Here is a 113,220-nt window from a genome sequence, read left to right on the forward strand (position 1 = left end):
AGATCCACAACCCGGCCGACGGCGAACACGTAGTAACGGTTTCCGAGGCCACCCGCGCTGACACGGAGAAGGCCATCACGGCTGCCCGCGCCGCTTTTGACCGCGGTGAGTGGGCGGCTGTTCCCGCCCCGGAGCGGGGCGACTTCCTGCTGCGCGTCGCGGCGGAACTGCGCGCCCGCAAGGATGAGTTCGCCCGCGCCGAAACCCTCGACACCGGCAAGCGCCTGGTGGAGAGCCAGATCGACATGGACGACATCGCTGCCTGCTTCTCCTACTTTGGCAAAATCGCCGGCCAGAACGCCGGCCGGATTGTCGACGCCGGGGATCCCGGCGTTGTCTCCCGGGTCGAGTACGAGCCGGTCGGCGTCTGCGGGCTGATCGCCCCGTGGAACTATCCTCTGCTGCAGGCCGCGTGGAAGATCGCCCCGGCCCTGGCGGCCGGATGCACCTTCGTACTGAAGCCCTCGGAGCTCACGCCGTCCACCTCCATCCTCATGATGAAGGTCCTGGCGGATCTTGGCCTGCCCCGCGGCACGGCCAACCTGGTGCTCGGAGCCGGGGCTGTTGCCGGCGCACCGCTCTCCGAGTCCCCCGACGTCGACCTGGTCTCCTTTACCGGCGGTGTGGCCACCGGGAAGATCATCGCTGCCTCCGCCGCCGGAACGATCAAGAAGGTGGCACTTGAGCTCGGCGGCAAGAACCCCAACATCATCTTCGCGGATGCCGACTTCGACGCCGCAGTGGACAACGCGCTCAACGCCGCGTTCGTCCATTCCGGGCAGGTCTGCTCCGCCGGCGCCCGGCTGATCGTGGAAGAGCCCATCGCCGAACGCTTCGTGAATGAACTGGTCCGCCGGGCAGAGCAGATCCGGATGGGCGGGCCGTTCGACGACTCCGCAGAAACCGGTCCCCTGATCTCCGCGGCGCACCGGGACAAGGTAACCGCCTACGTCAACAAGGCCGTCGAGGAGGGCGCCCGCATCCGCTGCGGCGGAACCTGGGGCACCGGCGAGCTGGAAAAGGGCTTCTACTACGCCCCGACCGTGCTGGACAACGTCCGGCGCGGCAGTTCTGCCCTGGTGGACGAGGCCTTCGGCCCGGTCGTCACCGTCGAAACGTTCAACGGTGAGGACGAAGCCGTGGAGCTGGGCAATGACACCGACTACGGCCTGGCCGGAGCGGTCTGGTCGCAGGATGCGGGGAAGACCCAGCGTGTGGCCCGGCGGCTGCGGCACGGCACCATCTGGATCAACGACTTCCACCCCTACCTGCCGCAGGCCGAATGGGGCGGCTTCGGTGCCTCCGGCGTCGGCCGCGAGCTCGGCCCCACCGGGTTGGGCGAATACCAGGAAGCCAAGCACATCTACCAGAACATCAACCCCCAGGTAACCGGTTGGTTCCCCGACCATGGAAAGGCCAACTAGCTCCATGACTGATCTGCAGAAAACGGACTTCGACTACATCGTGATCGGCGGAGGCTCCGCCGGTGCCGCCGTCGCCGCGCGGCTCAGCGAGGATCCCGCCGTCGAAGTGGCGCTGGTGGAAGCCGGCGCCGATGACCGGGGAGTGGACGAAGTTCTCCAGCTGGACCGCTGGATGGAACTGCTGGAATCCGGCTACGACTGGGACTACCCGATCGAGCCGCAGGAAAACGGCAACTCGTTTATGCGCCACTCCCGCGCCAAGGTCATGGGCGGCTGTTCCAGCCACAACTCCTGCATCGCCTTCTGGGCGCCCCGGGAGGACATCGATGAATGGGAGACCAGGTTCGGTGCGGAGGGCTGGAACTCGGAGATGGCCTTCCGGCTGTACAAGCAGCTCGAATCCAACGAGGATGCCGGCCCCGATGCACCCCATCACGGTGCGGACGGCCCGGTGAAACTGATGAACGTGCCGCCGAGCGACCCCTGCGGCGTCGCCCTGCTGGACGCCTGTGAACAGGCCGGCATTCCGCGGACGAAGTTCAACACCGGGCAGACCGTCATCAACGGAGCCAATTTCTTCCAGATCAACCGGCGCCCGGACGGCACCCGCTCCTCGTCCTCCGTGTCCTACATCCATCCGATCCTGGAACGGAAGAACTTCACGCTGCTGACCGGGCTGCGCGCCCGTGAACTCAAATTCAATGATGCCAACCACTGCACCGGCGTCGACGTCGTGGACGGGCAGTTCGCCCGCACGCACACACTGAACGCCCGCACCGAGGTCATCCTCTCCGCCGGGGCGATTGATTCGCCCAAACTGCTGATGCTCTCCGGCATCGGCCCGAAGGAGCACCTGGCCGAACACGGCATCGAGGTGCGCGCAGACTCCCCCGGCGTGGGCTCGAACCTGCAGGACCACCCGGAGGGTGTTATCCAGTGGGAGGCGAAGCAGCCCATGACCGAAACCTCCACCCAGTGGTGGGAAATCGGCATCTTCACCCCCACTGAAGACGGCCTGGACCGCCCAGACCTGATGTTCCATTACGGCTCGGTGCCGTTTGACATGCACACGCTGAGGCAGGGTTTCCCCACCACGGAGAACGGTTTCTGCCTCACCCCGAACGTCACCCACGCGCGGTCCCGCGGCACGGTGCGGCTGCGCAGCCGGGACTTCCGGGACAAGCCGATGGTGGACCCGCGCTACTTCACCGACCCGCATGACATGCGCGTGATGGTCTACGGCATCAAGAAGGCCCGGGAGATCATCTCCCAGCCGGCAATGGCCGAATGGGCGGGCCGGGAACTGTACCCGGGACCGGACGTGCAGACGGATGAGGAGATCACCGAGTACATCACCAAAACGCACAACACTGTCTACCACCCGGCCGGTTCGGTGCGGATGGGCGCGTACGACGACGGGATGTCGCCTTTGGATCCGCAGCTGCGGGTCAAGGGCGTCACCGGCCTTCGGGTGGCTGATGCCTCCGTCATGCCGGAGCTCACCACGGTCAACCCGAACATCACCACCATGATGATCGGCGAGCGCTGTGCCGAACTGGTACGGGAAGCCCGTGCTGCCTCCGGTGCGGACACCGCTGCTGCAGGTGCCGGCGTGTAGCCTCCGGTAGCTTCCGGAGCCGGAGCGGACACGGGTGCAGCGCGCCCGTGTCCGCTTTTGTTTGTGCTGCCGGTACTCTGTGCGGATGGGGAATCACCGCTTTTTGGCATCTGTACTGTCCGTGTCCATTTTGGGGCTGTCGCTGGCCGCCTGCTCGGCCGAGGACCGGCCCGCCCCCGAAGAGGCAGCGGCCAAGCTCGCTGAGGGCCTTTCCGGACTGGATGTCTCCGGCAGTTCATTCCAGGACTCCACGGCGGAGGAAATCAACGCCCTGCTGGCGGACTCGGTCTCCGGTATGGCTCCGCTGAAACCGGCCGTCAGTGTTACCTCCGTGGAGGAGGTCTCCGATGACGAAGCCACGGCAACCCTCAGCTACGTCTGGGACGTCAGCGCCGGGGATGAGGATTACAGCTACGAAACCACGGTGGAACTGCAGCGGGACGAAGAGGACCTCTGGCAGGTCAGGTTCGATCCCTCCTCCGTGCATCCCAGCCTCGCACCGGGCGATTACCTCCTGCGCGAAGTTACCCCGGTCCCCCGCGGCGAGATCCACGGCGCGGACGGACAGGTACTGGTCACGGAGCGTCCGGTGTGGCGCGTCGGAATCGATAAGACACGGCTGGAGTCCGCCGAGCTGGAGTCTTCCGCCGCCGCGCTCGCCGGGTTCCTGGAACTTGACCCCGCTGCCTATACCGCCCAGGTGCTGGCATCCGGGCCGGAGGCCTTCGTGGAAGCCATCACCCTCCGCCAGGACAGTGTCAGCCCGCCGGCCGTCTTCCAGGCCGAAGTCGCTGCCATCCCCGGCGCCGCCGCGATCTCTGCCAGCCTGCCGCTGGCCCCCACCCGCACGTTCGCCCGGGCACTGCTGGGGTCTGTGGGCGAGGCGACGGCCGAACTGATCGAGAAGTCCGGCGGCACGCTCTCCCCCGGCGACAAGACCGGCCTCTCCGGGCTGCAGCAGCAGTACAACTCCCAGCTCCTGGGCGTTGACGGCGTCGCCGTCCGCACCGTCAGTGCCGCAAACGTGTCATCTGCTCCGCTCTTCGAATCCGACGGTGTTGCTTCTGACCCGCTGCAGACCACACTTGACGTACGCCTGCAGACACTTGCCGAGTCCGTCCTTGCTGATGAGCCGTCGGCCTCGGCGCTGGTGGCCATCCAGCCGTCCACGGGCAATCTCCTCGCCGTAGCCAACGGGCCCGGCAGCGAAGGAGCCCAGACGGCCCTGCTCGGACAATACGCCCCGGGATCCACGTTCAAAATCGCCACTTCCCTGGCCATGCTGCGCTCCGGAGCCACCCCGGCAACCACCGTTTCCTGCCCCGAAGAACTCACCGTGGACGGCAGGCGGTTCAATAACGCCAGCACCTACCCGGCGCAGTTCCTCGGGGAAATCCCGCTGCGCCAGGCGTTCGCGCAGTCCTGCAACACGGCCTTCATCAACGCCCGCGGAACGGTGGCCCAGCCGGACCTCGCCGCCGCAGCGCAGGCGCTGGGGCTGGGGGTCGACGCCGCGATCGGCACTCCGGCGTACTTCGGCTCCGTGCCCGCAGCCGCGGATGGAACCCTTCACGCCGCCTCCATGATCGGGCAGGGCGAGATCCTCGTGTCGCCGCTGGCGCTGGCCGTCGCGGGCGCCTCCGTTGCCAAGGGCGAACGGGTCTCCCCCGTGCTGGTCGAAGCGGCTGACCCAGCTGCGGGCGGTGAAACGGCAGGTTCTTCCGGCTCGGCGTCGGCCTCCGGCTCGGCGTCAGTTTCCGGCTCGGCGTCGGCCTCCGGCTCCGCGCCGGGATCCGCCGCAGCACCCTCCCTGACCACCGCTGAAGCGGCAACCCTGCGTGAGATGATGCGCGCCGTGGTGACCGACGGCGGTGTGCAGCTGCTCCAGGGCGTTCCCGGCGAACCCATTCTGGCCAAGACCGGCACCGCTGAATTCGGCAGCGATACTCCGCCGCGCACCCATGCCTGGGTCGTGGCGATCCAGGGCGATCTCGCCGTCGCAGTGTTCATTGAAGAGGGTGAACTGGGTTCAACCTCCGGCGGCCCCGTGATGAAGGCATTCCTCGACGGCCTGGCCGGCTGACCCTCCCCAAAAAAATCCGGCTGCGGGCGCTGCGCTTTCCGCTGGGGCCGTGTCCTTTTGCGGATGCCCGCAGATAGCCTGTCCGGATGGTGAAACACCGCCTGATAGCAGCCGCTGTGTCCGTATCCGTCCTGGCGTTGTCCCTGAGCGCGTGTTCGCCGGAGGAAGGGCCCGGTCCCGAAGCCGCTGCGGAGACGCTGGCTGCCGGTCTCTCCGCCCTTGATGTCACGGGCAGCGCTTTCGTGGACTCCTCGGTCGAGGCAGTCAACGGCATGCTGGAACATCTGGTCTCCGGAATGGCACCGCTGAAGCCGTCGGTGACCGTGACCAAAATCGAGGATGTCTCGGATTCACAAGCTGCCGCCACTCTCCACTATGTCTGGGACGTCAACGCGGCGGCGGAAGACTACAGCTACGACGCCACGGTGCTCCTGGACCGGGGTGAAGACAACACCTGGCAGGCCCGCTTTACCTCCACCACCGTGCATCCGGAGCTGGACCCTACGGAGCGGCTGCTGCGCACCACGGCCCCCGTGCGCCGGGGGGACATTCTCGGCGCCGGGGGTGCCGTGCTGATGGCAGACCGGGCAGTCTGGCACGTGGGCATCGATAAGGTGTGGCTCACCGAAAAGGAGTACGCTTCCTCCGCGTTTTACCTGTCCCAGTATTTGAATATCGACACCGATGCCTTCACTGCCAAGGTCCGGGCGGCGGGCCCGAAGGACTTCGTTGAGGCTGTCACCGTGCGGCAGGACAGCGTTCCCGCGAACTTCGAATCGGAAATCGCCACCGTGCCCGGCGCCGCAGCACTTCCCGAGGTCCGGTCCCTGGCGCAGTCAGGCAGTTTCGCCGGGGCGCTGCTGGGTTCGGTCGGCGAGGCCACCCCTGAATTGATTGAACAGTCCGGCGGCTCGCTGGCCGCCGGGGACCAGACGGGGCTGTCCGGGCTGCAGCGCGAATACGATACGCAGCTTCGGGGTGCCGACGCCGTCACCGTCCAGATAGCCACGGCGGATAACGTCCGCTCGGCACCGCTGTTCGAGACAGCCGGTGAGGCCGGTAAGCCCCTGCAGACAACCCTCAACGCCGGCATCCAGACGCAGGCGGAGTCCGCGCTGAAGGACGAGCCGTCTGCTGCGGCCCTGGTAGCCATCCAGCCCTCCACCGGGAATATCCTTGCGGCGGCCAACGGGCCCGGAAGCGGCGGAGCCCAGACGGCGCTGCTGGGCCAGTTTGCTCCGGGGTCCGCGTTCCAGCTCGCCACCGCGCTGGCGATGCTGCGCACCGGAGCTGCCCCGGACACCGAGGTCTCCTGCCCCGCGGACGTCACCGTGGACGGCCGGACATTCGCCAACCCCGCTGGCTATCCCAGCGGGTACCTGGGCGGGATCACCCTCGCGGAGGCCTTCGCCCAGTCCTGCGACACCGCGTTCGTCAACGCCCGGGACTCGGTGTCCCAATCTGATCTCTCCGCTGCCGGTGCCGGCCTGGGTCTGGGGGTGGATTCCGCTATCGGCACCCCCGCCTACTTCGGGTCTGTGCCGGAGACAGCGGACGGAGCCCTCCACGCAGCCTCGATGATCGGACAGGGTGAGGTCCTGGTCTCACCGCTTGCCCTGGCCGTTGCCGGTGCCTCCGTGGCCAAGGGCGAACGGGTATCTCCCGCGCTGGTCTCCTCCGCAGACAGCGGGACGGACAGCACACAGAGCCCGCAGGCACCGGCTCCGGTCACCGCGGAGGAGGCCGGCACCCTGCGTGAGGTGATGCGCGGTGTCGTCACCGACGGCAGCGCTCAGCTGCTCGAGGACGTGCCCGGCAACCCGGTCCTGGCCAAGAACGGTGCCGCCGGGTTTGGCGGCGAGACCCCGCCGCGCACCCATGCCTGGGTGGTCGCAGTCCACGGCGATCTCGCCGTCGCGCTGTTCATTGAACGGGGTGAAACCGCCCCGGCTCCCGCCGAAACGCTCATGAAGACGTTCCTGGATGCGCTGACGGGCTAACGCGCCGGGTGCACTCGGGTGCGGCCCCGGGTGATCCGCCGGCCGTGCCTACCGGCAATACTGTTTTACCGGCCGTACCTGCCCTTGCCGGGAGTTCCTGAATACGTCGCATACGCGGTGGGCGAGTTGTAGGGGACGAGGCCGGGACCGGCGGTCGGCACAATCCGCTTGCCGAGTGGAACCAGCGAAATAGGGATCATTTTCAGATTCGCGATGCCCAGCGGAATACCGATGATGCTCACGAACATGGGGATGGCCGTCAACACGTGCCCAATGGCGATCCACACACCGGCAAACACCAGCCAGATCACGTTCCCCAGGGTGGCCAGCACTCCGGTTCCGCGGCCGCTGTCGATGACGGTGCGGCCGAAGGGCCACAGCGCATAGGACGCGATCCTAAAGGACGCGATGCCGAACGGGATGGTCACGATCAGCAGGCAGCAGACGATTCCGGCCAGGACATAGCCCAGGGCAAGCCAGATACCGCCGAAAAGGAGCCAGATAACGTTCAGGATTGCCTTCATGTGCCCATTGTTCTCCAGTTGCCGTGCAGAGTCACGGCTTCCGGCTTACCGGGGCCAAGCGGGCTGCGCCTAGACTGGGGGTATGCCGCCAACCACAGATGATGCAGGGGTACCCGTTGAACTAAGTTCCCGCGAATGCTGGGACTACGTCCGCCAGGCTTCGGTCGGGCGGCTTGCTGTGGTGGTTGAGGGAGCGCCGGACATCTTCCCCATCAACTTCGCCGTGGACCACGGCACTGTGGTGTTCCGCAGCGCGGCAGGCACCAAGCTCGCCGCAGCGCTTGGTGACATTCCGGTCGCATTCGAGGTGGACGGGTACGACGACGGCCTTGGCCGCGCCTGGAGCGTTGTCCTGAAGGGGGCGGCCTCCCAGCTGGGGTCGATTGAGGATGTACTGGATTCCGAGACGCTGGAGCTCTTCCCCTGGCAGAGCGGGGAGAAGAACCACTTCGTGCGGATCGAGCCCACCGAGACCACCGGAAGGCGCTTCCGGATCAGCGACGCCGCCCGCCGGCAGGTGCCCTCCGCCCAGCCCCAGGACCTTCCGGAATAGGCGTGGAAGCTTCGATCCTGAGTTTCGCTGCCCTGCCCTCCCGCTCCTGGGGGAATAATGCCGGCCGGGTGAAGGACATTGCGTCCGGCCCTGCCGGACCTGCCGGAATCCCCGGCTGGCGTTTAGCTGCCGCCACCATCGAGAAATCCGGTCCGTTCACCCGCTTTGAGGACATGGACCGCATCACGCTTCCGGTGGAGGGCGAACTCCTTCTCCTGGAGGTGGACGGAACCGAGCATGCCATGGAACGCCTCCGGCCACTGCGCTACCCCGGGGATGTGCCCGCACATGCCTCGCTGCCCACCGGTGAAGTGACCGTGCTCAACACATTTGTGGACCGCACCCGCTTCGGGGCGGCCGTTATGGTGGTGGAGCTGTCAAAGAAGAATGCCCCGGCGCTTGGGCCCGGTCAGTTCCTGGTCCTGCTGCAGGGATCCGCCAAGGCCATGCTGGACGCGGGCAGCCAGGAGCTGGATCCGCTGGACACGGTCCCGGGCAGCGAGGACCGCCCGCAGGTCCTGGGCCGGGGTTTCGCCGCCGTCGTCTCCTTCTACGAACTGGACTGATCTCGGGAAGGACTAGGCCGGCGCCGTGGCCGTTGCCTAGCATCTACGCATGAGTACTTCGCTGAATGAGCTTCCGCGGATTTCCGCGCCTGCCGTGCGGGCCCTGGGCGGTGCCGGTTCCACGTCGCTGCGCCAGCTGGCGGGTATCCCCCGGGAGGATCTGGCTCAGCTGCACGGTATGGGTCCGAAGGCCCTGGACACTCTTGACGCCGCGCTGGCCGAGCACGGACTTAGCCTGGGCTAAGCGCCTGACACGGTGGACCCGGGCGGACGCCGAGGCGCTGCCGCCCGGAAGCGCGCCGGAGAACTAAACCGGTAACGGATCCCACCCGGACAGAGAGAAGGCCCCGCAGATCACTGCGGGGCCTTCTCTGTCAGCGTTTAGAGCTGTCAGTGCTTAGCGGCTGCGGCGTTCGTTCGACGCCGGCGCGGTGGCACGGCGGGGACCGGCTGCACGTGCCGGACGGCCGCTGCCGCCGGCAGCAGGAGCTGCGGAACGGGTGCCGCCGGAACGGTGGGTCCCGGAAGCCGCGACGTCGCCGGCGCGCTGGCCGGTGGCGGGACGGCGGTTGCGGCCCTGCGAGGTCGCTGCTGCAGCTGCACCGCGGCGGCCGTCCTGCGACCGCTGTGCGCGCGGGGCGTCGGGCGTGAAGTCGTTGCGTTCGCTGCGGCTGCTGCTGCGTTCCGCGCGCTCGGCGGAGACCCGGCCGCGGCCGCCTGCTCCGCCCCGGCCGCCGGCACGGGTGCCGGCACCGGAACCTGAGCGGGCTGCGCGCTTGCGCTGGGCGTTGGCGCCGGTGGAGCGGCCGCCGCCCTGCTGCGGGGACTTGGCTGCCAGCTGCGCTGCACGGACATGCGGCTCGACGACGTCGGCGCGTTCCCCAATAAGCTTGGCGATCGACGGCGAATTGTGTGAGACCTTCTCGATCGAGACGTCGACGCCGGCCGCCTTCATCAGCTTGGACACCTCGCCCTTCTGCTCGGGAAGGGTCACGGTGACGACGGTGCCGTCGGAGCCGGCGCGGGCCGTACGCCCGGAGCGGTGCAGGTAGGCCTTGTGCTCCGTGGGCGGGTCAATGTGGACCACCAGTTCGACGTCGTCCACGTGCACGCCGCGGGCAGCGACGTCGGTGGCGACCAGGACGCGGACGTCACCGGATGCGAACTCGGCCAGGTTCCGGTCGCGGGCGTTCTGCGAGAGGTTGCCGTGCAGGTCAACCGTGGGGATGCCGCTGTCCGTAAGGAACTTCGCCATCTTGCGGGCATGGTGCTTGGTGCGCATGAACATGATGCGGCGGCCCTGGCCGGAAGCCAGCTCCTTGACCAGCAGCTTCTTGGCCGTCTGGTCCTGCACCAGCAGGACGTGGTGTTCCATGGTGCTGACCGCGGCCTGCGGCTCGTCCACGGAGTGGGTCAGCGGGTTGGACAGGTAGCGGCGGACCAGCTTGTCCACGCCGTTGTCCAGGGTCGCGGAGAACAGCAGGCGCTGGCCCTTTTCCGGGGTGCGGTCCAGCAGGCGCTGCACAACGGGAAGGAAGCCGAGGTCAGCCATGTGGTCGGCCTCATCCAGCACGGTGATTTCCACGGACTCCAGGCTGATGAGCTTCTGCTTCATCAGGTCCTCGAGGCGCCCGGGGCAGGCAATGACAATGTCGACGCCGGCCGCCAGGGCCTTTTCCTGGCGCTGCTGGGACACACCGCCGTAGATGACGGTGGTGTTCAGGCCCAGCTCGGAAGCGAGGGGCTCGATCACGTTGTTGATCTGGGTGGCAAGTTCACGCGTCGGCGCCAGAACCAGGCCAAGCGGGCGGTTGGGCCGGCGGCGGTAGGCGGCTTCGCCTTCACTCAGGCGGGCGACCAGCGGCAGGGAGAACGCGAGGGTCTTGCCGGAGCCGGTGCGGCCGCGGCCCAGGACGTCGCGGCCCTTGAGGGTATCCGGGAGGGTCTGCACCTGGATGGGGAATGCTTCAGCAATTCCCTGTGCGGAGAGGGTTGAGACAAGGGCCTTGGGCACACCAAGGGCAGCAAAAGTAGTCATTAAAAGACAGGCAACTTTCGGTAAGAGGCCCCCTGAGCCGTGTAGCGCAGAGGGTTCGCCGAAGAAAAGTCAGACAGTGTCCACCGTCCCGGATTCGCACCGGGCGGGACAAAAGAAAGCGTTCATCGACGCAGGTTGCGCTGCTTACACACGCGGCTTTTAGGCGCGGCAGTCGCAACAACTTCCCCCAGTTTACGCGATGGGGCGCAGTTACCTAATCCGCGCCTGCCCGGGCCTGAACGGCCGGACCGTTAGCATTAACGGTGATGACTACTGAACCAGCACTGCCTGTTACCGACGCAGCCAAAGACGTTCAAGGCACCGAAACCCACCATTTCCGTGCCCCGGTTTCCTTCGTCCGCCGGGGCTCCCGGCTCCAGGGACGCCGCCAGCAGGCGTGGGACGAACTCTCTGACGTTTTTGTGATCGACGTTCCGCGCGTGCAGGCTGACACCTCTGTGGACCCGGACTACGTGTTCGACGCCGAGGCTGCATTTGGGCGCCAGGCACCCATCGTCGTCGAAATCGGTTCGGGACTTGGCGAAGCCGTCACGCACGCCGCCGAGCAGAACCCGGACAAGAATTTTCTGGCCGTGGAGGTCTACCTGCCCGGCCTGGCCCAGACCCTGCAGCGGATCGGCCAGAAGAACCTGACCAATGTGCGGGTGGTGCAGGCCAACGCCCCGGAGGTGCTGACCACCATGCTTCCGGCCGGCTCCGTGGACGAACTGTGGGTGTTCTTCCCGGACCCGTGGCACAAGACCCGGCACCACAAGCGGCGCATGGTGAAGGACAGTTTTGCCGAACTCGCTGCCCGCGTCCTGGTACCGGGTGGCCTGTGGCGGCTGGCCACCGACTGGTCCGACTACGCGGTGCAGATGCGCGAGGTCCTCGACGCTTCACCGCACTTCGAAAACCTGCACCCCGGCGAGCGCGCCGGCGCGGACGGTCCGCTGACCCAGGTGTACGCCCAGGGGCTGGAAGGCAAGGAAGCCTCGGACGACGTCGACACCCGCGGCGGCTGGGCACCGCGCTTCGAGGGCCGCATCCTGACCAGTTTCGAGAACAAGGCCCACCAGGCCAACCGGCTCATCTTCGACCTCACCTACCGCAAGGCCTGAAATTTCCATGACTGAACCAAATGATGCACGTGTTGGCCTCTACATCGACTTCGATAACATCGTCATTTCCCGCTATCAGCAGCTCCACGGCCGGAATGCGTTCCAGCGTGACGGAATCCGGGACTTCGACCGGACAAGCCGCGACGCCGACCCGGAGATCAGCGCCAAGCTGACCGCAGCCACCGTTGACTTCAACGCCATCATCGACTTCGCCGCCTCGTTCGGCACGCTCGTCGTCAACCGTGCCTACGCGGACTGGTCCGTGCCGGTCAACGCCAGCTACCAGCGCCAGCTGATGTCCCGGGCCGTGGACCTCACCCAGCTGTTCACGACCACCACCCGGGGAACCAAAAACGGCGCCGACATCCGTCTGGCCGTCGACGTCGTCGAAGACCTCTTCCGCCTCCCGGACCTCACCCACGTCATCATTGTCGCCGGGGACTCCGACTACATTGCACTGGCGCAGAAGTCCAAGCGCCTCGGCCGGTTTGTGGTGGGTATCGGCGTTGCCGGCTCGACCAGCACCTCCCTCGCCGCGGCGTGCGACGAATTCGAGGACTACGATTCGCTGCCCGGTGTGGACAAAGCCGCCGCAGCTGCGGCGGAGCGCCCTTCCCAGGACCGGAAATCCCCGGCACCGGCCCAGTCCGCTCCCGGCCAGGACCCGTCCCCGGAAAAACCGCGCAAACTGACCACGATCCCCATGTTCTCCCACACCGAGGACGCGCAGTTCGACGAACACGAGCCGGCCGAGGACATCGATCCGCAGACCATCGCCACGGAACTGCTGGTGCGTGCACTGCAGATCGGCCATGCCAAGGGCGACGCCGACGAGTGGCTCAACACGGGCACGATCAAGAACCAGATGCGCCGGATGGACCCTTCCTTCAATGAGAAGCCGCTCGGTTTCCGCTCCTTCACCGATTTCCTTGCCTCCCATGCCGATCTGGTGGAACTCCAGGAGGACGGTCCGCACCGGCTGATCCGTCTCCGTCCGGAGGCTGAGGCCAAGGGCTGAGGCCGGGGCGGCTCAGCGTAGGCGGAAGACGCGAATGCACACTGTGTCCGGTTCTGACCGGGCGTACCCCACGAACTGCGCTTCGGTGAGCCAGCGGTGTGCCTCGGCACCGGTCTGGAACACGAATGCAGTCCGGTAATACAACTCTGCCTCGCCGACTTTCTTCCCCGCATGCACACGTTGCTCCACCGAATCCTGCGGGTGCCAGTAGCCGCGGTTGACCACGTCGATGGCGGCGCCGTCGTCGGCTTCGATGAGATACCGTGCATCGAGCTGCGTCGTCGCGCCGCGGGTCACCCACCAATCGGCACCCACGGGCAGCACCCGCCCGTTCAGCCGCGGGCCCGAGACGGTGCCGCCGACGATGGGTGTGACGTTGAGATCCGGCGTGCCCCCGACCCGGAGGGGATCATCCACCCTGACCTTCAGCTCGAAGACGAACTCGAGCCCGGGCTCGAACGCGCTCACGCAACCACCTTCGTGCTGAAGTTGACCGGCGTCAGGGTCCCGAGCGCTGCCTCGACGTCACGCGCCGCAGCCAGGGCGATGTGCTCGCCGTTCCGCGGGCCGATGAGCTGAACACCGGTCGGCAAACTGTCCTCGTCAAGGCCAGTCGGCACGGCGACTGAGGGAAGCCCCAGGAAATTGACCGTGACGAGCAGCCGGTGTGCCCGCCACAGCTCAGTCGTGGCTTCGGGCCCTGATAGGTCGAAGCCGATCTCCGGCATCCGCCGGGCCGAAACGGGACCAAGGATGACCGGGTATTCGGACTGGAACCGTTCCCATGCGGCAGCGATGACCGCACGCTGCGCCCATGCTCCTCCGTATGCCTGGCCGGACTCGAGAATCTCGGTCTCCTTGGCATTATCGAGGAAGTACTGCGTCGACCCCTGCGACAGCGGCATCGGCAATGCCCCGGGCAGGAACGCACCCACCATCTCGGTCGTCGAGATCTTCCGCCACAGTGTGGCTGCCTCCTCGATGAGGGGCGGCTCAGCCTCGATGATCTCCCAACCGGCGGCGCTCAGCGCGTCTGCAGCGCGGTCGACGGCAGCGGCCACCTGCGGGTCGACACCCCACCCAAGCGGGTCGCGTACGACGGCGGCCCGGCGGGCGCCGTCGTAAGAAGACGGATGCGGGATCGTCACCGCCGTCGGGTCACTTCCATCGGCGCCGTGCATCAGCCCGAAGGCCGTGTCCAGGTCATCGACGCGGCGGGCAATCGGCCCGTTGACGGCGAAGAACTGCAATGACAACGGGACCGGTTCTAGCACGTCGACCGACGGCGCGGGAATGCGTCCAGCCGACGGGCGCAGGGCGCACACTCCCGCGGCATACGCGGGGAGCCGCAGCGACCCCCCATAGTCGTTGCCCAGGCCCAGGGGCGTCATTCCGGTTGCGACAGCGACGGCATCTCCGCCGCTGGATCCGCCCGGTACCCGCTGCGGGTCCCACGGGTTGATCGTCCGTCCGAACAGGTCATTGTCGGTGTCCCAGCGCAGACCCCAGTCGGGCATATTGCCGCGCGCCACGGGGATCGCACCGGCCTCGAGCAGACGGCGGACCATCGTGGCGTCCTTGGCAGCCGCAACTTCGGCGAGGAAGGCCCAGCCGCTCGTCGTCGCCGACCAGGTGATGTCGATGTTCTCCTTGACGGTGAACGGGACGCCCGCGAGCGGGCCGGCGTCTTCGCCGGCGGCCAGGCGGCGGTCCACTTCCTCAGCGAGGGCACGCGCGCGGTCGTGGAAGACGACCGTGAGCGCGTTGACGATCGGATTGATCTCGTCGATGCGGGCAAGATGGGCGTCGATGACGGCGCGTGCTGTCACTGCCCGGGCGCGGACAGCCTCGGCGAGTTCGGATAGTGACAGCTGCCACAGGGGACGATTGGTCATTTCTTACCTCCAGAATGGGCGGTGAACGTGGTCGAAGCGGCCACGGTCGGCGGGACGGATCCGGGCGTGGGGAGACGCCGGCGCGGCACCCACCCATCCCGTGGAATGGAGTCGAGCAGCATGCGTGTGTAGTCGGCGCGGGGATCGTCGAGCACCTCGGCAATGGGCCCCTGCTCGACGATGCGGCCCGTGCGCATCACCACGACGTAATCACATAGACGGCGGACGGTGGTGAGGTCGTGCGAGATCATAAGCAGGGCGACACCCGTGTCTCGGCGGATGCCGTCGAGAAGCGTCAGGATCTCGATCTGGGTAGTCACGTCCAGGGCTGACACGGCTTCGTCGAGCACGAGGATCTCGGGGTCCGCCGCAAGGGCCCGGGCGATCGCGACGCGCTGACGCTGCCCGCCTGACAACGACCGCGGCCGCTGGTCTGCGAGCGAGAGGTCGAGCGTGACGGCCAGCATGAGTTCGTCGACGCGCGCAGCGAGCTCGGCACGTGTCGCCTTCGTCCGATGCACAGCGACAGCCTCCGACAGGCACTGCCGAACCGTCTGGCGGCGGTCAAGGGACTGGTAGGGGTCCTGGAACACCATCTGCGCGATCCGGGCGCGCCTGCGGCGGGCCGGCGTGCCGCGTGCGGCCTTGATCCAGTCCTCGTCCTTGACGGTGACAGTGCCGGCATCCGCCGTCTCGAGGCCACAGATGATGCGGGCCATCGTCGACTTACCCGACCCCGACTCACCGACGATGCCGAGCGATCCGCCCGGCGCGAGGGTGAAAGCCACATCGTCGACGGCAACAAACTCCTCGCGCCTGCCCCCGCGGCCCGAGCGCACCTCGAACACCTTGCGCAGCCCCTCGACAACCAGCACAGGCCTGCCCTGCTCGCCGGAACCGGTGACGAGATCGCCGGGCAGGGATGCGGAGAGCAGCCGCTTCGTGTACGGGTCGGTCCCGTCCTGCCGCATCGTGGCGGCCCGGAGCGTCTCGATCGTCCGGCCCTGCTGCATCACTGCGACGCGGTCGCACACGGCACCGGCCAGGGCAAGATCATGGGTGATGAACAGCATCGCGAGGTTGCGGTGTTTGCGCAGGTCGGCGATGACCGCCATAACCTCTTCCTGCGTTGTTACGTCGAGGGCCGTCGTAATCTCATCGGCGAGGAGAATGGGCGGATCCATCGCAAGGGTCGCCGCGATCATGACCCGCTGCAGCAAGCCGCCGGAGAGGTCGCCGGGGCGCTGGCGCATACGGCGGGCCGGATCGGGGATTCCGACCTCGGCAAGCAGTTCGACGGCGCGGCGCTCCGCTGTATGGGGTTTCTGCCCGGCCACGGCGATGAGCGCCTCGGTCATGAAGTCGCCGATCGTGCGCAGCGGATTCAGGTGAGCACGCGGTGTCTGGAACACCATGCCGATTCGACGGGCGCGCACGTCGCGCAGCTGCTTGGGGCCAAGCGCCGAGATGTCCTCGCCGTCAACCCGGATGCTCCCGCCGACCGTGAAGCCGTCGGGGAGCAGACCGGCGACGGCGCGCGCCGACAGTGTCTTGCCCGAACCCGACTCGCCCACGAGTCCGAGGGCTTCGCCGGCCCGCACATGCAGCGTGCAGTCGTGCACGAGCGTGTGGGATCCGTTGATGCCGGGAGCGGTAATTGAGATGTGGTCGAGCTCGAGGACGACATTGGTCATCGGTCCACTCCTTCTGCCCAGTCTGTGACGCGGGCGCCGAGGATGTTTACGGAGAGCACAGTGAGCACGACCATCAGCGCGGGGAACATCGACTGCTCGGGTGCGCCCGCCAGAAGTGCCGGCTGGCCGCCGGAGATCATGACACCCCAGTCAGATGCCGGCGGCGCAGCACCCAAACCGAGGTAGGAGATCGCGGCCAAGTCGAGCATCGCGTAGCCGAACCCGATGGTGGACTGGGCGATGATCACGGGCAGCAGCGCCGGGATGAGGTGCTTGAAGCAGATCGCGAACGAGCTCACCCCCTGGATGGTCAGTGCTGCCATATATGGTTTACCGAGCTCCGAGCGGGCACCGGCGCGGACGAGGCGCGACAGAATCGGCAGATAGGCGATCGACAGCGCGATGACGGGGGCGATAAGGCCCTTGCCGAACATGGAGATTGCGAGGACGGCGAGGACGAGGCCGGGGATCGCGAAGATCACCTCGATGGTGCGCGTGCTCACGCCGTCCACCCAGCCGCCGAACCAGGCTGAGAGGATCCCGATGACCGAGCCAAACACAGTGGAAAGAAGCACCACGATGATCGGTGCGACGACGCTCGGTCCTGCCCCGGCGAGGATGCGCGAGAAAATATCGCGCCCCAGATCGTCGGTTCCCATCAGATGCGGCAGGCCGGCAGCCCCTGAAATGGGCCCGACATACAGCTGATTCGGGTCGAAGGGGGCCACAAGCGGCCCGAAAACAGCGATCACTGCGACCGCGGTCATAACAACAACGGCGCCGATGAACAGCGGGCCGTGTTTGGCCGCCCGGCGCACGTTACCGGGGATGCGGCCGCCGGCAAGCTGAGCGACACTCATGCGTTCCTCCTGGATTTGGCCGAGTCGGGATCGATCACGGCTATAACGACGTCGACAATGACATTGAGTACGACGAACAGGGCCACCAGCAGCAGCGATAGAGTCTGCACGACCGGCAGGTCCTTGCGTGCGGCAGCCTCGGTGAGTAGCGAACCGATGCCACCGAGCCCGAACGCCTGCTCGGCGATGGCCGCGACCGCAAAAAGACCTGCGACCGTTGCCCCGGAAACCGAGAGAATCGTCGGCGACGCATTAAGGAACACATGCTTGCGGAAGATCTGACCCCGTGGGATACCACGCACGACAGCCGTGCCGACGTGCTCAGCGTGCTGCTGCGCGACGATTGCTCCGCGGGTGATGCGGCTCATGTAGGCGATGTAGAGCACCGCCAGGGAGATTGCAGGGAGAGTCAGGTGGTACAAATTGTCGAAAAACCCTTGGCCGGCGCCATACACCGGGAACCAGCCCAGCACGCGGCCAAAGACCCAGATCAGCACGATCGCGACGACGAAGGTTGGCATCGAGACTCCGATCGAGGTGGCGACAAGCACCCCCCGATCGGTCGCGCCGCCCTTTTGCGCGGCCAAAATGCCTGAACCGATGCCGAAGACGATGATCAGCACGACTGTGTAGACCACGAGCAGGAATGTGATCCCAAAGCGCGGCGCGATGAGGTCAATGACCGGCGTCTTGTAGACGAATGACGTGCCGAAATCGCCCGTGAGGACATTCTGGATCCAGTGCAGGTACTGTATCCAGACCGGCTGGTCCAGATAGAACTGCGCACGGATCGCGTCTATCATCTCCGGCGTCGGCCGCACACCCCCGGCGAGGGCGACGACCGGATCGCCGGGTGTGAGCAGCATCGCGGAGAAGATCACGATGCTGGACAGGAAGAGAGTCAGGAGCAGCCCTCCGAACCTGCTCAGCAGCTGACGGGCAGCGTGTATGTTCATTCGTCTCGCCTGTTTCTGTTCAGCGCCACGTCGATCATTCGCCACCGAGGTGCAGAGCCCAGGGGCTCGCGTAGGCCGCCACAGAGGTCACAGCGCCGGTGAGGCGGTTGTTCAGGAACGTCGTGTGGAATGCTCCTGCGAGAGTCACCTGCAGCATGTCGGGCGCGAATCCCTCCTGGGCGGCGGTGTACGCCTCGGCCGCACCAAACGGGTCCGGCGTCGTGCGGGCAGCCTGAAGCGCACCCGTCACCTCGGGGTTCGCGTAACCGGTCCAGTTGAAGATGCCGCCGAGGTCCGGGCTCAGCAGGAACAGCTGGGGGTAGGCGAGCACGCCCGGAGTCTCGGTGTAGCCGGTCGTCGCCACGAGGTCGATGTTCTCGCGCGGGCCGGGATCCGGGAGGAAGATCGCCGCGAAGTCCGCCGCTTGGCGTTCGTCGATCTCCACTGTGAGGCCGATCTGCTGGGCGGCGTTCTGGATAATCGCCGCCGTCTGCGAAAACTCCTTGTTGCCTGCCGGGATCGCAAGACGCAGCGGCACCGCTGTGTCCTCCCCCGATTCCTGGACGAGCTTCTTCGCGGCGTCGAGATCGGTTTCGGGCTGTTCGAGCGCATCGTAACCAGCCTGGTAGGCATCGGCTGCGGGCGAGCCCGACCATGAGAAGGGTGCAACAAACGTGCTTTGGGGTTGGCCGAGACCGTTCAAGACCGTTGAGATGTACTGCTCGCGGTCAATCGCGAGGCTCAGCGCCTGACGGATCTTCGGATTCGCGCCCGCACCGGTGTCCCGAGCCGGTCCGAAGGAGAAGGACGCTGTCGAGGGCCCGACCACGAGCCGCCCCTGGTCCGAGGATTCAAACGCATCCCTGCCGCCGGGCGCCACGTTGAAGGCTCCGTCAACGTCGCCTTCCAGCAGGGCATTGGTGAGCGTCGTCCCGTCGGGAATGAACTTGAAGGTCAGCTTCTGCACAAGCGGCGCGCCATCCCAGTAGTCCGCGTTGGCAACCGTCACGATCTCGCTTCCGGGCGTCCAGCTCTCGAGCTTGTACGGCCCTGCGCACAGCAGATCCCCACCCGATGTTCCCAGTGCCGGTCCCTGCTCCTCACTGACAGTCTTACTGAGCACGGCACCGGCCCCGCCGGACAACGCGTCCCGGAAGGTCGAGTCCGGAGCAGCGAAGTGGATCGTCACCTGGTTTTCGCCGGTGATCTCAATGCCGCCTTCGGGTGCCACCAGCACGAACGCGCCGAAGAACGCGGACGTGACATCCAAGTGGTGACGCTGAAGGCTGTAGACGACGTCGCCGGGTGTAACGGGCGATCCGTCCCAGAAGGTGACGCCCGGGCGGATGTCGATGACGAACGTCACCGGGTCAACCCAGTCTGCGCGCTCGGCGATACCCGCATCGATGGTGAAGTCGGGCTGTACGCGCAGCAGGCTGTCACACAGGTTGGGCTGAATGAAGTTGTAGTCAGCGCCCGGAACCAGCGAGCGCGGCTCACCTTCCACGAGCGCCCAGGTGACCTCGTCGACCGCGGTTTTTCCCGCAGCCAGCGATGTGACGAGCGAGTCCGGGTCGATGGTCGGCGCGGCTGTCTGCTCGGCAGCACGTGACGTGCATGCCGTCAGCAGAAGTAGTGCGACGACGCCGGTTGAGAGCGCTTTCACGGTGGCGCGGTGGCCGAAGTTATTCATGGCGGTTCCTTTCACAGGTTCGCGCACCGGCTGATCACCAGTGACGTAAGTCTCAAACGGATAGTACAACAGTGTTGTACATCAAGGTTGCATACAGATCACATTGAAATTACGGTTGGGAGCATGCCCCGAGAGGTAAACACTGAGAAGCGGCTTGCCGACATTGCTGCAGCGACGGTCCGCGTCGCCCGGATGGCGGGAGCCCAATCGGTCACGATCCGCTCCGTTGCAAGGGAATTGGGCGGCTCGACGACGCTCGTGACGAACTATCTGCCTTCACGGGCAGCGCTCATCATGAATGCCCTGGACCAGGGGCGGGACCGCTGGCTTGAAGAGCGACGTGCGGTGGTCGAGGCCAGCCCTCCTAACGAGCGGCTGGCCGCGCTCATCGACTGGTCGCTGAGCGCCACCAGCGACGACTCCGTGCTGCGCACACTCATCCTTGAGATAGTCGCGAACGCGCGTGTCGAGCCTGAGATGCGCGAATCGCTGCATCGTGAGTCCGTTGAATTCCAGCAACTCCTCGAAAGCACGGCCAGCGAATCCGGCTTCACCGACGCGCGTCATGTCGCCGAGCTCCTCTACATCCTCATGCGGGGCGCTTATATAGCGACGGTCGAGGACCCCGGGCATTGGAACGAGGACCGCGTTCGAGGTGTCGTCCACTCCACAATTTCGGCGCTCCCCCGCAGGCACGGCGCCTCTCAGACGGCGCATCCAGTGCCCTCCGCCGACTAACCGTGCGCTGGCACTGACCGGAGACGGAGGATCCCGGCCAGGCCAGGAGTCCCGGACTCCCGCGTAGATTGTCTCGAACATCATCGTGCTCCTGTCAGCGCACCACGTAGACACGGATGCAGACCTGGCTGTCCTCGTCCCGCGCCAGTCCGATGAATTGGTGCTCGGCAAGCCAGCGGTGAGGTTCAGCGTCCGTTTGGAAGACCGGCGCCGTGCGGAAGTAGTACTCACCTTCCGGCACGGTTTCACCTGCCTCGACCCGTGCAGTAACCTCGGCCGATGCGCGGTAGTAACCGCGGTTTAGGATGTCGATGACGGCGCCGTCGTCGGCTTTCAGAAGATAGCGGGCTTCCAGCTGGGCCGTACCGCTCCGCTCAACGGCCCAGTCACCGCCGCCTCCGAGCACGGCCCCGTTGAGCAGCGGGCCGGCGACCGTTCCGCCAGTCACGGGTGTGAACGAGAGCTCCTCATCGGCGCTGCGGCCGATGCGCCAATAAGGGGCGATGTCCACTCTGATCTCGAAAACATACTCGAGGATAGGTTCGGGCCGAGTCATGATTCCTCCAGTGCACTCAGGCTGAGCATAAAAGGCTCATCCCCGCCGAGCGTGAGCCGTTGGCGGTTCTTGCGGATATCAATTGCCGACCAGGGGTGCTCACCCGTACCTGGTTGCGGAATGAACTCAGGGAAGTCACTGCTTGAGACGTGGGCCCGCAGTCGATGACCCGGTGCGAGGCGATAGCTCAACTGGCCGAGGTTAACCTCGACGACTGTCGGATGCGAGGCATCGGCGAGCTGCACCTGGCCACGGGCGATTCGAAGCGCCGTGCCGTCGGGGGCTACGTCGAGCAGACGAACGAAGAAATCCATGACAGGACCATCCGACTGGATGCGGGCGCGTGCCATGACAGGGCCGACAAAGTCGACCGCGTGCTCGACGGCGTCACCAGTGAACACGAGTACGTCCCCGCGGTCACCAAGTGGCGCTTCGTTGGGCTGATCCATGAGGAACGCGAAAGCATTCTCCACGCTCGACGGGACGAGGTCGGCGGGATCGTGCACCCAAATGGCCACCGTGCCAGCAGTTTCCGGAACCGCCGCCAGCTGACCTTCAGAGGTGGCGAACAGGGCGCGCTCGACTGTGCCCGGCGGTGGCCATGAGGCGGACGTGCGCACTTCGTCGGTTCCAGCCAGCGCCCAGGTAACGCGCGGGTAGCCGGACGCCGAACCATTTCCACGCACAAATATCTCGAAGAACTCCAGGGCCGCGTCGAGCATGCGCGGAAGTTGGCGGCGAAGCTGTTCCTCCGAGCGTTCCTCCGTGCGGGCGTCAGCCGGGTCTCCCAAGTAGAAGGACTCATGATCCATCGCCTCGATGCGCAGGAAATGGTTCATTGCCCACACAGGGCGCTTCTCGATCTCGGTGACGTCGGCCCAGGACAATGGGGCACAGTTGTCCCACAGCCCTATCGTCTGCAAGACCGGAACAGGGCGGGCGTCGAACGGGCTTCCTGCCGGGAAGCGACGCAGGTGCACCGGCCGGGGGAACCATTGGTCGTATGAGATCGACCGCGAACCGATCTCGGCGAGCACCTCCTCTACCTGTGCGCTGAATGGGCGGCGGTCGAGGTCGAGCTCCCAGAAGTACGCGTCCTGCGAGTGGAAGTAGGAGAGAGGGTAAAGGTATGTGACACCCCACTCGACGCTGCGCGTGATGTCGTTGGACCGGTGTTCAACGGGCTCACCCAGCTGGGTGCCGGTCACGCGCGGCGCGATCGCTTTGAGGGCTGGGTGCTGCGTCGATACGGCCGCCCACTGCGTGTACCCGTAGTAGCTGTCTCCCCACATCGCAACACGGCCGTTCGACCAGCGCTGCCGCGTGACCCACTCGATCGTGTCATATCCGTCGTAGGCCTCGTTGACGAACAGCAGCGCCTCACCCTCGGAGCGAAATTTCCCCCGCACGTCCTGGGCGACCACGCGGTAGCCACGGGTCATGAAGTACTGGGCGACCAACGGGATAAAGGTGTAAGCGCCGCTCTTGTCATATGGGAGCCTAATGAGGATCGTGTCGCCGGGTTCGGCGTCGCCGTTCGGCAGATAGACGTCGGTGGCGAGTCGCACTCCGTCTCTCATGGGCACAAACTCCTCACCCGCCAGGGGGCTTGTCGGGGCCGGCCCGATACTCACGATCTTGCTCATCCAGTGTCCTCTCGCATGGTGCGTTGAATGCACGATAGAGTGTTTAATAGTTTCTAGTCAATAGCGACTAAAAAGCGGTCGACGGGTCCTGCCGTCCATCTGAAGGAGTTTTATATGGGACGTCCCTCTGTCTCCGCCGAGCGCCGTCGCCAGATCCTCGAAGCTGCCATCCGCAGCCTCGCGGCGAACGGCTTGGCCGGAACCTCACTGGACCGGATCGCCGAGGAAGCTGGCATGGCACGTGGCCACATCCGCCATTTCGCGGGAAACCGCGACGACATACTCACAGCGGCTGCGGTGCTGTTCTACTTCGGCGAGGTGCCGGACACAGACACCGATGCGCCTGAAATTTCGAACGCCACATCATTCCTGCCCGGCGAGGCGAATACCATCACGGGCGCATTGGATTATCTGTTCGGGGTTTTTGCGGAGTCTGACGCAGAGAATACGGTCTCGCTTGCCCTCGTCGACGCTGCGCGCACCAACCCGCGGATCCACGCGATCGTGCTTCGGGCGTACACGGGTTCGCAGAACGATCTGGCCTCACTGTTGGCCAAGGCCCATCCTGAAGCCACGCCCGCTGCCTGCAGAAACGTCGCCTACGGCATCCTCACAATCGCCCTCGGGAACGTCTTCATGGCGGATATCGAGGTATCCGCGCAGCGCACCGCTGTGGCACGCCAGAGCGCCGAGCTGCTTGTCACAACGCTTTCAGAATCGCCTGGTCCGCGGGTGGGCTGACCCGGTGGGGTGGAGTTCAAGCTGGACGGAGCGCTACCCGGCCATTATCCACTCCCATTCATGGCCCGCCCCCTGCCATGAAGGGGACAGCCCACTCCCCCGAAATGAAGGCCCAGGCCGGACAGATCGTCGTCGCGGGACCGAACAACGGCGATACGCCTTCCCACTCTTTGGTCACTCCTGAGGCTGAAGTGACCTCCCAGCCACAGCAGGCTACATAGAGTGGGAACGCGTGCACTCCGCCGCGACCACCGGAAGAAACATTCCCTAAACCTCTTCCCACAAAGCACTTTGTGCTGCAAACTACTTTGTATGAACCACAGCATCCGCCCGGACCGGGTATCCGGCCCCCCTGCGCACCCCAGAGACGAAGCCACCGCAGGGGCAACGCCCGCAGATCCTCTCCCGAACGCAGCATAGCCTGGGCCGGTGAACCCATCTCCGGAATCTGCTGCAGGGGACGACCGGGCACTGAACCTGCACGAGGCGCTGGCGGTCGTGCAGGATGCGGAGCGCTCGGCGCGGCGAAGCCTCACCGGAAACACCGCACTCGTCTACTTCCTGTGGGGACTGACCTGGGTCATCGGGTACGGCTCACTCTGGGGCAGCAAGTCGGGACGGCTGCCCCTGGAACCGCAAGCGGCACTGGGTATCCTCGGCGCCGCCCTGGCTGTGGCAACCGTGTCCACAGTAGTGATCTTCGCCCGGGGTTCCCGCGGTATCCGCGGACAGTCTGCCTTCCAGGGCGGAATGTACGGGACGGCCTGGGTGCTCGGCTTCACCGTGATGGGGGCACTCAGCGCAGCCATCGGCAGGGCTATCGATGACTTCTGGCTGCGCGGCATGCTCATCAACTCGATCGCGATCCTGATCGTGGGACTGCTCTACATCACGGGTGGCACCACCTTCAATGACAAGCACCAGGCCTACCTGGGTGTGTGGCTGCTGCTCGTGACCGGCGCCGGGCTTATCTCCGGCCCTGATCATTTCCTGACGGTGTTCCTGTTCCTCGGTTCCACCGGCATGCTGACCGCCGCCGTCGTCGAGCACCTGCGCACCCGCAGGCACCGGACGGAAGCAGCTCATGCCTGAACTCGATCCCGTTATCCACGCCGAATCCAGGCTTCGCACGCTGACCACGCTCAATGCGGTCGGCGAGAACAACCAGATCGCGTTCACCAAACTGCAGAAACTGCTCGAAATGACGGCGGGCAACCTCTCCACCCACCTCCGGAAGCTGGAAACGGCCGGCTACGTGGAAGTCACCAAGACCATCGAGGGCCGCACGCCGGCCACCTATGTCGGCATCACCCCGGAAGGCAAGGCAGCGTACGCGCGCTACCGCCGCAACCTGCAGGACCTGCTTTCCGGCCTTACCTAAAGCCATACCTCATCTGCGGGCAACCACCAGCACCAGTGCAAGGAGAAGCGAACCATGAACATCCCCCGTCCCCGCGGCGGTCCACCGGCAGAAATCCTGGCGGCCGCACATTCCGTCAGCAAAAGCTACGGCGGCACCAAAGCACTTGACGCGGTAAGTTTCGCTGTCGGTGCAGGTGAAACCGTGGGACTCCTCGGCCCAAACGGAGCCGGCAAATCCACCCTGCTCAACCTTCTGAGCGGGCTGCGGCAGCCAGACACCGGAACCGTCGAACTTTTCGGCCAGGATCCGCGCAGCCCGCTCTCCCGGCGGGAGCTGGGAACCACACCGCAGGCGACCTCCGTTCCGGCAACGCTGCGGGTGCGGGAAACCGTGGACTTTGTGGCTGCCCACTATCCAGATCCCATTCCAACACCGGAGCTGCTGGCCGATTTCGGCCTGGGTTCAGCCGCCGGCAAGCAGTGCGGCGGGCTCTCCGGCGGGCAGCAGCGGCGGCTGCTGGTGGCGCTGGCGCTGGTCGGGCGTCCCCGTTTGGTGATCCTGGACGAGCCGACCACGGGCCTGGACGTCGAGGCCCGGGAGAGCCTCTGGGACCGCCTGGCGGAATACCGGACCGGCGGCGGAACGCTCCTCATCACCAGTCATTACCTCGAGGAGATCCAGACCCTGGCCAGCCGCGTCGTCGTGATTAACGAAGGCTCCGTGGTGGCGGACGGAAACGTGGACGAGATCCGCGGCCGGGTCAGCGTGTCCCGGGTGTCCTTTCACACCGGGCTGCCGGCGTCGTCCTTCGAGATGATGCCCGGAACGGTGTCCGTGTCCGTGTCTGCTGCCGGTACCACCACCATCCTCACGCACGACGCCGACGAAACGGTCCGTCAGCTGGTGCGCGGCAATGTGGGGTTCAGCGGCCTGGAAGTGCACGCCGCGAGCCTCGAGGAGGCTTTTCTTTCCCTCACCCATTCCGGTGAGTCCGCTCCAGCCCCTGAACGGAGAGCAGCCCGATGAGCAGCACCGCTACGGCACCCCCGAAGGAGACGAAATCGCAGCTGCACCTGATCCGCGCCCACACCCGGGCCCAGGTCCTGGAGCAGCTGCGGATTCCGGTGGCGGTCCTGTCCTCCACCATCTTCCCCACTCTGGCCCTGGTGTTTTTTGTGCTCCCCCAGACCGCGGTGACCGCGGATCCGGTGGCCTCTCTGACAGCGATCGCGCAGCTGGCAGCATTCGGCGTGATGAGCGCGTTCCTGTTCAATTACGGGATCGGAGTCGCGGAGGAACGGGCTAATCCGTGGAGCAGCTATGTGCGGACCCTGCCGGCGGGCGCAGTTCCGCCCACTGTAGCCCGGGCCCTGACCGCCATGATGTTCGCGTTCTTCGCGCTCGTGCCGGTGCTTGTGGTGGGTGCCCTGACCACCGCGGGGATGGACCTGTACCTTGACGGCACGTTGCCCTGGTGGCGGTTGCCGTTTTCTGTGGCGGTGTGGCTGGTATGCGGGCTGCCGTTCCTGTGCCTGGGACTAATGATCGGATACCTGTGCACGTCCAAGGTGGCGATCGCGGTGACCCAGGTGGTCTTCTTCCCGCTGGCCTTCGCGGGTGGGATGATGCTGCCGCCGGAGATCTTCTCTGCCGGCCTGGATCTGTTCTCCCGGTTCCTGCCGTCCCGGGCCGCCAGGGACCTCTCCGTGTCAGCGCTCTCCGGCGAACCTTTCGAGCTGGGGGCCGTGATCTGCTTCCTCGCCTGGACGGCGGCACTGGGTGCCGGGGCGGTCTGGGCCAACCGACGGGATCAGGGGCGGCGCTTCCGTTAGGCCAGCCGGAAGCTAGCGGGAACCGAAGAACTCGCCGCGGTCCGCGGTATAGCCCAGATCGGTTTCCGCGGCGCTGCCCTTACCGGCAGGCAGAGCCATCACCCGGCGGTTGAGCGCAGCCAGGGCAGCCAGTCCCAGCGGCCGGCCGCTGGACCTCGACGCCGGTGGACGCTGCCCGCGGGAGAGGGTGACGACGTCGCCCGCCAGTCCGGCAGCGAAGACGCGGCCCATGTCGGCGCTTCGCTGCTGGACCTGGTCCAGTTCCGCGGAAAGTTCATTGACGCGCGCCCGCAGCCCCGAAACCTGCTTCTGCAGCTCCATGATCCGCTTGATGCCCTCCAGGGAAACGCCCTCCTGGGAGAGGCGCTGCACCTCGCGCAGCATTTCAATGTCCCGCTGGGAGTACCGGCGCGAACGCCCGGGAGCACGGCTGGGGCTAACAATGCCGAGCCGGTCATACTGCCGCAGGGTCTGCGGATGCATGTCTGCGAGTTCAGCGGCAACGGAGATCACGAAGATGGGTGCGTTAACGTCGATGCCCACTATCCTCACTCTCCCTCGCTGCTTGCTGGTTTGCGTGTTTGCCATACTAGCTCCGGTCCGCTCCGAAGCCGGGGAGGGCTACAGCCGCGCCTTGGCGGCCAGCCCGGCCCGCGGATCTTCACCCTTGGTCGCCTCGGCGAAGGCTTCAACCGCAGCCTTCGCGTCCTTGCTCAGGTGGGAAGGAACGGCGACGTCGACCGTCACCAGGAGGTCGCCGTTACCCTTTGGCGTGTGGACACCCCGCCCCTTGACCCGCAGTGTCCGGCCGGACGGAGTGCCTGCGGGAACCTTGAGCTTGACCCGGTCCGCCGTCAGGGTAGGCACCTCGATCGTGGCACCGAGGGCGGCTTCGGGGAAGGTGATGGGTACATGGATGCGGATGTTGTTGCCGTCCCGCACAAAGAAGTCATGCGGCGTGACATGCACCGTGACTATGAGGTCTCCGTTACCGGCCGCCCCGGGCATGCCTTTGCCGCGGACCCGGATCTTCTGGCCGTCCTTCACCCCGGCGGGCACCCGCACCTCGACGACTTCGCCGCTCGGCTCGCGCAGCCCAATCACGGTTCCGTTGATCGAACCGGCAAAGGAAATGGTGGTGCTGGCCGTCCGGTCCGCGCCCTTCTGCGGCGGCGCGGACGTAAAGCCGCCGCCGAATCCGCCGCCGCCAAACAGATCGGCGAATTCCGGGGGGATGTTGCTGCCGCCTGCGTTGAAGGAACTCCCCCGCCGGCTGCGTCCGGCGGACTGATTGAACAGGCCGCCGAAAATGTCCTCGAATCCCGCGCCTGCGCCCCCGGCGGGACCTCCGCCGCCGGCCGTGAACCGGGCGCCGCTGCCCATGGCACGGATTGCGTCATACTGCTGGCGCTCCTCGGCATCGGAAAGCACCGAATAAGCCTCGGAGACGTCCTTGAACATCTTCTCCGCGGAGGGATCATCCTGGTTCTGGTCCGGGTGGTACTTGCGCGCCAGCTTCCGGTACGACTTCTTGATGTCAGCTTCGGAAGCATCCTTGGGAACACCCAGAATCTTGTAGAAATCCTTGTCGACCCAATCCTGACTAGCCAATTGGTGTCCCCTTCCTCATGTCTTGCCTACAACGCTGGATCCGGTTCTCCACCGGCGATGCCCGGGACCGCCGTGTGGCGGCCCCGGGCATCAACTGCTACTGCTCCGGAACGGAGACGATTACCTGTGCCGCGCGGAGCACCCGGTCATTCGCCTTGTATCCGGTGCGCAGAATCTGCGTAACGGTGTCGGACTGGACGTCCGGGCTTTGCTGCTGGATCAGTGCTTCGTGGATGTTCGGATCGAAATCCACTCCGGTCTCATCGATCCGGCTCATGCCGTAACCCTTGAGCGTGTTTTCCAGCTTCACCGCGATCGAGGCGAAAGGACCCTCGGCGAGGTCCCCGTGCTGGCGGGCGGCCTCGATGTCGTCCAGGACGGGCAGCAGGGAATTGAGCATTCCGATCACTGCCATTTCCCGGGCAACGTCGCGGTCCCGCTCCACGCGCTTGCGGTAGTTGACGTACTCAGCCTGCAGCCGGAGCAGGTCGTTGCGAAGTTCGAACGCTTCAGCCGAACCTGCGTCCTCCTTCGCGCCGCTGCCGGCGCTGTTCAAGATTTCCTCGGCCTGGGACAGTGCGTCGCCCTCGGCTCCAGGAGCACCCTCCGCAGCAGACTGGGCGTCCGCTGCGGAGGAACCTGCCTGCGCCGGCTGCGGATCCTCGTTCTCCTCCGGCTGTCCGGCGGGGTTCTGGTTTCCGTTGCCATCAGCAGCCATGATTACTTCTTTTCTTCGTCATCGACGACTTCGGCATCCACGATGTCTTCATCGTCCGCGCCGGAGTCCGATGCGCTGCCCTCGCCCGGAGCTGAACCGGCAGCACCGGCGTCACCGGCAGCCTGGGCCTGCGAGTAGATGGCCTCGCCGAGCTTCGTCTGGGAAGCCTGCAGCTTCTCGAACGCGCTCTTGACCTCGTCGTCGTTGTCGGTGCCTTCCAGCGCCTTCTTCAACGCATCGACGTCGCCCTTGACCTCGGACTTGACGTCCTCAGGCAGCTTGTCGTCGTTGTCGGTGAGGAGCTTGTCCACCGAGTAGGCCAGCTGCTCTGCGGAGTTACGGACGTCGGCGGCCTCGCGGCGCTTCTTGTCCTCCGCAGCGTGTTCTTCGGCTTCGCGGACCATGCGGTCAATGTCCTCCTTGGACAGCGAGGAACCGCCCGTGATGGTCATGGACTGCTCGGCGCCGGTGCCCTTGTCCTTGGCGGACACATGGACGATGCCGTTGGCGTCGATGTCGAAGGTGACCTCGACCTGCGGCACGCCGCGCGGAGCCGGGGCGATGCCGGTCAGTTCGAACGTGCCCAGCGGCTTGTTGTCCCGGGTGAACTCGCGCTCGCCCTGGAAGACCTGGATGGCCACGGACGGCTGGTTGTCATCCGCCGTGGTGAAGGTCTCGCTGCGCTTGGTGGGAATGGCGGTGTTGCGTTCGATGAGCTTGGTCATCACGCCGCCCTTGGTCTCGATGCCGAGGGAAAGCGGGGTGACGTCGATCAGCAGCACGTCCTTGCGTTCGCCCTTGAGCACGCCGGCCTGCAGCGCTGCACCAACGGCCACAACCTCGTCCGGGTTGACTCCCTTGTTCGGCTCCTGGCCGCCGGCCAGTTCCTTCACCAGCTCGGCGACGGCAGGCATACGGGTGGAGCCGCCGACCAGGATGATGTGGTCGATGTCCGAGACCTTGATGCCGGCTTCGGAGATGACGTCGTTGAACGGCTTCTTGGTGCGGTCCAGCAGGTCCTTGGTCAGGTCCTGGAACTTGGCGCGGGAGAGGTGCTCGTCCAGGTGGACGGGGCCGTCCGGGGTCACCGAGAGGTACTGCAGGGAGATGTTGGTGGAGGTGGCCGAGGAGAGTTCCTTCTTGGCCTGCTCGGCAGCTTCCTTCAGGCGCTGCAGGGCAATCTTGTCCTTGGACAGGTCAGCGCCCTTCGCCTTGGCCTGCGCCAGCAGGTAATCGACGATCCGCTGGTCCCAGTCGTCGCCGCCCAGGCGGTTGTCACCGGCCGTGGCGCGGACCTGGATGGTGGAGAAGTCGTCTTCGTCCTTGCCGACTTCCAGCAGGGAGACGTCGAAGGTGCCGCCGCCGAGGTCGAAGACCAGGATCAGCTCGTCTTCCTTGCCCTTGTCCAGGCCGTAGGCCAGTGCGGCCGCAGTCGGCTCGTTGACGATACGCAGGACGTTAAGGCCGGCAATCTCGCCGGCTTCCTTGGTGGCTTGGCGCTCGGCGTCGTTGAAGTAGGCCGGGACGGTCACGACGGCGTCGGTGACCTTCTCACCCAGGTAGGACTCGGCGTCGGCCTTCAGCTTCTGCAGGATACGGGCGGAGATTTCCTGGGCGGTGTACTTCTTGCCGTCAATGTCCACGCTCCAGTCGGTGCCCATGTGGCGCTTCACCGAGGCAATGGTGCGGTCAATGTTGTTGACGGCCTGGCGCTTGGCGATCTCGCCGACCAGGACCTCGCCGGACTTGGCGAATGCAACAACAGACGGGGTGGTCCGGCCGCCTTCGGCGTTGGCGATGACGGTGGGCTCACCGCCTTCAAGGACGGAGACAACGGAGTTCGTGGTTCCGAGGTCGATACCTACTGCACGTGACATATTTGCTTCCTCTTTCCTTGGAAATCGATGGCCCGCTGCGGCTGCCCTCTTTGGAGAACCTGCCGCCGCGGCCACCCGTAGCGCATATTGAGCGTTCTGGACTCAACTTTACTCCGTGCGGTTCTTTTGTCAACCAGAGTTGAGTGACACCGACTCAACTTTGATATCCAGTAAACCGCAGGCGCTCCTTCTATGAAGGCACCGGCAGCAGGCGCTGCACAAGGGTCCGCGGAATCCTGTGGACAGCGGCACCCAATCCCCGCGGCAGCCGCCCGAGGACACGCGGCGTCTCAGAGCCGGGCTGGTTCCCTCTCTCCGCGTATCGTCCTGCTATGCCCCAGGACACGTATTCGCACGGCCACCACCGCAGCGTCGTCAGCGCCCACGCCACCCGGACGGCGGCGGACTCAGCCGGCTACCTCATCCCGCATCTGCGTCCCGGCCTGCGGATCCTCGACGTTGGCTGCGGCCCCGGCAGCATCACCGTGGACCTCGCCGCCCTGGTCGCACCGGGACAGGTCACTGGACTGGACCGTTCCGAGGACGTCCTGGTCCAGGCGCGGACACTCGCCGCTGAGCGCGGCGCCACGAACACGGAGTTCGTTTCCGGGAACGTCTACGACCTCGATTTTCCAGATGACACGTTCGACGTCGTCCATGCCCACCAGGTACTCCAGCACCTCACCGATCCGGTGGCGGCACTGCATGAAATGCGCCGGGTCACCCGCCCGGGCGGAGTCGTGGCTGTGCGGGACGCCGACTACCACGGCATGAGCTGGTATCCCGAGGTCCCGGAGCTGACGGACTGGATGGAGATCTACCAGCAGATCGCCCGCGGCAACCGAGCCGAGCCCGACGCCGGCCGCCGGTTGATCAGCTGGGCGCTGGACGCCGGGTTCAGCGAACTCGTTCCCTCCTCCACCAGCTGGGTTTATGCCACCGGGGACCGCCGGAAGTGGCTCGCCGGAGCCTGGTCCCAGCGGATCCTCCACTCGGCATTCGCCGAGCAGGCCCTCGAGCGGGGCCTGGCCTCGCAGGAAGAGCTGGAACGGATGGCGGAGGGCTGGAAGCGCTGGGCTGAAGCACCGGGCGGCTGGTTCCTGATGCCCAGCGGGGAGCTCCTCGCCCGGGTCTGAGCACCACTGCCCGGACACGGCGGGCCGCTGGGTACGCTTAACCGATGTACCGCATCATTACGGTCTGCACCGGAAACATCTGCCGTTCACCCATGGCCCAGTTCTGCCTGGCCCGCGCCTTCAGCGACGCCCAGTTGGCGAATCAGGTGTCGGTGGACTCAGCCGGTGTCACCGGCTGGGAAGCGGGCCGCCCGATGGACCCCCGCACCGCCGCCGAGCTGCTCAAGCATGACTTCCCCGAACCGCCGCTGGAGAGCTTCCGGGCCAGGGCCTTTGAACCGGAGTGGTACCGCAGCCGGGACCTGATCCTGGCCCTGGACTACGGCCATTTGACTCATCTGCTGGCCGAAGCCCCGGAGTCCGGACAGGACAGAATCCGGATGCTGCGCAGTTTTGACCCGGCCGCTGCAGCGCTGTCCCTGGAGCAGCAGGGCATCGAAGATCCCTGGTACGGAGACATGTCGGATTTTGATTCCTCCTACGCCCTGATCCAGGCTGCGGTTCCCGGCGTGGTGGACTTTGTCCGCAGCGCCCTGGCGGAGCGGCGCTGATGTCCCCTGCAACGAAGCGCCCGCTGCTGATCGCCGTTGACGGCTTTTCCGGAGCAGGAAAGACCAGTCTGGCGCTGGAGCTGGCGGCCGAACTCCGCGCTCACCGCTCGGTGGCCGTGTTCCATCTGGAGGACGTTTATCCGGGCTGGGACGGGCTGGACGCCGGCATGGACTATTACCGCCGGCGTGTCCTGGAGCCGCTGGCCCAGGGCCGCAGCGCGCACTGGCAGTCCTGGGACTGGGTGGCGGGCCGATACAGCGCGCAGCACGCCACCGAGCCGGCGGACATTGTGATTTTCGAAGGAGTCGGGGCCGGCCACCGGTCAGCGCGCAACACGCTGGACGCAGTCCTCTGGATCCAGGCCCCGGAATCTGTGCGCCGGGAACGTGCCCTGGCACGCGACGGGGAGACCTATGCTCCCCACTGGGACCGCTGGGCTGCGCAGGAGGCGGCCTGGGCTGCGGGCGACCCGGTGTCCTCCGCCGCTGACGTTCTGGTCCAGAGTGAACCCACTGCTCCTCCCTCCACCGTGGACAACGACGGCGACGGCCAGGGCCCAGCGCAGCTGCAGCAGGTGCCGCAGCCCCAGACGGCGCAGCCCCAGGTTCCACTGCCACGCTTGGTGCTGCGGGCGCTCGCTTCACTGCAGCTGCCCTCCCCCGGACTGGGCCTGGCCCGTCCGGACCTGCACGTTCAGGCACACACCCTCGACGGCACCCCAGACCCGCTGGCACTGTTCGCTGAACTGTACGGCGGGTCACCGAACGCGGTCTGGCTGGACAGTTCCGACGCCGCTACCGCCGGCGCCGGGGGCAGCCCTCCCGGGCGCAGCCGGTTCAGCATCATGGCAGACGACGGCGGCTTGCTGGGCCGGTACGCCGAGCACACAGCGGGGCTGACCAGGATCACGCACGGACCGGTGACCACCGTGGTCCCGGGCCCGTTCTTCCGTTGGCTGGACCGGGAATGGGGTGAAGCCCGGGTGCCTGCGCCCGACGGCATGGCCTGCCCGTTCGCGCTGGGCTGGCTGGGCTTCCTCGGCTACGAACTCAAGCGTGAAACCGGCGGCGCGGACGTCGCCGGACCGGGACCGGACGCAGCACTGGTTTTCGCGGGCCGCGCCGTCATCCTGGATCATGCCGCCGGCCGTGTCCACCTGCTGACGCTGCAGGATTCCTTCTTCGACACCTTTTCCGGCGGCGTTTCGGGACACCACCAAAACACGGATGGTGACGCAGCGGACCCGGACGAAGGGTGGCTTGCCAGAGCATCCGCCGCCGTCGCCACCGCCAGCCGGACCGCGGAGGCTGCCGCCGCCCGTTCCACCCCCGCGCAGACGCCCGCGTTCCCGCCCGGCAGCGCACCAGCCTTTGCCTTCCGGGACAGCCGGGAGGCATACCTGGCCAAGGTGCTCCGGTCGCAGCAGGAGATCGCGGAGGGCAACACCTACGAGGTCTGCCTCACGACTGCCCTGTATGCAGGCCTGCCCGAACCGCTGGCGGCGGAGGCCCTCCTGGATTTGTATGCCGCGCTGCGCCGGCGCAGCCCCGCACCGTTCGCGTCCCTGCTCAGGCTGGGACCGATCACGCTCGCGGGCACCTCACCCGAGCGGTTCCTCCGCGTCGGTGCGGACGGGCGCCTGCGCGCCGAACCGATCAAAGGCACCCGCCCCCGCGGGCAGGACCCCGCAGCGGATGCGGCGCTGCGCCGCGAGCTGCTGGCGAGTGACAAAGACCGCGCGGAGAACATCATGATCGTGGATCTGATGCGCAATGACCTCTCAAGGCTGGCCGTGGCCGGTTCAGTGACAGTTCCACGCCTGTGCGTGGTGGAGAGCTATGCCACGGTGCATCAGCTGGTCAGCACCATTGATGCCCAGCTCCTCCCTGATGCCAGCCGTGCCGAAGCGGTCGCCGCGGCGTTCCCGGCCGGCTCCATGACCGGAGCTCCGAAGGCCAGCACCATGGCCATCCTGGACGAGCTGGAAGCTGCGCCGCGCGGGGCGTACTCCGGCGCCGTCGGCTACTTTTCGCTGACAGGTGCGGCGGACCTCTCCGTGGTGATCCGCACCCTGGTGCTCAGCCGCTCTGCGAACGGCGGCGTGGACCTCAGCCTCGGCGTCGGCGGCGCGGTCACCGCCGGATCGGACCCGGAGGCCGAATGGGAGGAAGTGCGCACCAAGGCCCGCGGGGTCCTGGGCGCGCTCGGCTCGGAGGTGCCGGCGGGATAACCCGCTACTGCAGGGTGGCGGTCAGCCGGGCGACGTTGTCTATGTACCGCTGCCACAGCGGCCGGTTCCGCCACTCCTCCAGGACCAGTTCCTTGGACAGGTTCCGGTAGGTGTCCTCGATCTGGCGCATCTTTTCGACGATGTTCCCGCCGTACATCATCATGGACACTTCAAGGTTCAGCGAAAAGGACCGCATGTCCATGTTGGAGGAGCCCAGGACGGCGACGTCGTTGTCCACGGTGAAGTGCTTGGCGTGCAGCACCAGCGGTGCCGGGTACTGCCAGATGCGGATGCCGGATTCCAGCAGCGCCTCGTAGTAGGAGCGCTGGGCGTGGTCCACCAGAAGCTGGTCCCCGCGTTCGGAGACAAACAGTTCCACCTGCACACCGCGCTGCGCCGCCGTCGTAATCGCGTAAAGCAGCGAGTCGTCCGGGACAAAGTACGGGCTGGTGATGGAGATCCGTTCCGAGGCGGAGTAGATCAGGGAGGTGAAGAGCCGCAGATTGTTTTCCGTGGTGAAACCCGGGCCGCTGGGCACCACCTGGCAGGTGACGTCCCCGGGCTCGTAGGTCCACTCATACAGGCTGAGTTCCTGTTCCAGGTTCTCATCGGTTTCCATGTTCCAGTCGGTGGCGAAGACGACGTTGAGTTCATCCACCACCGGTCCTTCGAGCCGGCTCATCAGTTCCACCCATTTGCGGCCGAGCCGGTGGTTTCCCGGCTTGCGGTAGCCCGGCTCCACCAGGTTCTGCGACCCGGTGAAGCCCAGCACGCCGTCGACCACCAGTATTTTGCGGTGGTTGCGCAGGTCAGGCCGCCGCCAGTGGCCGCGCAGGGGCTGGATGGGCAGCATCGGATGCCATTGGATGGCGCTGGACTTCAGTTCCTTGAGCAGCTGGCGGTACCCCTTCACCCGCAGCGTTCCAATATGGTCGAACAATAGCCGGACCTTCACACCACGGCTGGCGGCATCCTGAAGCGCGGCGAAGAAGTCCCGGGTCACGGCGTCGTAGCTCATGATGTAGAACTCAACATGCACGTAGTGCTCCGCGGCGCGGACCGCTTCGGTCATCTCCCGGATGGACTGCTCGTAGTCCCGCTGGAGCTCCACCTTGTTGCCGTCCAGGCTGGGCAGTGAGCCCAGCCGGCGGTTCAGCTCGACGGCGGACATCACCCATTCCGGGCCCAGGTAGGAACTGGACTGCGCTTCGAGCTCCCGGGTGTTGTCACGGACCCTGCGGTTGATCAGGGTCTGCCGCTCAACGCGCTGTTCAGAGAGGCGGTGGTTGCCGAACAGGGTGAACAGGATGATGCCGGGAACCGGCAGGAAAAAGATGCACAGCAGCCAGGCCATCGCCGTGGTGGGCCGGCGGTTTCCGGGAACCACGCCAAGCGCGATGATCCGGATTGCGAAGTCCAGGATCGTCAAAACCGTCGCTAGCCAGTTCGGAGCCGTAACCGTCCACCACACGCTTCTTTTCCCTCCAACAGGCCAACGTCCCCCTAGCCTAGTCGGCTGGGGACCCCGGTTGCGGCACTGGGGCGCACTACGCTTGGACGTATGAGTGTTTTGGTTTTCCTGGATACCGCTTTCCCCGCCGGCCGTGTGGCCGATGCCTCTGTTCCACAGCTGCTGGCCACAGACCTGGGGGCCACCCGCGGAGACGGGGTTTTCGAATCCATGCTGGCGGTGGACGGGCACCCGCGGAAGCTTGCATCGCATCTGGCCCGGATGGCGGGTTCCGCTGCTGCCCTCCGGCTGGAGTTCCCTCCGCCGGAAAGGTGGGAGCCGGCGATCCGCACCGCCCTGGCTGAATTCGCCCGGGTTTACGGGGATCAGCAGGCCGTCGTGAAGCTCCTGCTTACCCGCGGACCCGAAGGTGCCGGGCAGCCGACAGCCTGGGTCCAGGCCTCCCCGGTGCCGCCCTCTGCGGCTGAACAGCGCCGGACCGGGCTCGATGTGCTGCTGCTGGACCGCGGATATGACAGCACCGTGGCCGAGCGGGCGCCGTGGCTGCTCCTCGGATCCAAAACGCTTTCCTACGCTGTGAACATGGCATCAATCCGCTACGCCCATGAGCACGGCGCCGACGATGTGATCTTTACCTCCTCGGATGGGCTGGTCCTGGAAGGACCCACCTCGACCGTGGTCCTGGCGGAAGTCAAGGACGGTGTGAAGACCCTCCTGACCCCGGAGCTGGAGAGCGGCATCCTGCCCGGCACCACCCAGAGCGCCCTGTTCGACGCCGCCGCGAAGTCCGGCTGGCAGCTCGGCTACGGCCCCCTCCAGCCGGACCGCCTCCACCAGGCCGACGGCGTGTGGCTGGTTTCCAGCATCCGGCTGCTTGCGCCGGTCAGGTCGATCGACGGTAAAGCCATCCCCGTGTCCCGTGAGCTGACGGCCGAGCTGGCAGCGCTGGTGGAAACCGTCCTGTAACCGGAGCAGCGGTTCCGCTTCGCCCGGGCCGGCAGGCCCGGCCCGGGCCGGAACTAGGTCAGGATGAAGTTGTAGGTTCCAGCCACCACGGCTGCAGCGACCGCGGAAGCAGCCAGCCCCACACCGTACAGCAGCACCCACACGTCGATCCGGCTAAAGGTGGAGGTCCGGGCCCAGGTCCTGGGCCCTCCGCCGAATCCGCGGGCCTCCATCGCCACGGCCAGCCGGGTAGCCCGGCGGATCGCCTGCACCAGCAGCGTCAGCCCCTGGCCCAGCAGGTTTCGGAAGCGCCCCAGCGGACCGCTTGCCGTGTCCGCTCCGCGGGCGTGCCGGGCCAGTCCCAGGGTTCGCCATTCCTCCACCAGCAGTCCTACCAGCCGCATCGCGGCCAGCGCGCCGAGCACAAACCGGGCGGGCAGATGCAGCCGCTGGGCCAGGGCGTCGGCAAGGTCCGTGGGATCGGTGGAGACCAGGAGGAAGATCCCCGGCAGGGCAATGGCGAGGCCGCGCAGCCCAATGGCAATGCCTGCGGCCACGGAATCGGTGGTGAACAGCAGCGGTCCCGCGTCCAGCACAACGCTTCCGGTCTTCTCCGCCAGCAGCGCCGTTCCGTAGGCACCAATGGCTGCCGCGATGATCAGCGGCCAGATCCGTTTCAGCAGCGTCCAGGGATGGATGCGCAGCAGGGGAAGCAGCAGCAGCTCCCCGGCCAGCACCACTGTGGCACTCACCCAGTCAACGGTGAGCAGCACCGCTGCTGTCACCGCCACGGCGGCCCCCAGCGTGGACAGCGGGTTAGCCGTGGTCAGGGCCGGGGCGCGGGTGCCGTCCAGGGCTGCTCCGTGACGCATGGTGTCCGCACTCATGCCGCTCCTCCCGGCGTCCGGCCGTGGACCGGCAGCAGTTCCTCCACCCGTCCCCCGGCGACCCGAAGTGTCCGGCCGCCAAGGGCAGCGGTGAACTCACTGTCATGGGTTACGGAAACCACTGTGCAGCCGTGGGCATCGCGCTGCTCGGTCAGCAGCGACACGAGTTCGCGCCAGGTGTTGGCGTCCTGCCCGAACGTGGGTTCGTCCAGGAGCAGGATGTCCGGGGCAGTAGCGAGCATGGTCGCGACTGACAGCCGGCGTTTCTCCCCGCCGGAGAGGGTAAAGGGATTGACCTGTTGCAGGGACTGCAGCCGGAGCCGCTCGGCCAGCCGCCCAACAACGGCCTCCACCTCCGCCTCGCTGTGTCCGGCCCGCCGCGGCCCAAAAGCCAGCTCGTCATGGACCGATCCGGTGAGGAACTGATGCTCCGGTTCCTGGAAAACCGTGCCGATCCGGGTGACCAGCTGGGCAGACTTCCATTTGCACGGACTGCTGCCTGCGCCGCGGGCCAACTCCGGTGCCGCTGCGAGTTCCCCGCCGCGCGGACGCAGGAGCCCGCCCAGGGTCAGTGCCAGCGTCGATTTACCCGCCCCGTTGGGGCCGGTGATGCCCAGGGCCGTTCCGGCCTGCAGGCTGAGGTCCACCCCTTCCAGCACCGCCTGCCCCTTGGAGTTCCGGGCCACGTCCAGGCTCCGCGCCACGAGCAGCTCCGCTCCTGCGGACTGGCCCGCGGGTGCCGGTGGAAAAGGATCCCGCGCGGCGGCGGCCCGCGTGAAACTGGTGCCTGCCCCTCCCGGCCCGGCACCCGGCAGCCACACCCCCGCCTCAGCAAGGCGGCTGCGGGTACCGGCACCGGAAAGTACCTCCTGCGGCGGCCCGTCGGCGAGGATCCCGCCGCCGGCGTCGAGCACAATCACCCGCTCCACCAGGTCCGCCCAGGCGGCGACCCGGTGCTCCACCACAATCAGCGTGGCTGCAGTGCGGTCCAGGACCCGGGCGACGGCGTCCCGGATTTCCAGCACACCGTCGGGGTCCAGGTTGGCGGTCGGTTCGTCCAGCAGCAGCAGGCCTGGCTGCATGGCCAGGATGGAGGCCAGGGCCAGGCGCTGCTTCTGTCCGCCGGAGAGCGCCGCCGTGGAGTGGTTCAGCGGAACGGCCAGCCCGACGTCGTCGAGCGCCGCCTGCACGCGCTCCCAGATCTCTTCCCGGGCGATGCCCAGGTTCTCTGCCCCAAAGGCAACCTCGTCACCAACCCGCGAAAGCACAATCTGGGTGTCCGGATCCTGCAGCAGCAGTCCGGCGCGGCCGCGTGCTGCCTGCGGGTGGACGCCGTCGAGCGTCAGTGAACCCGTTTCGGTTCCGCCGGTGTCCTCACCGAGAACTCCGGCGAGGGCATGGAGCAGGGTTGACTTGCCGGCGCCTGACGCCCCAAGGAGGAGCACCCGTTCGCCGGGCCGGATCTCAAAATCCGCCCCGGCCACAGCGGGCTTTTTACGCCCGGCGTGCCGCCAGCCCCAGTTGTGGGCGCTGACGGCTACGGGAGAAGTACGTCGCTGCATGGTCTTATACGTCCGCCGTGCGGCCTGCCGCGAAGGAAGACAGCACCCCGGTCCGTGCCAGCGCCCGCACCGCCAGCCAGGACAACAGCCCGGCCAGCACCAGGCTGGAGACCGCTGCGAAACCGGTGTAGAGTGCCTGCCACTGGAAGGCCCATTCCGGCTTGTACAGGATCGATTCGCTGACGCCCAGGAAGATCCCGGACCCGAGACCGGCAAGCAGCGCAACGGGCAGGGAGAACTTCCGGTAGAGGAAGAGCAGGAAGACCAGTTCCGCGCCGAGGCCCTGGATGGCGCCGGAAAGCAGGACGGAGAGGCCGAACTGGGTACCCAGGACGCCCGAGACAGCAGCGGCGAGGACTTCGCAGTAGATCGCGGCGCCGGGTTTGCGGATGATCAGCCCGCCCAGGACACCGGCGATCAGCCAGCCGCCCGTGTACAGCCCGCCGATCGGAGGGAAGGCCAGGACCAGGGCCTCAACCCCGCCATAGGCCAGTGACCAGGCCCAGAAAACGACGCCGACGGCCACCGCCAGCACCGAAGCGACCACGATGTCCACCACGCGCCATGAGTAAGGGCTGCGCGCAGGTGCACGTTGAAGAGTGTGTTCCATAAGAGTGTCCTCCTGTATTCAGGAGGGGAGGGAAACCCCCGCGGTCTGCGGCGGTGCACCCCTGAGATCTCGACTCCCTTCGCCGGTACTAACCGGAGCAGGTTCGAGGGTCTGCGGCTTGGTCCGCACTCTCAGCGCCCGAATTCCCCGCCCGGTTACCCGGTTCGGAGGAAGCGGCGCTCCCCTGTCGTATGTATGCGAGGTCCACTGTACACGCAGTACACCCGGGTTTCGGGTTGTTTTGGGTTGGCTGCGGGTAGCGTAGGAACCGATAGCACCGAACAACGCCAAGGAGCGCATATGAACCTGATCCTGAAACTGCTGGGAACCGGCGTAAGCATCGGCGCGGGGCTGGCATCCGCAAAGATCCTGGACTTCATCTGGACGAAGGCCACGGGCAACGAGCCCCCCAAGGACAAAGATGGGGCCCTTGACGTGAGCCTTCGCTCCGCCGTCATCTTCGCCCTGGTCTCCGGGGCCGTCAGCCAGGTCATCCGGGTCCTGACCAACCGCGGCACCCAGAAGGCAATCGCCCGCTACAACCGCACTCCCGAGGTTGTCTAAGGAACCTGGAAACCGGTTTCCCGGCAGCGCCGAGCTGCTGGGAAACCGCTTTTCGTTTGCCTAGCCCTCCCGGCTGCGGCCGGGCGGCCGGGAAGGTCCCTCGGTTTCCCTGCGGGCGCGCTCCATCTCTTCATCATCCAGATTCCCGGTGTAATAGGTGCCGTCCGGCTCCTGCCCGGGATCGTCGTCGACCTTGGGATCAGCGGAGTCGCCTTCGTCCTCCGCAGCGGCCTCAAACATCAGCCGCTGTGCACGTTCCACCACGTCATCAAGCTCATCGATGGTGAGCAGCTCGGGGCGCAGGTGCTTGGTCCGGTAGCCGGCGCGGCCCACCATGTGCGCTGAGACCGGAGCGGTGAGCAGCTGGAAAATCCAGCACACCGCCAGGATGGGCAGAAGCACCCAGCTGCGGAACTCCACGGCCATGGCCATCAGGAACAGCAGCAGGCCCAGGACCTGGGGTTTGGACGCTGCGTGCATCCGGCTCATAAGGTCCGGGAAGCGCATGAGCCCGATTGCGGCGGCAAGTGACATCAGGGCACCGCCGAGCAGCAGGACCGCGACGATCACGTCGATCACGTTTTCACTCACGGCTACCTCCTGTCCGTCACGAAGCGGGCCACGGTCACTGAACCGATGAAACCGATCAGCGAGATCGCGATCAGCAGGGCCAGGAAATCCAGATTCCGGTGAATCACCATCTCAATCACCAGGGCACCGCCCAGGATTGCCAGCAGCACATCCGCTGCCAGCACGCGGTCCAGGATCGACGGACCGCGGACAATCCGGAAGATCGCCCCGGCGGCGGCGACGGCGAGCATGACGGCCGCGGCTATGATCACGGCAGCCATCAGCTAACCTCTCCGTTCCGCAGTTCCCTGAGGTCTTTTTGCTCGGCACGCACCAGCGCGAGGTCCTCCTTGGTTCCGATGGCCCGGATGAGCCAGGACTCGGTGGCCCGGACATCATCGCGGACTTTTTCTGCGGCTTCCTGTGTGTCCACGCCCAGGCAGTGGAGGTAGAGCGTGGACGTGGAACGGTCCACTTCCACCACCAGGGACCCGGGGATCAGGGACAGTGAGTGACCGGTGGCCGTCACCAGCAGGTCGGAGTGGCTTCGCAGTTTGACGGCGACCACGGCGTTGCGGATTTTGGGTCCGTGCGCAATGGCCTGCCACAGCACCTGGACCGAAGCCACCACCAGTTTGTAGAGGAACCGGACGCCGAAGCCGAGTGCGTAGATGAGGTTGAACCGGCCGCTCAGCTCCACCGGCGGCAGGTAGAAGATGTTGGTGACCACGAAGGCAATGAGCGCACCGAAGACCAGGTTGCCCAGGCTAAAGTCCTGCCAGAGGGCTCCCCACAGCAGGATGAGCCAAATGATCAGCGGCAGTTCCTTGAGCAGCGGAATCCGCGGGTGGTTGCGCATGCGGGCTTTTTTGGTCATCGGACGTTCCCCTCACCGAAGACGGCTTCGATGTACGGTGTCCGGTCCAGCAGGTCCTGGGCAGCCCGGTCGCTGAGCGAGAAGAGCGGCCCCGCAAGCACTGTCAGGGCCACACCCAGGGCCACCAGCCCGATCGTCGGGTAGACCATGGACCGCGGCAGCAGGTTCACCGTGGAACGGCCGGCGAAGCGTCCGCTCTGGTGTTCCCGGACGTTACCGGAATCGCGGACGGCACTGCCGTCCGGGGTGGTTGCCAGCAGGATCGGATCCGGGTGCACGGCATCTTCCGGCGTGCGCCAGAAGGCGCGGTTCCACACCCGGGCCATCACCAGCAGGGTCAGCAGCGACGTGAGCACGCTGGCTGCGACCAGCACGTAGGCCAGCGGGGTTCCCAGGTCAACGCCGGCCTGCATCAGCCCCAGCTTTCCAAGGAACCCGGAGAAGGGCGGGATGCCGGCGAGGTTGATGGCCGGGATGAAGTAGAGCACTGCCAGCAGCGGGGAAAGCTTGGCCAATCCGCCCAGCCGGTCCATGTTGGCCGTCCCGCCCCGGCGTTCGATCAGTCCTGTCACCAGGAAGAGGCTGGTCTGCACGGTGATGTGGTGCACCACGTAGAAGACCGCGGCGCCGATGCCGACCACGGAGGCGACAGCCAGCCCGAACACCATGTAGCCGATGTGGCTGACCAGCGTGAAGGAGAGCATACGTTTGATGTCGGTCTGCGCCAGGGCACCGAGGATACCCACCAGCATGGTCAGCCCGGCTACGATCATCAGCAGCGTGTTGATCCGGTCCCCCGGGAACAACAGCGTTTCGGTGCGGACCATGGCGTACACGCCAACCTTGGTCAGCAGGCCCGCGAACACCGCGGTGACGGGCGCAGGAGCGGTCGGATAGGAGTCCGGCAGCCAGAAGGACAACGGGAAAACGGCAGCCTTGATGCCAAAGGCCACCAGCAGCATCAGGTGCAGCATCATCTGCGTGCCCGGGTCCAGCTCCCCCAGCTTCGTGGCCAGGTCCGCCATGTTCACCGTTCCGGTGGCCGCGTAGATCATGGCGATCGCGATCAGGAACAGCACGGAAGAGATCACACTGACGACGACGTAGGTCACGCCGGCGCGGATGCGGGGCGTGGTGCCGCCCAGGGTCATCAGCACGTAGCTGGCCGTCAGCAGGATCTCGAAGCCCACGTACAGGTTGAACAGGTCTCCGGCCAGGAAGGCGTTGGAGACGCCGGCAACCAGGATCAGATAGGTCGGGTGGAAGATCGAGATGGGTCCGTCTTCGTCGCCGTCGGCCATGCCCTGGCCGGCAGCGTAGATCAGCACCGCCAGGCTGATGGCCGTGGAAACCACGAGCATGAGGGCGGAGAACTGGTCCACCACCATGGTGATGCCGAAGGGCGGGAGCCAGCCGCCGATGTTCACGGCCTGCGCCCCGGTTTCCCAGACGGCGGTCAGCAGGAAGCACTCGAGCAGCAGGGTCAGGGTCAGCACGCTGATGCTGACGATCCGCTGGGAACGCTGGTGCCGGATCAGGATGAAGGCCAGCGCCGCGCCAAAGAAGGGCAGGACGACGGCGAGCGGGGCAAAACTGGAAGCGTTCATTGTTTTGCCTCTCCTGTGGTTCCGGTGCCCGCGCCGCGCTGCGACCCGGGTGCTTCCTCGGCTTCCTCCGCCGGTGTGAACTCCGTGGTGTCCTCGGGGACGTCGGCGTCGTCTTCCGCGTCGTAGCTGCTCTGGCTGGCCACGCGGCGGTCTTCGATGTCGTCCTGCACTTCGTCCTGCCGTCCAAGGACCCAGGAGCGGTAAATGATGCCGAGCATAAACGCGGTCACGGAGAAGGAGATCACGATGGACGTGAGGATGAACGCCTGCGGCAGCGGATCGTTGTAATCCTCCGGCGGAATGTCCGCGTTGAACAGCGGCGCCAGCCCCTCATAACCGCCGGTGGCAAGGAGCAGGATGTTGGTGGCGTTGGTCATCATGGCCAGGCCCAGCACCACTCTGGTCAGGCTGCGTTCCAGGAGCAGGTAGATGCCGGCGGCGTACAGTGCGCCCATAATCAGCAGCAGCGTGATGTTCACGCTCATCGGGACACTCCTTCCGCATCCAGCAGTTCAGGTTCGGTTTCGATCAGGTCCTCATCGTCAGAGGTGCCGCCTTCGCTGCGTTCATCAATCTCAGAGCCGAGACTGCGGAGCACATCGAGGACCAGGCCTACGACGACCAGGTAGACGCCGATGTCGAAAATCGTGGAGGTGACGAACTTGATGTCACCGAAGACCGGCCAGGTGAAGCTCAGGATCGCGGTTTGCAGAATCTGCCCGCCGAAGAACAGGGGTGCGGCCGCGGAGAGCGCGGCCAGGCCAAGCCCGCCGCCCAGGAGCATGCCCGCACTGACCGGGGTCGCTTCGGCAAGTTCGAACCGGCCGCCGGCCAGGTAGCGGATGGTCAGCGCCAGGCCTGCCATCAGGCCGCCGGCGAATCCGCCGCCGGGGGCATTGTGCCCGGCGATCAGCAGGTAGACGGAGAAGATGATCACCGAGTGGAAAAGCAGGCGGGTGATCACCTCGAAGATGATCGACCGGCGTTCCGGGGCCAGTGTCCGGCCGGCCACCAGCCATGCTTCGCGCGCCACTGTGGAGAACTTGCGTGCCAGCGCGAGCGTGGCGGCCTCACGGTCGGAGGAGCCGAAGTGTTCGCGTCCGCGGTCCACCGACCCGGTGGCAACCTCGTCGGCGCGGCGCCGCTTGTCGCCGCGGCCGCGGATGAAGATCAGGGAGGCGACACCGGTGGCGGCCATGGTCAGCACGGAGATTTCACCGAAGGTGTCCCACGCGCGGATGTCCACCAGGGTGACGTTGACAATGTTGAGTCCGCCGCCGCCCTTGTACGCCAGTTCGGGGTAGGCCAGGGAAATCGGTTCGGCCACGCGGGAGGCCATCGCGGACATCGCGAACACCACCATCGCAGCCCCGAAGCTGATTCCCAGCAGGGCGCGCAGCAGCCGCTGGCCGGTGGGCTCGCGCTTCCACAGCCGGGCCGGCAGGGAGCGCAGCGCCAGCACGAAGGCAACCAGGACGATCGTCTCCACCAGCATCTGCGTCAGGGCCAGGTCCGGGGCGCCCTGCAGCGCGAAGATCAGGGCGATGCCGTAGCCGCTGACGCTGACCATCAGCACGGCCAGGAAGCGCTTATTGGCGCGGGCAGCGCCCAGGGCGCCGATCACCACTGCAGCACCGATGACGGCCTGGACCGGGGAATCGAACCAGTGGAAATGCTCCGGCATCTGGGCGCCGCGGAAGATCACCGCGGCCAGCGGACTGATGATCGCCATGGACAGGATCACGAAGAGGTAGAACGTCAGTGAACCGCGCTGCGTGCGGCCGGTGACCCACACCGCGGCGTCGTCGAGCAGGCCGATAAGGCCGCGGTAGGAGCGTTCGGCGTCCAGCGGGCTGGCGGTAAGCGTCTGGATCCGTTCCACCCGGTCTCGCTGCCAGAACAGCAGCAGACCGGCAGCGATGGTGACGCCGGTCAGTCCCAGGGCCAGGGTGAAGCCGTGCCACAGCGCCAGGTGCGTAGCTTCGCCGTCGACCGGGTAGAGGTCCGCGTAAGGCGTGATGACGGCGTCCAGCGGCCGGGGCCAGAGGCCGAAGAAGATTGTCACGGCGGCAAGAAGCGCGGGCGGGGCCAGGAACGGCCACGGCACGGTCTTGAATGCGATGGGTTCGCAGGACTTCTTGGTGGCGAACCCGCCCCAGATGAACCGGCAGCTGTAGGCGAAGGTCAGGATGGCTCCGGCCACGACGCCGATGAGCAGGATCCAGCCGGTGAAGTCGTTCTGCCGCTCGGCGTAGTGGACGTACGTTTCGTAGACCGATTCCTTCGCCACGAAACCGACCATCGGCGGCAGGCCCGCCATCGAGGCGGCTCCAACGGCGGCGACGGCGGCCAGCAGCGGAGCGGAGCGTCCAACGCCGGAGAGCTTGCGGATGTCACGGGTACCGGCCTGGTGGTCGATGATGCCCACGACCAGGAACAGGGTGGCTTTGAAGAAACCGTGGGCGAGCAGCAGCCCGATGCCGGCAACGGCGGCTTCCCGGTTGCCCAGTCCCACAACGAGCGTCAGGAAGCCGAGCTGGCTCACCGTTCCGTAAGCCAGCATCAGCTTCAGGTCATGCTGGCGCAGCGCCCGCCAGCCGCCGAGCAGCAGCGTGGCCAGGCCAAGCACGGAGATGACAGCGCTCCAATACTCCGTCTCCGAGAACCCCGGGGCCAGGCGCGCCACCAGGTAGATGCCGGCCTTCACCATCGCCGCCGCGTGCAGGTACGCACTGACAGGAGTGGGTGCGGCCATGGCGGCTGGCAGCCAGAAATGGAAGGGCAGCAGCGCGGATTTGGAGACGGCGCCGACCAGCATCAGCACGATCGCGATGTCCACGATCACGCCGCTCGCGACCAGCTCCGGGGCCATCGCCATGATCTCGGAGATCCGGTAGGTACCGGCAACCGAGCCGAGCATGATCATGCCCACCAGCATCGCCAGTCCGCCGAAGGTGGTGACGATCAGTGCCTGCAGCGCCGCTCGGCGGGCCGAAAGCCGGTGCGCCGCGTAGCCGATCAGCAGGTAGGACAGGATTGTGGTCAGTTCCCAGAAGATGAACAGCAGGATCAGGTCATCCGCCGTAACGAGGCCGAACATCGCTGCGGCGAAGGCCAGCAGCTGCGAACCAAACGCACCCATCTTCGGGTCTTCCGGACGGAAGTAGCGGGCGCAGTAGAACAGGACCAGCGAGCCGACGCCGAGGATCAGGATGGAGAGGTCCGCGGACAACGCGTCCATACGGAAGGACAGTTCGACGCGGAGGTCCGGAATCCACGGGATCACGACCGACGGCGGTGCATTCGGAGCGCCGGACGAAAGACTCTGGTCAGCCCCGGTATACGAGGGGAAGGTTGCCATCAGCCAGATGAACGCTGCTGCCGGAACGGCGGCCAGAATGTAGAAGGCTGAGCGGCCAAACCACCGGAAGAATAACGGCGCTGCTAATGCCACCGTGAACAGAACGGTGAGCACAACTAGCACGTTAGATCTCCCGGGTTCTCATAGGGTTTACAGGTCAGAACACAGCTTTAGTTATCAACGTTGCGGGCAAGGGGCTGTGTTTATTCTACCCTTGGCATACGCCCGGGCACATTCCGGGGGTGTCATCCGGCCGGGGAATATTCCCGTGCCCCTTCGCGTTAATAAGGCCGTTGCGGGCTAGCATCTGGATCATGGCATCAATGACGCACATAACGCCCGGACCTGCAGGAACACCGGCGGCCGTCCGGCGGCGGGAGATTTGGGCGTGGGCGTCCTGGGACTGGGGATCGGCGGCCTTCAACGCCGTGATGACCACCTTCGTCTTCACCGTCTACCTCACCTCAGCCCCGTTTGGCGGTGAGGCCCGGGCATCGGCGGTGCTGGGCACCGCCCTGGCGATTGCCGGCGCCGTCGTGGCCCTGCTGGCTCCGGTGACCGGGCAGCGTTCCGATTCCGGCGGCCGGCGGAAGCTGTGGCTCGGGATTAACACCGTGGCGGTCTGCGCCGCGACGGGCCTGTGTTTCTTTGTCTACCCCAGCCCGGATTTCCTGCTCCTGGGCGTGGCCCTGATCGCCCTGGCGAATGTGTTCTTCGAATTCGCCAATGTGAACTACTACGCGATGCTCAAGCAGGTTTCCACACCCGGCTCCGTCGGAAAAGTCAGCGGCTTCGGCTGGGCGATGGGCTACGTCGGCGGCATCGCTGCCCTAGCGCTGGTTCTTGTGGGCTTCATCAACCCCGATGTGGGCTGGTTCGGCGTGACGTCGGAGGATGGCCAGAACATCCGCGCGGTGGCAGTGTTCTCCGCCGTCTGGTTCCTGGTCTTTTCGCTGCCCATCTTCTTCACCGTGCCGGAGGTCCCCCGGACCAAAGCCGCCCAGCTGGGCTTCTTCGCGTCCTACGGCCTGCTGTTCCGCCGGATCAAGGCGATTTACCGGACCAGTCCGCACACCCTCTGGTTCCTGCTGGCCAGTGCAGTGTTCCGGGACGGCCTGGCGGCGGTCTTCACCTTTGGCGGCGTGATCGCCGCGGGGACCTTCGGCTGGGACCTCCCCCAGGTCATCATGTTCGCCATCTTCGGCAACATCGTCGCAGCGGCCGGGGCCTTCGCCGGCGGTTTCCTTGACGACCGCATCGGCCCCAAACCCGTCATCGTGGGATCCTTGACCGGTCTGCTGGTGGCCGGTTCGGCCATCGCTGCGCTGGGCCCGGAGGAGGCCAACCTGTTCGGCCTGACCTGGAGCGGTGACACGACGTTCTGGGTCTTCGGCCTGGCGCTGTGCCTGTTCGTTGGGCCGGCGCAGTCCGCGTCGCGTGCTTTCCTGGCCCGGCTTGCCCCGGACGGTGAAGAAGGGGAGCTGTTCGGCCTGTACGCGACCACCGGACGGGCCGTGAGTTTCCTGGCGCCGTCGCTGTTTGCCATCTTCATCACCATCTTCGGTGCGCAGCGCTACGGCATCATCGGCATTCTGCTGGTCCTGCTGCTGGGCCTGCTTGCCCTGCTTCCGGTCCGCGCCCCGGACCGGACGCCCCGCGCCGTGGTCCCGGAGGTCTAGCGGCTACTCAAGCTGCGAGACCCACTGGCGCACGACGCCGGTGAAGTCCTCCAGCGCTGCCTCGGCTGCCGCCCGGGTTGGGAAAGTCACCACTCCCCGGTTGCGGCCGGCCCACCGAAGCAGCTTGTGCGGGTCCGTAACCGTGATTTCCCGGTGCTCGGGCTTCGGCTTGGCACCGGTGTGCAGGACCACCTGCACGGTGTCCGGCCGGAACAGATTAAAGGTGGCAAAGTCGTCACGCAGGAAAAAGTTGGGCGCATGCCATTTGATGTTCTCCCGGATCTGCGGGTCCACGGAGAGAATGGCGGCCCGGAGGCTCCGCACGACGGGCGCCATCGGGTGGTCCAGCGCAGCCAGATAGTGCGTAAGCTCAGCCGGTTCTGCAGGTTCCATGCGCACAATCTGGCACTGCGGCGCAGACCTGTCCACCGTGTTTCATAAACCCCGGGTACGGGTTTCCGGAGGGGGCGGACGGGACTGCTGGCCCGTCGGCTAGATGCTGGTGCGGTGGAAGTTCAGGTGGCTGCGCGACGCCGTCGGGCCCCGCTGGCCCTGGTACCGGTTGCCGTAGACCCCGGTGCCGTAGGCGTACTCAGCGGGTGAGCTGAGCTTGAAGAAGCACAGCTGCCCGATCTTCGAACCGGGCCAGAGTTTGATCGGCAGGGTGGCCATGTTGGAGAGCTCCAGGGTCACGTGCCCTGAGAATCCGGGGTCGATGAAACCCGCAGTGGAGTGGGTCAGCAGGCCCAGCCGGCCCAAGGAAGACTTCCCCTCCAGGCGGGCAGCGACGTCGTCCGGAAGCGTGACGCTTTCATAGGTGGAGCCCAGCACGAATTCGCCCGGGTGCAGGATGAACGGCTCATCCGCCGCCACTTCCACCAGACGGGTGAGGTCCGGCTGGTCCAGGGAGGGGTCGATGTGCGCGTACTTGTGGTTGTCGAAGAGCCGGAAATACCGGTCGATCCGCACGTCAACGCTGGAAGGCTGGACCATTGCGGGGTCATAGGGATCGAGGACAATCCGCTCGTCAGCAATTTCGGCCCGAATGTCGCGGTCAGATATCAGCACCTTCTAAAAATAGCGCATCCTCAACGCTGCCCGATTTCCGTGCGGACTGCGTATAGCTCCGGGAAAAACGTCAGGTCGAGGGCGCTGCGCAGGAAGCCTGCCCCGGAGGATCCCCCGGTGCCGCGCTTCATGCCGATGGTCCGCTGGACGGTGAGCAGATGCCGGAAGCGCCAGAGCTGGAAATTATCTTCCAGGTCCACCAGCTCCTCGCAGGCTTCGTAGATGTCCCAATTGGCCGCGGGCTCCTCATAAACCTCACGGAAGACGTGCATCAGGGTTTCATCAAAAACGTGTGCCTGGCTCACGTCGCGGTCCAGCAGTTCCTGCCCGACGGCGTAGCCGCGGCGGTGCAGGACCCGGATGAACTCGTCATAGATGCTGCTCTGCTTCAGTAGTCCGGCCAGCAGCTCCTGCGCCTGCGGATCGGCGGCGAACACATCCAGCATGGCGGCGTTCTTGTTGCCCAGCAGAAACTCCACCGCCCGGTACTGGTAGGACTGGAATCCGGAGGACGCCCCCAGGTCACCCCTGAACTCCGCATATTCGGACGGCGTCAGCGTCGCCAGCACCGACCACTGCTCCGTCAGCGAGCGCTGGATGTGCTTGATCCGTGCGATTCCTTTCATCGCTGCCCGCAGGTCATCTGCCATCAGCCGCACGCGGACCCCGCGCAGTTCATGGAGCACCAGTTTCAGCCACAGCTCCGAAGTCTGGTGCTGGATGATGAACAGCATTTCGTCATGATGTACGGGTTTGCTGACCGGATGCTGGGCAGAGAGAAGCTCATCGAGGCCCAAATAGGATCCGTAGCTCATTTTCCTGCTGAAGTCCCGCTCGATTCCCGGCTCCAGGTTCCGGGTGTTTTTGTCTACGCTCATCGCTGCTCCGTCTGCGTTAGCGGCGCCTGCCTTGGGTGTTGCCGGGACGCGGTGTCCCGGCTGCGCTGAGCTTACGGTAACTGCAGCCCGCGCTTCTGCACCCCGGCGCGGCTGTGGAAGACTGGCCGTAAATACACCCCCACCCTCCCAAGGAGCCTCCATGGAGAACGAACCCGGCAGCACCCCCGCAGCAGATGAGACCGAAGGCAGCCCGGCTGGCTCCCCCGCACCGGCGACCGCCCTGGAAGAGGCCATCGAAGCGGGCCAGTCCGGCGAGATCAGCAACCAGGACGTCATCGCGGCGATCTGGAATGCGGATCTCCTCAGCGTCGGCCGGCTGACCGTGGAGGACGATCCAGCCAGTTTCCAGGCCCTGGTCCTGAAGTCCCCCGAAGGAGCTGCTCCGGTTGCGGCGACGTTCACCGATGCCCAGCGCATTCCGCAGCGCATCCGCGACACCGCTCCAATCATGGTGAAGGCCTCCGGAGGGGCCACCCTGCGCAGCATTGCCCCGGGCTATGGGCTGGCTATTAACCCGGGCAGCTCGTTGGGCCTGGAGCTGGGACCGGAAGGCGTGGCCGCCGTCGTCGCCGCCTTCGACGGTGCGGGAGGAAATGCCGGACCCGAAACCGAATAGCTGCGCTCGGCCCGCACCCGGAGACCGGTATTTCGGTTGCCTTATGGCTAACCGGAACCGGTTTTGCCGCGTCCGGCCTTGCAGTGGGGGCGGCGGCGTCTACTCTGGGGAACCTCACTACAGATGGAGGGCTGTAAAGTGACCTGCTCAGCGAAATCCCCGAAGTCCTGCTCGATTGTTCCGCCCTATCTGCTCGCACGAATCGCGGAACGCCCGGACCGCCTCGCCGCAGCGGCGGATGCGGCCCGCCGGACACTGATGGAACAGCGTGCCGTAGAGGAACACCGCAAACAACGCCGGACCGCGCCGGCCCCGGGGCCGGGAACCGCTCTCACACCCAAAATCCGCCGCACCGTCTTCGACGCCGGACAGAAGCAGGAACTGCCCGGCACCCCGGTCCGGACGGAAGGCGCACCGCCCACCTCCGACCCGGCCGTGGACGAGGCCTACGACGGATTGGGTGCAACCTACGCCCTGTTCAGCGACGCCTACGGCCGCTCATCGGTCGACGGCGCGGGACGTCCGCTCCACGCCACCGTCCACTACGGCCGTGACTATGACAACGCGTTCTGGGACGGCAACCAGATGGTCCTGGGCGACGGCGACGGCGAAGTCTTCCAGCGCTTCAGCAAATCCCTGACCGTCATCGGCCATGAGCTGACCCACGGCGTTATCCAGTACACCGCCCGGCTGGTCTACCAGGACCAGGCCGGAGCGCTGAACGAGTCGGTCTCCGATGTGTTCGGTGCGCTGGTGGAGCAGAAACTCCTCGGCCAGTCGGCCCGCGAAGCCTCCTGGCTCATCGGTGAAGGCCTGTTCACACCCGAAGTGAACGGGAGGGGCCTGCGTTCCATGTCGGCTCCAGGCACCGCGTACGACGACGACGTGCTGGGCAAGGATCCGCAGCCTGCGGACATGTCGGGGTACGTGGAAACCAGCTCCGACAACGGCGGCGTGCACCTCAACTCCGGAATCCCCAACCGCGCCTTCTACCTGGCTGCTTCCCGGCTCGGCGGTTACGCCTGGGAACGTGCCGGGCAGATCTGGTACGACACCATTACCGAACCGAACTTCCCCGCGGACTGCACTTTTAGTCTCTTCGCTGCCGCGACCGTCACGGCAGCGGAAAAACGCTACGGCGCCGGGGGCCCGGAAAGTTCTGCTGTGCAGGCAGCATGGAAAGAGGTTAACGTCATGGTATGAGACTGGTTGTGGTGCGCAGCGGCGGGATCGCAGGCATGAGACGCACATGGAGCAGTGAGGTGAGTTCCCAGGAGGCCGAGGAGCGCTGGCTTCCCCTCCTTCAGGATGCGCCGTCCGCCGAGGCCCATGCCGGCATGCCCGACCGCTTTACCTACGAAATCAGCGTCGGAAAGGCGGCAGTCACCATCCCGGAGGAATCCCTGCAGGGACGCTGGCGGGAGTTGGTGGACCGCGCCCGCAAAGGGAACGGGGAAGCCCGGGCACCCGAGTAGGGAAACGGCCTGGGGCCCCGCGTTGTGCTGGTGGTGCTGAAGGCATGTAAAGTGGTTTCCTGTGCCGGTGGTTCACCGGCCGTGCGGGCGTAGCTCAATGGTAGAGCGCTAGCTTCCCAAGCTCGATACGCGGGTTCGATTCCCGTCGCCCGCTCCAGCTCTCCTTTCTCCGGTTTTGCCGGATGCCCCGCCCGCTTGGGTGTTTCGGGATCCCTCCCGGCCTCATCCAACGTTCGTTCAGGCGTAGACTTGTACAGCCATGAACCGCAAAATGTTTAAGTCCAAGATCCACCGCGCCACCGTCACCCATTCGAACCTCCACTACGTGGGCTCTGTGACCGTGGACCTCGATCTCCTCGATGCAGCAGACATCCTGCCGGGTGAGCTCGTCTCCATTGTCGATGTGAACAACGGCTCCCGCCTGGAGACTTACACCATCGCGGGAGAACGTGGGAGCGGCGTGATCGGCATCAATGGTGCGGCAGCTCATCTGGTGAACATCGGCGATACCGTCATCCTGATCACGTACGCCGACATGAGCACCGAAGAAGCACGGGCCTTTGTCCCCACTGTGGTGCACGTCGATGCCGAGAACCGCATCATTGCCCTGGGCACCGACCCCGCAGAAGCCCTCACTCCCGGGACCGAGCGCCCGCCGCTGGCAACACCCGCCGGCTGATAACCCGCCGCTGCGGCCGGGAGTTCATCTTCCGCTCACCTGCTGCGGCCCCTCCTAACGGCGTTTCTCCACCCGCCGCGGCCCCCTGTACCAGCGCCAACTGCCGCTGCGACCTGTGGTTACACCTGTTTCTACTGTGACTGTGGCGCAAAAGAGCGTAAAGGCATAGGGTCGGTCGAAAGGTTGCTGAGGATTGCAGCCTTTCGCGGAAAATCACTCAGTCCGTGCCTACGACGAGGTGGAGGCATACACCAATGCCAAAAGACGCTACACATCACGGCAGACCCTGGATGAGGAAGTCTGCGGCCGCGGGGTTCGCCCTCGCCGTCGGTGCCACGCTGCTGGCCGGCTGCAGTTCCGATGCGGGGTCTGCACCGACCCTTACCTGGTACATCAACCCCGACGACGGCGGCCAGGCCGAACTCGCAAAGCGCTGCACGGACGAGTCCGGCGGCGCTTACAACATCGAGACATCCCTGCTCCCGAACGACGCCGCGTCGCAGCGCGAACAGCTGGCCCGCCGCCTGGCAGCCGGAGACACGACCATGGACATCATGAGTCTGGATCCGCCAAATGTCCCCGAATATGCAGAGCCGGGCTATTTGGCCCCGATCCCGGATGATGTCCGTGAACGCACTACCCAGAACGTGGTTGAAGGCGCCCTGACAGGCGCCACCTGGAAGGGCGAGGTGGTGGCCGTTCCGTTCTGGGCCAACACGCAGATCCTCTGGTACCGCAAATCAGTGGCCGAAGCTGCCGGGCTGGACATGACCCAGCCGGTGACCTGGGACCAGCTCATCGATGCAGTCCGGGAACAGGACAAATTCCTCAGCGTGCAGGGCGCCCGGGCCGAGTCGATGACCGTCTGGGTGAACGCCCTGATCGAATCTGCCGGCGGCCAGATCGTGGAGAACCCCGACGCGCCTGCGGACGAAATCGAGCTGGGCATCGATTCAGAAGCCGGAACCAAGGCCGCAGAAATCGTTTCCACCATCGGCAAGGACGGGTTGGGTGGGCCAGGCCTGCCCACCCAGACGGAAAACTTCTCCATGATCCAGTTCCAAGGGGACAAGGGAGCATTCATGGTGAACTATCCCTTCGTCTGGCCGGCCACCAACGCCGCTGTCCAGGAAGGTACGCTGCCGCAGTCCCTTGTGGACGACATTGGCTGGGCCCTCTACCCCCAGGTCAACGCAGGTGAGGATACGGCTCCCCCGCTGGGCGGAATCGACCTGGCAGTCGGCGCCAAGAGCAAACATCCGGACCTCGCCTACGAGGCGATCGAGTGCATTGTCAGCCCGGAAAACCAGGCCTACTACTTCCAAACCAACGGAAACCCGCCGTCAAACACCGAGGCCTACAACGATCCCACGGCATTGGAGACCTTCCCGATGGCCGGGACCATTCAGGAATCGCTCCAGCTGGCCAAACCCCGCCCCCAGACGCCGTACTACAACGAGATCTCGACCGGCATCCAGCAGACCTGGACACCGCCGTCGGACGTCAACCCTGACACCACGCCCGCCACTAGCCAGGAGTTCATACTCGCGGTCCTGAAGGGAGAGAGGCTGCTATGAGTACGTCCGTCGAGACCCGTGCCGCCGCCGAGGGCGGCAGCCCAAAACCGCGCCGGCAAAAACTCAGTGACCGCGCACGCAGCGAACGCCGGCTTGGATTCTGGCTGGCCGGACCCGCCTTTGTGATCATGCTGGCTGTCACCGCCTATCCAATCCTTCTGGCCTTCTACGATTCACTGTTCAAGTACCGGCTGACCGCACCGGACGACCGGACCTTCGTGTTCCTGGGCAACTACATCACCGTCCTGACCGATGCGGTGTGGTGGCGGGACCTGGGCGTTACGCTGCTGATCACCGTAGTCACGGTCGTGATCGAACTCGTCCTCGGCTTCCTCCTCGCCATGGTCATGAACAGTGCGCTCAAGTCCATCCGCGGTTGGCTCCGCACGGCCATCCTGGTTCCTTACGGGATCATTACGGTGGTCTCGGCGTTCGCCTGGTTCTACGCTTTCGACATTAATTCGGGCTACGTGAACCACTGGTTCGACTGGGTGCCGGGAATCAGCCCCGATCTGAACTGGTTCGCGGACTTCGGTACCGCCATCTCGGTAATCATGGCATCGGAAATCTGGAAAACCACTCCATTCATCTCCCTGCTGCTGCTGGCGGGCCTGGCCCAGGTTCCGGGCGAACTGACCGAAGCGGCAGAGGTCGACGGCGCCACCTGGTGGCAGCGCTTCACCCGCGTGATCGTACCGAACATGAAAGCCGCGATCATGGTGGCGGTCCTGTTCCGGGCGCTGGATGCCTTCCGCATCTTCGACAACGTCTACATCATGACCAAGGGTGCCTACGGCACGGAAACACTCTCCCTGCTGGCATACCGCACATCCATTACCCGGTTGGAGATAGGCATGGGGTCCGCCATCTCCGTCCTGCTGTTCCTGTGCGTGATCATCATCTGTTTCATAGCGATCAAGCTCTTCAAGGTGGACCTGACCGGCGCACGAGGGGGCAAATAAATGAAGACGTCACCGATCCGCAGACGCCTCACCTGGACGATCATTTCCATTCTGGTGATCGTGTACGCCCTGTTTCCGGTCGCTTCCATCTTCGCGACCTCCTTCAAGCTCCCCAGCGACCTGACCTCCGGAACTTTCCTGCCCTCCACCTGGTCCACCGTGAACTACGAAGAAATCCTGGTAGGCGACGCCCAGGAACTCTTCCTTTCAGCCCTTCGGAACTCGATCGGGATCTCCCTGATTGCCACTGTCATCGCCGTTGTGCTGGCCACCCTGTGTGCCTATGCCATTGCCAGGCTGGATTTCCCGGGAAAGAAGCTGGTGCTGACCACGGCACTGGGCGTCTCGATCTTTCCGGTCATCTCCATCGTGACCCCGTTGTTCAATCTCTGGAGGAACATCGGACTCTATGACACCTGGCTCGGGCTGATCATTCCGTACCTGTCCCTGACCCTGCCGATCTCCATCTGGACCCTGGCCGCGTTCTTCCGGCAGATTCCCTGGGAACTGGAACAGGCCGCGCAGGTGGACGGGGCCACCACGTGGCAGGCCTTCCGGAAGGCGATCGTTCCACTCGCGGCACCCGGAGTTTTTACCACCGCGATCATTGCTTTCTTCATCGCATGGAACGACTTCGTGTACGGCATCTCGCTGACCTCAACCTCCGCGGCGCGGCCAGTGCCGGCCGCGTTGGCGTTCTTTACCGGAGCATCGCAGTTTGAGCAGCCCACGGGAGCCATTTCCGCAGCTGCCATCATTGTGACCATCCCGGTCGTTGTACTGGTGCTGCTGTTCCAGCGGCAGATTGTTTCCGGACTAACCCAGGGCGCCGTCAAGGGCTAGCCCCGGACTCACGGTAAAAGAAAAGGAGCCATGAGCATGGCATCGATTACCCTCAAGAACCTCGTCAAGAAATACGGCGACGGCTTCCCCGCCGTCAATGACGTGAGCCTCGACATTGCCGACGGCGAGTTCATCATCCTCGTCGGCCCGTCGGGCTGCGGCAAGTCGACACTGCTGCGGATGATTGTGGGCCTGGAGGACATCACCTCCGGCGACCTGCTGATCAACGGGGAACGGGTGAACGACAAAGCGCCCCGCGACCGAAACCTCGCCATGGTGTTCCAGAACTACGCCCTGTACCCGCACCTGACCGTGTTCGAGAACATCGCTTTCCCCCTGCGGCTGAACAAGGGCAAATACTCTGATGACCAGGTGCGCAAGCTGGTCCGTGAGGCCGCAGACACGCTGGAGCTGACCGAGCATCTGGACCGCAAGCCCGGCAACCTCTCCGGCGGCCAGCGCCAACGGGTGGCCATGGGCCGGGCAATCGTCCGGCAGGCCGACGCGTTCCTGTTCGACGAGCCGCTGTCCAACCTGGACGCCAAGCTCCGCGGGCAGATGCGGTCGGAAATCTCGCAGATGCAGCGCAGGCTCGGGGTCACCAGCGTCTACGTCACACACGACCAGACCGAGGCCATGACGCTCGGGGACCGCGTCGCCGTGCTGAAGAAGGGCATCCTCCAGCAGGTCGCCTCTCCGCGGGAACTCTACGAACAGCCCGTCAACCTCTTTGTGGCAGGCTTCATCGGGTCCCCGTCGATGAACTTCCTCCCGGCAACGATCAGGGAAGGCAACATCCTTGAGACGGCCGTCGGTGACATTCGAATTCCGGAGGATCGGGCCGCGAAGGCGGCTGGAAAGAAAGTGGTCCTGGTGGGCATCCGCCCCGAGTTTTTCGAGGATGCCTCACTGGTCGAAGAACACAAGAAGGGCCACGGCTCCACGTTCAAGGCCCACATCACACACACCGAGTGGCTCGGCAACGAACAGTACGGCTACATCCACTTCGATCCGACCCCTGAGGTACGGGAGCTGCTGGACAACCTGGCCCGGGACATGGACGCCGAGGAGCTGCGCCCGCAGGTCGTGGTGACGCTCGACGCCGCCAGCCGGGTACGCGGCGGACGCGAAGCCGAACTGTGGCTCGATACCCGCAAGATTCACCTTTTCGACCCCGAGAGCGGGGAGAACCTGACCAGGGACCCGGAGGCGGGTGCCGAGCTCACCGAGGAAGCCAATGCCCGGCGGGCCGAGGAAATCGCGATGGCCAAGGAGGAACTCCAGCAGACCACAGCCTCGTCCGCTGAGTCCTAGCGGGCAGCTGCCGCCCAGGCAACGGCGCTGGGCGGCCCGGCACCCGGCCAGCCGCGGCTCGCGGCAGGCCGGGTCTGCCCTGTACGCGCCGTGCAGGTAACGTAATAGCGTGCAGGGAACATCACCGGTAATTAAGGCAGTGACCATTTGGCTCACTGCCCTCATGCTCACCATCGCGGCCGCCGTCGTCGTGATCTGGCTCGTTAACGCCAAGGCGTACGGTCCGGCCAAGCAGGTGGAGAACTATCTCCAGGCCCTGCAGGACGGAAACGGCGCCCAGGCCCTTGGTCTGCTGAACGCAGACGTTCCGGACGCCAACGCTGTCCTGCTGGACGGCGACGCGCTGCGGAACTCCACAGCCGGGCTCGAGGTGCTGGACATCGAGGAAGTCGAGACTGCCATCGACAACCGGACAGATGTGGTGGTCAGCTACCGGCTGGACGGCGCTGAGGAAAAGTCCACCTACCAGCTGGAGAAAACCGGAACCCGCTGGATGTTCTTCGACCAGTGGGCTTTCCGGCCCACCACCCTCCCCGGGGTCCGGGTCAGCGCTGCCAACCAGAACGAGGCCGAGCTGAACGGCGCCCGGGTCGCATTGCCGGAGGGCAGCAACACCTTCGCCGCGTTCTACCCGTCCCGGGTCGCCGCGTCCTTCACCAGCGGCTACTTTGAAGCCCCGGAACAGACCGGCGTGCTCGCTGCAGCGTCAGGATCCCTGGACCTGACCCTCCGCAGCCAGGCAACCCCGGCGCTGGTCGAAGCCGTTGACGCGCGGGTACACGAGTTCCTGGACAGCTGTGCCGGCGAACAAAACCGGCTGGCGCCCGCCGGCTGCCCGTTCTACCACCTGACAAATAACCGGGTGGAGCCCCCCATCACCTGGGAAATCACGAAGTACCCCACCGTGGAGATTTCTCCCGCCGACGGCCACTGGGTGCTGGCCCCGCTGCAGGGAACAGCACGGGTCACCGCAACCCAGACAGACCTGTTCTCCGGTGCCCAGAGCCCGCTGGTGGAGGACAAGGAATTCTCCTTCGGCGCCCGGTTGTCGGTCAACGGCCAGGACATCAGCCTCACAGCCGTCATCGAGTAGCCTTCCCCAACGCAGAAAAGCGACGCTTCCAGAATTGGAAACGGCGCTTTCTGCTCTTCAGGGGTGGCTTGGGCTTAGTCCAGGCCGCGAAGGTCCAGGGTGAGTTCTGTTTCCCCGCCCGGCTGCACGATCACGGGAATCCCCCAGTCCTGCTGGTAGAGGTGGCACGCGGCGTGGTCCGGGATCTCGCCGCCGGGCTCTCCGTCACAGGCGGCGGCACGGGCTGTGATGTGCAGGACGCCTTCGGTGACGGTGTCGGAGAGCACCAGTTCACGGACCAGGCCGACGGCGGTGCCGCTGCCCGAAACCAGCAGTTCCTCCGGCGAAGCGGAGATTTTCAGCTGCGTCGGGTCGCCCCAGCGGTCATCCAGCTTCTGCCCCTTGGGGGCGGAAAAACGGATGGTGAGGCCCAGCGGTCCCGCCTCAATGGCCGTCTTGGGACGCTGCGTCTGCCGGGCGCCTTCGTCCACGGACTGTGCTTCCCTGGGGACCGGAAGACGCACCAGTTGATGCTTGTTCGCTTCCACGACCACCAGGAGCGGTTCCTCCGCCGTGGTGTCCAGCAGGACACCGGAGGGCTCTGCCAGGCCGCGGGCCAGGGTGGACACGGTGCGGGTGGCGGGATCGTAGCGTCGGACGGCCCCGTTGTACGTGTCCGCAACGGCCACCGAGCCGTCCGGCAATACCGCCACGCCCAGCGGGTGCTGCAGCCGGGCCTCAGCGGCGTCGCCGTCGCGGAAGCCGAAGTCGAACAGGCCGGCGCCGATCGCGGTTTCCACGGTCACGGCAGCCCGGTCACCGGTGGTGTCGAACGTAAGTTTCCGCAGGGCGGAGGTTTCCGAGTCCGCCACCCAGATGGCGCCGTCAGCGTCCTGGGCCAGGCCGGAAGACTGCGCGAACCACGCGGCGTCTCCGTCGCCGTCGAGCAGCCCTTCCAGGCCGGTCCCGGCGAGGATGCTCACGGCACCTGTGGCGGGGTCGAAGGCGAAGATCTGGTGGGTCCCGGCCATCGCGACAACGGCTTTGCCGAGGGCCGTGGACCAGAGGATGTCCCACGGGGAGGAGAGCGAGGTGCCCAGCGGGTCGGTGCCCAGTTCGGTGGACTGCTCCGCTGCCTGATTCTCCGCGTCCAGCAGGCGCTGAACACCGTTGCCCGCCACCGTGGTGACGGCGCCGGTGGCGAGGTTCACTCCCCGGAGCCGGTGGTTCACCGTGTCTGCGACGATCACGTCGTAGTCCAGCGTCTCCGCGACGGCGGCCGGCAGCACGGCCAGGCCCTGCGGTTCGTTGAAGCGTGCGGTCCCGGCGTCGCCGTCGCGCCATCCCTTGGTGCCTTCGCCAATGACGCGGCGGACGGTTGTGAGGTCTGCTTCGAGTTCGACCAGCCGGTGGTGCCCGGTGTCAGTGACGAGGAAGGTGCCCTCCGGCAGGGCTACTGCCTTACCGGGGAACCGCAGATCGCCGGAGGTTGCCTCGGCCGGAACGTACGGGCCGTCGCCGCGGTGCAGCGTTCCTTTCGCCTCATGCTCGGCAATGAGCTCCGCCACCAGCGACTCCAGACCGGCCGCGTGGCCTTCTCCGGAGAGATGCGCAACGATGTAGCCTTCCGGGTCAATAACAACCAGGGTCGGCCAGGCACGGGCCGTGTAGGCCTGCCAGGTAACAAGCTCCGGGTCGTCCAGGACCGGGTGCTGAATTTCGTAGCGTTCGACGGCGGCGGCCAGGGCCACCGGGTCGGCTTCATGCTCGAACTTCGGTGAGTGGACGCCAACCGTCACCAGGACGTCGGAGTACTTCGCTTCCAGTGGCCGCAGCTCGTCCAGCACATGCAGGCAGTTGATGCAGCAGAACGTCCAGAAATCCAGGATGACGATCTTCCCGCGGAGGTCCTCGAGCCCCAGTTGCTTTCCGCCTGTGTTGAGCCAGTTGCGGCCTTCCAGCTCGGAAGCCCGGACGCGGTATCCGGCACGCACCGTTTCAGTCATCGATGTTCTCCTTGGTCTGTCCTTGCATCGCGTTCGGCCAGCTGGGCGAACATATTGTTGTAAGCCGTCAGATCCGCGTCGTTATTCCTTTCGGCAGCGCGGTCCTTCCGTTTGGTTTCACGTGCATCCGAGCGCGACCACTGGATGGCGACGCCGATCGCGACCAGGACGGTCGGGATTTCGCCGACGCCCCACATGATGGCACCGCCCAGCTGCTGGTCCGCCAGGGCACTCAGGCCCCAGTCCCGGCCCATGTTCCCGAAGTAGGAGGCCTGGATCAGGGAAGTCTGTCCCATCACCGCCACACCGAAGAACGCGTGGAAGGCCATGGTGGCCAACAGAATGAGCAGCCGAAGCGGATAGGGCGCACGGGTGGGCAGGGGATCGATCCCGATCATCGTCAGGACAAAGATGTACCCCGCCAGCAGGAAGTGCAGGACCATCAGCTCGTGGCCAACGTGCTGGCGCAGCGCAAAGCCAAAGGCCTCCGAGTAGTAGAAGATCACGATCGAGCCGGCGAAGTTCACAGCGGCGAAAATCGGATGCGTAATGATCTTCGACCAGCGCGAGTGCACCCCGATCAGGATCCACTCTCGCAGTCCCCTGCTGCCGTCCATGCGCGGGGTCAGCGCCTTCAGCGCCAGTGCTACAGGCCCGCCCAGGACCAGGAAGAGCGGGATAACCATGGAGAGGGACATGTGGCCAAGCATGTGGGTGCTGAAAAGCACCATGCCGTAGACCGTCGGAGCTCCGGAGGTGACGTAGGTCAGGGCGATAAGGCCCACGAACCAGGAGAGGATCCGTGGAATCGGCCACTTGTCTCCACGCCGGTACAGCTTGATCACTCCGAGGACGTACGCCACGGCCAGGGTGGCGGCGATGGCGATCCAGAGCCAGTCGGGGCGCCATTCCGTGAGGTAGCGTTCCGGTGTCAGTTCAGGGGGCAGATCATAGCCGGTGAGGATGCGGGCGGGCGTGGCATTGGGTGGAAGTTCCTCCGGACGCGGCGGCGCGGTGCGGGCCAGCGCTGCGGCCACACCGGAGATTGCCGCCATAATCAGCAGTTCCACCCCGATGAACTGCCACAGCACCCGGCGTGCACTGAGGCTGCCGGCTGTGTCAGCAGGAACACCCTTGTTCGCACCGGCCCCGGTCGCTTGGACCGGAAGGCGGGGAATGATCCACCGGCGGTGCAGGAACCCGATGACGCCGAGGACAAGCGTGGCAGCTGCTTTGACGAGCACCAGCCCGCCCCAGCGGGAATCGAGCTGCTCCAGGGTGGTGATCCGAAGGGACGCGTTGACGATTCCGGAGACCGAGACCAGGATAAAGCCGAACAGCGCCAGTGCGGAGAAGCGGCGGAGAACGGCGCCGGTCATGTCCCCCAGCTGCTTGGCAATCACGGCCAGGACGATGATCCCGCCGATCCACAGGCAAACGCCGAGCAGGTGCAGGCCGATTGAGTTGACCGCCGCGCTGTGGTCGTCCCCGCCGGCTGCGTGACCCACCAGGGCCATGGGCAGCAGTCCGCCCACGGCCAGCGCTGCCGTGAGGGCCAATCCGGTCAGGGACCGGACACCGAAGGCGAGGGTGGTGACCACCGCGGCAATGATGCTCACGGCAAGCCAGGCCCGTCCGGTGGAAAAGTCGGTGATGAAGGAGGCCAGGCCCTCGGTGTAGGACGGGTCGGGGCTCAGCGGCAGGCCGGAAACATCCGAGTAGGTGAACAGCAGAACGCCGATGGCGGCGATCGTCCAGACGGCGGCGGCACCGGCGGCCAGGGCCATGGTCTGGGTAAAGGCGGGGTGCTCCGGCCGGGCCTCCCGCTCTCCTCTGCCCCGGCGCGGTCCGGCATATTTGGGGAGGATGGCGACGGCGAACACCAGGGCGCCGATCACCGTAGCGACGGCACCGTTCTGAATCGCCTTGGCTACGGGAAGTCCCCAACGGGTGAGGGCTCCAGGGTCGGAGAGCTGGGCAGCAGCTGCAGCGCCGGTAAAGAGGAGGGCAACGACCAGGGACAAGACCATCACGCCTATCCCTGCGGCCAGCCAGCCGTTTCGAGCGGGATTGCCGGGCGCGGAGCCGGTTGGACGGCCCGGCAGCGTGTTCTGGGTCTTGGCAGTGTTCGGCACGCTATCTATTCTCTACCTCTTGTAAAAATTGGGCCAATCACCGGTCATACACCGGGATGAGGAGGATGATTCCGGCCGCAGGACACGCTGTTAAAGCCGGACGGGGCCGGCACCTTCCGGCACCGGCCCCGTCCCAGGACTGTGGGTCCTACTTCTTGGAGACAGCAGCCTTCAGCTTCGAGCCTGCGGTCAGCTTGACGCTGTGGCCGGCCGGAATCTGGATGGTTTCGCCGGTCTGCGGGTTGCGGCCCTGGCGAGCGGCGCGGTCGGTGCGCTCAACAGCAAGCCAGCCCGGGATGGTGATCTTCTCGCCGTTGGCAACGGAGGTTGCGAAGATGTCGAAGACGGCATCAAGCACGCCGTTAACGGCGGTCTGGCTGTTGCCGGACTTTTCTGCGACTGCGGCAACAAGTTCACTGCGGTTCATAGCCAATTTATGTCCTCCTGGACTCTGGTGTTTAGCGCGAGCGGTTCACGGATGCGTAACCGCCTCTGTTCGAAAACTTACCAGCTTGAAGGCCTAAAACGCGCTGAAAACCGCGGGTTTTCGCGGTTTTTTCGGGTTTTTTCCCAAATTTGACCGGGTTGTCCATGCCACTGCCCGCAGGGTACGCAAAAAGGGCGGCAACCTCAAAGGCTGCCGCCCTTTTCAGGCGTGGAAAGCGGTGCTTACCAGCTGGACTTCTTGATGCCGGGCAGTTCGCCGGCATGTGCCATGTCGCGGAAACGCACGCGGGAGATACCGAACTTCTGGAGGGTACCCCGGGGGCGGCCATCGATCTGGTCGCGGTTGCGCAGGCGGACCGGAGAAGCGTTGCGGGGCAGCTTCTGCAGGCCGAGGCGTGCAGCTTCCCGTGCTTCGTCGGTCGCGTTCGGGTCGACCAGGGTCTTCTTCAGTTCGAGGCGCTTCGCAGCGTAGCGCTCAACGACAACCTTGCGCTGCTCGTTGCGGGCAATCTTGGACTTCTTTGCCATTCTTAGCGCTCCTCACGGAATTCGACGTGCTGGCGGATCTTGGGGTCGTACTTCTTCAGGACCATGCGGTCCGGGTCGTTACGACGGTTCTTGCGGGTCACGTAGGTGTACCCGGTGCCGGCGGTCGACTTCAGCTTGATGATCGGACGTACGTCCTTGTCCTTTGCCACTAGAGCTTCACACCCTTCGCAAGGAGGTCGGTGACGACAGCGTCAATGCCGCGGACGTCGATCGTCTTGATGCCGCGGGCCGAAACCTGCAGCGTCACGTTACGGCGCAGGGACGGAACCCAGTAGCGCTTCTTCTGAATATTCGGGTCGAACCGGCGCTTGTTGCGGCGGTGCGAGTGCGAAATGCTGTGACCAAAGCCGGGAACAGCTCCGGTTACCTGGCAGTAAGCTGCCATGATCTCTCCTCCAGTTGTAGTAAATATGACGGTCCTCAAAAAACAAGCACCAGGGCGATGCCGCCATGGCACCTGCAATAAAGAGCGTCCCGCCACCAGTTTTGACACCGTTATTACTGCGACTTTCCGGAGGTTGACCTGGCGGGGTGAGATCCAGCCGAAGTGCCTCGCCGCGGGGAAGACGGTGAAGTTCAGGCAGCCAAACGGAAATCCGCTGTGACAGCCTTCAATTCTAGGTTTATACGGGCGGCCACGCAAATGTCCTGCTCTGCACCCCGGAGGGAGCAAACCAGATCATGGACGTGACTTAACGCCTTTCTATCCTAGACGTTGACCGCGTTTGATCCAAACCGGGCGGACGGTGCCGGTTACGCCGATGGCTTCTCCAGCGCGCCCGTGGCGGTGACCACGGCAATTCCCGTTTCGGGGTCTTCTGCGGCTCCGTCAAGGTCCGTTGCCCCGCCGATCACCGCACCTGAGTCCACAACCATGTTCCTCAGCCGGGCGCCGCTGCGGACCCGCACGCCGTCGAGCAGGACACAGCCATGCACATCCGCTCCAGCCTCGATGTCGCAGTCCGGTCCGACCACGCTGCGGGTGAGTATGCCGTCGACCCTGGAGCCCGGGGCCAGCAAGCTGGTTTCCACCCGGGCTGCTGCCCCAATAAAGGCCGGAAGGCGGCGCGGAGTCGCCGAGAGGATGGGCCAGGCAGGGTCATCGAACACCATTCCATGTCCGTCCAGCAGGTCCATGTGCGCCTGGTGGTAGCTTTCCGGCGTCCCCATATCCCGCCAGTACCCCTCGAGCCGGTGCTCAACAACCTTTTCCTTCTCCACAAGATAGGGCAGCAGCTGGTCGCCGTAGTCCTCCAGCTGGCCATCCCGCTCCACGAGCTCCTCGAGGCTCGTGAGCAGGGTTTCGGCGTCGTAAAGGAAGATCTCCGCCGCAATGAGATCCGTCTTGGGCTTCTCCGGCTTGTACTCGAAGCCGGTGACGATTCCGTCGCGCACCTCTGCCACGCCGTGGTCCGAGGGGTTGTTGCCGATCCGGTATGTCACCACGGTCAGCGCCGCTGCGGCCTCACGGTGGGTGGCAATGACATCGCGGTAGTCCAGACGGTACAGGTGGTCTGCACTGAGCACCAGGACCAGGTCCGGATCGAATTCGCGGATATAGTCCACCTGCCGGTACAGGGCATCGGCATTGCCCTGGGCGAAGCCCTCGCCCTCGGAGCCCTGGTAGGGCGGCAGGACCCGAAGCCCTCCATTCGTCCGGTCCAGGTCCCACGGACGCCCGCTGACCAGATGGTCATTCAGCGACTTGGGTTCATACTGTTCAACGATCCAGACGTCGCTGAGCCCGGAGTTGTGCAGATTGGAGAGCGGGACATCGATCAGCCGGTAGGACCCGCCCACCGGCATGGCCGGTTTTGCCCGGGTGTCGGTCAGGCTTCCCAGCCTGCCGCCGGCCCCTCCGGCGAGAATGATGGTCAGTACCTTCGGCTGGCGCATTCAGGGTCCTTCGGTTGGGGCCAGCGGGCGGGCCGCGGCCGGATCAAGCAGGGTCAGGATCTTGCCGCCGATCCGTGCCAGGTCGGCCACGTCACGATCGTCCAGGGCGTCAAAGACGGCATTGCGGACAGACTCCACGTGCCCCGGTGCCAGCTCGATGAGCGCGGCCATCCCCTCCTCGGTGATGGCCGCCGTCGTTACCCTGGCGTCCTTGGGGGAAGGGAACCTGCGCATCCAGCCCCGCTGTTCGAGCTTTTTCACCACGTGGGACAGGCGGGACAGGGAGGCGTTGGACCGGAGGGCGAGTTCGCTCATGGCCAGCTGCTTCTCCGGCGACTCCGAAGTCATGGCCAGGACGTGGTAGTCGAAGAGCGTGATCCGGGCCCGTTTGAACAGGTCCGCATCCAGGGTCCCGGGCAGCCGGGTGGCAACGGCGTAAAGCGCAAGCCAAGCCTGCCGCTCCTCGGGAGAGAGCCAGCGGGCGGGTTCGGACTGCGGTTCGGTCATGCGCGCAATTCTCTCACGGCACTTGAGCCTTCAAGGGAATGCCCGGCCCCCTGAGTTCGGGGAAGGGGGCCGGCAGCGGAGCGGTCTAGCGGACGCTCTCCGGCTCTCCCTTCGCCTGAGCCGGATCGGTTTCGGAGGCCCCGGGATCCGGAACGGTGTTGAACGGGAGGGAGTCGACGTCGAGCAGCGGGTTCTCGTCCTGCGTCGCGACAAGCTCACGGGCTTCAGCTTCCGTGGCCACACTCGGCATGGAGCCGGGCATGGGCCGGTTGGCGGATTCCTTCATGATTCCGATGGCAATGGCCCCGGCAGCCGACGTCACCATCAGGTAGTAGGCGGGCATCATGTCATCACCGGTGAGGGTGATCAGGCCCTGCATGATCAGCGGAGCCGTGCCGCCGAAAATCGCAACGGCAAAGTTGTAGGCAATGCCCATGGCTCCGTAACGGCTGGCCGTGGGGAAGAGCGCCGGCAGGGATGACGCCAGGTTGGCCACGTAGAAGGTGACCGGGATGGCCAGCAGAGCCAGGCCCAGGAGCGTGGACCAGATAGGCCCCATGCCGATGAGCAGGAAGGAGGGAATGGCCAGCACGATCGTGGAACCGGCGCCCATCCACAGGACCGGACGGCGGCCGATCCGGTCCGAGAGCATCCCGGTCAGCGGGATACACAGCGCCATGGCCACCAGCACGGGAATAGTCAGCAGGGTGCCGTGAAGCGGGTCGTACCCCTTGGAATCGGTGAGGTAGGACGGCATGTAGGAGGTCAGAGCGTAGCCAACGGTGTTGGCGGCAGCCACCAGGACCATGGCCAGTACGATCGGGCGCCAGTAGGTGCGGAAAATCCCGAAGGTGCCCTGCGCGACTGCATCTTTGTCCACCGCTGCGCCGGACGCTGCGGCAGCAGTCTCCTCCTGGGCGTCCAGGGTCGCCTGGAAGGCCGGGGACTCCTCGATCTTCAGCCGGAAGTAAATGGCAATGGCGCCCAGAGGGCCGGCAATCAGGAACGGAATGCGCCAGCCCCAGTCCAGCATGGTCTCCTGACTGAGCGTCATCTGCAGGATGGAGACCGTCAGGGCGCCGAGGGCGAAGCCCATGTAGCTGCCAAGGTCCAGGATGCTGGCCAGGAAGCCGCGGCGCTTATCCGGCGCATACTCGGAGACGAAGGTGGTGGCACCGGCATACTCGCCGCCGGTGGAGAACCCCTGAATGAGCTTCATCAGCACGAGCAGCACCGGAGCCGCCATGCCGATCTGGGCGTAGCCGGGCAGCAGGCCGATGACGAAAGTAGAGGCGGCCATCATGATCAGCGTGGTGGCAAGCGTTTTCTGGCGGCCGATGCGGTCACCGATCCGCCCGAAGATCACTCCGCCAAGCGGGCGGGCGATGAACGTGACAGCGAAGACACCCAGGCTGAAGAGCAGCTGCGCGGCAGGATCAGCGTCGGACAGAAACACGGCACCCATCGTGACGGCGAGGTAGCCGTAGACCCCGATATCGAACCATTCCATGGTGTTGCCGACGACGGTTCCGCTGACCGCTTTCTTCATCATGGAGTGGTCGACGACGTTTACGTCTTCGACTTCGAGGCGGCGCTTACGCAGCGGATTGCGCAGGGGCTTGCGCTGCATCCGGGGCCCGCCGGAACCGGGCGGGGCTGCACTGTGGTCAGGTGCTTCTTGCTGCATTTGGGCCTTTTCTCTAGAGGTCATCTGCTCGGGACAAAGCATCCACCTCCCCGGGACAGGCCAGGGAGACCATCGATATTAGGAAATTTCGGGTCAAATGCCGAATCCTAAGGGTGCTTATGACGCTAATTGTGAATTGCGTCCTGCTGTCATTCGCCGTGAATCAGGAGAAATGTGACTCGTTGTGAATTGAGCCACGCGTGGCCGGTTTTCAGGTTTTCGGCAGGCCCCCGAAGCCGCTCAGTCCGCCGGGCGGAGACTGACGGGGGACGGATACCGGGCACTCAGGTTGTCCCCTGAGGACACCCCCCTCAGGCGGCGGCCGACCCAGGGTCCGAGGTACTCCCGTGCCCACCGCGCATCGTGCTTCAACCGCTGGATCCGGTCCAGTGCGGGCAGGCTGTCGAGTTCCGGGACATCCAGCGCGTCGGTGGCCCGGAGCACTTCCAGGACTTTCTTGGCGGTGAGGATGTGGCCGGCAGGAGACATATGCAGACGGTCAGTGTCCCAGTACCGCTCATCCTGGAGCACCTTCATCCTCCAGTAGTCGACCAGCACCGCTCCGTGCGCGTCGGCAGCTTCCCGCACCAGCTCGTTGTAGAGGGCGGTACGGCCCCGGGTCCTGCCGAAAATCGGAGACTGACCAGAGTCGAACCCGGTGAACACCAGTACGGCGGCGCCTCCCGACCGCAGCCGGCCAATCGCCCCGTCGTAGGCCTGGACAATCGCATCGATGTCCACCTTTGGCCGCAGAATGTCATTCCCTCCGGCGTAGAGGGTCACCAGTGTGGGCTCCAGGGCCAGAGCTGGTTCAATCTGCTCATCAATGACCTGCCGGAGTTTTTTCCCTCGAATAGCCAGATTGGCGTATTCCCAGGCGGGATCCGCCAAGCTCAGCTGCTCGGCCACCCGGTCTGCCCAGCCCCGGACGCCGTTGGGCCGGGACGGATCCCAGTCCCCCACGCCTTCGGTAAATGAATCGCCAAGTGCTACGTATCGCTGCGTCAGAGTCACCCCCACAGCCTACAAGTTGCCTGAGCAAACCAAGGTGCCGCAGGCCCGGTGCAGTCTAGACTCGGAGCCGGAACACTCCCACCCACCGAAGGGCACCATGTCCAGCCAGCCACAGGCTCAGGGCCTCCCAACAGCCGCTGCTCCCGCATCCCGGCGTGCCGCCGTCATTATCAATCCCACCAAGAAAACAGATGTGGACATCCGCGCACTGGTGGATGAGGCCTGCCGCGAAGAGGGCTGGGCGGCACCGCTGTGGCTGGAAACCGAGCAGGAAGATCCCGGCCGCGGCATGGCCCGCCAGGCACTCCAGGAGGGCGTCGACGTCGTTATTGCGGCCGGAGGTGACGGCACCGTCCGGTGTGTGGCCGCCGAGCTTGCCGGCACGGACACACCCCTGGGACTGCTTCCCCTCGGCACCGGCAACCTGCTGGCACGGAATCTCGACGTTCCGGTGGACGATCCCGCCGGAGCCATCCGGACCGCACTCACCGGCACCGAACGCCGTATTGATGTGGTCCATGTAAAGGTTGATGAGGCTGTGGACAGCGACATCTTCCTGGTCATGGCCGGCCTGGGCTACGACGCAGTGATGATGGGCGACACCAACACCGCCCTGAAGGACCGGGTGGGCTGGCTGGCCTACGTGGACGCGGGCATCCGGAACCTCCCCGGGAAACCGGTCAGGACCATGATTTCGATTGATGGCGGCACCCCGATTCAGCGCCGCCTGCGCAGCGTTATGGGCGGAAACTGCGGCAAGATCGTCGGCGGGCTGGAAGTCTTCCCCGGAGCGAGAATCGACGACGGACTGCTGGACATTATGACCATGGCGCCCAAGGGCGGCCTGGGCTGGCTGAACGTTGTGGCCGGGCTGCTGCGCCGAGGGAAGGGCCGCGGCACCGCAGTGGAATACTTCCAGTGCCGGAGCGCCGAAATCTGGGCTGACGTAGAACAGGATTTCGAGATGGACGGCGACCATCTCGGCACCGCATCCCACATCTCCATGCGCGTTGATCCGCAGGCTCTGCGGATCCGGATGCCATATGGCAAAAAGGACCCGGCCATTCTGACGAACCCGGAGCCGTAGCGCCGGGGGCGGCTGGGCGAATGGCAGGCCACTCGCCCAGCCGGCCCTGCTCCGCGAATGGTTCAGCGGGGTGGTTCAGCGGATGGTTCAGGCCGTGGCCCCCCAGGTAAGGCTTAGAGCCACTCCATCGGGTCGACGTACTCGTTGTTGATCAGCACCTCAAAGTGCAGGTGCGGTCCGGTCGAGTTCCCGGTGCTGCCCACTGAGCCGATCACCTGGCCGCCGTCAACCCACTGGCCCGGCTCCACCCAGATGTCGTTGAGGTGGTTGTACGTGGACTTGGTTCCGTCGCCGTGGTCCACGACGATGCGCAGTCCGCCGCCGCCGTTGGTATGCCAGCCGGCTTCCGTGACGGTGCCGCCCAGGGTGGCCTTGACATTGGTGCCGGTGGCTCCGCGGAAGTCCGTTCCGGTGTGCCATTCCAGGCCGCTGCCGGTCATCGGATTGATCCGCCAGCCGAACGGCGAGGTGACGTAGACATTGTCCACGGGGGCTACCGGCCCCTCCTCCGCTGCGGGTGCGGTGGAACCAACTCCGTCCACGGCGGCCGGATCAGCGGGGGTTTCCGCGGCCGGGGCTTCTGCAGACGCAGCTTCCGCTGGAGCCTCCTGAGAAAGGGAAGCTGCGAGGGGCTGGGCGTCCAGGGACTGGCGGTCGGCCAGGGTCCGGGGTGCCGCTTCTGCGACACCAAAGACCATTCCGGTCAGCACCAGGGAGGTGCCGGCACCAAGTGCGGCTGTTTTGCGTGCGGGCGTGCCGAGTGCTGCGGCCCGGCTCCGGAGTTCCTCCATCCGTCGGACGAGTTCGGTTCCGCGGCTGTCCCATCGGGGACGGGCATGCTTCCCCCTTGCCCGGTCCTGTGCATCAAAAGTCTGGTGTTCGGCCGTGTTCCCGGCCTTGTTCTTGGTGTGCTTGGTGTTCTTGGTGTGCTCGTCTGCCCGATACCGGGCCGCGGTGTCAGTCATGTACCGGCGGACAGAGTCAGCGAGGTTCCTGACGGTCTCGTTGACGTTTACGGTCATTCATCACTCCACTGAATAGACAACAGTTCGGTCGGTACTGCTTTGCCTCTGGAGGGTGCGCGGAATCAGATAATTCCAAGTGATGCTTCAAGGCTAGGCGACGCCGTGTTGACAGTGGAGGGGTTTGTGTGCAATGCAACAGGGTGGGGTGGGTGGAAACACAGGACCTGGGTGGGTGGAAACACAGAGCGGCTCACCACGAGGCAGATCTGTAGCGCGTTCGTGGAGGCGTTCCAGATACGCTTTGGCCGCGGGTTCCCTTCAGTTGCCCTCCGCCGTGACATCGGTGGGGTTCACGCTGACCAGAACCTTGCCACGTGCACCGTGTGACAGGAGCGATTCGAAAGCCTGCGGGGTTTGTTCGAAAGGCAGAACCCGGTCCACGACCGGCCGGATAACACCACTGTCGACAAGTTCGGCGATCTTGCGCAGATGCTCACCGTTGGGCCGAATGAACAGGAACCGGTAGGTGACGCCGAGCCGGCGGGCCCGCCGGCGGGTGGTGGCACTCAAACCCCGGATTGCCAGCTTCACCAGCGGGTTGACGCCGACCTGGGTTGCGAAGGCAGGATCCGGAGGCCCGGTAATGCCAATAACGGTACCTCCAGGGCGGACAACGCCGAGCGACCGCTTCAAGGTTTCGCCGCCCTGCGTATCCAGCACGAGGTCAATGTTCGACAGCTTCTCGGTGAAGTCTTCGGTGCGGTAGTCGATGACGATGTCTGCCCCAAGTTCCCGCACGAACTCTGCGTTGGCGCTGCTGACGGTGGTGGCAACAACAGCTCCCAGGTGCTTTGCCAGCTGGATCGCCACCGTTCCGACTCCGCCGGAGCCACCGTGGATAAGAACGTTTTGCCCAGACTGCAACTTGCCCATCTCTACCAGGCCTTGCCAAGCCGTCAGAGCGACCACCGGCAGTGCTGCTGCTTCCACCACGTCCGTGGATTTCGGAATCAGCGCCAGATCGCCCTCCTGTACGGCGACAAATTCCGCAAAGGCTCCCATGCGGGCCTGATTCGGATAGGCAAATACCTGCATGCCGGGAGTGAATTTGGAGGCTTTCGAGCCAAGAGCCACGACTTCCCCGGCAAACTCGCTGCCTATGACCATGGGCAGCTTGAACGGGAAGATCTGTTTAAATTCACCAGAGCGGAGCCGTTCATCACCATGATTAACGCCCGCGGCGCGCATCCGAACCAGGACCTCGTGGTCCCCCAGCACCGGTTCAGGCATGCTCACCTGTGTGATGGGCGACAGGAGCAGGAAGAAGGCGTTTGTCCTCCAGAAATACGGAGCAACGTCGCCTCGGTCTGACTGCCCGATCAACCGTGCCCTTGAGATGATCGGAGACCAATGGAGCCTGGTGATCCTGCGGGATATCGCGGCTAACGATCGGCGAAGCTTCCGTGAGCTCTGCACCGCCAACGAGGAAGGGATCAGCGCCCCGGTATTATCGAGGCGGCTTGCCGACCTGACGAGGGCCGGGTTCCTCACTAAGGCCGATACCCCACCCGGGAAGCAGGGCCAATACTCGTTGACCGAGCTGGGCCTGCAGACGATCCCGCTGATGGTGGAGTTGGCGCGGCTCGGGGTTCTCCTGGACCCCGCGACAGCCCGGAATGCACCGGAGTTCGTGCATCCGTCGCATGCCGGAGGCCTGGAGACGGAAATCGGCGAGCTGCGCCGGCGGCATCTTGGCGGTTAACCGAACCGGCCAAGCACCCGGCCAGAGCCCGGTCAGGACATTTCGGTGACCAGGCCGGTCAGGAAAGTTCGGCGCGGCCGTGGCGCCAGTACCCCATAAAAGCGACCTGCTTGCGGTCAATCCCGGCGTCCCGGACCAGGTAGCGCCGCAGTCCGCGGACCACGGCAGCTTCGCCGGCAATCCAGGCGTAGAACGGCAGGGCGCCAGCCGGAGTGTTCGGGCTCGGGGAGTTTTCCACAACTTCAGGGGTCAGCCGCGCCGGGGTCTCCCACAGGATCGCCGAATCGATGTCCACTTCTTCGGGTTCCTGTCCGCGGCCGGGGGCCACCGTCGCCGGCGGTGCGCCGTCGGCAGTGCCCAGGCTCGCATACCCCGGAACAGCAACGGCTTCCCGGACCGCGGCTTCCAGGAGTTCTCCGTGGGGACGGCTGCCGCGCGGCAGCCAGGTGACGGCGACGCTCGAGGCGGTGCTTATCGGCTGGGCATCCGCTTCATCCGGGATTTCCAGCAGCGCATGGCCGGTGATGCCGGCCGGCAGGTGTTCCAGAATGGAAGCTACGGCAGGGACGGCGGTTTCGTCGCCCGCCAGCAGCACGTGCTGGGCCAGTCCCGGACGCCATTCGATGCCGCCATAGGATTCCGCGGTGACGCAGTGCACCGCGTTGGGGCCGATGACCGTGACCCTGTCCCCCGGCCGCGCCTCGGCAGCCCATTGGGACGCAGGCCCACCCACACCGTCTGCGTCGAAGTGCAGGACGAAGTCGACGTCGATTTCCGGTTCCGGGGCGGTGCAGCGGGAGGCACGGACGGTGTAGGTGCGCATGGAGCCGCGCTGCTGCGCATCCATCGCGAGCCAGTTCTGGTACCAGCCAGCGTCGTCGCAGTTTAGTTCGGGGAGCTGCTGCCGCGTCCCGTCTTCTGCAGCCGGTGGGATAACGACCTTGATTCGCAGGTCATCCGCCTGCCCCTGCACACCGAAGCTGCGCAGGCATTCCCCGCCGAACGTGATCCGCTGGAAGTTGGCGCTGAGCCGGCGAACGGAACGGACTTCAACCTCGAAGGCGCTGACCGCGGCATTGGCACCCTGGCGGCGCGGTTTCACTGCGTCCGCTGACGTGCGGGTACGTATGCCGGTCATGAAGCTGCCTCCAGGGGATTGCGGTTTTCCGTGCGGGTGTCGTGCGGGTTGGGCAGGTAGCCGGTGACCGGCGGCACCGGTTCGCGGTGCCTGCGGGAGTGGTGCCTGCCGACCGGAACCACCATGGGTGTCCCGGAAACCGGATCCGGGATCACCGAGGCGTCCAGGCCAAAAACGTCACGGACCAGCGCCGCGGTGACGATCGTTGCGGGGTCGCCCTGCGCGGCGATCGCGCCGGCCTTCATCGCGATCAGGTGGTCGGCGTAGCGGGCCGCGAGGTTCAGGTCATGCAGCACTATTACGACGGTTGTCCCGGACCGGCGGTTGAGATCGGTCAGCAGGTCAAGGACCTCCACCTGATGGGTGACGTCCAGGAAGGTGGTGGGCTCGTCCAGCAGCAGGATGTCCGTCTCCTGGGCCAGCGCCATGGCGATCCAGACCCGCTGGCGCTGCCCGCCGGAGAGCTCATCGACGTCGCGTCCGGCGAGTTCCAGCGTGCCGGTGGCTTCCAAGGCGGCTGCCACGGCTTCATCATCGCGGCTGTTCCACTGCCGGAACCAGCCCTGGTGCGGGTAGCGTCCGCGGCCCACCAGATCCGCGACTGTAATGCCGTCCGGGGCGTTGGGAGTCTGCGGGAGCAGACCAAGCGTGCGGGCCACCTCGCGGCTGGGGAGCGCGTTGATGTCCCGCCCGTTGAGCTGCACGACGCCGGCGGCCGGCTTTAGCAGGCGTGCCAGCCCGCGGAGCAGGGTGGATTTGCCGCAGGCGTTGGCACCCACGATGACGGTGATCTGTCCGGGCGGCAGGTCGACGCTGAGCCCGTCGACCACCTTCCTGTCTTCATAGGACAGGACCAGGTCCTGTGCTCCCAGTTTGTTCTGCATGCTTTAGCCTCCTCGGCCAACACGGTTGGAGCTGACCAGCAGCCACAGCAGGAAGGGTGCGCCCAGCGCACCGGTGACAACCCCCACGGGCAGCGACGTTCCGGGCACCAGGTTGTGCCCCACGAAGTCTGCAGCGAGCAGGATGAGGGCGCCGGTTAGCCCGGCGGCCGGCAGCGAAGCGCGTCCGCCGAGCAGCCGGCGGGAAATGGGCCCGGCCAGGAAGGCCACGAACGCCACCGGTCCGGCTGCAGCGGTGGCCACGGCAGCGAGGCCGACGCCGGTGAAAAGCAGGCCGGCACGGGTGGCTTCGACGGGGAGCCCCAGCCCTGCGGCGAAGTCGTCCCCCAGTTCCAGGATCCGGAGCCGGCGGCCCAGCAGCATGGCTGCGGGCAGCAGCACCACCAGTGCGGCGGCCACAGTCCCGGCGCGCTCCCAGGAGGCGGAGTTTAAGGATCCGGTGAGCCAGACCAGCGAATCGGCGGCCGTGCGCACATCGGTGCGGGTGAGCAGGAAGTTCACCACGGCCTGCAGCACAGCGGCGAACCCGACGCCGATCAGGACCAGCCGCGCTCCGGCCGCGCCGCCCTTGCGGCTGAGCAGGAAGAGGGCCACGGCGATCACTGTGGCTCCAACCAGCGCGGCGATCGAGACCGCTCCCCCGGTGGCACCGAAGACCACCATGGCGGCTACGGCCGCTGCGCTCGCGCCGTAGCTGATGCCGATGATGTCCGGGCTGGCCAGCGGGTTCCGCAGCATGGTCTGGAAGAGGTGTCCCGAGACACCGAACGCGACACCGATCAGGACGGCCGTCACGGCACGCGGAAGCTTGCTCTCCATCACGATGAATGTGGCGCCCGGGATCTTTTCCCCGCCCAGGATCCGGAGGAAGTCGGGGATGGTAACGGTGTAGTTTCCCAGCAGCACGTAGACGAAGAAGAGGATCACCACGGCGCCGGCCAGGGAGGCCAGCACCACCTGGCGGCGGCGGCCCGTCCGGCGCCTGACATCGCGGATGAGGACGGCTGCGGTGGCGGTTCGGTCCTGGTGCAGCACGGGTGCGGCGCTCACAGTTCTGCCAGCTTCCGCCGTCGGATGATGGCAATGAAGACGGGTGCGCCAATGACAGCAGTCATAATACCGACCGGCACCTCGCCCGGGGGCAGGATCAGCCGTCCGACGACGTCGGACACCAGCAGCAGCACGGGTGCGAGCACGGCGGAGAGCACCAGGATCCAGCGGTAGTCCGGACCGGTTAGCCCGCGCACCAGATGCGGGATGACCAGGCCCAGGAACGCGATGGGCCCTGCGGCAGCTGTTGCGGCACCGCAGAGCAGCACCACTCCGACGGCCATGATGCCGCGGGAGAGGTTGACGTTCTGTCCAAGTCCGCGCGCGACGTCGTCCCCCAGGCTCAGTCCGTTCAGCAGCCTCCCGGAGGCGAGCAGGATGGCTGCACCCACGGCAAGGAAGGGGATCAGTGGAAGGAGGACGTCCCAGCCGCGGCCGGAAACGGTGCCGACCTGCCAGAAACGGAAAGTGTCCAGCGTCTGCCGGCTGGTGACCAGGATGGCGGAGAGCAAAGAGGTCAGTCCGGCCGTCAGTCCCGCACCGGCCAGCGCCAGCTTGACCGGCGTGGCGCCTTCCCGGCCCAGTGAAGCCACGGAATAGACAATCAGCGCGGCAACCGCGGTGCCGGCCAGGGCAAACCAGACATAGCCGGTAAAGGAAGTGATTCCGAAGACGTAGATGGCGGTGACGACGGCGAAGGCCGCCCCTGCGTTGAGGCCCATGATCCCCGGGTCCGCCAGCGGGTTACGGGTCATGCCCTGCAGTGCGGTTCCCGCCAGCCCCAGCGCCGCGCCAATCAGCAGGGCCGCAACAGTACGCGGAACCCGGCTCAGCACCACGGCGTGGTCGCCATTGGCAGTGTCCGGATTGACCAGTGCCTGCAGCACGGTTTCCAGTGAAAGCGGCCGGGCTCCCAACGCCACCGAGGCGAAGGTTGCCAGTGCCAGGACCAGCAGCCCGGCGCTCAGGAGCCAGACGGGCGGCAGTTTGCGTGAACGCCTGGGGGACAGTGCAGGGGAGCCGGAAACAGGGGTGCGGTTGACGGCCGTTGAGGTCACGGCGGCACCTCCTGAAGGCAGCGGAATTGAACTTAAGTAAGGCTAACCTACGGCGAGTCAAATTAAGAAACAGTTCCATGCCGTATTAGACCGCCTTCCGCTCAGACAGCGCCCTCGTCAGGCGGCTCAGGATCCGCCGGGCCGGCCCGGGACGGGGCCGGACCGGCGGACCGGGTCTTAGGCGCCGTGCCCGGGGGCAACTTCCTCGCCCGCACGGACCGGGCCGGGAGGAGTCCCGTCGCCGAAGGGCCGCCCGCCGAGCGCTTCCCGGCCGTGCGGGGTCAGCCACCCGGAGGTGTCCGGCCCGGCGGGGACGATCTGCGTGGGATTCAGGTCCTCGTGCACGATGTAGTAGTGCTGCTTGATCTGCACGAAGTCCACGGTGTCCCCGAAGCCAGGGGTCTGGAAGAGGTCCCGGGCGTAGCCCCAGAGGGCCGGCATCTCGGTAAGCTTGTTCCGGTTGCACTTGAAGTGTCCGTGATAGACCGCGTCGAAGCGGACCAAGGTGGTGAACAGCCGAACGTCGGCTTCGGTAATGGTGTCCCCGATCAGGTAGCGCTGCTTGGACAGGCGCTCCTCCAGCCAGTCCATGGCAGTCCAGAGCCGCTCGTACGCAGCGTCATATGCTTCCTGGGATCCGGCGAAGCCGCAGCGGTAAACGCCGTTGTTCACTTCCGTGAACACACGCTTATTCACTGCGCGCATTTCCTCCAGATGAGCGGCCGGCCACAGGTCAGGTGCGCCGTCGCGGTGGAACTCGGTCCACTCAGAGCAAAAGTCCTCGGTGATTTGGGGGAAGTTGTTCGTCACCACAGCGCCGGTGGGGATGTCCACGACAGCCGGGACGGTGATCCCCCGGGTGTAGCCCGGTACGCGGCGGAAGAAGGCTTCCTGCAGGCGTTCGATGCCAAGCACCGGGTCTTTCCCGTCCGGGTCAAGGTCGAAGGTCCAGCTGCGCGAATCGTGCGTGGGACCGGGCAGACCGAGGGAGATGGCATCCTCAAGCCCCAGGAGGCGCCGGACGATGATGGTGCGGTTGGCCCAGGGGCAGGCGCGTGCGGCTACCAGCCGGTACCGGCCCGGTTCCACGGGGTAGCCGTCGCGTCCGTCGCGGGTGATGCGCGTTTCAATGTAGTTGGTGTCCCGGGTGTATTCCTGCCCGCCGGATACGTAGGAGCCGCGGGTGCTGTAATCCGCGCCGGTTTCCCTGCTGTCCGTTTTCTGCTCGGGTGTGCCCGTCATATCCACTCCATCCAATCAGCCGAATCGTTCCGTCTTGTTCCACCGTAACGCCCTGCCCGCGGACGCTGCTCCGCCTGTAGAGTCGTGGACCAACAGTGCTGCCTGCGCGGCGCTGGGTTTTTTGCCGAAACGAAGGGACATCGTGATGCGTGTAGCCGTCCTCGGAGCCACCGGGAACGTGGGAACTGCCGTCCTGCGCCGACTGCAGGCGGCGCGGGCTGAACGCCCGGACGGACTGGAGATCATCGGCGTCGCGCGCCGGATACCGTCCCAGGCGACCGGACCGTACGAAGGCGTGCAATGGCACAGCATTGACGTCGCTTCCGGCTCCGGACGGGATGAACTGGCGGAGGTGCTCGACGGCGTTGATGCGGTGGTCCACCTTATCTGGGCCATCCAGCCCAACCGCGACGAGGCAGAGCTGCACCGGATCAACGTGCACGGGACCGAGAATATGCTTTCCGCTGCCGCCGAAGCCGGTGTCCGCCAGGTGGTGTGCGCGTCCTCGGTGGGTGCCTACTCCCCCGCCCCCAAGGACTCCCTTACGGACGAATCCTGGCCGGCGCGCGGTATCGCCACTTCCCATTACAGCCGGCACAAGGGAGAACAGGAGGAACTGCTGGATGAGTTCGAGCACCGTTACCCGGAGATTCGCGTTGCCCGCCTGCGTCCGGGACTGATTTTCCAGTCCGACGCGGGCAGTGAGATCGGGCGGTATTTCCTGGGACCGCTGGTGCCCCGGTTCATCCTGAACCGGCTGAGCCTGCCGCTGATTCCGCTGCCTGCTGAGTTCTCCTTCCAGGTGGTCCACGCCGATGACATGGCCGATGCCTATTGGCGGGTGATCGATCAGCGCGCTGAAGGGGCCTACAACATCGCCGCGGATCCGGTCATCACACCTGAACTCCTCGCAGGGTTGCTGGGGGCCCGCAGGATCCTGAACGTTCCCGTTGGCCTGATCCGTGCCGTGGTAGCGCTTACTTGGGCGGCACGGCTCCAGGCGACGGATCCAGGCTGGATCGATATGGCCGCCGGCGCTCCGCTGATGGACACCTCCCGGGCCCGGGAGCTGCTGGGCTGGGAGCCGCAGAGGTCTTCCCTCCGGGCCTTCCAGGATGTACTCGACGGACTCAGCGAGCAGGCCGGTGTGCCCGATTCGCCGTTGCTGGGCCCCGGGCGCTAAGCCAGCCGGAAGCTAATAAACCATCGGCCCGGACCCGCAGCTGGGGGTGCGGGCCGATGGTTTTCGAGCGTCTTACAAGTCGTCGTCGTAGTCCTTGCCAGCGTGCTGCTGCCGCAGCTCGCGGCCCTGCTGGACATCCTTTGCTTCCTGTTCCGCACGCTTGTCCATCTGAGTGGTGTCCCGCGGCGGGAGCTGGATCGAGTGCTCGGCCTGGATGCCGGCCTGGAGTTCGCGGCCGCGCTCCACTTCGGCGTCGAACTCAGCACCAAAGAGCAGGGAGATGTTGACCAGCCAGATCCACAGCAGCAGCACGATCACGCCGCCGATGGCGCCGTAAGTGGCGTTGTAGCTGCCGAAGTTACTTACGTAGAAGGCGAATCCCAGGGTGGCGATGGCCATCACGATCAGGGCCAGGAAGGCACCCATGCTCATCCAGCGGAATTTGGGCTGCTTGACGTTGGGCGTGGCGTAATACAGCAGGGCAATGATCACGATGGCGAAGAGTACCATGACCGGCCACTTGGCAATGTTCCAGATGAGCACGGCCTCGCTGCCCATGCCAATGTAGTTTCCGATCGTCTCGGCAATCGGTCCGCTGATGACCAGCATGATCAGCAGGCCGGCAACCAAGAGGATCGCGATCAGGGTGACCAGCAGCTGGAGGGGACGCAGCTTCCAGATGGGCCGGCCTTCCTCGACCTCGTAGATTCGATTCATCGAGCGGCCGAAGGCGCCCACGTAGCCCGACGCCGACCACAGCGCACCGGCAATACCAACAAAGAGCGCCAGCCCGGCTGCCTGTGAGGAGGTGAGCTGTTCAATCGGACCGCTGACCAGGGCAACGGCGTCCTCAGGTGCAAACGTCTCCAGGAAGTCCAGCATGGCATTGGTGGTGCTTTCCGCCTGCCCCACCAGGCCGAGGATGGAAACCATGGCCAGCAGTGCCGGGAAGAGCGAAAGGACCGTGTAGTAGGTCAGCGCGGCTGCCAGGTCGGTGCACTGGTCCTTGGAGAACTCGCGGATGGTCTTGCGGAAGATGTACATCCAGCTGGGCTTGGTGACTTCCGTCGGTGAATCCGGCTTGGCAGCCGTTCCGAGCGAAGCACCATCCTGCTGGGTGCTGTCCTGCTGAGCCATGGGGCCCTCCTGGCTGATCGGATCCGGAGAACCCATCGTATTACTAAGCAGGCTTAGGTCCAAGCAGGCCTGCCGCCGCTGCCAACCTGTGCAGACGTCACCAGCCTTTGTAGTAGTCCTCCAGCGCCGCTTCCTCGTCCGGGGTCAGCGCACCCTCGTGGTCCATGTCCGGGGAGTCTTCGATCGCCTTCCGGGAGTAGTTGACGTAGAGGTCGTCGTCGTCGCGGCGGGCTCCAGCCAGCGGCACGAAGTACTGACGGCCTTCAAACAGGCCCAGTGCCACCGTGACCCAGGCAGGCTCCCCGGTGGCACGGTCCAAGTGGACGTTGCCCACCAGCCCCAGCCGTTCACCATCCTTGGCCCAGACCGTGCAGCCCTGCAATTCGTGGATCACGTACTGGTCAACCATGTCTCCGGTTTCCTCTCCGTCGTCTTCCGCAGTCCACCGCATGCTGCGCCGGCCGCGCCGTGGGTATCATTCCAGCCCTCTCCACCCCCGGGTTGTCAACACCTAGCGGTCGGTGTGCTCGTCCCGGTCCTCCCAGACATCGGCTCCGGGACCGGCAAAACTGCGGTTGCGCTCAACCGCATCAATGCTGCCGGTGAACAGCTGCGACGTGCTGGTGTCCTCCAGATCGCCGCCGGGGTTCCGCCGCGTCCCCCGCCGCCGTGGGGCAAGGTCCCTGGCGGTTTCGGTGAGCTGCTCGAACCGCTGCCGCGGCAGCGCGGACGGGTGGTTCTGCTGCAGGAAGGACACCATGGACTCGCGCACCAGGCACCGGAGATCAAAGAGCGTGCCGCTGTCCGGAGCGGACACGAGAATCCGTACCCGGACGAGCCCCTGGACGGCGTCCGTCACCTGCAGGACGCTGGTCCGCCCATCCCAGAGGTCGGTACCGGCCAGGATCCGCTTCAGCTCCCCACGCAGTTCCGTGACCGGCGTTTCCCAGTCGAGGTCCAGTTCCACGGTGCCCAGAATGTCCGAGTGCTTCCGCGTCCAGTTTTCGAAGGGCGTGGAGGTGAAGTACGTGGAGGGCAGGATCATTCGGCGGTCGTCCCAGATGTGAACCACCACGTACGTCATGGTGATTTCCTCGATCTTACCCCACTGACCTTCCACCACTACGACGTCGTCCACCCGGATCGCGTCGGTGAAGGCCAGCTGCAGTCCAGCGAAGACATTGCCCAGGGTGCTCTGCACCGCCAGGCCGGCGACGATGGAGAGCAGGCCGGCCGAGGCAAGAAGGCCCGCACCCAGCGCCCGGACCTCGTCGATGGTCAGCAGCACACAAGCCACTGCCACGGTGATGACCAGCGCCACGGCGACGCGGCGGCCCAGGATGATCTGCGTTTTCAGCCGGCGCAGCCGCCGGTTGTCCTTGGTGTCAGTGTCGTACTTCGTCAGCACCACGGCTTCGACGATCAGCAGGGTAACGACGGCGAGCCAGCCGATCGCCGCGATCAGGCTGATGACCAGGACATAGTCCACAGCCCCATACCAAGACTCAGACCTGGCAGTGGCGGAAAGCGCGATCCGGGAGCCGATCAGGGCGAGGACCAGCCGCAGCGGGTTGCGTCCCAGTGCACTCACTTCCCGGATCCGTGGGACTTTCCGGAAGATGCGCGTGGTGGAGCTGCGGACGATCCGCGCGGCAACGAGCGCTGCCGCGACAGCCGCGACGACGGCGATCAGCGGTTTGAGTGGATCGATGACATCAAAGAATTCCTGCATCCTGCTGATAATGGCAAACCCCCCGGGGTGCCTGTCCAATTATGTGATCTGCGTCCGCTATGCAGGGACCTAAACGAAAATACCCCTTCGGCCGGGAGACCGAAGGGGTATTTGCGGGACTGCGGAATTACTTCACCTGTGCTGCGGCCTCGCCGAGAAGCGGAACAAAGTTGTCCAGGGCGTAGGGGATGCTCAGGACATTCGCCGCGGAGATGGACAGGGTCAGCGTGTTGTCCGAATCTGCCACGAGTCCGCCGTTCTTGACGGCCGGGATTTGGCTCAGCAGCGGATCGGCGACTATCGCTTCCTTGGCGGCGTCGTCGGCCACCCAGCTCACGAACAGGTCAGCTTCGAGCTCGTTGGCGCGTTCCGGTGACCAAGTCAGATAGAACGCGTCAGCAGGTGCGTTCTCATCAACGATCGGCGCCTGGACCATTCCCAGTTCCTTCAGGAACTTGGGGCGGTTGTCACCGGAGGTGTAGATGGAGATCTGGTCGGCACCGGCCGTGGTGTCGAGGTTGCCGTAGATGAAGCTGGTTCCGGCGAGCTCCGGGTATTCGGCCGCCTTGTCGGTGATGGCCTTCTCGGTTTCCTCCACGAGCTTGGCGGCTTCCTCGCTCTTGCCGAGGGCTTCACCAATCATGGTGGCGGAGTCCTGCCAGGACGTGTAGTACGGGACGTCCGGGTAGGCGACCACGGGTGCGATCGAGCTGAGCTTCTCGTAGTCCTCCTGCGTGATGCCGGAGTACGCAGCGAGGATCACATCCGGATTGGTGGCTGCGATTTCGTCGAAGTTGATGCCGTCAGTTTCCGGGTACTGGACCGGAGCGTTCTCCGAGCCGATCGGTGCGCCGAGCTCTTCAAGTGCCTGGTCGATCCACGGGGTCGTGCCGTTTTCGTTGCCGCCCCACTCGTAGAGCGGCATACCTACGGGAACGACTCCGAGTGCCAGCGCGGTGTCGGTGTTGACCCAGGAGACGGTTGCGACGCGCTCGGGGACGGCGTCGATGGTGGTCTCACCGAAGGCATGCTCGATGGTGACCGGGAACTGGTCGCTGGAAGCGGCGGCGCTGCCGGAGCCCGAGTCCGACGACGTCGAACCCGTGGAGCAGGCGGACAGGGACAGCACGGCGACGGCAGCGACGGCCGCAAGACTGCGCATGCGGGACAGGGCCATGGGGGCTCCTAGATATTTGCAAATGTGGATGGGGATGCCGGATTTTTTCCGGCAAGGTAAGGCTAACCTACGAAGCGGGGAAATACGCAACGCGCATGTGCCCTAATGGGTGAAGGGTTCCGGTTAGGGGCGGGAGCGGACCAAGCGGCGCAGGTCAGTGGCGGGATCGGCAAGCTGGTCTGCAGAGACCGGCTTTTTCAGCGCTATCAGCCGGCGGGCAGCACGCAGGGTGTTGCCGGCGTCCACTCCTGCCGCGCCTGCCAGGGTGCCGTCCGGCGCAGTGCGGAAGACGACGTAGCCCGGCCCAGGCGAGCCGCGCTCCACCGTTTTCCCCTCACCTGCCATGCTTCCCACGGCTTCGGCATGGACGCCGTGACGGTCAGTCCAGAACCAGGGCACAGCCTCCGGTTCCGGCTCCCCGCCGAGGATCCCGGCAGCGGCGGCACGGCCTGATCGGACGGCAGAGTCCCAGTGTTCAGAGCGGCGGGCAAGGACTCCGCCGGTTCGACGGCGCACGGAATCGCCTGCCGCGAAGACACGGGGATGGCTGGTGCGACCGGCGGCGTCAACCAGTACGCCATCATCCACTGCAATACCCGCATCCTCGGCAAGGCGCGTATCAGGCACCATTCCGACCGCAGCCAGCACGGCATCCGCGTCAATGAGGGACCCGTCATCGAGGAGCACCGTGCAGCCCTTTGGACCCGGGAGCACATCCACCGGCAGTCCGGTGATGGTCTTGATGCCTGCTTCAGCGTGCATCGAGTGCAGGTACGCAGCAAGTTCCTGCCCCACGGCCGGAACCAGCGGGACGGGGACGGGATCAATGAGCACGACGGCGGTTCCCAGCGCCGCGGCGGTCGAGGCAACTTCGGCGCCAATCAATCCGGCCCCGATGATCGCGAGCCGCTTTCCCGCGCCCAGCTGGGGGCGCAGGGCATCGGCGTCGGACTTAGTCCGCAGTGTGTGGACCCGGGCGGTCCCCGGGAAGCGGGGCGTGCGGGCTGCTCCCCCGGTGGCGAGCAGCAGGATATCTGCGTGGAGTACTGTGCCGCCGGCCAGCGTGAGCGTTCCCGCGCCGGGATCGATCGCGAGCGCGGTGCCGGTTACCAGCTCAACGGCATTTGCGCTGAACCAGTCCGGGGCGGCGAGCGCCAGGCCGGAGGTTTCCAGCGCCCCCGCCAGGTACGCCTTGCTCAGCGGCGGCCTGTCGTGCGGTTGTCCGGCAGGGTCAATCAGCGTGACGTTACCGGCGTATCCGCGCTGCCGCAGCTGCGCGGCAGCGCTGAATCCGGCCGGGCCGGCGCCGATAATCGCTACGGATTCGGGCTGGCAGGCGGTATCGGCCATGATTAGGAGGCGGAGGGGGTAACGCCGGGGTAGAGGATGACGTCGCCGTCAATAACCTCCACACGGTGGGCAACGGCGTCGACAGTGGCGGGAAGGCACATCGCTGCACCGGTTTTAAGGCAGAAGCGGGCGGAATGGACGGGGCATTCGACTTCGCCGTCCTCAATCCAGCCTTCTGCCAGGGACGCTTCTTCATGGGTGCAGGTGTCGTTCAGGGCGTAGAAGTTACCGTCGTCGCTGTGGAAGACGGCAATGTCATCCCCCGTTCCGGCGGTCTGCGAATCCACAGTGACTGCCTCGCCCTCGTCGATCTCTACTGCTGCGGCTACGCGGATACCTTCGCTCATGGTTCCACGTTACCTCGCGGCAGCGGCCGGCTGTCGGCGCGCTCCACGGGCTTCAGGCACCGGCGGTGCCGTATTGGCGGCTGCTTTCCAGTTCAGTAATGAGCGAGATCAATTCACGGCGAAGCGCCGGGCGCAGTTCGGCGATGAGGTTTTGGCCCTCCAGGCGGATCGCGTCCTCGAGGGCCGTGCGCCCGTAGTCGGAAATGTCCACGGCGCGGCGCGGAGCACCATGGGCGTCATCGCCGAGTTCGTTGACCAGGCCCTGTGCCTGCATGCTGACCAGCGTGGTCCCCAGCGTCTGCGCAGTGACCCGCAGCCGGCGGGCGAGCTCCGCCCGCCGCATCGGGCCCGCATCCCGCAGCACCTTTAACGCGGTCACCCGCTCCTGGGTCAAGCCCATGGCACGGAGCCGATTATCCATTTCCCGGCGCAGCATCCGCGCTGCTGTGGACAACAGCCGAATGGCCTCCCAATCAGCATCATTCTGCATTCCCTGGTTCCCCCTGAAATAGCTGTGGCTGGCGTTCCAAATCCTCAGTGTACTTACTATCCAAACCTCAGGGCAGGGGTGACTGTCAAGCTCACCCCTGCTGCTGCGGCCCCAAACTGACGGATCCCGCTGGCCAACCGTGCGGGATCGCCCGCAGCTGCATCCGGGTTATCCGTTACCCCTTTACCGGCCAGTAGTAACGCGTAGCATGGTCGGCACAGCGAGCCGGGGCTGCACGGGAGCGGTCCTGACCAACCAGGCACTAGGGGAAAACACATGAGTTCCACTAATCTGCAGGATGCCCAAAACACCGGCGCGGACGATTCCGTCCGCAGGCTCCGGGAACGCGAGGTCAGTGAGAAGGACGCCCGAGATGTCGCCGAAGCATCGCGGATCACTGACGAGCAGCGGCCGAGTTTCGCCAAGGGGATTTATCTGGGCGACTTCGACCTCTCCCTGATCCGCCCGCACCCGGCTCTCCCGCGGGTGGAGACCGAACGTTCGGAGAAGTTCCTGGCCGACCTCACCGCGTACTGCGCCACCCTGGACGGCCAGCTCATCGAAAGCACCGGAATCATCCCGGACGAGTACCTCAGCGGCCTGGCGGAGCTGGGCGTTTTCGGCATCAAGATCCCCCGGAAATACGGTGGGCTGGGGCTTTCCCTGCTTTACTACGGCCGGGCCCTGATGATCCTGGGCACCGTGCATCCCAGCCTCGGAGCCCTGGTTTCCGCTGATTTGTCCATCGGCGTGCCGGAGCCCGTGAAGGTGTTCGGCACCGAGGAACAGCGCCAGGAGTACCTGCCGCGCTGCGCCGCCGGCGCCATCACCGCGTTTCTGCTTACCGAACCCGACGTCGGCTCGGACCCGGCGCGGATGCGCACCACAGCGGTCCCTTCCGCGGACGGCAGCGAATACGTGCTGGACGGCGTGAAGCTCTGGACCACCAACGGCGTGATCGCTGAGCTCGTCGTCGTAATGGCCGCTGTCCCGCCGCACGACGGCCAGAAGGGCGGCATCAGCGCCTTCATCGTGGAGATGGATGCGCCCGGCATCACCGTGGAGAACCGCAACAACTTCATGGGCCTGCGCGGCATCGAGAACGGGGTGACCCGGCTCCGCGGCGTCCGCGTCCCGGCCCGGAACATGGTGGGCCGCGAAGGCCAGGGGCTGAAGATTGCGCTGACCACCCTGAACACGGGGCGGCTGTCCATTCCCGCGATGTGCGCGGCGGGAGGAAAATGGTCGCTGAAGATCGCCCGCGGCTGGTCCGGGGCCCGCGAGCAGTGGGGCAGGCCGATCGGACGCCATGAGGCCGTAGGCAAGAAGCTGGCCTTCATTGCCGCCACCACGTTTGCCCTGGAATCGGTGTTTGAACTTTCTGCGGAAATGGCCGACGCCGGCACCAAGGACATTCGGATCGAGGCGGCGCTGGCCAAACTGTGGGCCAGCGAAATGGCCTACAACATTGCCGACGAACTGGTGCAGGTACGCGGCGGGCGCGGCTTCGAAACCGCAGCGTCCCTGGCCGCGCGGGGAGAGCGCGCGGTGGCGGCGGAACAGCAGCTCCGGGATCTGCGGATCAACCGGGTCTTCGAAGGTTCCACGGAGATCATGCACCTGCTGATCGCCCGTGAGGCCGTGGACGCCCACCTGCGGGCGGCCGGGGACCTCGCGGTCGCGGATGCCGCGCTGGGTAACAAGGTGAAAGCCGGAGCCAAGGCCAGCGGATTCTACGGCAAGTGGCTGCCCACGCTGGCTGTGGGACGGGGGAACGTGCCGACGTCGTACGCCGAGTTTGGCCCGCTGGGCAAGCATCTGCGTTACGCCGAGCGGGCGTCGCGGAAGCTGGCACGCTCCACCTTCTACGGCATGGCCCGCTGGCAGGCCGGACTGGAACACCACCAGGCGTTCCTCGGCCGGATTGTGGACATCGGGGCGGAACTGTTCGCGATGTCCGCGGTCTGCATGAAGGCCGAGACGATCCGGCAGCGGGATGCCGGCGAAGGTGCCACAGCCTTCGAGCTTGCTGACACCTTCTGCGCCCAATCCCGGGTCCGGGTCGACGCTCTGTTCACCGAGCTGTGGAAAAACTCCGATCCGGAGGATCATCGGCTCTCAAAGAAGGTGCTGGACGGCCGCTATACCTGGCTGGAAGAAGGCATCCTGGACCAGTCGGAGGGTACAGGCCCGTGGATCTCCGCCTGGGCCACCGACGGCTCGCCCAAGGAGAACCTGCATCGGAAGTACCGGTAGTTCCGCCGCCGGCCGCCGGCCCAGGCCCAGGCCAAGCCTGGCCTGGGCCGGCCGCTCAGCGGTTGCTGGCCCGCGGTGCCCCCATGCCCGGATCGATTTGGAACGGCCCGGAGCTGGAGGGCCGCACATCGAAGTCGAAGATCGACGTCGGGATGTACACCGTGGAACAGGAATTCGGAATGTCCACCACGCCGGACAGCCGGCCCTCGATGGGAGCGGCGCCGAGCAGCAGATAAGCCTGTTCGGGGCTGTAGCCAAACTTGGTCAGGTAGTCGATCGCGTGCAGGCAGGCACGCTGGTAGGACAGGTGCGAATCGAGGTAGCGCTGCTCGCCGTCGAGCGTCACCGATGTCCCGGAGAACGCAATCCACTCGCTGAACTGAGGATCCACGTTGCCGGGCATGAAGATCGCATTCTCGTGGACGCCGTACGTGTCCATACCGCCCTTGATGATGTCCACCCGCAGATCGATGAAGCCGCCCATCTCAATGGCGCCGCAGAAGGTGATTTCGCCGTCGCCCTGGGAGAAGTGGAGGTCGCCGACGGACAGGTTCGCTCCGTCCACGAACACCGGATAGAAGATCCTTGATCCCTTGGAGAGGTTCTTGATGTCCTGGTTGCCGCCGTTTTCCCGCGGGGGTGCCGTGCGCGCGGCTTCACTGCCGACGCGGCTCCAGTCCTCCCGGGGCAGTCCGCCCAGGACAGCGTGTTCGGCTTCCGGCGGGAGGGCCAGCGGCGGAACCCGGTGCGGGTCCGTGGCGATCAGATCGCCCTCGCGCTTGTTCCATTTGGCAAGCAGGGATGCCGACGGCGCGGTGCCCATGAGCCCGGGATGGATCAGTCCGGTGAAGGAGACACCGGGAACGTGGCGGGAGGTGGCCGTCTGGCCGTTGAAATCCCAGATGGCCTTGTATGCGTCAGGGAACTGCTCCGTCAGGAACCCTCCCCCGTTCTCCTTGGCGAAAATCCCCGTGTAGCCCCAGCCCTGCCCGGCGAGCGGGCCGGAATCCTCCTGCGGAATGGGCCCGACGTCGAGGATGTCCACCACCAGCAGGTCGCCCGGCTTCGCACCTTCCACCCCGAATGGCCCGCTGAGCTTGTGGACGGTCAGCAGCGGAGCGTTGAGGATGTCCTCCGCAGAATCGTCGTTGACGACTGCGCCGTCGAACCATTCCCGGCAGTCCACCCGGAAAGACTCCCCCGGTTTCACTACGGCAACAGGAGGAATTTCCGGATGCCACCGGTTGTGGCCGAGTTTTTCCTGGTCCTCGAACTTCTTCGAGGAATCGAGGGGAAAGACGACTTGAGGCATAACTTCTCCTTTGAAATTGTGGCGCTTAGTCGGGTCTTGGGAGTTTTTGGTGGAGCGGATTCAGGGTGGTTCCGCCGGCATTGGATGGGTGCCGGCGTCCTCCGGGAGAGCTGACGACGGCGGGCTCCGAAGCGGAGCGGGCCGAGTCTTCGATCAGCCGGTAGGCGCTGGTGGAGGAGCGGGAAAGATGCGGGGCGGTGAACCTGCGCCGTGAGGGCGTGCCGCAACCCGGGCACTGCGCCGATTCGGGGACCTGCCCCATTGAAGCCTGGATCTCGAAGTCCTGGCACTCCGGGCAGCGGTAAGCGTAGAGCGGCATCACGGACCTTTCCGCAACTGAAGCCGCCTTCACCGGCTCCGACGGCCCGCAGAAGTCGCTGGCCCTAGCTGCAATTGACCTGCAGATTTTTCAGTAGAACTGCCTCTGAATGGGTGGCCAACCGCCGTGGGAAAGGGCCTGACAGGCCCTTCGGCGATTGTTCATCACCCTAATTAGGCCAGGTACTGGCGGTCAATGGTTTGTCAGGTTGCCCGGCCGCACAGCGCCAGCGGCCTTGACACCCGGACCGGCGCCTGCACAGACTCGGCCGTCCGGACGCTCCGGACCTGCAACAGGGATCCCCCCGCCGACGAAGGGACGCAGATGAGCACCAACCCCATGCAGAACCCCGGTGGTTTCCGCCGCTTGGAAGGCAAGACGGCCCTGGTCACCGGTGCCAGCCGCGGAATCGGCCTGGCAGTCGCCCATCGGTTCGTGGCGGAGGGTGCAAAGGTGCTCCTCACCGCCCGCGCCCAGGGGCCGCTGGACGAGGCGGCCGCCGGTTTTCCGCCCGGAACGGTCCTCGCTGTTGCCGGGAATTCCACCGACGCAGTCCATCAGCGCGAGGCGCTGGATGCCGTGGCCTCGGAGTTCGGCCGTTTGGATGTGCTGGTCAACAACGCCGGGACCAACCCGGTCTATGGGCCCCTGCTGGACCTGGACCTGGAGGCCGCCCGGAAAATCATGGACGTTAATGTCCTGGGTGCCCTGGCCTGGACCCAGGCCGCCTGCCGGCATCCGAAAGCCGGATTCACCAGCGGCGGAGGGTCGGTGATCAATATGTCTTCCGTCAGTGCGCAGACCCCGGCGAAAGGCATCGCCTTTTATGGCATCAGCAAGGCCGCCCTGGAGCAGCTCACCCGCTCCCTCGCCGTCGAACTGGCCCCGGAAATCCGCGTGAACGCGCTGGCTCCGGCAGTGGTCAAGACGCGCTTCTCCCGGGCCCTGTATGAGGGCCGGGAGGAGCAGGTGGCGGGCAGCTATCCGCTGGGCCGGCTCGGCAGCCCCGGGGATGTGGCAGCGGCGGCGGCTTTTCTGGCCTCCAACGACGCCGCGTGGGTCACCGGACAGGTTTTGACCCTCGACGGCGGCCTGCTGCTCGCCGGCGGGTCGGCCTGAAGCTAGCCGGTTTGAGCGGGCCAGCAGGAGGCTAGGGAACCACGACGGCGCGGCCCACCAGCTGGTTGTTTTTCAGCTTTTCGTACGCCTCCGGTGCCTTCTCCAGGGAGAACACTTCCGTGTGCACGTTGATGCTTCCGTGCCGGGCCAGCTCCAGCACCTCGAAGAGTTCGGTTCGCGATCCCCAGTAGGGGGCACGGATGGTGGTTTCCCAGGACGACGTCGCGGCGAGCCCCACCGGGAGCGTTCCAGATCCAACTCCCACCAGCACCTGGTCGCCCTGGGACCGGACCATGGCCTGCCCCAGGTCCAGGGTGGACTGGACGGTCACGAAGTCGAAGACGGCATCAACGCCCAGTCCGTTGGTCAGGTCCTTGATCATGTCCACGGCACCGGCCTCGGAGGGGAAGGAATACTGGGCGCCGACGGAGGCCGCCAGGTCCAGTTTCGCCTTGTCCACGTCCAGCGCAACCACGGTAGCGGCGGTAAGCGAGCGCAGAATCTGGATGGCCACGTGTCCCAGGCCTCCAACGCCGATCACAACGGCAGTCGACCCGGAATGCAGTTTCTCCAGGGATCCCTTGATCGCGTGGTACGGAGTCAGGCCGGCGTCGGTCAGCGATACGTTTTTCACCGGATCCAGGTCGCCGAGCGGCACCAGGTGACGGGCGCTGTCCACAACGAGGTATTCCGCCATGGCTCCCGGCGCACCAAGTCCGGGAGGAGCAATGCCGTACTCGCCGGCGTTGCGGCAGTAGTTTTCCCGTCCGGACGAACACTCGTAGCAGAGGCCGCACCCCCAGGGCCCGTACACGGCCATGGATTGTCCCTCTTCGACGTGCTTAACTCCTGCGCCGATCTTGTCCACCACCCCGGCGGCTTCATGGCCAAGGGTCAGCGGCAGTCCGTACACGTACTGGTCCTTGGGCAGAGACATGATGAATTCGTCCGAATGGCATACGCCGGCGGCGGTGACTTTCAGCCGGACCTGCCCGGGTCCTGGCTCGGGAGTTTCGATCTCGACGATTTCCGGGGCGGCACCCAGGCTGCGGTACTGAAGAGCCTTCATGGCATGCTCCTGTCTCCGCACCGGCGGATCCCGCCAGCACGGGTGGATGGATTTGCCCCTTAAGCGTGGCACCGATCAGCCAATTACACAGCCCCAGCCGGCCGTCCAGCCCATGGAAAGCGGCGGGCTGGACAGCCGGATGCGGATCTGCGGATCAGCTGAATAGTGCGGCGGCTTTGGTCAGCGTCTGGAAAACGCCGTAGGCCAGTGGGATACCCACCAGCAGCCAGCTGAAAACGAGTTTCGTGTTGCTCATCGGTTTCCTCCTTCGAGATTGAGATCAAGGCTGGCGGATTCACTGCCGGCCGGGGAGCTCTCTGCACGCGCCGGGGTCTTGGCGGGTTCGTGGAACCTATCGGAGACCGGTTGGACCAGCAGGTTGGCGATGAACCCGATGATCAGGAGTCCCACCATGGTCAGCAGCGCGGGCTGGTACGCCTGCGCCGTCAGCTCCCCGGGGGTGCCCTGCGCATCCAGGAACGAGTTCACGATCAGCGGCCCGGCAATGCCGGCCGCGGACCAGGCAGTGAGCAGCCGGCCATGGATGGCACCGACCTGGAAGGTTCCGAAGAGGTCCCGGAGGTAGGCCGGCACCGTGGCAAACCCGCCGCCGTAAAAGGACAGGATCACAAACGCCAGCAGCACATAGAGGATGGTCGAGGACGAGCCGAACATGGCCAGCAGGACGTAGCAGACCGCACCGACGCCGAGGTAGACCATGTAGATCCGCTTCCGGCCGATCACGTCGGAGGTGGCGGACCAGGCGAACCGCCCGCCCATGTTGCCGATCGAGAGCAGTCCCACGAAACCACCGGCGACGGCGGCAGTTACCAAGGAGGCGCCGTCGGGCTGGCGGAAGAAGTCCTGAATCATGGGCGCAGCCTGTTCCAGGATGCCGATTCCGGCGGTGACGTTGCAGAACAGCACGATCCAAACCAGCCAGAACTGGCGGGTCTTGATGGCATTCGCGGCCGAGACGTGGGCGGTGGTGACGAGGGGTTTGCTGGCCACGCTTGCGGGGTCGAATCCGTCCGGTTTCCATCCGTCGGCCGGCACGCGGATGGTCCATGCCCCGTAGAGCATATACAGCAGGTAGACGACTCCAAAGGTGATGAAGAGCTTACCGACGGCATCGCCGCTGGCTACCCAGCCCTCGGTGCCGGAGTCCGGGTCGTAGAAGGCCAGCAGGGCGGAGGAGAGCGGGCTGGCGATCAGTGCGCCGCCGCCGAATCCCATGATGGCCATGCCGGTGGCCAGGCCCGGCCGGTCCGGGAACCATTTGATCAGGGTGGAAACCGGCGAAATGTAACCGATACCCAGTCCGATGCCGCCCAGGAAGCCGTAGCCGACGTAGACCAGCCAGAGCTGCCCGGTGAAGATGCCGAGGGCGCCGACCATAAAGCCGCCGGACCAGAAGACTGCCGAGACGAACATCGCCTTGCGCGGCCCGTTGCGGTCCACCCAGGTCCCCATCACCGCAGCTGAGAGCCCCAGCATCACGATCGCGACGGAGAAGATCACGCCGATCTGGGTCAGGCTGGCATCGAAATACTCAACCAGCGCGGTCTTGTAGACGCTGGTCGCGTATGCCTGGCCAATACAGAGGTGGACGGCAAGTGCCGCTGGAGGGATGAGCCACCGGTTGAATCCCGGCGGGGCAATGGTGCGTTCACGGTCCAGCCAGCTCATCCGAACTCCAATGTTCTTCTGCGGTCTTTGGTTGCCGGCGCCGCCAAGGCGGCGCCGGCATGCGCCCCAGCATCGTCCATTTCTGAGCACCGCGCTGCCCGACACGCCGTCCGGACCTGAGCGCACAGTGCAGGACCTGCCGCAACCTACCGGCGGGTAACTAGTTTTCCAAAACCCTTGCTTTGTTACCGATCAGTAAGTTAGATGTAACCGACATCACATTCCTACCGGCCGGTAACCCTCGATTGTGACACCGCGTGACAGGGACAAACCGGTCCGGGCACCACCCTTATGCGGGGCTTACAGGCGCTATACCCGCAGTCCGCGCGGTCGAGGAAGACCGCTGTTTGAACCAGAAAAGGGATATTCAATGACGAGTTCCACCTCTGGCCGGCCCACTAACCGGCCGCACCTCATTCTGACCGGCCTTCTGGCCCTGTTCCTGGTCCTGCTGCTGGCCTTCTTTGTGCTCTTTACGAGTCAGGTCGCCACCGGTGCAACACAGCTTTCCGACGGCGCCAAACGCGCTTCCATCGGCGCCTCCGACCTAAACGACGGCGCCGCGAAAGCAAAGGAGGGGGCGGATAAGGTCGCTGCCGGCAGTGCGAAGGTCTACGACGGCGCCCAGACCCTGGCCCAGGGCATTGGCACGGCCAAGACCGGAGCGGGTTCCCTCAACGAGGGAGCCGTGACGCTGAACGACGGCGCCGCAGCAGCATCCGCCGGTGCCAGCAAGCTCGCCAGCGGCGCGACGAATGCCTATACCGGGGCATCAACCCTGGCCAGCGGCGCCTATGCCGCTTCGGAGGGGGCCAACAAGCTGGCCACCGGTGCAACGGCTGCCCGCGAGGGCTCGGCTTCGCTGTCCGCCGGGGCGTCGGAGCTCCACACGAAGATGGAGCCGCTTGTTGGCGGATCTAAGGACCTGGCTGCAGGGGCCGAAGCTGCTGTGGCCGGGATCGGGCAGCTTGCGCCCGGCGCTGCTCAGGTGTCGGGTGGCCTTGAAGGCATGTGGGGCTTCATCAACACGCCGCAGCCGGGTCAAACCGAAAGCGTCGCGGCCCAAATCATGGCTGACATGAATCCTGATGGAACCTTGAAGGGCGCGAACAGGCTCCGGGCTGCTGGTGAGGCCATGGGTCCCTTGGGGAATGATCTGGTGCTCGCCGCTAATAAGCTGCAGGGCATGGCTACGCTGATCATGGGCATTAACCAAGGATTGAATGAAAAGGGTCTGCTGGCCGGTTCCCAGGCCGTGGCCGGCGGCCTTGCCCAGCTGAATACCAAAGCCCCCGCCCTCGCAGAAGGAGCGCAATCCGCAGCCAACGGCGTCGAGCAGCTTTACGCGGGTGCCGGGCAGCTGTCCGCCGGAGCGCAGAGCCTCAACCAGGGGCTGGCCACCCTTGAGGACGGCGCCTACACGCTCGCCGAAGGCAATGCCAAGCTCGCCAACGGTGCGGGAACCCTTTCCAGCGGCCTCGGCACCCTCGAAGCCGGTGCTTACTCGCTGGCCGACGGCAACACCAGACTTGCCGACGGCACCGGCCGTCTGCTCTCCGGCTCGGATTCGCTGACCGAAGGCATGGGCAAGCTCGACGCCGGTGCGCAGACCCTCAGCGAAGGCACCACCACGCTGAAGACCGGCGCCTCCGACCTGGCCGACGGCAACGCCAAGCTCGCTGACGGCACCGCCACCCTGGCCGGCGGCAACGGCGAAATCTCCACCGGTGCCGACACCATGATGGAACGCACCTCCGCCATGACTCCGGGACAGCTTTTGACGTCCCCGGCGATCCTGGCGGTCCTTATTCCGGTGGCTCTGCTGCTGATCCCGCTGGCCCTGCTGATCTCGGCCCGCAGCCGCCGCTCACAGCACTAGGAGCGGCGCAGGGAAGCGCACCACCGATGGCGAAAGGCCGGATGCCACACACCCAGGGGGGGGCGGCATCCGGCCTTTCTTCCGTCCGCAGCTACTCCGGACGTAGAGTTCACGGCATGCATGACCATCCCACGGAACCTCCCCCACCGGACCAATTCTGGGACGGTTTCTACCGTGAACGCGACCAGGTCTGGAGCGGCAGCCCCAATGCCCTGCTGGTCCGCGAAGTCACCGGCCTCGCACCTGGGACCGCCCTTGACCTCGGCTGCGGCGAAGGAGCCGACGCCGTCTGGCTGGCCCGGCACGGATGGCAGGTCACCGGCATCGACATTTCCGCTGTCGCGCTGGAACGTGCGGCTGCCCACGCCGTGGATGCCGGCGTCGAGCACCTGGTGACCTGGGTGCAGGCAGACCTTGCCGCATGGGCGGCCACGGATCCCGGCTCCGACCCGGGATATGACCTGGTCTGCGCCCAGTTCCTGCACTCACCCACCGAGCTTCCCCGGGATCGCATCCTGCACCGGGCGATGGCTGCCGTGGCCCCGCGCGGGCGGCTGCTCGTCGTCGGGCACCAGGATTTTCCGCCCTGGTCCAGCCACCCGGCGCCGGAGCCGCCGCTGCCCACCGCCGTCGAGCTGGCAGCGGCCCTGCAGCTCGAGGCACATGGCTGGATGCTGGAAACAGCCGAACCGGTGCCGCGCACCGTCGAAGGGCCGCAGGGACAGCTGGTGGTGCTCAACGACAACGTGCTGCGGGCACGCCGCGGGGTGTAAGGAACTCTGCCGTGCTGCCGGCCGCTACAGCTCGGCGACGGTGAAGGGCCGCGGCAGCAGGGAGAGTGACACAGCCCCGGATTTGGTCACGTGCGAACCAGTCACCATGAACGACGACGGCACCGCACCTTCCTCGAAGAGCCGCTTTCCAGCCCCGACGACGATGGGGAAGATCAGGAGCCGGTACTCGTCCACCAGGCCGGCGTCGTGCAGGGCCCGGGCCAGCTGGTGGCTGCCATGCAGCTGAAGTTCGCCCTGGGTGCGTTCCTTGAGCTGTTCAATGGCTGTCAGCACATCGCCCGAAATGAGCGTGGTGTTCTGCCACGTGGGGTCGGTCAGCGTGTTGGATACCAGGTACTTGGGCAGATGGTTCAGTGACCGGGCAACATCGTCCGAGCTATCCGGAACCGGTTCCCAGTACGGCTGCATCATCTGGTAGGTCGAACGGCCCATAAGCAGTGCATCGGCCTGCCGGAACCAGCCAGCAACAACCTCTTCCATACCCTCATCAGCCAGAGACACCAGCCAGCCGCCGCGGCTGAACCCGTTGGATGGGTCCTCATCCGCGCCGCCAGGCCCCTGCATCACGCCGTCCAGGCTGAGGAATGTGTTGACGGTCAGCCGCATAGCGGACCTCCGCAGTCTCGCCGGTCTGGTGCCACGTTCCGCGGCGTTTAACCAGACTGGTTCAGTGCCGCGGACCCGTCAAGGGTGGGTGCCCGCCGTTGGTGCGGCCTACGCCGCCCAGGCGTGCGGAGCCGGCCGGCGCGCACCGGGCAGGGCAACGTTTTCGCGCCAATCAGCGATCCAGTCCGGGAGGACCAGGTCCTCGGGCGGACGCCGCCCCGCTGCCTCGAAGATTTCCTCGTTCGTGACCGGGGCCTGCTTGGACACCATCCGGGTGGCGAGGAAGGCGCTGGCGTAGATCTCGCCGTCCGCCACCATCCGCTGCTCAAAATAAATGGCCCGCTCATCGAAGCCGATGATCCGCGTCTCGATGGTGTAGCGCTGCCAGGGCGCGAGCGACTTGCGGAAGCTGATGGTCTCGTTGCTGACCACCGGCCCCCACCCGTTCCGCCGCATCTTCGCCCAGAAGCCGCTGCGGATCATCAGGTCGAACCGGCCCAGGTCCATCAGCGAGAGGTACATGCCGTTATTGACGTGGTTGGCGATATCAAGGTCGGTCGGCAGGACACGCATCGGCAGGGAGGACGTGTCGAAGATGTCGAGTTTTGACCTGCGCCGGCGGGCCGTCAGCAGGAGCAGCAGGGTGCGGAAGATCAGGTGCATGCCGCCCATATTACCCACGGGTAACTTTTTTGTCCGGAAACTGCTCTCCGGTTTTTCGGCATCGGTCATGTTTATTCCGGCCAGCTACCCGTTACACGGATGACCGGACGGTGCTAGGACGGTCGCCATGAGTGATCAATTGAGGGTCGGTGACCGGGTGCGGTGGAACTCCCGTACAGGTGCTGTCACGGGGGAAATTACTGAGGTCCATACCTCCGATTTCGAGTTCATGGGCAGGCGACGGCTGTGCTCCGAGACTGAGCCGCAGTACAAGGTCCGCAGTGATGCGACTCAGCTGCACGCGGTACACCGGGCCGAAGCACTGCGCCGGGTCTCCTAGTCCTTCTGGACAGCCTTAAGAAGCGGCGGCGGCTTCCCGCACTGGGGAAACCGCCGTCGTTGATCCACTGCCCGGCAGCGCCGGAGCTGGGAGCCCGGAGCTAAGAACTGGGAGCTAGGCCCGCACCTTGACCCGCAGTTTGGCGAGGAGGTGCTCCTCGGCGTCGGGCCCTGCCTTAATTCCGCCGGGAACCCGGAAGAAGTAGATCAGGCCGATCACCCACCAGGCACCGAACAGCAGCCAGGGCTCAACGCCCAGGGCGGCCGGCATGCCCGGCATGTAGAGGCTGAACAGCGCGGCACCGAAGATCGTTGCCGCGATGCCGATGGCGATGCCACCCTTGCCCTTGCCGCCTACGCGCAGGGGGCGGTCCATCTCCGGTTCCCGGCGGCGCAGGATCAGGAAGGAAATGGCTACCAGCGTGTACGCGAGCACGATGCTCGGTGCGCCGGAGTCGACCAGCCAGCCGAGCATTTCCGCTCCGCCGAACGGGGCCAGGAAGCTCAGCGCGCCGATGAACAGGAGCGAGTTGTGCGGTGTGCCGTACTTCGGGTGCAGCCGGCCAAACCAGGCCGGCAGCATGCCGGAACGCGCCAGCGAATACATGAGGCGTGAGGCTCCCATAAGCAGCGAGTTCCAGGATGTCAGGATGCCCGCAATGCCGCCGGCAATGAGAATTTTGGCCATAACGTCCGAATTGAACATGGCGCCCACGGCGTCCGCAGTGGCGATGTCGGTGCCGGCGAGGTCTGCTGCCGGCATGGCCGAGGAGGTGGTCAGCACCACCATGATGTACCAGATGGTTGCCATGACCACGGCAACCACAACCAGCTTGCCGATCTGCTTCGCCGGGATGTTCACTTCCTCGGCGGACTGCGGAATGACGTCAAAGCCGATGAAGAGGAACGGCACCACAACCAGTACTGCGAAGAAGCCGTTCATTCCGCCGTGGAACCACGGCTCCATGTTTGAGGTGCTGCCGCCGGTGAACGCTCCGGCGATCATCACCAGCCCGATCGCCAGCAGGAAGATCACCACGAAGGTCTGCACAACGCCGGCTTCCTTGACGCCGCGGATGTTAATCGCGGTGATTACCACGGCGGCGACGGCTCCGACGAGGGCCCACGTGAGGTGGACTTCGAAGCCGGCAACGGTCCAGAGCGGTATGTGGCTCAGGTCGGGGAAGATGTACTGCACGGTTTTGGGCAACGCAACGGCTTCGAACGCCACGATGGTCACGTAGCCGCCGATGATTGCCCACGAGCCGATGAAGGAGGGACGCGGCCCCATGGCCCGCATGATGTAGTTGTGCTCGCCGCCGGCCTTGGGCATGGCGGCACACAGTTCGGCGTAGGTCAGTCCGACGATTGCCATGATGACGCCGCCGGTAACGATGGCAAGCACTGCCCCCATGGTGCCGGCTGAGGACAGCCAGTCGCCGGTGAGCACAACCCAGCCAAAGCCGATCATGGCGCCGAACCCGAGGGCCAGGACGTCGATGCGTCCGAGGACTTTTTTGAGCGAGGGTTCGGTTTCTGCCTGAACTGTGGACACGCCGACACCCCCTTTCTGTCTAATCTGCCCGCGAGGGGCTGCCCGGTTTACGGACATGTTTGGGCCCCGCACAGGCTTGTGAATCCGCACACGGGGAAGATAGCCCGTTTACGCTACACGCCGCAGGCCGCCACGGCCTAGTTGACCGGGGTGTGGTCAGGCCGCGTTACGGGCCGGGAAGAGTGTGTGGGCGGGCCCGCCGTGCGGGCCCGTTAAGCATCAGAAATCCTGCTGGGCGACACGCGTTCCCAGTCTTCGTTGCCTCCTGATGCTGGTGGGACCACTCCAGCCACAGAAGGTTACATAGAGTGGGAACCCGTGCCCTCGGGCCTACTCCACGACGCTGATCTCCAGTCGCACCTCGTCCGGAAGACGGATACCGGTGCCGATGAGGATCCGGCTGGACAGCCAGGCCCAGGCACCGCCGGCGGGCGCTTCGATGCGGGGCGCGCAGCGGAAATAGATCCTTGCCGGGTCGACCGGCTCGCCCCGGAGGAGAGCCGCGATATCCGCCTCGCTCCCGGAGCGCAGGCCAAAGTTGTTCACGTAGAGCCGCTCGCCGCCGTCGGTCTCGATCGCGTATTTGGCCTCCAGCTCCGTGAGCGTGGCAGTGCGCAGCAACTGGTAATCAGCCCCTGCCGGCAGTACCGTTCCGCGCAGCTCCGGGCCTTCCACCTTGCCGCCCAGGATCGGAATGATCCTCCTGACCCCGGCTGAGGTGCTGCCGATCTCGATCGGCTCACCTACCCGGACGGAGATGGTGGCCAGGAAAGTCAGTGAGGGCACGGAGAAGCTCATAGAGGCCACAGTAGCTTCCTCCTCCATCCCTCAGGGGCAGGCCGTTACCGGACGGCGGTATGGGGAGGTGTCAGCTACGTCAGCCGGTTGAACGCCAGCTGGGCCAGCGCGGCAGCCTGGTCGGCCAGCACCGAATCGTCGAACAGCACCCGCGGAGAGTGGTTCCACGCCGCGGCGGCCGGATCCATATCCGGCGGGGTGGCCCCCAGGAACAGGAACGCTCCCGGGATCTTCTGCAGCACAAGGGAGAAGTCCTCCGAACCCATCAGCGGGTCCCGGGACTGGATGACGCGGTCCTCGCCGAAGAGCTCGCGCAGTTCCCGCATGGCTTCAAAGGTCCGCGATGGATCGTTCTCCGTCATCGGATAGAGAATCTCAAAGCTAACCTCCGCGGTGCAGCCGTGTGCCGCGGCGATCCCGTCCGCGAGCGCCTTCGTCTCCACGATCAGCCGGTCCACAGATTCAGCCGACAGGGTGCGCACGCTGGCCCCCAGCCGGGCGGAATCCGGAATGACGTTAATCGCCCGGCCGGCCTCAAGCTGCGTGACGGTCAGGACGATCGGATCGAAGACGGAGAACTTCCGGGTCGCCATCACCTGCAGCGCGGCCGCGATCTCCACCAGCGCCGGCACCGGGTCCAGCGCATTGTGCGGCTGGGAGCCATGTCCGCCGGACCCGTGCACGGTGATGCGCAGTTCGTTGGCGCCGGCCATCAGCGTGCCCGGTTTGGTGCGGAAAACCCCGAGCGGGCCCGGGCGCACATGGATGCCGTATGCAGCCACCGGCCGCTCCCCCGCCACTTCGAGCACTCCTTCGTCGATCATCAGGCCGGCACCGCCGTCGCCCTCTTCTCCGGGCTGGAACATAAAGACGACGCTGCCGGAGAGGTCCCGCTGCTGGGCTGCAAGGAGGCGAGCGGCGCCGACCAAGCCCGCAACGTGCATATCGTGGCCGCAGGCGTGCATCGCTCCGTTGGTCGACGCATATTCCAGGTCCGTGAGTTCCTCAACGGGCAGGGCATCCATGTCTCCGCGCAGCAGCACAGCCGGACCGTCCTCACCGCCTCGCAGCACGGCAGTTACGGAGCTGAGGGAGCTGCCGGTGGTGATTTCCAGGTCCAGCCCATCCAAGGCATCGAGGATGCGCCCCTGGGTTTTGGGCAGATGCAGCCCGACTTCCGGTTCGCGGTGCAGCTCGCGGCGCAGCGCCACCAGCCCCGGAAGCAGAGCCTGTCCTTCGGAAACAAACATGTCCATCCTCACGGTCATTCCAACAGCGAACGCGGCACTAGGGCCCCGGACGAAGTAAACCACCCCGGTCCTCCGCCCGGGCACCAGGCGCGGCGGGCACCGTCCCGGCGTACCCAATCCGTGACCAAACACCAGCGCGGCACGGAGCGTGCCGCCCAGCGGCCATATCCCCCGCAGGGCCTCAGCCGTACGGCGGATCCGCCACGCGGCCGCCAGCCATAAACTGGGGGCCATGATCGATTCCCCCGTGGCCGGACCTGTGGCTGAACGACCCGCCGGCGACGACGCAGCCGTTCGGGAGCACCGGAACCTCGCCGCCCGGGTCCGCAGCATGCGGCTGAACCTGCCGTGGCATGCCGAGTCCGACTGGGAACGGCCCGGCCCCGGACCGGAGGCCCTGCGGCGCGATGCCAGCGGCGTGGCTGTCGCCCTGGTGCTGAGCGCCCTGATGCTGGAGCTCATGCGGGGCTGGGCCTTCGGAGCCGGCGATGGCGGAAACCCGTGGCTGCAGCATCTGGCCCAGGCAGTGATGTTCCTGCCGCTGATCCTGCGCCGGCGTTATCCTGTCGCCGTCATGATCCTCAGCTCCGTGACCTTCCTGGTGGTGGGCCTAACGGTCACGTCGATCTCAGGGCAGATCGGTTTCCAGGCCGCCTACTTCGCTTCCCTGTTCAGTGCTGTGGCCTGGGCACGGAACCGGCGGGTGCTCTGGCTTGGGGTCACCGTGGTGGTGGCGGCGATGTTCCTTTGGATCGTCCTTGGGATGGCCCTGTCCAGCAGTTACGACGAGATGATCGCGGCTCTTGGGGTGGAGGACGTGGACGCCCGGGGTCTGCTGCCGCCCCTGACCTCCTTCGCGTTGTATACCTTCATGGTCAACGCAGCCTACTTCGGCGGGGCCATCATGTTCGGCATGAACTCCTGGCGCAGCGCCCACCAACGGGAGCAGCTCGCCGAGCAGGCGGCGCTGCTGGAAGCCCAGGGCGCGGATCTTGCACGCAAGGCCGTGGTGGAGGAACGCCTGCGCATTGCCCGGGAACTGCACGACGTCGTCGCACACCACATTGCCGTGATCGGAGTGCAGGCCGGCGCGGCCCGCCGGGTCATGGAGAAAAAGCCCGCAGCCGCTGCCGAGGCACTGCAGACGATTGAATCGTCCTCCCGCGATGCCGTGGCGGAGATGCGCTCCCTGCTGGGAGTCCTGCGGTCCACCGACACCGAGAATCCGGAGACGGAGGCTGGTATCCAGCGCGGTCCCGAACCCGGCATCGAAGACCTTCCCGCGCTCGTCGAAGAATACCGCGCCAACGGCCTGGCCGTTACCTTCAATCAGGTGGAGGACCGTCCGGGAGCACTGACCGGGCTCTCCGCGCCCCTGTCGCTGTCCGTCTACCGGACCGTCCAGGAATCGCTGGCCAACGTCCGCCGGCACTCAACCGCCGGCTCCGCCGTCGTCGCCCTGCGCACCGGGGAGACCAGCGGACAGCGCTGGGTGGAAGTGGAAACGGTCGACGGCGGCCGTCCACGTCCCGGCACGGCAGGGTCCGGCTACGGACTCCGGGGCGTCCGCGAACGCGCGGCACTGCACGGAGGCAGCACGGAGATCGGCCCGCGCGACGGCGGCGGCTGGCGGGTGCGGGTGCGCTTCACCCTGCGTTAGGGAGTTGGCGCCTCCAGCGGAACTGCCGCTAGGTTTATCCGGGGGGTGGCACCGGGCTGCCGAAAATTGAAGGACTGAAATGCAACCGATCCGCCTGCTGCTGGCCGACGACCAGGCGCTGGTCCGCGCCGGCTTTGCCATGATGCTCTCCGTCGAAGAGGACATTGAGGTGGTCGGGCAGGTGACGAACGGCCAGGAAGCCGTGGACTTCGCCGCGGCAAACCCGGTGGACGTCATCCTGATGGACGTGCAGATGCCGGTGCTGGACGGTATCCGGGCCACAGAGCAGATTGTGGATGCCGGCTGGGCGAAGGTAATCATTCTGACCACCTTCGAACGCGACGACTATCTCTTCGACGCTATCCGGGCCGGCGCCAGCGGCTTCCTGCTGAAGAACGCCGACCCGGACGACCTGGTCAGCGCGGTGCACGCCGTCGCCGGCGGCCACGCTCTGCTGGCACCCGAGGTGACTGTGCGTGTGATCGAACGCTTTGCCCGCCAGCTCGACGCCGAGAAAGCCGCCGTGGGCGCCCCCGTCCCTGCCGGACCGCAGCCCGACCCGGCGCAGCAGAAACTGCTGCAGTCCCTGACCACCCGCGAGCGCGAGGTCCTGGAACTCGTGGCAACAGGGCTCAGCAACGCCGAGATCGCGGCACGGATGTTCGTGGCTGAAGCGACGGTCAAGACCCATGTCTCCAACCTGCTGGCCAAGGTCCAGGTGCGGGACAGGGTCCAGGCCGTGGTGTTCGCCTACGAATCCGGACTCATTCTTCCGGGTGAGGGCGGCCGCGAAACCTAAGCTGCGGGATTCACCCGGACGGCCGATCCGCTGGTCTCCGCTTGTTCCTATGGTTGAGGGAGCAGTACATCCACAACCTCCCGGCATCCCCGGGGAAGGAGCAGTCCCCCCATGCTTCAGGTCCAAAACCTCACCCGTCGGTTTGGTGAGAAAACCGCCGTTGACGCGGTGAGCTTCGATGTTCCGTCCGGCCAGATGACCGGGTTTGTCGGCGCCAACGGTGCGGGCAAAACCACCACCATGCGCATGATCATGGGGGTGCTCTCGGCCAGTTCCGGCGAGGTCCTCCTGGACGGTTCCCCGCTGACCGCCGACGCCCGCTCGAGCTTCGGCTACATGCCCGAAGAACGCGGCCTCTACCCCAAGCAGCCGATCCTGGACCAGCTGGTCTACCTGGGCCAGCTGCACCGGATGAGCCAGTCCGCAGCCCGCAAGGGAGCCCTGGACCTGCTGGACCGCTTCGGCTTGGCCGGACGCACCAAGGACAAGCTGGAATCCCTGTCGCTGGGCAACCAGCAGCGGGTACAGATCGCAGCGGCGCTGCTGCACCGTCCCAGCGTGCTGATCCTGGATGAGCCCTTCTCCGGGCTGGATCCGGTGGCCGTGGATTCCATGGTGGAACTGCTGCGCGAACGCACTGCGGCCGGGGTGCCGGTGCTCTTCTCCAGCCACCAGCTGGACCTGGTCGACCGGCTCTGCGACAACATGGTGGTCCTGCAGCAGGGCCGCGTGATTGCCTCCGGTACCGGTGATGACCTGCGGGCCCGGGCTGTGAACCGGCACCGCATCACGGTGTCCCCCGATGCCGGCTGGGTCCGGGATGAACCCGGCGTGCGGGTGCTCGACGTCGCCGGTCCCACCGCGATCCTGCAGTTCGACGACCCCGCCGCCAGCCAGCGGCTGCTCGCCGCAGCGCTCTCCCGCGGGTCCGTGGAGGAGTTCGCACCGATCCGGCCGTCCCTGAGCGAAATCTACCGTGAGGTCACCGCAGCATGAGCACCAGCACAGCCCGCCCCACCCCGCCGTGGGCCATCGTCACCCTGCGCGAGGTTATGGTCAAAGCCCGCGACCGCAGCTACCTGATCTCCACCCTGGTCACCCTGGTGCTGATTGTCGGAGTGGTGGTCTTCAACGCCTACATGAGCACCCGGGCCGACGAATACACCGTGGCGGTCACGGATACCGCAGGCACCGCCGTCGTCGACATTGCCCACACCACCGGACAGAGCGACGGCGGGAACTCCAGCTTCGAAGCCGTGAGCGCCGGGTCCTCCGAGGAAGCCCTGGAACTGGTCCGTTCGGATGATGCCGATGCTGCCCTGACACAGGACGCCGACGGTACGTGGACGCTCACCGGCCACGAAGAACTCTCCGGCGGCCTGCAGCAGGGGCTGGCCGAGGCGCTGCGGGCGTACGCCCTGGAGGTCAACGCCTCCGATGCAGGAACCACACCGGAGGCACTGCTGGAGGGCAGCGAATTCGGCACGGCCCTGCTGGACGGCAACGCTGAAAACCAGTTCATGGCCCAGTTCGCCGGGTTTGTGTTCGCGTTCCTCTTCTATATGGCGGCGATCGTGTTTGGCATGGCCATCGCCACCTCGGTGCTTGAGGAGAAGCAGAACCGGGTGGTGGAAATCCTGGCTACCGCCATCCCGATCCGGCAGCTGCTCTACGGCAAGGTTGCCGGCAACACGGTCCTGGCGATGGTGCAGCTGGCCCTCTACGCCGGCGCTGCCCTGCTGGCGCTCACCTTCACCGGTACCGCGGACAGCGTCGGAACCCTGATCCCGGCGTCGGGCTGGTTCCTGGTGTTCTTCCTGGCCGGGTTCCTGATCCTGGCTTCGGCCTGGGCCATGATCGGTTCCATGGCCTCCCGCACCGAGGACCTGAACAACAGCTCCGGGCCGGTGCTGACCGTCATCATTGTGGCGCTCTTCGGCGGCCTGTTCGCCAAGGGACAGCTCCTGGTGATCGCGTCCTTCGTCCCGGTGGTGTCCTCGGTGGCTATGCCGGTGCGGATGCTCAACGGCGAGGTGCCGCTGTGGGAGACCTTCGTGTCCCTGGCGCTGGCCCTGGCCGCGGCCTATGCCCTGCTGCGCTTCGGCGAGAAGATCTACCGCCGCGCCGTGATGCAGAGCGGCGGTGCCCTGACCCTGCGCAAGGCGATGAAGCTGGAACAGTAGCGGCTTCCTGCGAGTGAAAAACAGCCGGTGCTGGTTTCGAATTCCGAACCAGCACCGGCTGTTTTTATGCCCGGACTTCGACGGCGGCGTCCCGGCCCGGACTCCCGCTGCGCCAGATGATGGCGGCCCCCGAAGCGATGACCAAGCCGATGCCGGCCGTCGCCGCCGGGCTCAGCGGCTGGTCCAGTGCCAGGGCGCCGACGACGGCGGCTGCCGTGCCCAGCCGAAGATGATGCCCAGCAGATCGAACTCCGTCTGGACCCCGGCCGCGGCAGCCACCCCGGCCAGGGTCAAGACGGGCAGGAGCCGTTCGATGCGCCCTTTCGCCCCGAGGCTGGCAACCGCCAGCGGGCCAAGGAACTCGAGCGTGACCGCCAAACTCAGGGGAATGCGCTCAATGGCGCTGTACAGCAGCACGTTCATGGCGGCCATCGCGGCTCCATACAGAAGGATGCTGCCCCAGGCCCGGGAACTCAGCGTCCGGAGGCTGGGGCGGGCAAGGCAAAGAAGCACGGCGGCGGCGAGGAACATCCGCAGTCCGCTGGTGCCAAGCGATCCGGCAACGGCAAAGAGGCTGCTGGCCAGCACGGAAGAGACCTGGATGCTGACCGAACCGATGAGGACAAAGACTGCACCCAGCAGGGCACGGAAAAGCGGGGAAGAGTTCTGGAACATGGGAAACCATTTCTGGGCAGACCGAAAGACCGGTCGTTGACGGGGACGTCAGACGACAGGCAGCCGCTCAGGAAAGGAAAACAGGAGAATCCGCGCTGCCCGTCAGAGGCGCGCGGACGAAAGTGAGCGGAAGACTGCCGGTGTGGGAGATCGCTGACGCCGCGGACCGGAGCGATGTCCCAAACTGGCAGCAGAACCTCCAAGTCTCCCTGAAGCTCCGGAACTACTGATGGTCAAGCCCCTCCGCCGTCTGTAGCATCCGGTCCGGATGCCGGCCGGGTCCAGACGACGAAAGGGCACAGAATGCAGGCAGTCACCCAGGAGAGCTACGGTTCCGCTGATGTCCTGCACATGGGCAACGTCCCAGTGCCCGAGCCCAAGGCCAACGAGGTCCTGATCCAGGTCAGCGCGGCAGGCGTGGACCGGGGCGTCTGGCACATGATGACCGGGCTGCCGTACCTGGGCCGCCTGGCGTTCGGCCTCCGGAAGCCACGGAACCCGGTTCCCGGCATGGACCTGGCAGGCACGGTTTCCGCGGTGGGATCAGCGGTGACGCGTTTCGCCGTGGGCGACCAGGTGTACGGAAGCGGCAGAAGCACCTATGCCGAATACGCTGTGGCCCCGGAAGCACGGCTGGCGGCCAAGCCGGCAGGACTGACCTTTGCACAGGCCGCGGCCGTTCCCGTCTCAGCCGTGACAGCGCTGCAGGGCCTGGGCAAAACCGGACGCGTTCAAGCGGGACAGAAGGTGCTGGTCATCGGTGCCTCGGGTGGTGTCGGGAGTTACGCCGTCCAGCTGGCCAAGGCCTTCGGCACCGAAGTCACGGGGGTTTGCAGCACCGGGAAGATGGATTTTGTCCGGTCCATGGGGGCGGACGAGGTCATTGATTACACCGCGGAGGACTTTGCGGACGGCACAAGGCATTGGGACCTCATCCTGGATATTGCCGGCAACCCGTCGATTGCCCGCCTGCGCAGGGCCCTCACCCCCAAGGGAACGGCCGTGATCACCGGCGGTGAAGCGGCCGGCAACCTCACGGGCGGCATGAACCGCCAGCTGGGAGCCCTGGCGCTCTCCCCCTTCGTCCCGCAGCGGCTGACGATGTTCATCGGCGCAGTCCGCTCCGCGGAGCTGGAGGACCTCACCGGACTCATTGACGCCGGAAGCATCACTCCCCCGTTGGAACGGACCTTCCCCCTGGACCAGGCACCGGAGGCCCTGGACTGGCTGGCCTCCGGCAAGGTCCGCGGCAAGATTGCCCTCGCGGTTGGCTAACTGGTGACTGACGCCCGGCTGCGCCGGGTTTATGCGGCTTCGCCGGATGCGGCTTTCGCTGTATGACAACCGCTGCACTGGCTCACTACGGGCCGCGCCCGACTACCGCTGCTCTGGCTCACTAGGGCTGCGCCGGATGACTACGGCTTCGCCGGCGGTTCGCCTGCTTCACCCTCCGCACCGGCAGGCGGCTCTCCACCGGGGCCACCGGCTGGCGGCTCACCGGCCGGCGGTTCTCCACCCGCTCCGCCGGATCCGCCGCCGGGCCCGCCCTCGGGACCGCTCCCGCCCGGGCCGCCGGATCCGCCACCCTCAGGCGCGCTGCCCCCGGCCGGTTCGGTCCGGGTATCCACACCGGCGGTCAGGGACACCGAGTATCCCTTGGCAACACTGCCCGTAACAGCAGCCAGCTGGCTGGCACCGCCGTCGTCACCGAAGACATTGTCGCTGTCCAGCGTGATCTGGGAGAGGTTCCGGACCGACGCCTCGTAGCCGGCCGTGGCGAAAACTGCGTCGCACACATCCTGGGGCAGAGCCACCTGGGAGGTGGCGATCGCGTTTGTGGAATCCGTGATCGAGGCCTCGTCCGGATAGACCTCGAAGTGGATGTGCGGCCAGCGTCCGGTGTAGCAGGCCGGGAAGATGCTGGTGAAGCGGACTTTGCCGCCGGCGTCCGCAATCTGGACGCCGCGCAGGTAATTCTGGTCCTCGACCCCCTCGGAGTACATCGAGTACAGGCCCTCACGGGTGCAGTGCCAGACGTAGACGGCGACGCCGGCAAAGGGTGCTCCGCCGTTGGCCAGATCGGTGATGGTCAGTTCCAGGTCCATCGGGATGCCTTCGGCGGTGCCCTCGGACTCACCGAAACTCGACCGGATGTCGCTGCGGACAATGCCGCTTTCTTCCAGGACGTCCGGTCCGTTGGAGCCGTCGCCGGGATACGGTCCTGCCGTTTCGTCGGGAATCTCGCCATCAGCGGTTCCCGTTCCGGACTCCGACGCACCGCAGGCGGCCAAGCCCAGGGTGACGGCACCGATACCAAACGCTTTCAGCACGCCGCGGCGCTGGAGGAGGGTCCCGACGTCGAACCCCAGCCCCTGGTCCTCAAGGTCTTCCTCCGGGCGCGGCAGCGCACGGCCCTGATAAAGGTGGGTCTGTTCAGCAGTCTCAACAGCAGCGCGGTGACGCATATATTCTCCTTGACTCGGCAGTTTCGCCAAGACGAGGGTAGGCCCGCTTTCTATGCCGGAGCTGTGCTCAGCGTGGAGATTCGCCCATTCGCCCGGCCCGGCCCCCGACCCGGAGCCGGCTACGGGTACAGCGAGTCGACCAGGGCAAGTCCGCGCCGGGCCCAGGCGATTTCCTGCTCAGCCCGGGCCGTCAGCCCCTCGTAGGTGAACCGTTTGAAGGCGGCAACGCGCTGATGGTCCACGTCCGGGACCGTCGCCAGGCGCCGGTTCAGCATGTCCGAGGTGCCGCCGTCGATCTCCTCGATCTTCTGCTGCCACTGCAGCAGCCGGGCACCGTAATGCTCAATGTGCGCCTGGAGCTGCTGCCGCGCCGCTTCGGGTTCGGCCCATTCGAGGTAGGCCGCCTTCAGGTGGATGGGGTCCCGTTCGCGGGGGTAGTCCAGCTGGGTGTTGACCCAGGTGCGGAAGGCTTCCCGGCCGGCATCGGTGACGTGGTACTGGCGCTTGCGGCCCTTGGTACCCCAGGGAACCTCCTCGCCTTGAAGCAGGCCGTCCCGTTCCATCCGCCGCAGCTCGGGATAGATCTGGGAATCCGGGGCATGCCAGACGTAGCCCACGGAGGACTCGAACTGCTTGTAAAGGTCGTACCCGGTCATGGGTTCGACGTTCAGCAGTGCCAGCAGCGCGTAACGAAGGCTCACCGCGGCCTTTCTGGAGAAGCGGACCCTTGCCTAACCACTATAGGCATAGGTAGTGTGCCATACATCACTAACTATCTATGGAGATAGTTAGTTTGGAGCGGCACCGAGGACGATGCCGCGAGGAAGGAAGAGCTATGACCGCCGTCTCCACCACCAGTTCCACCACCAACAAAGTGCTGGGCTATCCGCTCAATGCCTGGTACGTGGCAGCCTGGGACCACGAGGTGACCCGCAAGCCGATGGCCCGGCGCATCGCCGACTGCCCGCTGGCCCTTTACCGCACGGAGGACGGCAAGGCCGTAGCCCTCGCGGATGCCTGCTGGCACCGTCTGGCTCCGCTGTCCATGGGCAAGACCATGGGCCGGGACGGCATCCAGTGCCCGTACCACGGGATCGTCTACAACTCCGCGGGCCGGTGCATTTCGATGCCTGCCCAGGAAACCATCAACCCCAGCGCAACGGTGCCGTCCTTCCCCGTCGTCGAGCGCTACCGTTACGTCTGGGTCTGGCTCGGCGATCCCACGCTGGCGAACCCGGACCTGGTTCCGGACATGCACCAGCTGTCCTCTCCGGAGTGGGCCGGCGATGGCCAGACCATCTTCGCGCCCTGCAACTACCAGCTGGTGCTGGACAACCTCATGGACCTCACTCACGAGGAATTCGTCCACTCTTCCTCGATCGGCCAGGAAGAACTGAGTGAATCCGAGTTCGTCGTCACCCATGACGATGACACGGTCACGGTCTCCCGCTGGATGCTGAACATCGATCCGCCGCCCTTCTGGCTGAAGAACATGCGGGACAAGTTCCCGGATTTCGAAGGCAAGGTCGACCGCTGGCAGATCATCACCTTCCGCGCGCCATCGACCATCAACATCGACGTCGGTGTCGCCAAAGCCGGAACCGGCGCCCCGGAAGGCGACCGCGGCCAGGGCGTGAACGGGTTCGTTATGAACACCATCACCCCGGAAACCGCGAAGACCTGCCACTATTTCTGGGCCTTTATGCGTAACTACCGGCTGGACAGCCAGCTCATCACCACGCAGCTGCGTGACGGCGTGCACGGGGTCTTCGGCGAGGATGAAGAGATGCTCGCCGCGCAGCAGGCCGCGATCGACGCCAACCCGGACTACGAGTTCTACAACCTGAACATCGATGCCGGCGGTATGTGGGTCCGCCGGCTGATCGAACGCCGCCTGGCCGCCGAAGGCCGCCTGCCTTCAGCGGACGCCCCCGTTCCGGCGGCTCCGACGGCGGCGCGGTAGAGCCATGGCTGCAACGAACACCGAGGTCTGGCAGCGCGCCGTCGTTACCGAAATCCGCGACGCCGCGGACGGGATCCGGCGTGTGGTGCTGGCGCCGTCCCTGCCGCGCCGGGCGGAGCCGGGCTCCCATATTGACCTGATGGTCACCATCGACGGAGAGCTCCAGCGGCGCTCCTATTCGGTGGTGGAGTCCAGCGATGACGGCGGTTCCCTGGCCATCTCCGTCTTCCGCACCCCCACCTCCCGGGGCGGGTCCGTGTTTATGCACGGGCTCGTCCCGGGAGACGAACTTGAAATAACCCAGCCCCTGCAGAACTTTCCGCTGCGGGTCGGGGCGCCGAGCTACGTCCTGCTGGCCGGCGGTGTCGGCATCACGGCCATCCTGAATATGGCGCGGACCCTGAAGAACGTGAAGGCGGACTACCGCTTGGTCTACGCCGGCCGCCAGCGCAGCGCCATGGCCTATCTGGCGGAGCTGGAAGCCGAGCACGGCAGCGCACTGCAGGTCCATATCGATTCCGAGGGCACAACGCTCTCCGTTCCGGACCTGATCGGACAGGTGCCGGAGGGCGCGGAACTGTACATGTGCGGCCCCATCCGGTTGATGGACGCGGTGCGCCGCGCCTGGCGGGAACGGGAACTGGATGTCTCCAGCCTGCGGTACGAAACGTTCGGCAACTCGGGCTGGTACGACCCGGAGGAGTTCATTGTCCGGGTGCCGCGGCTGGGCCTGGAAACCCGGGTTGGGCAGGGACGGTCCATGCTTGAAGCCCTCGAGGAAGCCGGTGCGGACATGATGTTCGACTGCCGCAAGGGCGAATGCGGTCTGTGCGAGGTCCGGATCCTCGATCTGGACGGCGCGGTGGACCACCGGGATGTCTTCTACAGCGAACGCCAGCAGCATGCCCGGGAGAAAATGTGCTGCTGCGTTTCCCGCGCAGTGACGGTGCCTACGGGGAAGCGGGGTGATGCAGACCCTAGCCGGGGACCCGCCGTCGTCACCATCGACGTCTCCTGAAACTCTCTGTGAGAACCCTTACGATGGTCGCAATAATGGTTCGCCTAAGCGGCACGAGATCGCGCTGTCGTATAGATTGAAATGAGCATTCCGCATAACGGAATGGTCGGTGAGTCACCGAATTACCTTGAGGGGACCCCGCCCTCAACTGAGAGGCTGCACATATGAGCGTCAGTGAAGACAGAACGGACATCCTCAGCGGGCTGACCAGCCAGCTGCCGGATCGTGACCCGGAAGAAACCGCGGAATGGATTGAATCCCTGGACG

108 protein-coding genes, 1 tRNA gene, 1 pseudogene and 1 riboswitch (1 of these 111 cut by a window edge) are annotated in these 113,220 nt (G+C 65.7%); of the genes and pseudogenes, 46 read left to right on the forward strand and 64 right to left on the reverse strand.

Going from position 1 to position 113,220, the window contains the following annotated elements:
• From H9638_RS12235 to H9638_RS12250, 4 genes are all read left to right on the forward strand, one after another.
• A protein-coding gene (locus H9638_RS12235; RefSeq protein WP_191747674.1) for an aldehyde dehydrogenase family protein crosses the window boundary here: on the forward strand, positions 1–1,424 show its 3' portion. It extends 85 nt beyond the left edge of the window; the window shows 1,424 of its 1,509 coding nt (coding positions 86–1,509); the start codon falls outside the window, past its left edge; the stop codon is at positions 1,422–1,424.
• A gap of 4 nt (positions 1,425–1,428) precedes the next feature.
• On the forward strand, positions 1,429–3,042 hold the full coding sequence (locus H9638_RS12240) for a GMC family oxidoreductase (protein ID WP_191747676.1): 1,614 nt from the start codon (positions 1,429–1,431) through the stop codon (positions 3,040–3,042).
• Positions 3,043–3,145: 103 nt separating this feature from the next.
• Positions 3,146–5,125 (forward strand): penicillin-binding transpeptidase domain-containing protein, encoded by a 1,980-nt coding sequence (locus H9638_RS12245; protein ID WP_318241869.1) that lies wholly within the window; start codon positions 3,146–3,148, stop codon positions 5,123–5,125.
• An 86-nt stretch (positions 5,126–5,211) separates the two neighbouring features.
• On the forward strand, positions 5,212–7,125 hold the full coding sequence (locus tag H9638_RS12250) for a penicillin-binding transpeptidase domain-containing protein (RefSeq protein WP_191747681.1): 1,914 nt from the start codon (positions 5,212–5,214) through the stop codon (positions 7,123–7,125).
• A 65-nt stretch (positions 7,126–7,190) separates the two neighbouring features.
• Here H9638_RS12250 and H9638_RS12255 read toward each other — a convergent pair whose 3' ends face one another.
• Complete coding sequence (locus H9638_RS12255) at positions 7,191–7,649, reverse strand: YccF domain-containing protein (RefSeq protein WP_191747683.1); 459 nt, start codon at positions 7,647–7,649, stop codon at positions 7,191–7,193.
• Positions 7,650–7,731: 82 nt separating this feature from the next.
• Here H9638_RS12255 and H9638_RS12260 point away from each other — a divergent pair, with 82 nt between their 5' ends.
• The 3 genes from H9638_RS12260 to H9638_RS12270 are packed head-to-tail and all read left to right on the forward strand — an operon-like array spanning position 7,732 to position 9,012.
• A complete protein-coding gene (locus H9638_RS12260; protein ID WP_191747685.1) occupies positions 7,732–8,202 on the forward strand; it encodes a pyridoxamine 5'-phosphate oxidase family protein in 471 nt (156 codons plus the stop codon).
• Between the two features lie 2 nt (positions 8,203–8,204).
• Positions 8,205–8,768, forward strand: coding sequence for a HutD/Ves family protein (locus tag H9638_RS12265; RefSeq protein ID WP_191747686.1), 564 nt, complete (start codon positions 8,205–8,207; stop codon positions 8,766–8,768).
• A 49-nt stretch (positions 8,769–8,817) separates the two neighbouring features.
• The gene (locus H9638_RS12270; protein WP_191747688.1) at positions 8,818–9,012 is read left to right on the forward strand and encodes a helix-hairpin-helix domain-containing protein; all 195 of its coding nucleotides are present in this window, start codon (positions 8,818–8,820) and stop codon (positions 9,010–9,012) included.
• A gap of 153 nt (positions 9,013–9,165) precedes the next feature.
• On the opposite strand, the gene H9638_RS12275 is transcribed toward H9638_RS12270, so the two are convergent.
• A complete protein-coding gene (locus H9638_RS12275) occupies positions 9,166–10,806 on the reverse strand; it encodes a DEAD/DEAH box helicase (RefSeq protein ID WP_191747690.1) in 1,641 nt (546 codons plus the stop codon).
• A gap of 266 nt (positions 10,807–11,072) precedes the next feature.
• Here H9638_RS12275 and trmB point away from each other — a divergent pair, with 266 nt between their 5' ends.
• Together trmB and H9638_RS12285 are read left to right on the forward strand one after the other, a co-directional pair.
• A complete protein-coding gene (gene trmB, locus H9638_RS12280) occupies positions 11,073–11,927 on the forward strand; it encodes a tRNA (guanosine(46)-N7)-methyltransferase TrmB (protein WP_191747692.1) in 855 nt (284 codons plus the stop codon).
• Between the two features lie 7 nt (positions 11,928–11,934).
• A complete protein-coding gene (locus tag H9638_RS12285; RefSeq protein WP_191747694.1) occupies positions 11,935–12,945 on the forward strand; it encodes an NYN domain-containing protein in 1,011 nt (336 codons plus the stop codon).
• A gap of 12 nt (positions 12,946–12,957) precedes the next feature.
• Here the strand turns inward: H9638_RS12285 and H9638_RS12290 are convergent, their stop codons facing one another.
• From H9638_RS12290 to H9638_RS12315, 6 genes are read right to left on the reverse strand one after another with little or no spacing between them, the layout of a single operon-like run.
• Positions 12,958–13,413 carry a DUF3237 family protein gene (locus tag H9638_RS12290; RefSeq protein ID WP_191747696.1) on the reverse strand — a complete coding sequence of 152 codons (456 nt, stop codon included), beginning with the start codon at positions 13,411–13,413 and terminating at the stop codon, positions 12,958–12,960.
• Positions 13,410–14,840, reverse strand: coding sequence for an amidase (locus tag H9638_RS12295; protein WP_191747698.1), 1,431 nt, complete (start codon positions 14,838–14,840; stop codon positions 13,410–13,412). Before H9638_RS12295 ends, H9638_RS12290 begins: the two co-directional genes overlap by 4 nt.
• Positions 14,837–16,534: a nickel ABC transporter ATP-binding protein NikE gene (gene nikE, locus H9638_RS12300; protein WP_191747700.1), complete on the reverse strand. Its 1,698-nt coding sequence runs from the start codon at positions 16,532–16,534 to the stop codon at positions 14,837–14,839. Before nikE ends, H9638_RS12295 begins: the two co-directional genes overlap by 4 nt.
• Positions 16,531–17,394 carry an ABC transporter permease gene (locus H9638_RS12305; protein WP_191747702.1) on the reverse strand — a complete coding sequence of 288 codons (864 nt, stop codon included), beginning with the start codon at positions 17,392–17,394 and terminating at the stop codon, positions 16,531–16,533. The genes nikE and H9638_RS12305 overlap by 4 nt, the downstream gene beginning before the upstream one ends.
• A complete protein-coding gene (locus H9638_RS12310) occupies positions 17,391–18,350 on the reverse strand; it encodes an ABC transporter permease (RefSeq protein WP_191747704.1) in 960 nt (319 codons plus the stop codon). Before H9638_RS12310 ends, H9638_RS12305 begins: the two co-directional genes overlap by 4 nt.
• A gap of 34 nt (positions 18,351–18,384) precedes the next feature.
• Entirely contained in the window at positions 18,385–20,016 is a 1,632-nt protein-coding gene (locus H9638_RS12315; RefSeq protein WP_318241870.1) for an ABC transporter substrate-binding protein, read from the reverse strand.
• A 150-nt stretch (positions 20,017–20,166) separates the two neighbouring features.
• Here H9638_RS12315 and H9638_RS12320 point away from each other — a divergent pair, with 150 nt between their 5' ends.
• On the forward strand, positions 20,167–20,781 hold the full coding sequence (locus tag H9638_RS12320) for a TetR/AcrR family transcriptional regulator (protein ID WP_191747708.1): 615 nt from the start codon (positions 20,167–20,169) through the stop codon (positions 20,779–20,781).
• Between the two features lie 94 nt (positions 20,782–20,875).
• Here the strand turns inward: H9638_RS12320 and H9638_RS12325 are convergent, their stop codons facing one another.
• Together H9638_RS12325 and H9638_RS12330 are read right to left on the reverse strand one after the other, a co-directional pair.
• Entirely contained in the window at positions 20,876–21,337 is a 462-nt protein-coding gene (locus H9638_RS12325) for a DUF3237 domain-containing protein (protein ID WP_191747710.1), read from the reverse strand.
• Positions 21,334–22,983: a CocE/NonD family hydrolase gene (locus H9638_RS12330; RefSeq protein WP_191747712.1), complete on the reverse strand. Its 1,650-nt coding sequence runs from the start codon at positions 22,981–22,983 to the stop codon at positions 21,334–21,336. The genes H9638_RS12325 and H9638_RS12330 overlap by 4 nt, the downstream gene beginning before the upstream one ends.
• Before the next feature lie 114 nt (positions 22,984–23,097).
• On the opposite strand from H9638_RS12330, the gene H9638_RS12335 reads away from it, so the two are divergent.
• The 5 genes from H9638_RS12335 to H9638_RS12355 all read left to right on the forward strand — a co-directional run bounded on the left by H9638_RS12335 (position 23,098) and on the right by H9638_RS12355 (position 26,919).
• Positions 23,098–23,724, forward strand: coding sequence for a TetR/AcrR family transcriptional regulator (locus H9638_RS12335; protein WP_191747714.1), 627 nt, complete (start codon positions 23,098–23,100; stop codon positions 23,722–23,724).
• Between the two features lie 429 nt (positions 23,725–24,153).
• Positions 24,154–24,816 (forward strand): hypothetical protein, encoded by a 663-nt coding sequence (locus H9638_RS12340; protein WP_191747716.1) that lies wholly within the window; start codon positions 24,154–24,156, stop codon positions 24,814–24,816.
• Positions 24,809–25,105 (forward strand): transcriptional regulator, encoded by a 297-nt coding sequence (locus H9638_RS12345; RefSeq protein ID WP_191747718.1) that lies wholly within the window; start codon positions 24,809–24,811, stop codon positions 25,103–25,105. Before H9638_RS12340 ends, H9638_RS12345 begins: the two co-directional genes overlap by 8 nt.
• Positions 25,106–25,159: 54 nt before the next feature.
• Positions 25,160–26,113, forward strand: coding sequence for an ABC transporter ATP-binding protein (locus tag H9638_RS12350; protein ID WP_191747720.1), 954 nt, complete (start codon positions 25,160–25,162; stop codon positions 26,111–26,113).
• Positions 26,110–26,919, forward strand: coding sequence for an ABC transporter permease (locus H9638_RS12355; RefSeq protein ID WP_191747722.1), 810 nt, complete (start codon positions 26,110–26,112; stop codon positions 26,917–26,919). Before H9638_RS12350 ends, H9638_RS12355 begins: the two co-directional genes overlap by 4 nt.
• Before the next feature lie 165 nt (positions 26,920–27,084).
• Here the strand turns inward: H9638_RS12355 and H9638_RS12360 are convergent.
• From H9638_RS12360 to dnaK, 4 genes and pseudogenes are all read right to left on the reverse strand, one after another.
• Positions 27,085–27,507 (reverse strand): annotated as a pseudogene (locus H9638_RS12360) (heat shock protein transcriptional repressor HspR); the annotation flags it as partial.
• Positions 27,508–27,540: 33 nt separating this feature from the next.
• Positions 27,541–28,530, reverse strand: a complete 990-nt coding sequence (locus H9638_RS12365) for a DnaJ C-terminal domain-containing protein (protein WP_191747726.1) — start codon at positions 28,528–28,530, stop codon at positions 27,541–27,543.
• 97 nt (positions 28,531–28,627) lie between these two features.
• Positions 28,628–29,248, reverse strand: coding sequence for a nucleotide exchange factor GrpE (locus H9638_RS12370; protein ID WP_191747728.1), 621 nt, complete (start codon positions 29,246–29,248; stop codon positions 28,628–28,630).
• Positions 29,249–29,250: 2 nt separating this feature from the next.
• Entirely contained in the window at positions 29,251–31,125 is a 1,875-nt protein-coding gene (gene dnaK / locus H9638_RS12375; protein WP_191747730.1) for a molecular chaperone DnaK, read from the reverse strand.
• Between the two features lie 332 nt (positions 31,126–31,457).
• On the opposite strand from dnaK, the gene H9638_RS12380 reads away from it, so the two are divergent.
• The 3 genes from H9638_RS12380 to H9638_RS12390 are packed head-to-tail and all read left to right on the forward strand — an operon-like array spanning position 31,458 to position 35,043.
• Positions 31,458–32,261, forward strand: coding sequence for a methyltransferase domain-containing protein (locus H9638_RS12380; protein ID WP_191747732.1), 804 nt, complete (start codon positions 31,458–31,460; stop codon positions 32,259–32,261).
• Between the two features lie 44 nt (positions 32,262–32,305).
• Positions 32,306–32,812, forward strand: coding sequence for a low molecular weight protein-tyrosine-phosphatase (locus H9638_RS12385; protein ID WP_191747733.1), 507 nt, complete (start codon positions 32,306–32,308; stop codon positions 32,810–32,812).
• On the forward strand, positions 32,812–35,043 hold the full coding sequence (locus H9638_RS12390; protein WP_191747735.1) for a chorismate-binding protein: 2,232 nt from the start codon (positions 32,812–32,814) through the stop codon (positions 35,041–35,043). The genes H9638_RS12385 and H9638_RS12390 overlap by 1 nt, the downstream gene beginning before the upstream one ends.
• 4 nt (positions 35,044–35,047) lie before the next feature.
• Here H9638_RS12390 and cls read toward each other — a convergent pair whose 3' ends face one another.
• The gene (gene cls, locus H9638_RS12395; RefSeq protein ID WP_191747738.1) at positions 35,048–36,472 is read right to left on the reverse strand and encodes a cardiolipin synthase; all 1,425 of its coding nucleotides are present in this window, start codon (positions 36,470–36,472) and stop codon (positions 35,048–35,050) included.
• A 132-nt stretch (positions 36,473–36,604) separates the two neighbouring features.
• On the opposite strand from cls, the gene H9638_RS12400 reads away from it, so the two are divergent.
• Positions 36,605–37,480 (forward strand): aminodeoxychorismate lyase, encoded by an 876-nt coding sequence (locus tag H9638_RS12400; protein WP_191747740.1) that lies wholly within the window; start codon positions 36,605–36,607, stop codon positions 37,478–37,480.
• A 53-nt stretch (positions 37,481–37,533) separates the two neighbouring features.
• Here the strand turns inward: H9638_RS12400 and H9638_RS12405 are convergent, their stop codons facing one another.
• The 3 genes from H9638_RS12405 to H9638_RS12415 are packed head-to-tail and all read right to left on the reverse strand — an operon-like array spanning position 37,534 to position 40,518.
• A complete protein-coding gene (locus tag H9638_RS12405; RefSeq protein ID WP_191747916.1) occupies positions 37,534–38,331 on the reverse strand; it encodes an energy-coupling factor transporter transmembrane component T family protein in 798 nt (265 codons plus the stop codon).
• An 11-nt stretch (positions 38,332–38,342) separates the two neighbouring features.
• Positions 38,343–39,908 carry an ABC transporter ATP-binding protein gene (locus H9638_RS12410; protein WP_191747742.1) on the reverse strand — a complete coding sequence of 522 codons (1,566 nt, stop codon included), beginning with the start codon at positions 39,906–39,908 and terminating at the stop codon, positions 38,343–38,345.
• A gap of 4 nt (positions 39,909–39,912) precedes the next feature.
• Entirely contained in the window at positions 39,913–40,518 is a 606-nt protein-coding gene (locus tag H9638_RS12415) for an ECF transporter S component (RefSeq protein ID WP_191747744.1), read from the reverse strand.
• 57 nt (positions 40,519–40,575) lie between these two features.
• Positions 40,576–40,714, reverse strand: a riboswitch (TPP riboswitch).
• Positions 40,715–40,818: 104 nt separating this feature from the next.
• On the opposite strand from H9638_RS12415, the gene H9638_RS12420 reads away from it, so the two are divergent.
• Positions 40,819–41,082 carry a DUF4235 domain-containing protein gene (locus H9638_RS12420; RefSeq protein ID WP_191747746.1) on the forward strand — a complete coding sequence of 88 codons (264 nt, stop codon included), beginning with the start codon at positions 40,819–40,821 and terminating at the stop codon, positions 41,080–41,082.
• A 60-nt stretch (positions 41,083–41,142) separates the two neighbouring features.
• On the opposite strand, the gene mnhG is transcribed toward H9638_RS12420, so the two are convergent.
• From mnhG to H9638_RS12450, 6 genes are read right to left on the reverse strand one after another with little or no spacing between them, the layout of a single operon-like run.
• On the reverse strand, positions 41,143–41,673 hold the full coding sequence (gene mnhG / locus H9638_RS17175; protein WP_191747748.1) for a monovalent cation/H(+) antiporter subunit G: 531 nt from the start codon (positions 41,671–41,673) through the stop codon (positions 41,143–41,145).
• A gap of 2 nt (positions 41,674–41,675) precedes the next feature.
• On the reverse strand, positions 41,676–41,936 hold the full coding sequence (locus H9638_RS12430) for a monovalent cation/H+ antiporter complex subunit F (RefSeq protein ID WP_404799665.1): 261 nt from the start codon (positions 41,934–41,936) through the stop codon (positions 41,676–41,678).
• A complete protein-coding gene (locus H9638_RS12435) occupies positions 41,933–42,529 on the reverse strand; it encodes a Na+/H+ antiporter subunit E (protein WP_225217352.1) in 597 nt (198 codons plus the stop codon). Before H9638_RS12435 ends, H9638_RS12430 begins: the two co-directional genes overlap by 4 nt.
• The gene (locus H9638_RS12440) at positions 42,526–44,136 is read right to left on the reverse strand and encodes a Na+/H+ antiporter subunit D (RefSeq protein ID WP_191747752.1); all 1,611 of its coding nucleotides are present in this window, start codon (positions 44,134–44,136) and stop codon (positions 42,526–42,528) included. Before H9638_RS12440 ends, H9638_RS12435 begins: the two co-directional genes overlap by 4 nt.
• Complete coding sequence (locus H9638_RS12445) at positions 44,133–44,621, reverse strand: Na(+)/H(+) antiporter subunit C (RefSeq protein ID WP_191747754.1); 489 nt, start codon at positions 44,619–44,621, stop codon at positions 44,133–44,135. Before H9638_RS12445 ends, H9638_RS12440 begins: the two co-directional genes overlap by 4 nt.
• Positions 44,618–47,620, reverse strand: coding sequence for a Na+/H+ antiporter subunit A (locus H9638_RS12450; RefSeq protein ID WP_191747756.1), 3,003 nt, complete (start codon positions 47,618–47,620; stop codon positions 44,618–44,620). Before H9638_RS12450 ends, H9638_RS12445 begins: the two co-directional genes overlap by 4 nt.
• 200 nt (positions 47,621–47,820) lie before the next feature.
• Between H9638_RS12450 and H9638_RS12455 the strand changes: the two genes are divergently transcribed.
• The gene (locus H9638_RS12455; RefSeq protein ID WP_225217393.1) at positions 47,821–49,176 is read left to right on the forward strand and encodes an MFS transporter; all 1,356 of its coding nucleotides are present in this window, start codon (positions 47,821–47,823) and stop codon (positions 49,174–49,176) included.
• A gap of 3 nt (positions 49,177–49,179) precedes the next feature.
• Here the strand turns inward: H9638_RS12455 and H9638_RS12460 are convergent, their stop codons facing one another.
• From H9638_RS12460 to H9638_RS12470, 3 genes are all read right to left on the reverse strand, one after another.
• Positions 49,180–49,569: a DUF1801 domain-containing protein gene (locus H9638_RS12460; RefSeq protein WP_191747759.1), complete on the reverse strand. Its 390-nt coding sequence runs from the start codon at positions 49,567–49,569 to the stop codon at positions 49,180–49,182.
• Positions 49,570–49,668: 99 nt separating this feature from the next.
• Positions 49,669–50,244, reverse strand: coding sequence for a dCTP deaminase (gene dcd / locus H9638_RS12465; RefSeq protein ID WP_191747761.1), 576 nt, complete (start codon positions 50,242–50,244; stop codon positions 49,669–49,671).
• 20 nt (positions 50,245–50,264) lie between these two features.
• Positions 50,265–51,122, reverse strand: coding sequence for a tryptophan 2,3-dioxygenase (locus tag H9638_RS12470; RefSeq protein ID WP_191747763.1), 858 nt, complete (start codon positions 51,120–51,122; stop codon positions 50,265–50,267).
• A 160-nt stretch (positions 51,123–51,282) separates the two neighbouring features.
• On the opposite strand from H9638_RS12470, the gene H9638_RS12475 reads away from it, so the two are divergent.
• From H9638_RS12475 to H9638_RS12520, 10 genes are all read left to right on the forward strand, one after another.
• Positions 51,283–51,759, forward strand: coding sequence for an SseB family protein (locus H9638_RS12475; RefSeq protein ID WP_191747765.1), 477 nt, complete (start codon positions 51,283–51,285; stop codon positions 51,757–51,759).
• 138 nt (positions 51,760–51,897) lie between these two features.
• Complete coding sequence (locus H9638_RS12480; RefSeq protein WP_318241872.1) at positions 51,898–52,962, forward strand: M4 family metallopeptidase; 1,065 nt, start codon at positions 51,898–51,900, stop codon at positions 52,960–52,962.
• Positions 52,959–53,234 (forward strand): protealysin inhibitor emfourin, encoded by a 276-nt coding sequence (locus H9638_RS12485; RefSeq protein WP_191747769.1) that lies wholly within the window; start codon positions 52,959–52,961, stop codon positions 53,232–53,234. Before H9638_RS12480 ends, H9638_RS12485 begins: the two co-directional genes overlap by 4 nt.
• Positions 53,235–53,317: 83 nt before the next feature.
• Positions 53,318–53,391, forward strand: a tRNA-Gly gene (locus tag H9638_RS12490).
• 102 nt (positions 53,392–53,493) lie between these two features.
• Entirely contained in the window at positions 53,494–53,913 is a 420-nt protein-coding gene (gene panD / locus H9638_RS12495; protein ID WP_191747771.1) for an aspartate 1-decarboxylase, read from the forward strand.
• Positions 53,914–54,203: 290 nt separating this feature from the next.
• The gene (locus H9638_RS12500; RefSeq protein WP_191747773.1) at positions 54,204–55,490 is read left to right on the forward strand and encodes a sugar ABC transporter substrate-binding protein; all 1,287 of its coding nucleotides are present in this window, start codon (positions 54,204–54,206) and stop codon (positions 55,488–55,490) included.
• Positions 55,487–56,452, forward strand: coding sequence for a carbohydrate ABC transporter permease (locus tag H9638_RS12505; RefSeq protein ID WP_191747775.1), 966 nt, complete (start codon positions 55,487–55,489; stop codon positions 56,450–56,452). Before H9638_RS12500 ends, H9638_RS12505 begins: the two co-directional genes overlap by 4 nt.
• On the forward strand, positions 56,453–57,295 hold the full coding sequence (locus H9638_RS12510; RefSeq protein ID WP_191747776.1) for a carbohydrate ABC transporter permease: 843 nt from the start codon (positions 56,453–56,455) through the stop codon (positions 57,293–57,295). It abuts the gene before it with no gap.
• 36 nt (positions 57,296–57,331) lie between these two features.
• The gene (locus H9638_RS12515) at positions 57,332–58,609 is read left to right on the forward strand and encodes an ABC transporter ATP-binding protein (RefSeq protein ID WP_191747778.1); all 1,278 of its coding nucleotides are present in this window, start codon (positions 57,332–57,334) and stop codon (positions 58,607–58,609) included.
• A gap of 109 nt (positions 58,610–58,718) precedes the next feature.
• Positions 58,719–59,702 (forward strand): nuclear transport factor 2 family protein, encoded by a 984-nt coding sequence (locus tag H9638_RS12520; RefSeq protein WP_191747780.1) that lies wholly within the window; start codon positions 58,719–58,721, stop codon positions 59,700–59,702.
• A 74-nt stretch (positions 59,703–59,776) separates the two neighbouring features.
• Here the strand turns inward: H9638_RS12520 and H9638_RS12525 are convergent, their stop codons facing one another.
• The 10 genes from H9638_RS12525 to H9638_RS12570 form a co-directional block, all read right to left on the reverse strand.
• On the reverse strand, positions 59,777–61,687 hold the full coding sequence (locus H9638_RS12525) for an NHL domain-containing thioredoxin family protein (RefSeq protein WP_191747782.1): 1,911 nt from the start codon (positions 61,685–61,687) through the stop codon (positions 59,777–59,779).
• Positions 61,684–63,822 (reverse strand): cytochrome c oxidase assembly protein, encoded by a 2,139-nt coding sequence (locus H9638_RS12530; protein WP_404799664.1) that lies wholly within the window; start codon positions 63,820–63,822, stop codon positions 61,684–61,686. Before H9638_RS12530 ends, H9638_RS12525 begins: the two co-directional genes overlap by 4 nt.
• A 148-nt stretch (positions 63,823–63,970) precedes the next feature.
• Positions 63,971–64,255: an HU family DNA-binding protein gene (locus H9638_RS12535; protein WP_066296719.1), complete on the reverse strand. Its 285-nt coding sequence runs from the start codon at positions 64,253–64,255 to the stop codon at positions 63,971–63,973.
• Positions 64,256–64,491: 236 nt separating this feature from the next.
• Complete coding sequence (gene rpsN / locus H9638_RS12540; RefSeq protein ID WP_055239038.1) at positions 64,492–64,797, reverse strand: 30S ribosomal protein S14; 306 nt, start codon at positions 64,795–64,797, stop codon at positions 64,492–64,494.
• 2 nt (positions 64,798–64,799) lie between these two features.
• A complete protein-coding gene (gene rpmG, locus H9638_RS12545; protein WP_013602737.1) occupies positions 64,800–64,967 on the reverse strand; it encodes a 50S ribosomal protein L33 in 168 nt (55 codons plus the stop codon).
• Positions 64,967–65,203, reverse strand: a complete 237-nt coding sequence (rpmB, locus tag H9638_RS12550) for a 50S ribosomal protein L28 (protein ID WP_191747784.1) — start codon at positions 65,201–65,203, stop codon at positions 64,967–64,969. The genes rpmG and rpmB overlap by 1 nt, the downstream gene beginning before the upstream one ends.
• A 368-nt stretch (positions 65,204–65,571) precedes the next feature.
• Positions 65,572–66,714 (reverse strand): glucose-1-phosphate adenylyltransferase family protein, encoded by a 1,143-nt coding sequence (locus H9638_RS12555; protein WP_191747786.1) that lies wholly within the window; start codon positions 66,712–66,714, stop codon positions 65,572–65,574.
• Positions 66,715–67,221 (reverse strand): MarR family winged helix-turn-helix transcriptional regulator, encoded by a 507-nt coding sequence (locus tag H9638_RS12560; RefSeq protein WP_191747787.1) that lies wholly within the window; start codon positions 67,219–67,221, stop codon positions 66,715–66,717.
• A gap of 85 nt (positions 67,222–67,306) precedes the next feature.
• Entirely contained in the window at positions 67,307–68,851 is a 1,545-nt protein-coding gene (locus H9638_RS12565; protein ID WP_225217396.1) for an MFS transporter, read from the reverse strand.
• A 297-nt stretch (positions 68,852–69,148) separates the two neighbouring features.
• Positions 69,149–69,922, reverse strand: a complete 774-nt coding sequence (locus H9638_RS12570) for an SGNH/GDSL hydrolase family protein (protein ID WP_191747791.1) — start codon at positions 69,920–69,922, stop codon at positions 69,149–69,151.
• A 97-nt stretch (positions 69,923–70,019) separates the two neighbouring features.
• Here H9638_RS12570 and H9638_RS12575 point away from each other — a divergent pair, with 97 nt between their 5' ends.
• On the forward strand, positions 70,020–71,009 hold the full coding sequence (locus tag H9638_RS12575) for a diacylglycerol/lipid kinase family protein (protein WP_191747793.1): 990 nt from the start codon (positions 70,020–70,022) through the stop codon (positions 71,007–71,009).
• Between the two features lie 113 nt (positions 71,010–71,122).
• Here the strand turns inward: H9638_RS12575 and H9638_RS12580 are convergent, their stop codons facing one another.
• Together H9638_RS12580 and H9638_RS12585 are read right to left on the reverse strand one after the other, a co-directional pair.
• Complete coding sequence (locus H9638_RS12580) at positions 71,123–72,031, reverse strand: M23 family metallopeptidase (protein WP_191747795.1); 909 nt, start codon at positions 72,029–72,031, stop codon at positions 71,123–71,125.
• A 261-nt stretch (positions 72,032–72,292) separates the two neighbouring features.
• Positions 72,293–73,264, reverse strand: a complete 972-nt coding sequence (locus tag H9638_RS12585; protein WP_191747797.1) for an NADP-dependent oxidoreductase — start codon at positions 73,262–73,264, stop codon at positions 72,293–72,295.
• A gap of 106 nt (positions 73,265–73,370) precedes the next feature.
• Here H9638_RS12585 and H9638_RS12590 point away from each other — a divergent pair, with 106 nt between their 5' ends.
• Entirely contained in the window at positions 73,371–73,736 is a 366-nt protein-coding gene (locus tag H9638_RS12590; RefSeq protein ID WP_191747799.1) for a winged helix-turn-helix transcriptional regulator, read from the forward strand.
• A gap of 58 nt (positions 73,737–73,794) precedes the next feature.
• Here H9638_RS12590 and H9638_RS12595 read toward each other — a convergent pair whose 3' ends face one another.
• The 5 genes from H9638_RS12595 to H9638_RS12615 form a co-directional block, all read right to left on the reverse strand.
• Positions 73,795–74,874, reverse strand: a complete 1,080-nt coding sequence (locus H9638_RS12595; RefSeq protein ID WP_191747800.1) for a siderophore-interacting protein — start codon at positions 74,872–74,874, stop codon at positions 73,795–73,797.
• Positions 74,871–75,758 carry an ABC transporter ATP-binding protein gene (locus H9638_RS12600; protein ID WP_191747802.1) on the reverse strand — a complete coding sequence of 296 codons (888 nt, stop codon included), beginning with the start codon at positions 75,756–75,758 and terminating at the stop codon, positions 74,871–74,873. The genes H9638_RS12595 and H9638_RS12600 overlap by 4 nt, the downstream gene beginning before the upstream one ends.
• 3 nt (positions 75,759–75,761) lie before the next feature.
• Entirely contained in the window at positions 75,762–76,733 is a 972-nt protein-coding gene (locus H9638_RS12605) for a FecCD family ABC transporter permease (protein WP_404799666.1), read from the reverse strand.
• Positions 76,734–76,822: 89 nt separating this feature from the next.
• Positions 76,823–77,836, reverse strand: coding sequence for a FecCD family ABC transporter permease (locus H9638_RS12610; RefSeq protein ID WP_225217399.1), 1,014 nt, complete (start codon positions 77,834–77,836; stop codon positions 76,823–76,825).
• Between the two features lie 225 nt (positions 77,837–78,061).
• The gene (locus tag H9638_RS12615; RefSeq protein WP_191747804.1) at positions 78,062–79,126 is read right to left on the reverse strand and encodes a glutathione S-transferase family protein; all 1,065 of its coding nucleotides are present in this window, start codon (positions 79,124–79,126) and stop codon (positions 78,062–78,064) included.
• A gap of 145 nt (positions 79,127–79,271) precedes the next feature.
• Between H9638_RS12615 and H9638_RS12620 the strand changes: the two genes are divergently transcribed.
• The gene (locus tag H9638_RS12620) at positions 79,272–80,309 is read left to right on the forward strand and encodes an NAD-dependent epimerase/dehydratase family protein (protein ID WP_191747806.1); all 1,038 of its coding nucleotides are present in this window, start codon (positions 79,272–79,274) and stop codon (positions 80,307–80,309) included.
• Positions 80,310–80,381: 72 nt separating this feature from the next.
• On the opposite strand, the gene H9638_RS12625 is transcribed toward H9638_RS12620, so the two are convergent.
• From H9638_RS12625 to H9638_RS12655, 7 genes are all read right to left on the reverse strand, one after another.
• Positions 80,382–81,446: a YihY/virulence factor BrkB family protein gene (locus tag H9638_RS12625; RefSeq protein ID WP_191747808.1), complete on the reverse strand. Its 1,065-nt coding sequence runs from the start codon at positions 81,444–81,446 to the stop codon at positions 80,382–80,384.
• A 97-nt stretch (positions 81,447–81,543) separates the two neighbouring features.
• Positions 81,544–81,897: a PRC-barrel domain-containing protein gene (locus H9638_RS12630; protein ID WP_225217354.1), complete on the reverse strand. Its 354-nt coding sequence runs from the start codon at positions 81,895–81,897 to the stop codon at positions 81,544–81,546.
• A 60-nt stretch (positions 81,898–81,957) separates the two neighbouring features.
• Positions 81,958–83,178: a mechanosensitive ion channel family protein gene (locus H9638_RS12635; protein ID WP_191747812.1), complete on the reverse strand. Its 1,221-nt coding sequence runs from the start codon at positions 83,176–83,178 to the stop codon at positions 81,958–81,960.
• A 127-nt stretch (positions 83,179–83,305) separates the two neighbouring features.
• Positions 83,306–84,355: an iron-siderophore ABC transporter substrate-binding protein gene (locus tag H9638_RS12640; protein WP_191747813.1), complete on the reverse strand. Its 1,050-nt coding sequence runs from the start codon at positions 84,353–84,355 to the stop codon at positions 83,306–83,308.
• Positions 84,356–84,478: 123 nt separating this feature from the next.
• A complete protein-coding gene (locus tag H9638_RS12645; RefSeq protein WP_191747815.1) occupies positions 84,479–85,705 on the reverse strand; it encodes an NAD(P)/FAD-dependent oxidoreductase in 1,227 nt (408 codons plus the stop codon).
• A 2-nt stretch (positions 85,706–85,707) separates the two neighbouring features.
• A complete protein-coding gene (locus H9638_RS12650) occupies positions 85,708–86,052 on the reverse strand; it encodes a bifunctional 3-phenylpropionate/cinnamic acid dioxygenase ferredoxin subunit (RefSeq protein ID WP_191747817.1) in 345 nt (114 codons plus the stop codon).
• A gap of 52 nt (positions 86,053–86,104) precedes the next feature.
• Positions 86,105–86,542, reverse strand: a complete 438-nt coding sequence (locus H9638_RS12655) for a MarR family transcriptional regulator (protein WP_191747819.1) — start codon at positions 86,540–86,542, stop codon at positions 86,105–86,107.
• Positions 86,543–86,818: 276 nt separating this feature from the next.
• On the opposite strand from H9638_RS12655, the gene H9638_RS12660 reads away from it, so the two are divergent.
• Positions 86,819–88,798, forward strand: coding sequence for an acyl-CoA dehydrogenase family protein (locus tag H9638_RS12660; RefSeq protein WP_191747821.1), 1,980 nt, complete (start codon positions 86,819–86,821; stop codon positions 88,796–88,798).
• Between the two features lie 55 nt (positions 88,799–88,853).
• Here the strand turns inward: H9638_RS12660 and fmdA are convergent, their stop codons facing one another.
• Both fmdA and H9638_RS12670 read right to left on the reverse strand, forming a co-directional pair.
• Positions 88,854–90,110, reverse strand: a complete 1,257-nt coding sequence (gene fmdA / locus H9638_RS12665) for a formamidase (protein ID WP_191747823.1) — start codon at positions 90,108–90,110, stop codon at positions 88,854–88,856.
• 25 nt (positions 90,111–90,135) lie between these two features.
• Entirely contained in the window at positions 90,136–90,429 is a 294-nt protein-coding gene (locus tag H9638_RS12670; protein ID WP_191747825.1) for an FmdB family zinc ribbon protein, read from the reverse strand.
• Positions 90,430–90,753: 324 nt separating this feature from the next.
• On the opposite strand from H9638_RS12670, the gene H9638_RS12675 reads away from it, so the two are divergent.
• Positions 90,754–91,548: an SDR family oxidoreductase gene (locus H9638_RS12675; protein WP_225217355.1), complete on the forward strand. Its 795-nt coding sequence runs from the start codon at positions 90,754–90,756 to the stop codon at positions 91,546–91,548.
• 31 nt (positions 91,549–91,579) lie between these two features.
• Here the strand turns inward: H9638_RS12675 and H9638_RS12680 are convergent, their stop codons facing one another.
• The 3 genes from H9638_RS12680 to H9638_RS12685 all read right to left on the reverse strand — a co-directional run bounded on the left by H9638_RS12680 (position 91,580) and on the right by H9638_RS12685 (position 94,306).
• Positions 91,580–92,617 carry an NAD(P)-dependent alcohol dehydrogenase gene (locus tag H9638_RS12680; protein ID WP_191747827.1) on the reverse strand — a complete coding sequence of 346 codons (1,038 nt, stop codon included), beginning with the start codon at positions 92,615–92,617 and terminating at the stop codon, positions 91,580–91,582.
• Between the two features lie 154 nt (positions 92,618–92,771).
• The gene (locus H9638_RS17185) at positions 92,772–92,873 is read right to left on the reverse strand and encodes an MFS transporter small subunit (RefSeq protein WP_449657918.1); all 102 of its coding nucleotides are present in this window, start codon (positions 92,871–92,873) and stop codon (positions 92,772–92,774) included.
• Complete coding sequence (locus H9638_RS12685; protein ID WP_191747829.1) at positions 92,870–94,306, reverse strand: OFA family MFS transporter; 1,437 nt, start codon at positions 94,304–94,306, stop codon at positions 92,870–92,872. The genes H9638_RS17185 and H9638_RS12685 overlap by 4 nt, the downstream gene beginning before the upstream one ends.
• A 370-nt stretch (positions 94,307–94,676) precedes the next feature.
• On the opposite strand from H9638_RS12685, the gene H9638_RS12690 reads away from it, so the two are divergent.
• Together H9638_RS12690 and H9638_RS12695 are read left to right on the forward strand one after the other, a co-directional pair.
• Positions 94,677–96,185 (forward strand): hypothetical protein, encoded by a 1,509-nt coding sequence (locus H9638_RS12690; protein WP_191747831.1) that lies wholly within the window; start codon positions 94,677–94,679, stop codon positions 96,183–96,185.
• 116 nt (positions 96,186–96,301) lie between these two features.
• Complete coding sequence (locus H9638_RS12695) at positions 96,302–96,958, forward strand: class I SAM-dependent methyltransferase (protein ID WP_191747833.1); 657 nt, start codon at positions 96,302–96,304, stop codon at positions 96,956–96,958.
• Between the two features lie 24 nt (positions 96,959–96,982).
• Here H9638_RS12695 and H9638_RS12700 read toward each other — a convergent pair whose 3' ends face one another.
• Positions 96,983–97,585 (reverse strand): dihydrofolate reductase family protein, encoded by a 603-nt coding sequence (locus H9638_RS12700; RefSeq protein WP_191747835.1) that lies wholly within the window; start codon positions 97,583–97,585, stop codon positions 96,983–96,985.
• Between the two features lie 108 nt (positions 97,586–97,693).
• Positions 97,694–98,248 carry an acyl-CoA thioesterase gene (locus tag H9638_RS12705; protein ID WP_191747927.1) on the reverse strand — a complete coding sequence of 185 codons (555 nt, stop codon included), beginning with the start codon at positions 98,246–98,248 and terminating at the stop codon, positions 97,694–97,696.
• A gap of 127 nt (positions 98,249–98,375) precedes the next feature.
• Here H9638_RS12705 and H9638_RS12710 point away from each other — a divergent pair, with 127 nt between their 5' ends.
• Positions 98,376–98,588, forward strand: a complete 213-nt coding sequence (locus H9638_RS12710) for a hypervirulence associated TUDOR domain-containing protein (protein WP_191747837.1) — start codon at positions 98,376–98,378, stop codon at positions 98,586–98,588.
• Positions 98,589–98,702: 114 nt separating this feature from the next.
• Here H9638_RS12710 and H9638_RS12715 read toward each other — a convergent pair whose 3' ends face one another.
• The 3 genes from H9638_RS12715 to H9638_RS12725 form a co-directional block, all read right to left on the reverse strand.
• A complete protein-coding gene (locus H9638_RS12715; protein WP_318241873.1) occupies positions 98,703–100,142 on the reverse strand; it encodes an APC family permease in 1,440 nt (479 codons plus the stop codon).
• A gap of 330 nt (positions 100,143–100,472) precedes the next feature.
• Complete coding sequence (locus tag H9638_RS12720; RefSeq protein WP_191747841.1) at positions 100,473–100,940, reverse strand: DUF3237 domain-containing protein; 468 nt, start codon at positions 100,938–100,940, stop codon at positions 100,473–100,475.
• A gap of 74 nt (positions 100,941–101,014) precedes the next feature.
• Complete coding sequence (locus H9638_RS12725; protein WP_191747929.1) at positions 101,015–102,196, reverse strand: M20 metallopeptidase family protein; 1,182 nt, start codon at positions 102,194–102,196, stop codon at positions 101,015–101,017.
• 226 nt (positions 102,197–102,422) lie between these two features.
• On the opposite strand from H9638_RS12725, the gene H9638_RS12730 reads away from it, so the two are divergent.
• The 4 genes from H9638_RS12730 (at position 102,423) to H9638_RS12745 (ending at position 106,832) form a co-directional block, all read left to right on the forward strand.
• A complete protein-coding gene (locus tag H9638_RS12730; protein ID WP_191747843.1) occupies positions 102,423–103,850 on the forward strand; it encodes a sensor histidine kinase in 1,428 nt (475 codons plus the stop codon).
• Positions 103,851–103,929: 79 nt separating this feature from the next.
• Positions 103,930–104,649, forward strand: coding sequence for a response regulator (locus H9638_RS12735; protein WP_191747845.1), 720 nt, complete (start codon positions 103,930–103,932; stop codon positions 104,647–104,649).
• A gap of 111 nt (positions 104,650–104,760) precedes the next feature.
• Positions 104,761–105,645, forward strand: a complete 885-nt coding sequence (locus tag H9638_RS12740; protein WP_191747847.1) for an ABC transporter ATP-binding protein — start codon at positions 104,761–104,763, stop codon at positions 105,643–105,645.
• Positions 105,642–106,832, forward strand: coding sequence for an ABC transporter permease (locus tag H9638_RS12745; protein ID WP_191747850.1), 1,191 nt, complete (start codon positions 105,642–105,644; stop codon positions 106,830–106,832). Before H9638_RS12740 ends, H9638_RS12745 begins: the two co-directional genes overlap by 4 nt.
• Before the next feature lie 171 nt (positions 106,833–107,003).
• Here the strand turns inward: H9638_RS12745 and H9638_RS12750 are convergent, their stop codons facing one another.
• Positions 107,004–107,507 carry an EamA family transporter gene (locus tag H9638_RS12750; RefSeq protein ID WP_191747852.1) on the reverse strand — a complete coding sequence of 168 codons (504 nt, stop codon included), beginning with the start codon at positions 107,505–107,507 and terminating at the stop codon, positions 107,004–107,006.
• 303 nt (positions 107,508–107,810) lie between these two features.
• Here H9638_RS12750 and H9638_RS12755 point away from each other — a divergent pair, with 303 nt between their 5' ends.
• Positions 107,811–108,782, forward strand: coding sequence for an NAD(P)-dependent alcohol dehydrogenase (locus H9638_RS12755; RefSeq protein ID WP_191747854.1), 972 nt, complete (start codon positions 107,811–107,813; stop codon positions 108,780–108,782).
• Between the two features lie 140 nt (positions 108,783–108,922).
• On the opposite strand, the gene H9638_RS12760 is transcribed toward H9638_RS12755, so the two are convergent.
• Complete coding sequence (locus H9638_RS12760) at positions 108,923–109,972, reverse strand: intradiol ring-cleavage dioxygenase (protein WP_191747856.1); 1,050 nt, start codon at positions 109,970–109,972, stop codon at positions 108,923–108,925.
• A 119-nt stretch (positions 109,973–110,091) separates the two neighbouring features.
• Complete coding sequence (locus tag H9638_RS12765; RefSeq protein WP_191747858.1) at positions 110,092–110,673, reverse strand: PadR family transcriptional regulator; 582 nt, start codon at positions 110,671–110,673, stop codon at positions 110,092–110,094.
• A gap of 134 nt (positions 110,674–110,807) precedes the next feature.
• Between H9638_RS12765 and H9638_RS12770 the strand changes: the two genes are divergently transcribed.
• Complete coding sequence (locus H9638_RS12770; RefSeq protein WP_191747860.1) at positions 110,808–111,935, forward strand: aromatic ring-hydroxylating dioxygenase subunit alpha; 1,128 nt, start codon at positions 110,808–110,810, stop codon at positions 111,933–111,935.
• A gap of 4 nt (positions 111,936–111,939) precedes the next feature.
• Positions 111,940–112,953 (forward strand): PDR/VanB family oxidoreductase, encoded by a 1,014-nt coding sequence (locus tag H9638_RS12775; RefSeq protein ID WP_191747862.1) that lies wholly within the window; start codon positions 111,940–111,942, stop codon positions 112,951–112,953.
• The last annotated feature ends 267 nt before the right edge of the window (positions 112,954–113,220 follow it).

Source organism: Arthrobacter pullicola, from assembly GCF_014836875.1.
Taxonomy (GTDB): domain Bacteria; phylum Actinomycetota; class Actinomycetes; order Actinomycetales; family Micrococcaceae; genus Arthrobacter_B; species Arthrobacter_B pullicola.

Coding starts and splice junctions, on each gene's coding strand:
- H9638_RS12685 (WP_191747829.1), bottom strand. CDS start 94,306: ATGAGCTGGCTGGACCGTGAACGCACCATTGCCCCGCCGGGATTCAAC.
- H9638_RS12695 (WP_191747833.1), top strand. CDS start 96,302: ATGCATGACCATCCCACGGAACCTCCCCCACCGGACCAATTCTGGGAC.
- H9638_RS12625 (WP_191747808.1), bottom strand. CDS start 81,446: ATGGCTCAGCAGGACAGCACCCAGCAGGATGGTGCTTCGCTCGGAACG.
- H9638_RS12305 (WP_191747702.1), bottom strand. CDS start 17,394: ATGAGTGTCGCTCAGCTTGCCGGCGGCCGCATCCCCGGTAACGTGCGC.
- H9638_RS12445 (WP_191747754.1), bottom strand. CDS start 44,621: ATGAGCGTGAACATCACGCTGCTGCTGATTATGGGCGCACTGTACGCC.
- H9638_RS12515 (WP_191747778.1), top strand. CDS start 57,332: ATGGCATCGATTACCCTCAAGAACCTCGTCAAGAAATACGGCGACGGC.
- H9638_RS12435 (WP_225217352.1), bottom strand. CDS start 42,529: ATGACCAAAAAAGCCCGCATGCGCAACCACCCGCGGATTCCGCTGCTC.
- H9638_RS12590 (WP_191747799.1), top strand. CDS start 73,371: ATGATCGGAGACCAATGGAGCCTGGTGATCCTGCGGGATATCGCGGCT.
- dnaK (WP_191747730.1), bottom strand. CDS start 31,125: ATGTCACGTGCAGTAGGTATCGACCTCGGAACCACGAACTCCGTTGTC.
- H9638_RS12700 (WP_191747835.1), bottom strand. CDS start 97,585: ATGCGGCTGACCGTCAACACATTCCTCAGCCTGGACGGCGTGATGCAG.
- H9638_RS12380 (WP_191747732.1), top strand. CDS start 31,458: ATGCCCCAGGACACGTATTCGCACGGCCACCACCGCAGCGTCGTCAGC.
- H9638_RS12295 (WP_191747698.1), bottom strand. CDS start 14,840: ATGACCAATCGTCCCCTGTGGCAGCTGTCACTATCCGAACTCGCCGAG.
- H9638_RS12630 (WP_225217354.1), bottom strand. CDS start 81,897: ATGCGGTGGACTGCGGAAGACGACGGAGAGGAAACCGGAGACATGGTT.
- H9638_RS12475 (WP_191747765.1), top strand. CDS start 51,283: ATGGAGAACGAACCCGGCAGCACCCCCGCAGCAGATGAGACCGAAGGC.
- H9638_RS12585 (WP_191747797.1), bottom strand. CDS start 73,264: ATGCCTGAACCGGTGCTGGGGGACCACGAGGTCCTGGTTCGGATGCGC.
- H9638_RS12580 (WP_191747795.1), bottom strand. CDS start 72,031: ATGACCGTAAACGTCAACGAGACCGTCAGGAACCTCGCTGACTCTGTC.
- H9638_RS12655 (WP_191747819.1), bottom strand. CDS start 86,542: ATGCAGAATGATGCTGATTGGGAGGCCATTCGGCTGTTGTCCACAGCA.
- H9638_RS12285 (WP_191747694.1), top strand. CDS start 11,935: ATGACTGAACCAAATGATGCACGTGTTGGCCTCTACATCGACTTCGAT.
- H9638_RS12620 (WP_191747806.1), top strand. CDS start 79,272: ATGCGTGTAGCCGTCCTCGGAGCCACCGGGAACGTGGGAACTGCCGTC.
- H9638_RS12505 (WP_191747775.1), top strand. CDS start 55,487: ATGAGTACGTCCGTCGAGACCCGTGCCGCCGCCGAGGGCGGCAGCCCA.
- H9638_RS12440 (WP_191747752.1), bottom strand. CDS start 44,136: ATGAACGCTTCCAGTTTTGCCCCGCTCGCCGTCGTCCTGCCCTTCTTT.
- H9638_RS12335 (WP_191747714.1), top strand. CDS start 23,098: ATGGGACGTCCCTCTGTCTCCGCCGAGCGCCGTCGCCAGATCCTCGAA.
- H9638_RS12510 (WP_191747776.1), top strand. CDS start 56,453: ATGAAGACGTCACCGATCCGCAGACGCCTCACCTGGACGATCATTTCC.
- rpmB (WP_191747784.1), bottom strand. CDS start 65,203: ATGGCAGCTTACTGCCAGGTAACCGGAGCTGTTCCCGGCTTTGGTCAC.
- H9638_RS12760 (WP_191747856.1), bottom strand. CDS start 109,972: ATGCGTCACCGCGCTGCTGTTGAGACTGCTGAACAGACCCACCTTTAT.
- trmB (WP_191747692.1), top strand. CDS start 11,073: ATGACTACTGAACCAGCACTGCCTGTTACCGACGCAGCCAAAGACGTT.
- H9638_RS12750 (WP_191747852.1), bottom strand. CDS start 107,507: ATGTTCCAGAACTCTTCCCCGCTTTTCCGTGCCCTGCTGGGTGCAGTC.
- H9638_RS12565 (WP_225217396.1), bottom strand. CDS start 68,851: ATGCAGCGCAAGCCCCTGCGCAATCCGCTGCGTAAGCGCCGCCTCGAA.
- H9638_RS12420 (WP_191747746.1), top strand. CDS start 40,819: ATGAACCTGATCCTGAAACTGCTGGGAACCGGCGTAAGCATCGGCGCG.
- H9638_RS12325 (WP_191747710.1), bottom strand. CDS start 21,337: ATGACTCGGCCCGAACCTATCCTCGAGTATGTTTTCGAGATCAGAGTG.
- H9638_RS12320 (WP_191747708.1), top strand. CDS start 20,167: ATGCCCCGAGAGGTAAACACTGAGAAGCGGCTTGCCGACATTGCTGCA.
- H9638_RS12350 (WP_191747720.1), top strand. CDS start 25,160: ATGAACATCCCCCGTCCCCGCGGCGGTCCACCGGCAGAAATCCTGGCG.
- H9638_RS12770 (WP_191747860.1), top strand. CDS start 110,808: ATGACCGCCGTCTCCACCACCAGTTCCACCACCAACAAAGTGCTGGGC.
- H9638_RS12405 (WP_191747916.1), bottom strand. CDS start 38,331: ATGCGTCACGGAGCAGCCCTGGACGGCACCCGCGCCCCGGCCCTGACC.
- H9638_RS12410 (WP_191747742.1), bottom strand. CDS start 39,908: ATGCAGCGACGTACTTCTCCCGTAGCCGTCAGCGCCCACAACTGGGGC.
- H9638_RS12645 (WP_191747815.1), bottom strand. CDS start 85,705: ATGGCCGATACCGCCTGCCAGCCCGAATCCGTAGCGATTATCGGCGCC.
- rpsN (WP_055239038.1), bottom strand. CDS start 64,797: ATGGCAAAGAAGTCCAAGATTGCCCGCAACGAGCAGCGCAAGGTTGTC.
- H9638_RS12355 (WP_191747722.1), top strand. CDS start 26,110: ATGAGCAGCACCGCTACGGCACCCCCGAAGGAGACGAAATCGCAGCTG.
- H9638_RS12240 (WP_191747676.1), top strand. CDS start 1,429: ATGACTGATCTGCAGAAAACGGACTTCGACTACATCGTGATCGGCGGA.
- H9638_RS12595 (WP_191747800.1), bottom strand. CDS start 74,874: ATGACCGGCATACGTACCCGCACGTCAGCGGACGCAGTGAAACCGCGC.
- panD (WP_191747771.1), top strand. CDS start 53,494: ATGAACCGCAAAATGTTTAAGTCCAAGATCCACCGCGCCACCGTCACC.
- H9638_RS12555 (WP_191747786.1), bottom strand. CDS start 66,714: ATGCGCCAGCCGAAGGTACTGACCATCATTCTCGCCGGAGGGGCCGGC.
- H9638_RS12255 (WP_191747683.1), bottom strand. CDS start 7,649: ATGAAGGCAATCCTGAACGTTATCTGGCTCCTTTTCGGCGGTATCTGG.
- H9638_RS12615 (WP_191747804.1), bottom strand. CDS start 79,126: ATGACGGGCACACCCGAGCAGAAAACGGACAGCAGGGAAACCGGCGCG.
- H9638_RS12415 (WP_191747744.1), bottom strand. CDS start 40,518: ATGGAACACACTCTTCAACGTGCACCTGCGCGCAGCCCTTACTCATGG.
- H9638_RS12600 (WP_191747802.1), bottom strand. CDS start 75,758: ATGCAGAACAAACTGGGAGCACAGGACCTGGTCCTGTCCTATGAAGAC.
- H9638_RS12755 (WP_191747854.1), top strand. CDS start 107,811: ATGCAGGCAGTCACCCAGGAGAGCTACGGTTCCGCTGATGTCCTGCAC.
- H9638_RS12310 (WP_191747704.1), bottom strand. CDS start 18,350: ATGAACATACACGCTGCCCGTCAGCTGCTGAGCAGGTTCGGAGGGCTG.
- nikE (WP_191747700.1), bottom strand. CDS start 16,534: ATGACCAATGTCGTCCTCGAGCTCGACCACATCTCAATTACCGCTCCC.
- H9638_RS12260 (WP_191747685.1), top strand. CDS start 7,732: ATGCCGCCAACCACAGATGATGCAGGGGTACCCGTTGAACTAAGTTCC.
- H9638_RS12390 (WP_191747735.1), top strand. CDS start 32,812: ATGTCCCCTGCAACGAAGCGCCCGCTGCTGATCGCCGTTGACGGCTTT.
- H9638_RS12725 (WP_191747929.1), bottom strand. CDS start 102,196: ATGGACATGTTTGTTTCCGAAGGACAGGCTCTGCTTCCGGGGCTGGTG.
- H9638_RS12710 (WP_191747837.1), top strand. CDS start 98,376: ATGAGTGATCAATTGAGGGTCGGTGACCGGGTGCGGTGGAACTCCCGT.
- H9638_RS12525 (WP_191747782.1), bottom strand. CDS start 61,687: ATGACTGAAACGGTGCGTGCCGGATACCGCGTCCGGGCTTCCGAGCTG.
- H9638_RS12650 (WP_191747817.1), bottom strand. CDS start 86,052: ATGAGCGAAGGTATCCGCGTAGCCGCAGCAGTAGAGATCGACGAGGGC.
- H9638_RS12500 (WP_191747773.1), top strand. CDS start 54,204: ATGAGGAAGTCTGCGGCCGCGGGGTTCGCCCTCGCCGTCGGTGCCACG.
- H9638_RS12400 (WP_191747740.1), top strand. CDS start 36,605: ATGAGTGTTTTGGTTTTCCTGGATACCGCTTTCCCCGCCGGCCGTGTG.
- H9638_RS12690 (WP_191747831.1), top strand. CDS start 94,677: ATGACGAGTTCCACCTCTGGCCGGCCCACTAACCGGCCGCACCTCATT.
- H9638_RS12560 (WP_191747787.1), bottom strand. CDS start 67,221: ATGACCGAACCGCAGTCCGAACCCGCCCGCTGGCTCTCTCCCGAGGAG.
- H9638_RS12345 (WP_191747718.1), top strand. CDS start 24,809: ATGCCTGAACTCGATCCCGTTATCCACGCCGAATCCAGGCTTCGCACG.
- H9638_RS12720 (WP_191747841.1), bottom strand. CDS start 100,940: ATGAGCTTCTCCGTGCCCTCACTGACTTTCCTGGCCACCATCTCCGTC.
- H9638_RS12370 (WP_191747728.1), bottom strand. CDS start 29,248: ATGGCTGCTGATGGCAACGGAAACCAGAACCCCGCCGGACAGCCGGAG.
- H9638_RS12775 (WP_191747862.1), top strand. CDS start 111,940: ATGGCTGCAACGAACACCGAGGTCTGGCAGCGCGCCGTCGTTACCGAA.
- H9638_RS12460 (WP_191747759.1), bottom strand. CDS start 49,569: ATGGAACCTGCAGAACCGGCTGAGCTTACGCACTATCTGGCTGCGCTG.
- H9638_RS12455 (WP_225217393.1), top strand. CDS start 47,821: ATGACGCACATAACGCCCGGACCTGCAGGAACACCGGCGGCCGTCCGG.
- H9638_RS12730 (WP_191747843.1), top strand. CDS start 102,423: ATGATCGATTCCCCCGTGGCCGGACCTGTGGCTGAACGACCCGCCGGC.
- H9638_RS12270 (WP_191747688.1), top strand. CDS start 8,818: ATGAGTACTTCGCTGAATGAGCTTCCGCGGATTTCCGCGCCTGCCGTG.
- H9638_RS12680 (WP_191747827.1), bottom strand. CDS start 92,617: ATGAAGGCTCTTCAGTACCGCAGCCTGGGTGCCGCCCCGGAAATCGTC.
- H9638_RS12275 (WP_191747690.1), bottom strand. CDS start 10,806: ATGACTACTTTTGCTGCCCTTGGTGTGCCCAAGGCCCTTGTCTCAACC.
- H9638_RS12675 (WP_225217355.1), top strand. CDS start 90,754: ATGAGCACCAACCCCATGCAGAACCCCGGTGGTTTCCGCCGCTTGGAA.
- H9638_RS12485 (WP_191747769.1), top strand. CDS start 52,959: ATGAGACTGGTTGTGGTGCGCAGCGGCGGGATCGCAGGCATGAGACGC.
- H9638_RS12735 (WP_191747845.1), top strand. CDS start 103,930: ATGCAACCGATCCGCCTGCTGCTGGCCGACGACCAGGCGCTGGTCCGC.
- H9638_RS12635 (WP_191747812.1), bottom strand. CDS start 83,178: ATGCAGGAATTCTTTGATGTCATCGATCCACTCAAACCGCTGATCGCC.
- H9638_RS12575 (WP_191747793.1), top strand. CDS start 70,020: ATGTCCAGCCAGCCACAGGCTCAGGGCCTCCCAACAGCCGCTGCTCCC.
- H9638_RS12250 (WP_191747681.1), top strand. CDS start 5,212: ATGGTGAAACACCGCCTGATAGCAGCCGCTGTGTCCGTATCCGTCCTG.
- H9638_RS12385 (WP_191747733.1), top strand. CDS start 32,306: ATGTACCGCATCATTACGGTCTGCACCGGAAACATCTGCCGTTCACCC.
- H9638_RS12470 (WP_191747763.1), bottom strand. CDS start 51,122: ATGAGCGTAGACAAAAACACCCGGAACCTGGAGCCGGGAATCGAGCGG.
- H9638_RS12660 (WP_191747821.1), top strand. CDS start 86,819: ATGAGTTCCACTAATCTGCAGGATGCCCAAAACACCGGCGCGGACGAT.
- H9638_RS12330 (WP_191747712.1), bottom strand. CDS start 22,983: ATGAGCAAGATCGTGAGTATCGGGCCGGCCCCGACAAGCCCCCTGGCG.
- fmdA (WP_191747823.1), bottom strand. CDS start 90,110: ATGCCTCAAGTCGTCTTTCCCCTCGATTCCTCGAAGAAGTTCGAGGAC.
- H9638_RS17185 (WP_449657918.1), bottom strand. CDS start 92,873: ATGAGCAACACGAAACTCGTTTTCAGCTGGCTGCTGGTGGGTATCCCA.
- H9638_RS12670 (WP_191747825.1), bottom strand. CDS start 90,429: ATGCCGCTCTACGCTTACCGCTGCCCGGAGTGCCAGGACTTCGAGATC.
- H9638_RS12740 (WP_191747847.1), top strand. CDS start 104,761: ATGCTTCAGGTCCAAAACCTCACCCGTCGGTTTGGTGAGAAAACCGCC.
- H9638_RS12745 (WP_191747850.1), top strand. CDS start 105,642: ATGAGCACCAGCACAGCCCGCCCCACCCCGCCGTGGGCCATCGTCACC.
- H9638_RS12640 (WP_191747813.1), bottom strand. CDS start 84,355: ATGGCCCTGTCCCGCATGCGCAGTCTTGCGGCCGTCGCTGCCGTCGCC.
- H9638_RS12705 (WP_191747927.1), bottom strand. CDS start 98,248: ATGCACCTGATCTTCCGCACCCTGCTGCTCCTGCTGACGGCCCGCCGG.